Genomic DNA, 115,343 nt, shown 5'->3' on the forward strand with positions numbered 1-115,343 from the left:
GCGAAAGCAAGTTGGAGAGTCCGTAGAAAAGCCACTTTGGTACTACCAGCAGAACATTAATGGCATGCTTAACGTTTTAGAAGGAATGCGCCAAAGTGGTGCTAAAAAGCTTGTTTTTTCGTCTAGCGCGGCCACGTATGGCGAGCCGCCTGTAGAAGTTGTGCCAGAAGACGTTGTGCCAATGCTTCCGATTAATCCGTACGGCCAAACTAAACTTTTTGGCGAGTGGATGGCACGCGCTTGCGAACACACTTATGGAATTCGTTTTTGCGCACTTCGCTATTTTAACGTTGCGGGATGCGGGCCTGTGGAGCTAGAAGATCCTGCGATTTTGAACCTGATTCCTATGCTTTTAGATAGGTTGCAGCAAGGCAAAGCTCCTGCGATTTTTGGTAATGACTACCCTACTGCCGACGGCACTTGCATTCGCGACTACATTCATGTTTCGGATCTTGCAGACGCGCACATTGCAGCGCTTAGCTATTTAGATCGCGATGAGCGCAAGTATGACGCTTTTAACGTTGGAACGGGCAAAGGCACTTCTGTTCGTCAAATTGTAGACGAAGTTAGGCGCGTTACTGGATTGCCATTTAGAGAGGCGATTTTAGGGCGTAGAGCTGGCGATCCGCCACAATTGATTGGAAGCACTAAGCGCATTAACGAAGAGATGGGGTGGCATGCGCGCTACAACGTTAAGGATATTGTGGAATCCGCATGGGAAGCTTGGCAAGCAAATCCAAATCATCATATTGACGTTGAATCGTGGAAGCAAGTTGACTAAGCAGGTTGACTAGCTTATAAACAAAAAACGCGCGGCAAAAATGCTGCGCGTTTTGTTATTTAGTTTTTGTTTATTTACTTGTGGCTCCGAGCGGGATCGATCCGCTGACCTAGCGATTTTCAGTCGCTCGCTCTACCAACTGAGCTACAGAGCCATGATGAATAAAAAACCCGGCGAACCGGGCCTTTACTAATCGCGACCCCGGCCGGACTTGAACCGGTGACCTCCGCCGTGACAGGGCGGCGCTCTAACCAACTGAGCTACGGGGCCGTGGCTTTGTTCCATTGAACAGCCGAGTTACTATCTTACAGAATCCACGCCAAAATGCAAGCCCAAAAGCGTGTTCGGCGTGTTGCCGCGGAATATCAAGCAAACGCACATTATGTTCAATACACGCAAACACGCAACGCTGGCTACTCCAGCTCCATCGCGCCCGTGCAAAGTTGATAATATTCGCCGCGCTTTTTCATCAAATCTTCATGCGACCCACGCTCAACAATCCTGCCATGCTCCAAAACCATAATCACATCCGCGTTTCGCACTGTGGAAAGCCTGTGCGCAATAACAAACACGGTTCTATCTTGCATCAAAGCGTCCATCGCGCTCTGCACAAGCGCTTCCGTATGCGTATCTATCGAAGAAGTTGCTTCGTCTAAAATCAAAACTGGCGGATTTGCAACAGCAGCGCGCGCAATCGCAATCAACTGCTTTTGGCCCTGCGAAAGCTCTGCTCCGCCGTTTTTAATATACGTGTTGTAGCCGTCTGGCAGCTTGGAAATAAAGGAATCCGCATGCGCAAGAGTTGCGGCAGCAACGCAATCCGAATCGCTAGCATTAAGACGTCCGTAGCGAATATTGTCCATTATGCTTGCACTAAACAATCCAACATCTTGCAAAACAGTTGCAACGGCATGTCGCAAGTCACTTTTGCAAATATTGCGAACATCGATTCCGTCATACAAGATTTGACCATCTGCAATATTGTAAAAACGCGTAAGAAGATTGGCGATTGTGGTTTTGCCAGCTCCAGTGGCACCTACAAGCGCAACTTTTTGACCCGCGTGTGCATACCAAGATATGTTATGCAAAACGGTTTTAGAAGGCTCGTAGCCAAACGTAACGTTTTCAAAGCGAACATCTCCCCTAACAAGCGTATACACGCCGTCTTTAGAGCAAATCGCATGTTTTTGGGTATCTGTGCAAGAATCGCAACTTGAAGAATCGTAGCTCGAAGAATCGCAACTTGACTTTTTAGAGCAATTTTTCCACGCCCAATACACGTTATTCCCACAAGAATCTTCGCTTACTTCACTAAAAACTTGCAAATAAGAATGTTTAGATGCTGTAGAATCTACTTGATTTACTTGCGATTTATCAATATCTGATAGCGATTTATCTACGCTATCGCCACTATCGCCACTATCTCCACCATCACCACTACAACACTCAACGATTTTTGCGCGAATTTTAACGAGCTTAACTGTTCCATCATCTTTTTCAACAGGCTCATCTAAAAGCGCAAAAATGCGATTCGCGCCTGCATTCGCCATCATAAGCGAATTTAATTGCATTGTTATCTCGCCAATCGGATTTATAAACGCGCGAGAAAGCGTAAGAAGCGATATAAGCGTGCCGATTGTAAGCGTGCTTGAATTATTCAATGCATCGCCCCCAAAAACGCCACTCAACCCAGCAGAAGGCACGCCAGCATTTACAGCCCACGCTCCAAAAATCGCAAGCAAAACGTAAAACAGATAACTCGCGTTACTAATCACAGGCATAACATTATTTGCGTAAGAATTGGCGCTAGCAGAAATTTTTTGCACGCGAGACGCCAAATCACCTAATTTTTCCACCGCAGCGCGCTCGTGATTAAAAATCTTAATAACTTTTCTACCAGAATCCGCCTCTTCTACAAACTCATTCAAATCACCCAAAGCTGCCTGGAATTGCACAAAAAGCTTGCCCGAACGCTTAAGCATAAAACGCACTAGAAGCAAAAGAATTGCAGTAAAAATCACAATAAAAATTGCAACAGGAATCGAAAGCCAAACAATCGCGCAAAACGCCGCCGCAATAGACATTAGCGCGCTAAACGAATCTGGAAAAGACCAAGAAATCGCTTGATGAAGCGCTTCCGTGTCGTTTGTGTATCGGCTCATAACATCGCCATATCCATGAGCATCTAAGTACCCAAGCGGAAGGTCTTGATGATGCTTAAACATTTGATTTCTAAGGTTTCGCATTACACTTTGCGCAATTCTTACAACCAGCCTGCTCCAAAGCCAGCTAAAGAACACGCCAACAGCGCACACGCATGCCATAATTGCAATCATTCGCAAAAGTGGCGCAAAATCGGGATTACGCTTGCCAATTAGAGGCAAAATGTACGCGTCTACAAGCGATTGCAAAAACATTGCGCTTACAGCTTGAACAATGGAGCTTACAATAATTGACACAATAACAACAAAAACTTGCATCTTATAAGCCATAATATAAGACGCTAAGCGCTTTAGAACGCGCCAATTTAGAGCGGATTTTTCTTGCGATTTTTGCTCTAAGTTTTCCTGCGATTTTTGCGAAGATTCTTGTGCAGACTTTTGCGCCAAGTTTTCTTGCGACTTTTCATTATTTTTCATTGTTAATCCTGCCACCCTCGCTACCTTCGGTGTCTTCACTGCCTTCGCTGTTTTTAGATTCAATTATTTTTACACCTTGAGAAATCGCCATTTTTCTATACGTTTCACACGATTCCATCAACTCGCTATGCTTTCCTTTAGCAACAACACGCCCATCTTTAAGAACAACAATCAAATCCGCATACATGCAAGAAGACACGCGTTGCGCAACAATGATTTGCGTGGAATCGGGCATAAAATGCCTTAAATTCTCGCGAATCTTGGCGTCTGTTTTAACATCTACCGCGCTCATTGAATCGTCTAAAATCAAGATTTTTGGCCGCTTTAGCAACGCGCGCGCAATGCAAAGTCGCTGCTTTTGGCCGCCCGAAAGATTCTTGCCGCCTTGCTCAAGATTCGTGTTATACGCATGTGGCAAATCGTTTATAAACTCTTGAGCGCAAGCGATTTTGCACGCCTCGCGCAAGTCGGAGTCACTCGCGTTTTCATTACCCCATCGAAGATTTTGCGCAATAGTGCCGCTAAACAGAATATTTTTTTGTAACACAATTCCTATCTGATTGCGCAAACTTTTGGAATCATAAAAACGAACGTCTGACCCGCCTACAAAAACAGTGCCTTTTGTGGCATCGTAAAGGCGCGCAATCAAATTTATAATACTTGACTTTCCGCTACCCGTTGCGCCCACAATCCCAACAGTAGAGCCAGAAGGAATGTTTAGATTTATGTTGTGTAAAATTTCCTGACTATCTTTAATTTCCTGACTATCTTTAGACGAGTCGGAAGCTTTCGAAGATGAATCGCCATTAACGCGCGCAAAATCATGCGCAGAATCATATGCAAAATCAACATTATTAAAGCAAATCGAAGCATCCGCAAGCTCTGTAATCGGGTTTTTATGAACATACTCACTGTTATGCGATTGTAAAACATTTGCAACACGATGCATTGACGTGCGCGCAGTAACCGTCATAACAAAAATTACAACCAAATTAGCCAACGCAAACAAAATTTGCAACGCATACACAACCAGCGCCGCAAGATTTCCCGTAGTCAAGCCAAATGCAGGATTATTTCCCGAAGCAACAATTTGCTTAGAGGCCATCCACGCAATAAGAAGCAAACATGCATAAAAACACAGGTTAAAAAGCGGAATGCTGCAATTTAGAACATACTCCGCTTTTAAAAAATAGCTGTAAATCTTATGCGAGATGCGCCTAAAACGGTGGTTTTCGTAGTCTTCCCTAACATAAGACTTAACAATGCGAATATTACGCAAATTTTCGCTAACCATGCTGTTCATGCTGTCAATCGTGCCGTAAATTCGCGCAAAAGTAGGCGCAACAATCTTTGCACCAATACCACAAATAACGCCAACAATTGGAATAAGACTAAGAAAAACCCAAGAAATCGAAGGGCTTATGCAAAAAGTAAACCACCACGCTGCAACAATAATCACAAGGCTGCGAACGCCTGCGCGAATAACCATTTGATATGCAAATTGAATATTAGAAACGTCGCTAGTTAAGCGCGTAACAACAGTGCCAGTAGAAAAACGGTCAAGATCGCAAAAACTCAACGATTGCAAGCGACTAAACATCGTGCATCGCAAATTTTTACCAAAGCCAGCGCTAGAATGAGCGCAACAAACGCCAGAAATAACGCCGAAAATCATTGATATTGCGGCAAAAGCGAGTAATTGCAAGCCGTAGTATTTAACAGCATTTTGGGATTTTGCGGCAATTCCAAAGTCAATAAGACTAGACATTACTGTTGGAATCGCAATTTGCATAGACGCTTCTACAAAAATCGCAACAGACGTGATTACACCAAGCATGCGATAGCGCTTTAACAGCGGCATTATTGTGCGAAACGCATTAGGCGCGTAATTCTTAGGTTTTTGCTGCGATTTTGCTTTCATGCGACCTCTCTATTAAACGAATTTATACGCTTAATCATATCACCTCTGACTTGTAGCCACTACGACCTGCCTTCGCGCTTAAAGTGTAGTGAGTTTGTATTAAAAAACGCTGAAATCCAGTACAAACGCACTACATGATTACGCCAAGCACGGTAGAGATTCGAGATTTTTCGCCGCGAGCGAGGCGTATCGTTAGCGCGGTCTAAGCGCGCTATTTCTAACAACCATTAGCTAACTAGCGTCACCTTCGCCTTGCGCTCGATCTTTGCCATAGATTGATGGAATAAAACGCTCTTGATCGTGCAGCTTTTCCCAGATTACAGGCGGCTCGGCTGGATTTTTCAGCGACTTTGGCACGTCAATAATCCGCTGATTACTAGATCCGCGGAATTGCAATAGCGAATCGTGAAGATTCTTCATATATCGCCCGTCAACAAGAATGTCAATATATTGCAAAAGCTCAAGCTTATCGGGCGTCTCGCCTTTGCGCATAAGCTCTTCCCACGTGTAACCAGTCCAACTCCAAATGTCTTTTGTATTGCCAAACTCGCTTCGAATACGCTTGCAAAGTGGCAGCAAAATGCCAGTGTTAAGAAGCGGCTCGCCTCCAAGAAGAGTCAATCCTTGCACGTACGGAAGCGCCAAATCTTCCATAATCTGGTCTTCAAGCTTTTGCGTGTATGGGTAACCTGCGCGAAAATCCCAAATCGACTCGTTATAACACTCAACACAATGGAACGGGCAGCCAGAAACATACAGCGAACAGCGGATTCCCTCGCCATCCGTCATAAGAAATCGCTTATAATCCGCAATCATGCCCTTGCTCATGCGCTCACTGGACCACTGCCCTGCGCGCGGATTATTAGAAAGAGAGGTTGGAATCCAAGGCCCGCGGTTAACGTCTGCAGGTGCAAAATCGTGCAAACTTATACGAGCCATGGTTCCAACCTTTTAGTAATTTAGCCTAGCTTTTACTTTATTTTATGCGACTTTACACCGTGACTTTACACCGCAATTTTACGCCGCAATCCTACGCACTACTTAGTTTCCTCGTACCACTCGCGAGACTCGCCATTGTTAAGAACAACATGGCCAGTTTCGCCAGACATGTGCTTTACGCGATGAGCAATCTCCTCGTGGCGGCCGTGAACCATTGGGCGCTGAACAGGATTACCCAAGTAGCCGCAAGTGCGCTTAGTCACATTGCACTTATCTGGGTCACTGTTGCCGCACTCTGGGCAGCGGAAGCCTTCCTTAGTCGGCTCAAAATCGCCCTGGAATCCGCAAACAAAGCAATGGTCAATCGGAGTGTTCGTACCCAAGTAGCCAATGCCAATCTTATAAGCATAATCCCAAACAGCCTCCAAAGCCTTAGGATTCGCTTGCAAGCATGGGAACTCGCAGTAGTTAATAAAGCCGCCGGAAGCAAGATACGGGAAGTCAACCTCGTAGCGGAGCTTCTCCATAGGAGTTGGCTGCAACCACACCGGGTAATGGAAGGAATTGGTGTAGAAGTCGTGATCGGTAACGCCTTCCACATGGCCAAACTTCTGGCGATCCATGCGGTTAAAGCGATCCGTCAAAGACTCAGCAGGAGTGGAATATACCGAGTAATGGTATCCCTCCGCCTTCGACCACTGCTGGCAAAGCTGATTCATACGGCGAACCATAGAAAGCGCAAATCGCTTGCCATCTTCGTTCCAGCTGTGATCTTGCATCCAATCCTTGCCAAAGAACACGGATGTAGCTTCATACAAGCCAATGTAGCCAAGAGACACAGTTGCGCGCTCATTGCGGAATAGCTGATCCACGCTCTCATTAGCTCCCAAACGGCCAAAAGCACCGTAGCGGAACAGAGTTGGAGCGTTTACAGGAGTGGCCTGCTTGCAACGCATAATGCGGAATCGCAAAGCTTGATGAGCCACTTCCATGCGCTCGTTAAAAAGCTTCCAGAAGCGGTTTACATCTCCGTGAGACTCCAGCGCAATGCGAGGCACGTTAACTGTTACAACGCCAAGATTCATGCGGCCGTCTTCCACGTCTTTGCCAGTCTTTGGATCAATCCAGCCCTGAAGGAAGGATCGGCAGCCCATAGGCGCCTTAAAGGAGCCAGTAATCTTAACAATATTCTCGTAGAACACAACATCTGGGTACATGCGCTTTGTAGAACACTCAAGCGCAAGCTGCTTCAAATCGTAGTTAGGGTCGCCAGCATCTGCGTTAACGCCGTGCTTAATAGTAAACACAAGTTTAGGGAAGATAGCAGTATGACGGTCCTTGCCGAGTCCGCGAATACGATTCAGCAAAATAGCGCGCTGAATTTCGCGAGCAAACCAAGACGTACCAAGACCAAAGCCAACAGTTACAAACGGAGTCTGGCCGTTAGAAACGCGGTTGGAATTGATTTGATATTCCATTGTTTGCATAGCGTCGTAAATCGCCTTGCGCGTCATAATCTTTGCGTAAACTTCGCGAAGCTGATCCAACTCACTCAAATTCTCATCAAAAGGAGTGTCTTCTGGAAGAGGATCCCTATCTAAGCAATGAAGATTCTTAGGCTCCTGAGCCTTTAAGCCGTCAATCATAGCCTTAGCAACTTCGATTGGCGTAGAGTCTGGAATCATGGCCTGAGCCATAGCAAGATTCTTGTCGTAATCACACTTAGCGTAAGGCTCCAGCATCTCGTCTGCGCGGTTTACAGTCTGACCGCCGTATTGAGCGCCTGCAATATCCTTAATAATCTGCGTAACTTGAGTAGCTGCCGTGCCAATCGACTTTGGACTATCCATCATTGCGTTTCCAAGCGCAAAACCCTTAGCAAGCATGTTTCCAAAATCTGGAAGCGAGCAATTGCTCATGCAAGTAAATGGCGAATAATCGGCATCGTGGAAGTGAATATCGCCCTTCATATGTGCGTTAGAAACTGCGTGCGGAAGCATAGAGAACGCGGAAGCCTTAGAAACGGCGCCTGCAAGAAGATCGCGCTGAGTGGCGTAAACGTTGGAATCCTTGTTAGCATTTTCGCGCACAAGCGACTCATCTCGGTTTACAAGACGATTCACAGCTTCGTTAATATCGGTTGCCTTAGCGCGGTCAATATCTCGGTTTAGGCGGTAGCTTGTGTAGCAACGCGCAACCTCGTAAAGATGATTTTCAATAAGACCATGCTCAACAAGAGTTTGAATATCTTCGATTTTTGCAGGGCCATTGTAACGGTCTTGAATTTCGGCCTCAATATGATCCGTAATATCGCGAATCATTTGCTCTTCTTGCGGGCCGACTTCTTTGCGCAAATCCTTAAACGCAGCTTTAATGGCCATTATTATGTTCATCTGATCAAAGTCAACAACGCGGCCATCGCGCTTTTCGACTTGCACACGAGACTTCTTAGAAGAGTCGTTTGAAGCTACATTAAAATCACCCAAAGTGACAGCTTCTTCATCTTGCAAAGTGGCATCTTCTAAAGTCATATCAGAGACCTGCATTCTACAGACCTTTCTCAAGCTAACGTGTATTTTGAATCGCAAATCTACTTATGATTCGCAACAACTTGCTCTACTATAGCCCATAGCATGCACAATATCTAGGGTAATTTACATAAATAACAAACTACATATAGTGATTTTGTGGTTTCTGGCGATTTTCCAGGCGTGTCTCAGCGTGCCGTGCGTGCAGATAGGGCGAGTCGCGCAAATTCTTGACGCTTTGATATATTGAGTCACGTGGAACAGACAGCTTTTCAACATGCAGAAGAATTTGGATTCCAACCTGGAGACATCGTACAGCAGTGGCTGTGGGACGATGACGTTGACGATGCGATTTGCAGCAATATCGAAGAATTGACTGGCGAAGAACTTGTTGACGAAGATTACAGCTCCACTGTTGACGGAGTGATTATTTGGTGGCGAGACGGCGACGACGAAGACGAGCTAGCAGACACCATTATGGACGCAACAAACATGTTGAACAGCAACGCACCTATGTGGGTTTTAACACCTAAGCCAGGGCGTGCTGGTTCTCCAAGCTCGAGCACTGTTCAAGCAGCAGCAATGACTGCTGGAATGAACGCCGCAACGCCTTTAACAGTTAGCGAAGATTGGAATGGTATTCGCTTGCGCGCATTCGGCAAAGGTCAAAGCAAGTAGCACAATAGTCGGCACTTAGTTAGTTAGTTGGTTAGTTAGTTGACGCACTTTGTACCAAATTTGACCCAAAACACGTACATTCTCGGGAAAAGTTGACGCACTTTGTAGCGATTTACGGCGTGTTGAACAACAAAAAGCGGAAATATCGCTCGCGCGCTACACTTTAAGCGCTCAAGCAGATTGCCGCGCACGTTTGCGCAAACCACTGTGCGAGTCGCGCGCGCTATGCAAGCGTCCTCTGCCTCTACCTCGGCCTCTACCACTAGCTTTACGCTTTGGCTGCTCTGGCTCTGGCATACTCCAACCCTCTTGCAAATCCGCCAAATCACCAACAATATCTTGCAAAATCGGCGACTCTGGCTTAACATCTTGCGCTTTAGCATTAATGCCAGCACGCCTCAACATAGTGTGAGCCATGCGCTTTTGATTAGGCAACACAAGAGTCACAACATTGCCCGACTCGCCTGCGCGCGCAGTACGCCCCGACCTATGCAAGAACGACTTTGGATCCTCTGGTGGCTCCGTTTGCACAACAAGCGCTACATCGCTAATATCAATTCCTCGCGCAGCAACGTCCGTAGCTACTAGCACGCGCACATCTCCGCTAGCAAAAACGCCCATATGCCTATCGCGTTGATTTTGCGACAAGTTTCCTTGCAAATCAACTGCAGGGATCCCCTGTTGCACAAACTTCTTTGCCATATTCTTGGCTTGATACTTTGTGCGCGTAAAGAATATTGAGCGCTTTTTGCCCGAAGCCAGCTTTCTCAAAACTTCGTACTTATCTGCCGCAGAAACGCCAAAAACGTAATGTGTCATTGTGTCTACTTGCGAATCCGCATCGTCCACAGCGTGAACAAGAGCATTCGGCAAGAAGCGATTTACTATAGTCGCAACTTGCTTATCTAAAGTAGCAGAAAACAGCATGCGCTGGCCATTTGGATTAGTCTGCTCAAGCAAGCGCGTAACGGCTGGCAAAAATCCCATATCTGCCATTTCGTCGGCCTCGTCTAAAACGCTTACCATCACTTTTTCGAGCGTTAACGCGCCTTGACGCAGCAAATCCTCTAATCGCCCTGGGCAAGCCACTACGATTTGCGCTCCCTGCTTAAGAAGCGCCATTTGCTGCTTGTAACGCACACCGCCATAAACCGTTACAGTTTTCATGCCGTAAGCAGCCGCTAGAGGCGCGATTACGTCGTCGATTTGATGCACCAGCTCGCGAGTCGGCGCCAAAATCATTGCGTGAGGCGCTGGAATATCTCCTTCTTCGCGATTCTTGTTTTTTCTAGAAGCGCGACCCGAGTTGATTAGATCAACAAAGTTCTCTGCCAATCGCGCAACAAGCGGAATTGAAAACGCTAGCGTCTTGCCACTTCCCGTTCGGCCGCGCCCTAGAATATTCGCACCTTGCAAAGAGTCTGGCAAAGTCGCTTGCTGTATTGGAAAAGCCGTGTTTTTGCCGTCTGCGCGCAAAACTTCCACCAAAGGCTGCGGAACGCCTAGCTGCGCAAAGGTCACGTCATCGCTGTAGTTTTCGCGTGATTCCACAGCTGTATCTGGAATCATTACGGAGTTTTTTTCGACTTCTTGATTTTGCTTATTTGAATTTTGCTTATTTTGATTACGATTATATTGATTTTGCTTATTTTGATTCTGCTCATTTGAATCATGATTTTTTATACGACGATTCTTAAAATCACGATTCTTAAAGTCGCGCTTATCAAAATCACGCTTGCTAAAGTCCTGCGAAGTAAAGCCCTTCTCTCCAAAGTCCTTCTCAGCTTCTTGAATTGCTATCTCTTCGTATTGCAAAGCTTTTTCTCTGGCGCGACTTCTAGCTTTATCTGCCTTACGATTGCGGTTCTTACGCGCGTTAAAATCGTTATTCTTGCGATTTCTTCTATATTCAAACGGATTTTCTTTGGACTTATGGCCTTTTTTAGAAAAATTCTTATTAGCGCTTTGACTTACAGCGGATTTTTTACTATTCGATTTTCTAGCAGCAGTTTTCTTAGAGCCTTGCGTTTTAGCAAACGCATCATAATGAGTATGTGGCACAATAGCCTTTCGTATTTTATGATTGAACAATTCGATTGACGAATCTATAAAAAGTCATGAACTAACCGAGATTAGCACACACCCCACACAAAAACACACAAAAATCTCGAATCTCTACAGTGCTTGATGTAATCATGTAGTGTGTTTGTACTGAATTTCCGTATTTTTTGATACAAACACACTACACAAACAAGCAAAACTGTAGTGCGATTGTATTTGATTTTGGTGTTTTTTGATACAAACACACTACATAAACACACAAAACTGTAGTGTGTTTGTACCTAAAATACGGCGTGTCGTCATACAATCGCACTACATAAACAAAAGCCTCGCTCAGCCAAAGACCAAACGAGGCTTATGAGTATTGCTATAAGCACTAGTCAAGCTAAATAGCTAGCAGTAAAGCACCACCCAAGCTAATCAGCTTACATCCAAGCGCTAATCGCGATTAGCGTGCTTTGTGCGCATGCGACGAGTTACAAACACTCCGCCAATTGCTGCAATCATAGTTGCCATCAATCCAGCAGTTGCAACGTTTGCGCCAGTCGCAGTGGATGCGCTTCCGCGAGAACGCATGCCCTTTATAACGCGGCTGCGAACAGCTGCACGCACTTTTGCGGCATTGGCTTGAGCGTCCGCAAGTGCCTTACGAGCAGCAGAAAGCTTCTTAGCCGCAGCATCAACCTGAGCCTGAGTTGCGTTAGGATCAGCAGCAACCTTCTTAGCCTCAGCCAAAGCAGCATCCAAAGCCGCCTGAGCCTTAGAAACTTTAGTATCCGCCTGCTTCACAGCAGGATTATTCTCAACAGCAGCGTTCACAGCAGCAGAACTTGCGCCATTAGCATTATTAGCGTTAGCGTTGGCAGCATTGGTGTTAGCAGCGTTACCTGCATTACCCGAGTTTACGCCAGCACCAGCGTTACCATTACCAGCATTTCCAGGCTGTGAATCAGACTCAGCACCCTGAATCTGAACATTCAACTCACCCTTATCCACAGTAGTAGGCGCATTATCATTCACACCATAACCAGCTTCAGAACCAGGAGTTGGTTTCTTACCGTCAAGAGCCTCTTCAGCTGTCTTAAGCTTTGCAAGAGCATCATCAACAAGCTTCTGCTTTTCAGCTTGAGTCTTAGTTGTTACATCTTCCTCGCCTGCAGCAGCCTTCTTCGTACCAGTTAGCTTATCGATAAGATCCTTAGCATCTTGAAGAGCCTTATCAAACGCAGTCTTCTTTTCCGTCGTAGTAGAATACGTATACCTATCTGAGTTCTTAACGTTGCTATCCTTATCAATCTCATCTTGCAACGGCTTGGTATCAACGCCATCAAGCGCCTTACGCGCATTTTCAAGCTTCTGAAGTGCGTCGTCTACCGCTTGTTGATCTTTAGCCTCTTGCTCGGGAGTACGCGGAGTAGAGTCTTGATTCTTATCGTTTTCGTTATCTTCTTTAGCTTTCTTCAATGCCGCTTCCGCGTCAGAGAGTGCCTTGTCAAATGCTTCTTTCTTCTCCTTAGAAGCGGTCGTGTACAGAGGATCGCCAGGTGTAGCCGGCTTAGTGGAATCGTTAGGATCAGCTGGCGTTGGCTTAAGCTTAGAATCGTTATCTACTTCAGCCTGAAGTAAATCAGTGCTTACGCCCGCACCCTTAACTTTGTCATCAATCGCCTGCATTGCCTTAAGAAGATCCTTATACAGCTCATTAACCTGATCCGCATCCTTAGGATCGCCATTAGCTTTGTCTAGCACGGCTCCAGCAGCAGTAGCAGCATCGTCAAACGCTTTCTTTTGCTCATTGCCTTCTTGCAGACCCTTATACTTGTCGCCCTTAGCGAACTTATCAGCGATCTCTTTCAGCTTTTCAAGACGAGCCATGGCAGTATCGGTTGCAGTAGCATTGGCAAGCGCGTCGTCGATGTCGTCAGAAGTTGTACCGTCAGCGTTCTTGTGATCAGAAGCATCAGTATCTTCAATAATCTTCTTGAAAGCTTCCTTCTGCGCATTGTTCAAATGATCAAGCGCAGCAATCTGCTTCTTAGCATCCTCTATCTTCTTAGCCTTCAAAGCGCGATTAGCAATAGCAGTTGGGTCGCCAATCTTCTTTGCATCATTGATGTCATCAATAGCCTTCTGCTTTTCAGCATCTGGAAGATCACTATCTTGAATGCGTTTCTTCTGATCTTCCTTTTCTTTATTAAGTACAGACTGATCATCGTATGTGTTCTGAGAAGTATCGCGCTTGCCCTTAGCATCTTCGATTGCCTTGTTTGCGTCATCAAACGAAGTTTTCACGCCATCAACAGCATTCTTAATATCAGAAGGCTTTGTTGCACTGTTAACAGTGTTCTTGGCATCATCGATTGCCTTAGTGGCAGCTTCATACTTATCTTTAGCTTTTGCTTTCTGCTCATCATTCAACGCCTTGTATGCTGCATCAAGTTCTGCCTTCTTAGCATCAAGCTTGGCAATACCAGCATTCTTAGCATTCTGCTCGTTAATTGCGTTCTGGCGCTTGGCTGCGTCAAGATCATTCTTAATCTCTTCTGCAGTAGCAGCAGGATCCTTCTTTGCAAGAGCATCTTCCAAAGCAGTGAGTGCTGCATCCTTCTTGCTTGGATCAGAACCAATTAACTCCTTAAGAGCCTTATCGTCATCGCTGTTAGCATTGCCGTGGCTTAAGAATGGAAGCGCGCCAGCACTAACATCCTTGTGCGCTTCATTAAGATTATTAGCTTCATCTAAAATCTGCTGAACTTCTTCAGGAGTCTTAGCACCAGGCTTGGTAGCATCCCCACTCTTTCCATTCAGCTTTTCCTTGAGCTTATCCTTTTCATCTTGAGTCAGATTGCCAAGACCATCAATTGCATCAGAAGCTTTCTTTTTCTTATCCTGTAGCTCTTGATTCTTCTGTTCCTCCTGCTTTTTATCTTCCTTCTCTTTTTGCTTCTTTTCGGCGTCTTTCTTTGCGTCGCCGCCACCCTTGTTGTTGTTTATCGTTTGCTGAGTATTCGGGTCGCTAGAGTTTGCATTCTCTTTGCCCTTATCAGCAGCATTCTTGAGAATTTCTTTAATCTTGTCTGCAGTGGTAGCATCACCAATCTGCTTCTTATAATCTTCTTTTTGCTCTTTCGTTAAGTTAGGATTACGGTCGATTTGCTGCTCAGCGTCCTTTTTCATCTGCGCAAGCGCATCAGGCGTTGGAGCAGGCTTAGATTCTTCCTTCTGCTTATATGTAATAGCAACAGTGAAAAGCTGAATACCCTTCTGATCCTTAAAGACAATTGACTTATAGTCTTTCTTGTTACCAGTTTCACTTGAGGTAACTGACTTGATATTATCGTCAGCAATCTCCATGTCAACAGTGCCAGACTTTGGCTTAAGATCAGAAGCAGATGGAAGGTACGGAATAGTCATGCCATTCGTTGTAACTTGGAAACTATTCTGCCCATCATAGTTAGCGTCAAAGAATGCTTTAACAGCCTTCTTGAAATCTTCTTCAGTAGGCTTGGATGGATCTTTAACCTCAATTGCAGCAGGTGCGTTGTACTTGCGCTCAGCCTTCTTTGCATCGGTGAGCTTGCGAATAAGATCGCGCAGGTCCTTCTCGGCCTTTTGACCTTTCGCCATTTCATCAATCTTGGCATCATTCAGCTGATCAGGATTTTCAATACCAGCGCGCTTCAAATCGTTGTTAGAAAGCCCATCAGTTTTCGTGCGTTTATCCAGCAGCGCTTTTGCCTGAGCCTTCAAATCATCAATCGTGTTGTCTTTTTGAGGTTGAGAGCTGCCCTTTTTAACATACAAATCGTTAGCTTTGATGGTAATCAATTCGGTTTGCGAGGCAGAATCCCAATCTCCCCCATCATCGTTGTCAGCCCATGGACGACCAATAACCTTGATACCATTATCATCGCGTAAACTGATACTAAGCATCGGTCCACTATTCTTACCAGATACACCGTAAGGACCCATATTCTTAGTACCGGCTTTTGGAGTCCAAGTTTTTTTAACATCAACGCTGTCTGCAACAATAGCTAGATCAGCTTCAGTTACATTATCGTAATTGTCTTTTACAAACTGCTTTAATGCCTTCACAGCTTCTGGAACAGTTGGTGTATTACCCTCAATCTCAGTCTTTGTAACTTTATAAGTAAAGGTATTCCCTGGATTGTCTTTGTCAGTTTCCGTCTTGGTTTCCGTAGAAGGATTCTGAGACGTTTGCGTACCCGAAGCTTTCTTAAAGAATACGCTCATTGGATAAGTAGCGTCTTTATATTTATCAGCTTTAAAGGTAATGTAACCCTTACCGTCTTTCACGCTATACGAAACATCGGTAATAGTTACATCTGAATTATCTTTAGCGTCCTTACCTTTATTCTTCTTAAGAGCAGTTTTAGTTGCATCAAGCGCATTCTTATAAGTTGTTAAATCTGCTTCCTGCATATTGAAAGGATCAAAGTTGACACGAGTTTGCGAAGCTGGAGCTTCAACAATGAACTCTTTTTCTGCAGCAGGAGTTGGAACAGGCGGCTGAGGCTCTGGAGTTGGAGTCTTTGGCTTCTGCTTTAGGAATTGCCACGCGGCAATAGTGGTTGTTGAGCCATCTGCCCATTTGATTGTTGCATCTCCTGTCTTAGAATCAACCGTAACAGGTGCTGTATTGTTATTGCCTTTCTTGGCGTCATCATACGGCGTAATACCAGTGTTGGCTGTATCAAAAGCATTGACAATCTTGGTTATATCGTCACTAGTAAGCTTTTTAAGGTCATCAACCTCAATCGCGTCAGGCACAACATAAGGCGCCCAATCGGAGATCTTTGGTCCTTGGAACACAAGCTCAGACGCAGGAATCGTAGCCGTGGAGCCATCTTCGTAAGTCACAACAAGGTTTTCACCCTTATCATCAAACTTAATTCCGTCAGTTTCAGCAAGATGGCTGTTAAAATCACTATTATCCTTGTTCTTCTCCTTGAACGCATCAATAACAGCCTTTTTATCATCATCACTTAACGCATCAGGCTTTACAACAGGTATGCGATCTGGCATAACTGGCTTATATCTGTCGCTGTCGGATTCATCTTGTGCAACAAGAAGACTTGCAGGAATCGTGCGAGTCGTCTTGTCTTTGAAAGTGATAGTTGCAGAGCCATCCTTATTTACCACAACACCATTATCAGCAACTAATTCCTTGAAGTACTTTGTGTTTGCGTTTGCATTTTCAATTTTTTCTTTAATAGCCTTTTGCTCGGCGTCACTTAAATCGTTAGTCTTCTTAACCTTCGTAACCTCTGGATACGCAAGCTTCAAATAATCCGCAATCTTTGGCGTATTGTGCTTTTGGCCAACGGCATAGTGCCAGTTACCAGCAAAACGATAAACGCCAGCGGCAAAACGAAGCGGATTGGTGTCACGCTCTTTCCATGCATTGTCTTCCATCTCGGAAACGTAGGTCATGTCATACCAACGCTGACCAGCAGATTCCCAGTCTACGAAAATACCCTTAAGGCCTTGTGTTTGCTTTTGGTATTCTTCCCATTGTTGTGCGGTATTGCCCGCATTATCGTAACCTTTATTGTCTTTGGTACCCAAGCCCATAAGCTGTTTCCAGCCTTTGCTGGCAAGAATATTTTCGTCACTAAAATAATAATTAGAAATATTAGTCCATTCCTTAGGACTATTAAAATGTTTGTCAGAAACAGCGCCATAACCGTTTGCGTCGGTTGTAATATATTGCGAAGAACCAGCAGGTTTAACCTGCTCCTTGCCATTTTTTGTTAACTTTTCAATACGCTTAAATTGAATATCTTGAGGATCTTTCAAACCAGCAGGAACACCAAACCACCACATTGGACGGAATCGCCAATCGTCAGCTGTAGCATTGTTGTGGCAATTAGAAAGATAATGAACACGAACAAATTTTCCTAAAGGATCTCTTCCTTCAGTACCGCCAGCTTTGGCATGCTCAAAGGTATCGTAATATTCAACGTCAATGTTGAAATGAGCCTCGGCATATTTTGCATCAGTTTTGAAACCGTAATAAACATTGTTGCCAGTGCCGTCTACATAACCGTCAGCATAGGCAGGCGAGGAAACGAATACCCCCCCCCCCGAGCACCATAGCACCTGCGAGCATAGCTGCGCACACGCTCTTTGAAAGAACTGGCTGAGAATCAGCCCCAACACCAGCGTTAATACCAGAATAATGCTTAATTGCATGAATCTTCTTAGACATACTCTTACTCCATCATCTTGTTTTTGAATTTTGTTCCAACCAAATCACAAAATTCATATAATAAAGTAAGGCACATTTTACTAATTGTTATATACAATTTAAGATTGATTCGTATGATGAATTTTATGTTATTTACAAACACAAGCCGTGCGAACGACAGGACCTGCCTTCGCACAGAATACGGAGTCTGTAGTGCGTTTGTATCAAAAAACACTGAAATTCGGTACAAACGCACTACAGGATTACACTAAGTGAGGTAGAGATTCGAGATTTTTCGCAGCGGATGAAGCGAACCTCAGCATCTTTGATGGTGATTCGCTGAAGCAGCAAGAAAAATCGAGAATCTCGGTGATGAAAGCTACGCAAAAGTTCCAGATATTCAGAAGGTTTGATGTATTTCTCTACGAGCAATAAAAGAGGAGCGTAGCGACGGGATTTGCGAGGAGAGAAATACTCAAACCTCGCGCAACAACAAATAAGAAATATCGCTTGCGTTATATTTGCATCATGAGCGAGACAAATCTAACGAAATCAAGCCAAAAACCGTTACAAATATCTCATCACTGATGCAAATATAACGAAAATTGGCCAAAAAACGTTACATATGTCTCACGAGCGAGACATATGTAACAAATCTTGGTCAAAGCGCTCAGGCAGATTGTTGCGCCTTAGCTTCTGGCAAATCATCCCACCTGCCAACAAACTTCTTGTACGCGTCTTGGTCAATAACAACGTCTAACTCGCCAATCCAAGTGAACGGATCATTCGCTCTGCAGAATCCATTCTTAAAGAAGTAAAGGCCTTCGTCCATGCTAAGCGAGTAAGTTCCGCCCATGTTGAACCACTTTAAGCCAAGCTCCTTAGTGCGCAAAATCAAATTCCAAATGCACGTATAGCCTGGAGCAACCTTTCCATGCATGGTCTGAGTTGCGCCGTAAATGTACCACAAAGTGTCTTTGTATGGGAACGAAAGCATGCTTGCAACTGGCTCACCCTCGTACTCGCAAGTGCAAATCTCAATCTGCGGGTATGCAGCAAGCAAGCGCTCAAAGTATTCAAATGGCCTATATTTAATGCCATGCCTGTTTGCCATAATCTTTGTAAGCTCGTAGAAGGTTTGCAAGTCTTCTTCCGACCTACTCCAGCGAGTTACAACACCAGCCTTAATACCAGCACGAATATGCCTTCTTGTAAGAGTGCTAAAACCAGCCATAAGCTCTTCTTCGGTTTTGCCCTCAACCTTAAGCATAATCTCGTGAAGCGGGTTGGAATAAGACTTATGGTGGAATCCCTGGCCTCTAAACGTGTAGCCAGCTGCCCTGTACTTTTCTATAAGAGCCTCGTCGGTTTGAACGCAAGGGTCCATTCTAAGCAAAAACGCGTTGTACTTTTCAAAAAGTGGCTTTGCTTCGTTGATTAGCTTTTTAGTGGTTTCAACGTCGTAAAAGTCGCAAACTGGGCCTCTAGGAGCGTAAAACAGCGTTTTATCGTCTACAGCCTTAATGCCAAGAATAGACACTGCAGCAGTAATCTTGCCGTTTTCTTCCAGATAAACGTATTCGCTAGACCAGTTGTTTTTAACCTTTGCCCATGCCATGTCTTGCATTGCATTAGTGTACGGAGAATTTTTTACAAAGTCCTCGTATTCTTTAACTTTAGCAGAATCATTTTTATCTAGTATTGGCATTTGCACTCCTTTTTTAGCTCAATACACGATTTTAGCGCGACTACCGTTTAAGATATTTGCTTTAGCGTTTTACAAGGCGATTTGCCGCCAACAGACTGTGTCTTGCTGCTAAAAGCTTGCGACTTGCGACTAGCAACTTACGATTAGCGACTTGCCACCAACAGCTTGCGACTTGCAGCCAGCCGCCAGCCGCCAGCCGCAGCAACACACAACTTGCGATTAGCGCGTAAGCTTTCTGTGCAAGCGATGCGGGCGAGCAGCTTCCTCACCAAGGCGCGCAATCTTGTTTTCTTCGTACGCCTGGAAGTTGCCTTCAAACCAGTACCAATTTGCAGGATTCTCGTCTGTGCCTTCCCAAGCAAGAATATGCGTTGCAACGCGGTCTAAGAACCAGCGATCGTGCGAAACAACCACAGCGCATCCTGGGAAGTCAAGCAAAGCGTTCTCTAAGCTTTCAAGAGTTTCAACATCTAAATCGTTAGTAGGCTCATCAAGCAGAAGCAAGTTGCCGCCCTGCTTAAGAGTCAAAGCCAAATTCAAGCGGTTACGCTCGCCGCCAGAAAGCACGCCCGTAAGCTTTTGCTGATCCGAACCCTTAAAACCAAAGCTTGCAACGTATGCGCGAGTAGGAATCTCAACGCCTGCAACCTCAATAAAATCAAGGCCTCCCGAAACAGCTTCCCACAAATTCTTATTTGGGTCCAAGCCTGCGCGATTCTGATCTACGTACGAAATCTTTACAGTGTCTCCAACAGTAAGCTCGCCGCCAGAAAGAGGCTCCAAGCCCACAATCGTCTTGAAAAGCGTAGACTTACCAACGCCATTCGGACCAATCACACCAACAATGCCGTTACGAGGCAACGTAAACGACAAATCGTCGATTAGCACGCGATCGCCAAAAGCCTTGTGAATATGCTTCGCTTCCAAAACTTGCGATCCCAAGCGCGGACCTGCTGGAATTTGAATCTCCGAAAAATCAAGCTTCTTGGAATTGCGTGCCTCTTGCTCCATTTGGTCGTAACGCTCCAAACGAGCCTTATTCTTGGCCTGGCGAGCCTTTGGTGAGCTACGCACCCAGTCAAGCTCATTCTTCAAGCGCTTAGCAAGCTTTGCGTCCTTAGCGCCCTGAATCTCCATACGCTTGGCCTTAGTTTCCAAGTAAGTAGTGTAATTGCCCTTGTATGGGTAAAGCTGGCCGCGATCCACCTCGCAAATCCACTCTGCAACGTTGTCCATAAAGTAGCGATCGTGAGTTACAGCAATAACAGCGCCTTCGTACTTGTGCAAGAACTGTTCCAGCCAAAGAATTGACTCCGCATCCAAGTGGTTTGTAGGCTCATCAAGCAACAGCAAATCTGGGGCTTCAAGCAAAAGCTTGCACAATGCAACTCGGCGTCTTTCTCCACCCGAGCACACAGAAACAGGCGAATCTGGGTCTGGGCATTGCAAAGCATCCATTGCCTGCTCAAGCTGAGAATCCAAATCCCAACCGTTAGCCGCATCAATCTCCGTTTGCAGCTTGCCCATTTCTTCCATCAATGCATCAAAGTCGGCATCTGGATTTGCCATCTCTTCGCCGATTTTGTTGAATCGATCAACCTTTTGAGCAATCTCACCAAAAGCCATCTTAATGTTTTCGCCAACGGTTTTAGTCTCATCCAGCGGCGGCTCCTGTTGCAAAATGCCAACGGTGTAGCCTGGAGTAATCGAAGCTTCGCCGTTAGAAACATTCTCCAAACCAGCCATAATCTTTAGCAACGTTGATTTACCCATGCCATTAGGGCCAACAACGCCAATTTTTGCGCCCGGCAAGAAGCTTAAGGTAACGTCGTCTAGAATTACGCGATCTCCGTAAGACTTGCGTGCCTTAATCATTTGGTAAATAAATTCAGCCAAAGTAATACCTTTCTTAAAATTGTTAAACCGCTATTTTAGTTGCAATTTTGATTGCTATTAGTTGCCGTTAGTTGCCATTAATCGCAGCTAACCGCCATTAAACCGCCGCCGCTTTCTGCGCTCGATCCGAAGAATCGCCAGCAGCATCCGCTCCATCTTCTGGAGGAATCTGACACATCCATTCGCCAACAATGCCAATAATCATGTCTATAATGCACACGATTCCCGCAATAACACATTCGCGAATAACGTTGGAATAAAGCGGAATATCGGCGTGCGGCCAGCAAACAAAAATCTGACCTGCATACCAGCCCGTTAAAATAGCACCAGCCATTCCAAGCGATTTTGCAAGCATGAGTGCCGAGACAGCCATTTGCATGTTAAAAGGCTTGCGCTCTTTTGGCTTAGAAGTAGCGTATTGATGCGTTTGCCAAGCAAGAACAAACGTGACTATTCCGCCGATTATCATAACAGCCAAAACAATCCACGGAGCTCCCGAAAGCGATATTGCGCTAGATTCTGTAATCGACACCAAAAACGCGCCGAATACGAATCCAAACAATAGTCCAAGCGCAAAATACCACCAAGGCGTACGGTAAGCTTTCATCAGCACTCCCCAATAATCCAGCGCTCAGAATAAACGCCAACTTGCGAAGCATCTTGCAAAAGCGCAAGTTTGTAAGAGACTGGCTCGCCATCAATTGCAGCGTCTGGCTCAACTTGCATCCACGGCTCCAATTGCGCGGCGCTTAAGTGCAAAGGATTGCTTGAATCCATTGACTTTGTAGACGCGCTGTCTAAGCCGTATTCCCTGGTTCCAACAACGTTTAAGCGCAAATCTAAAGAGCTGGCAGAATCGACAGAATCTCCAGAATCGCCATCAATTTGATCGCGTTGCATTTGCTCGATTCTTTGCGCAAATTCCTGATTACTCATTGTTGTAGACGCCACTACAACCGCGCAAAAATCTTCACCGTTTGCATTGCTTGCCTGGTAAAGCGCCGAAACGCCTTCGACTTGAGTTACGCTATGCGAATCTTTATGCTCAAGTCCGCTTAACACGTTTAGCATTGCGCGCATTGTTGAATCGCTCTTTTTGCCTTGCATAGAAACCACTGCGGTTGTTTGCATTGGGCTATTTAGGGCATTTGTAGTATTTGCGATATTTGAGACATAGGAAGACTCGTGCGATTCTTGCGACTCGCCAGTTGCTTGCACTTCTGCGGTTGCTTGCGACTTTTGCGCTTCAGCATCCGCTGCAGCACCAGCCTTAGAAGCATTAGAATCCGAATCCTTATCGCCCTTCTCTAAACTCGCACCTGCAACATTCCTCTTTAAGCTTTCTGGAATCTCTACAGGCGGGAGCGGCGAATCTGGGCGATCCGCATTAGAAAGCCACAAATCGCGCTCTGGCGCCTTACGAATCTTAGAGAAGATTTGCTCAAGTTCCTTCTCGTTAAGAGTCTCCTTAACAAGAAGCTTGCTAACAAGCTCATCCAAAATATCGCGATTATTGTTAATAATCTGCCAAGCCTCGGTATGAGCCGTTTCAATAAGCTTATGAACTTCTTCGTCAATCACTTCCGCAGTCTTATTAGAGAACTTACGCGATTGCAAAGAATCCAAAGAACCAGAAGAATCTTGATCTGCATCCATCCACTTTACAGCGCCAAGCTTAGACGAGAAGCCATATTCAACAACCATCTTGCGAGCGATTGCTGTAGCCTTTTCAATGTCGTTAGAAGCGCCAGTAGTTGGATCGTGGAACACAACCTCTTCCGCAGTACGGCCGCCCATAGCATACGCCATTTGATCTAGCAGCTGGTTTCGAGACTGAGAATAGCGGTCGCTAGTTGGCATAACAGACGTGTATCCAAGAGCGCGGCCGCGAGGCAAAATCGTAACCTTAGTAACAGGATCCGTGTGATGCAAGGCCGCAGCAACAAGCGCGTGTCCACCTTCGTGATAAGCCGTGTTACGCAACTCATCCAAAGCCATTCCCTTAGACTTCTTTCTAGGACCAGCCTGAACGCGGTCAATCGCCTCATCAATAGCGCGATTATCGATAAGCTGAGCGCCAGAGCGAGCGCAAAGCAAAGCCGCCTCGTTAAGCACATTAGCCAAATCCGCGCCCGTAAATCCAGGAGTTCTAACAGCAACCATGTGAAGATCTACGTCTGGAACAAAAGGCTTGCCTTTAGCGTGAACCTTAAGAATCGCCTCTCGGCCTTCCAAATCTGGAGCTTCCACAGCCACTTGTCGATCAAATCGGCCTGGTCGCAAAAGCGCAGAATCAAGCACATCTGGTCGGTTTGTAGCGGCAATAATAATCAAATTAGTGTCGTTATCGAAGCCGTCCATCTCTACAAGCAGCTGATTAAGAGTTTGCTCGCGCTCATCGTGGCCGCCAGTCATGCCACTTCCGCGGCGGCGTCCAACAGCGTCAATCTCGTCAATAAAGATGATTGCTGGAGCGTTCTTTTTAGCCTCATCAAACAGCTCGCGCACGCGAGACGCGCCAAGACCAACGAACATCTCAACAAAGTCCGATCCAGCCATGGCGTAGAACGGAACGCCAGCTTCGCCTGCAATAGCACGCGCAAGAAGAGTTTTACCAGTTCCTGGAGGGCCGTAAAGCAACACGCCGCGCGGAATGCGCGCACCCAAAGCCTTGTAGCGAGAAGGATCCTTAAGAAACTCCTTAATCTCCTCAACTTCTTCTACAGCAGACTGCTCGCCTGCAACATCCGCAAACTTAGTTTTAGGCGTCTGACCTTCCAAAAGCTTTCCACGACCGCGGCCGCCACCCATGCCAAGCATTCCGCCGCCTGCGCTTGCCATTCTGCCAAACATAAACCAAACAAGTCCAAGCAGAATCAAAATCGGCAGCATAGACGTAATCAAGTACGAGAAAAAGCTAGAAGTTTGTATGCTAACAGTCCAACCGTTTGCTGGCTTAGCCTTTTGAATCTTTTGCACAACTGTCTTGCTTTGAGCAATCGTGTAGTAGAACTGAACGTCTTTTCCGTAATCGTGCTTTTGCTTATCGCGCTTATCTACCTTAACGTATTTATTGTTTAGAGTAAGCTTAACAAGCTGCTTATTGTCTATAACCTCAACGTAATTTGCACTACGATTATCGAGCAACTCTAATCCGTCTTGAGTGTCGATTGTTTGCGAACCATTATGCACAAACAATTGGAATGCAGCTACAGAAAGCAAAACTAAAATAACAATCCAAGTCCAAGGCGACTTAAAGAATTTACGATTGGAATCGGAATTATTGCCATCCTTTGGATTGGCGTTATTCTTATTGCCATTATTCTTATTGCCGTTATTGTTCTTATTCTTATTCTTATTTGAATTGTTTCCAAAATTAGGAGGCAAGAACGGATTGTTGCCGTTTCCTCCCATAGGACTTTTCATAGGTCCACCCATAGGTCCGCGAGGCGACATTGGAGAAGCGCCCATACAATCAGACTCCTTTCAGGATTCTAACTAACAACACTCGTCTAAACACGTAATCACTAATCGCAAGCAACCAAAGCGTAATCGCTGTAATCGCTGTAATTAATCGCTTGAATTAATCCCTGTAATTAATCGCTTTAATTAATCGCTAAATAAATAGCATGTAATCAATCAAGATTACTCAATTGCAACCATCTAATCAAGACTCATACACAGAAGGCTTAAGAACCGCAATAGAATTAAGATTCCTGTACTTTTCGTCGTAGTCCATGCCAAAACCGACCACAAACGCGTCTGGAATCTCAAAACCAGTGTACGCAATATCTACTTCCACTTCTCGGCGAGCTGGCTTTGTTAAAAGCGCAAACACCTTTACACTTGCGGCTCCCCTGCCCTTAAGCTCCCTAACAAGCCAGTCCAGAGTCTTGCCCGAATCAACAATATCTTCTACAATCAGCACATCTCGGCCGCGAACATCTGTAGTTAAGTCCTCGCGAACCGTAATTTGGCCGCTGGTCTTAGTGCCACTGCCGTAGCTAGAAAGACTCATAAAGTCCATCGGAGCGTTAAGGCTAAGCTCTTGCGAGAAAACAGCAAGCGTGTTTACAGCGCCCTTAAGCACGGCAACAAGCAAAATATCGCGGTTTTGGTAGTCTTTGCTAACTTGAGCGGCAACCTCGCGAATGCGCTTCATAAGCTCTTCGTGGCTGATTAATTCGTAATCAATATCATCTCTTATATCTGCAACTTGCATGCTAACTATGATTGCATAAGAGAATGACGGACGTGTTACAACTTACGCATTAGGATTTAGACTATAAGCATGGTGTACTCATCTTGTTGGCGCAAAGGAATCGGCCAAGTAAAACGTTGCTTTAATAACATAGGGTTAAACGTGCAAGACCCGCAATTCTTGCAACACGGCGAGCATGCAACTTTGCCATCCGCTCCGATTGTGTTGGTCGCCTGCTCTGGCGGTCGCGATTCACTTGCGCTAACGGCGCTTGCATCAAAAGTGTGCGCAAGCAGAGGGATTCGATGCGCTGCAATAATCGTAAATCATAATCTTCAAAAAGACTCCGACAAAGTGGCGTTTAATGCAGCTAAAACCGTTGCAAAACTTGGAGTAGACGAGTCGCTTGTATTTGTTAAATCCGTTCAAGTTAAAGATAACGAAGAGGGAGAAGAAAGCGCAGCCAGAGATGCTAGATACGCTGCGATTATTGAAGTTGCAAAAGATTTGCGCGCGGCGGCGGTTCTTTTAGCACACACAGCAAACGACCAAGCAGAAACGGTTTTAATGGGATTGCGCGATTCTGCTGGCTTGGAGGCCGTGGCTGGAATGAAAGACGTTACAGTTAGGGAGAATGTGCTATTTGCTCGGCCGCTAATTAATCTTATGCGACTTGAAACCACGCAGATTTGCAAGGATTTGGGCGTTGAATGGTGGGACGATCCAACAAACGGCGATTCATCGCCAATCGATGTTGAGCTGCCAAAATCCTACCCGCTGCGCTCTAGAATCAGGCATACACTTATGCCGTATATTTCGCGATTTTTTGAATCAGATATGACTTTGTTGCTTGCAAAAGGAGCGAAATTTGCTCAAGACGACCTAGACTACATAAACTCGCAAGTAAATCTTGTAGAAAAAGAGGCGATTGTAAAAGAGGATTGCAAAGTCAAAATCAAACTTGCGACTCTAGAAAATAGCCACATCTCGATTAGGCGGCGAATCGTAGCTCGCGCGCTAAGTGCTGCTGGAATACGCTTTTCGTCAAATCATATAGAATCAATCGACGAGTTAATAACAAACTGGCATGGTCAAAAGCCGATTGCGCTTCCAGGAGGATATGAAGCAAGCAGAAAATCACATACCATAACGATTTGTGAACGCTACTAAAGATTGGTAAGCTCTGCCATCATCTTATTAATGCCAACATAAGTGTAGTTAACATCTCCAGGCGGATTAACAACAACCGCAAAAGTTAGCGCGCCTCCCGACTTTCTAGAAACGTTGCCAACCATAGACGAAACATCACCCAAAAATCCAGTTTTAACACGCATCAATCCAGCGGCCGACTTATCAACAAGACGCTTTTTAGCAGAAGTACACCAAACGCCTGGCAAGGCCAAACCTTCTGCTGCAGCAGCACCAATCCCCTCCTGAAGATTTTGCGCTTGAACCTGAATCAAAGTAATCGCACGAACAGCGGATTTAGGCGAAAGTCCCGAGCAATCCGACATATGCAATCCGTTTATATCAATACCTAAATCACGCAAAACATCTTGCACAGCCAAAGTTGCACCCTTTGGAGAATTTGGCTTACGCATAGCGAGCGCAGTTAAACGCCCGAACTCTTCCGCAAGGGAATTGTCGGAATGCCTAAGCATATACGCCATTATCTCGCTTAGCGGAGCAGAACAAACGCGCGCAATCTGGCTAAAATCGGCGGAAATAAGCGATTTTTTGTAGCTAACATGCATGGAGTCTGCGCCAGAAATTTTAGCTGCCTTAGTGATTTTTGCAGAATCGCCCTTCCATTCGCGAACGTCAATGCCATATTTTTGCAACAAATTTGCAAAAATCAAACCCGTACTAACAGCAGGATGCCTATCTAAAAGCGGATAATCGTCGGTATCGTCCGCGTCGTTTCCGTACGAAACCCACGCCGCAAAATCGCGATTACGCCCCTCATCCACTGCAACAGACGAAGTTGGAGCGTAGAATCGGCCTTCTTCGTCGTTCTCGTTAATAAGCTCAGGATATCTTTTTGCACCAAACAGCGAATCGTCAACAGCAAACTGAACAATCTTAACGCCCCGCTTTTTAAGAGCGGCAGCCGTTTTATTTGCAAGAGTTTCTAAGCCAGCTCTACCGTTTACGTGATTCGGGTCGCTTTGCCCAGCCCCAAGCAGCATGTCTCCACCGCCGCGCAAAACAATTCGCGCAACACTCCCACCTTCGTCGCAGCTTGCATAAACCAGCGTGTCTAGCGTTGAAGCCATATCTAAAGTATGCGAGGCCGCTAGAGCTGTAAGCGTTTTCATTGTAGACGCTGGTTGCAAAGCAAGATCTTCGTTTTTTGCAGCAATAATCTTCCCGTTTGCATCCGCTATAACAGCCGCCGCATTTGGCCCAAGATCTGGGTAATCAAGGAATGTTTGCAAAACCTTTTCCGCAGCAGCTTTGTCAACTGGCTTGTTTTTATCTAATTGCTTTATTAAAGACGCGTAATGCGCTATTTTCTTAGGTTTTGGACTGCTTAACTCTTGCAAAGATTTATTGTTTTTAATTGCCATTCGCGACTGAATAAAATCGCGATTTTGCAAAAGATCTTTGCTATCGAACAGAATGTATCCGCACATTAGTGATAGAACGCTTGCAGCTGCGATTAAGCACACAACAGCGCGATTACGTGACTTTGGCGGCTTTTGCGCGCCTAAGCTAGACGTAAATCCAGCTTTTTCTCTTGATTCTTTAGACGTAAAAGCATCTTCTGGAATCTCGATTATATTATCTGGATTCTTAACGTTTTCACCGTCTTGCATGCGCACGCCGCCTGTTTTACCGATTAATTGCAACTCTGTATAACTATACAAGCCATGTAGACTATATAAGAACTATATAAGAACTACATAAGAATTATATAAGAACTACATAAAGTCTACATAAGCTATACGCTTGCACACATAAATCGCAGATCTTACGTGCGCATTAATACTCAAGCAGTAATCGAGGCAAATCTGCGCAAGTTTTCTACAATACGAATCATGCGCTTATCCATTACTTTGCCGCCAATAATTACGCCAACAGCCAACACAATTGCGCCGTTCACTACGAACAGAATGCATGCAATCCACAGCAGTTGCGGCGCAAGAATAATAAACGCAATCACAGCCGCAACCGAAGGAATCATGCAAACTACAGAAAGAAGCATAAAGCCGATAGCTGCAAAACTTCGCCCGCCAGCAGAACCTTGCGGCCTAGAGAATGGCTTTTCAATTGACGATACAGGGTACATTGCAATGCACGAAGAAATTAAGCCAATGCCTATGGTAGCAAAAGCTACTCCGATTGGAGAAAGAGTTTGGAACATAACTGCATTCATATTTTGCTGGACATTTGCTACAAAGAAAAGGAAAGCGTAAACCCCTATTCCAAGAATTGCAAAGTACACAGCGCAAATCACGGACCAAACTATTGCGTGCGCTAAACGATCGTGCAAACCTTTTACTCCAATAATCGCATGCATAGTAAAAGCTGTTCCATCGTATGCAATATTGTTTCCAACAACCATTCCCATAAGCGTCGCAGCATATATCATCCATCCAGAAACGCCTATGTCCTGTGCTATAGAACCAAATCCTTTAGCGTTAAAACTAGTTCCTCCTGCAACTACCAGCATAAAAAGCGGCGCAATAAGCAAAAATAGTTGACGCATATCTCTTCTCATAACGCTAATAATTCGCGCAATAATCGCACCAACTGTGTTGTCTGGAACTGCTGCAAACAAGCCGATTCCCTTAGTTTTAACAACTGTTTTTTGCTCACCACGAAGCAACTTCGGCTCTAATTTTGCACAAAATACAGAGATTGCAAAGCAAGCAGCAATCGTTACAACGCAAATAAGGAAGCGAATAACAAGTGCAAGCCAATTGCCATTAATGGCGTCAAGAGGCAAAGCCATAGACGCACTTAACGGCGTAAAAGCGGAAACAGCGCAGAAACTTGAGCCAAGCACAATTCCGCTTGGATTTTTGTTACCAATATTCACAGTGGCAACAAAAATCATGTACGCTACGAAAATAGCAAAGTAAAAAATGTTTCTTGAATGCTTGTTTATTAAAATAGTATCCAAAAGCTCAATAAGCATTTTGCTTAAAGACACGATTGTTGCAACATAAAGCGGAGCCGCGATTACGCTTACTAAAACTGGCACAATTCCAAAGTTTCGGTACGCTAAAGACCACAAAGCAAGCGCGATTGTGCAGCTTACTGAAAGCGCTCCAAAAAGAGAGCCAAGAAGCATGCCAGCTTGCTGCTTTACGTAAGGAATGCCGTAAAGCGCAAAACTACGCGATTTTAGTGTTGTGTCGCTGCCAAACATAAACACGTTTATAAACAGCGTAAAAATTGACACAATCGACGCAACCATTATTGGAGCCAATTGGAATTCCTGCCAATTTTTAGTATCTGCAAGCATTCCTGGATTAATGTACTTGCCAGTTTCCCAGCCCGCAAAACCAAGAGCGCATATAAGCGCAAGTCCAAAAACAATTGCTATAGCAAAGCCAATTTTTTGCCAAATTGACTTTCGCATAACAGAAAAAGTAAGCGCCCAGCGAAGGCGAACCATGGTAAAAATCATAGACATTACGGTTCTCCTTTTTAAGCGTTGAAATTGGTGGAAGATGCAGGATCGTTATCAGATTTACCGCCATTAAGCCAGTCGATGCGTGCAGCAGCGTGACGTCCGCCAACAAGCTCCATAAAGCGATCTTCAAGATTCTTGCCTTGAGCAACTTCTTCAAGAGAGCCAGCAGCCGCAACATGACCTTCGTTAATGATTGCCACGTGCGAGCACATTTTTTCAACCAATTCCATAACGTGCGAAGAAATAATCACCGTTCCGCCAGTAGAAACATACTCGGCGAGAATATCCTTCAAATTTGCGCTAGAAACAGGATCCACTGCCTCAAAAGGCTCGTCCAACACAAGCACGCGAGGGCTGTGAATCATAGCTGTTGCAAGGCAAATCTTCTTAGTCATACCAGTTGAATAGTCCGAAACCATAGTGTTTGCAGCTTCTGTTAAGTCGAAAGCAGAAAGCAAGTCGTTCGCGCGCTTTACAGATTCCGCGCGACTCATATCGCGAAGCATGCCAGCATATGTTAAAAGCTGAAGGCCAGTAATTGTCTTAAAAATCTCGTCTGCTTGAGGCATTAAACCGATTGCGCGCTTAGCGCTATTTACGTCACTCCAAACATCGTTGCCAAAAATCGAAGCCGAGCCAGCATCTGGCATAAGCAAGCCCGTAAGCATTTTAATCGTAGTAGTTTTGCCAGCACCATTAGGGCCTACTAATCCATAGAAGGATCCTGCTGGAATATCTAGCGAAAGATTATCTACAGCAACTTTCTTGCCAAAAGTCTTAACAAATCCGCGAATAGAAACAGCTGGAACTTCTGCACTACTATCACTCGAATAAGTGTTTACGCCAAAAACTGGAACACTGCCAGACACATTTGCAGAAGGAACAGAATCCACCATATAAACCTCGCAACATACAGATAAACGCACGTATTGCGCCACATTAATTGCGCAATCGCACGTTTACACCAAGGATTCTATTATCTCATATATTGCGTATAAACACACTACGAGGCAGGTCATGTCGTTCGCGCAGAACGCAGCAAAACTACCGCCCCGTGTGATGAATCGGCTTCCACTCGCTCTTAGAGAACACAGCTTGGAACGCAATCGGCACATACGAAAGCATAAAAATCGGGAAGCTAAGAACGTACGCAAAAAGCTCTTTGTTAGTGGCTCCAAGCTTATCGTGTTCTACAAGAATAGTAAGCGAAACAAACACCATCATGCCCAAAACGCTTGTAACAGTAGTTGTTATAAAGCTAAGCGTTGAATCAATCTGACTTGCCCACGTAACAAATCCAAATGCTGCAAAGATAAATCCGAGTATAAGGCGAATAATCGCAAGCACCATAAACGGGCAAAGCATAAGCGTAAAATCAACCGACGAAAAATCGCGTTCGCGAATTCCATGGCGTATAAGAGCCGCTCCGTAATATCTAAACACTTGCAAGAAGCCCTTACTCCAGCGCAGCCTTTGCCTCCAGCTTTGCCTAAACGATACGGGCTGCTCGTCGTAAAGAACCGCCGACCCGCAATAACCCACTTTGTCGCCGTGCAAAATCGAGTCCATTGTAAACTCAAGATCTTCGGTAAGCAGGTGGAACTTCCACCCACGATTTCTGTGCATAATCTCACGCGAAAACATGAATCCCGTTCCGCCTGCATGGCAGCTAGATCCAAAAAGCATGCGCGAATTGTTAGTAAATCGCGATTCGCGTATAAACCACAATGCCGACCCAGAAGACACCCAATTATCCGATAAGTTAACAGAATTTCTGTAGCTTGTTAAAATCTGATACCCTGCGTGGAATCCCTTATTCATCTCTTCAAAATAGTGCAAATCCAGCTTATTGTCGGCGTCAAAAACAAAGTATGCGTCGTAATCTTTGTCTTTTCCAAGCTCCATTATGTGGTCCAAAAGGTAGCTAAGCGCGTAACCCTTGCCAATATGCTGCTTATCGAATCGCTCTATAACATTGCACCCATACTTTCTTCCAACTTGCGCCGTGCTGTCTGTGCAATTGTCGGCAACTAGCCAAATATCTATTAGCTGTTGATTATAAGTTTGATGCTGTATGCACTCTATAAGATTGCCGATTACAGCTTCCTCATTTCGCGCAGATATTAAAACCGCGTAATGCTTGTCCATTGGAGCATTCGGAAACACTACTGGCTTTGCAACAAGCGACGCCACTGCGCAAACGCCTTGGTAAATAACGCTGCTAACGCCGATTATGATTACTAAAACGTCGAAAATAGACAAAAGAATCATTTATTCCACCCGCTTCGTGGATTCGTGTTTGTGTTCGATTTTTTGTTTTTACTTTCGTTTGGAATTGTAGCAGATTTATTTGTTTTTGACTTTAATTGTTCCTTATCTTGATTGGTTGCTTGCGACTTATCTTTAGCATTTGCATGCGACCCGTCAGCTGCTTGCGATTCGCGATCCGCTTGCCCACTATCCAAATCCGCATTTTCCGCGCGCTTCTTAGCAATATCGCGATTAACTGCATCTAGAACATCGCGCGAAATCGCCATAGTAGCAATATATCCAGAATCTTCTTGAGAATTTTGACTTTCACTAGAATCACTAGAATCACTAGAAGAAAGGCTAGAATCACTAGAAGAAACATAGGCCTGCTTATACCAATACATAATGTCTTCATTAATCGAAACTCTAGAAGACGAGCCTTTCATAACTCGAAGAACCTTGTCTTTAACAGGCTTTACAAAACTATTACCAATCGCTTCAACACTCGTAACCATAATCGACTTTCGATTAGGCTTTGGATCGTTCATTAATGGAGAATCAACAAGCTTATACTGCTTTGTGCAAACTTTAAGAATAGCTTGCAAGCTGGCAGTAACAGGAAGAGCCAAAAACGCGCCAAGAGCTCCAAAAACAGCACCCATTACCAACACCGACAAAAATGCTACAGCAGGATTTAAGTCCATAGTTTTTTCGGAAATCTTAGGAGAAATCACCATGTTTTCAATCTGCTGATAAATCGTAACAAAAATAAGAACAGCCAAAGCGGATGCAAAACCGTTGGAACCCCAAGCAAACACAATTGGCAAAGCTCCGCCCAAATACGTACCAATCGTAGGCACAAATTGCGAAACAATTCCGCAGAACAGCGCAAGCGGAAGCCAATACGGAACTTTCATAAATATTAGGAAAATCGCAGTACCCGTTGCATTAATCGCAGCCAAAATTGTGCGCGAGAACAAGAAGCTCGATATTTGCTCTTGAACAACCGACCATATAAACAAAAATCGCCTTTGAGACTTAGGATTCAGCAAGCGGCACACGCTTCTACGCATTGCAGGACCTGCAGCCGAAATATAATAAGTAACCATCAAAATGGTAAGCAAATCAAGCAAAGCGGCCATCAAACCCCAAGTAGTATTAAGCGCAAAACCACCAAAATCAACAACCCACGATGTTTGAATGTTGCGCAAAATCTCCATTCCAAGCTGCTCAATATTTGGCATCTTAAAACCAGTAGAATTTAGCACAAAATGAGCGAATTGGTTGTATAAATCAGGCAAACCAAGAACCATAGAAACAGCTTGTTGCACAAAAAGATTACCAAAAAGAACAAGAAGCAAAATAATAACCACAAGCACCCCAACCAAGCTTGCCAAAGACGCAAAAGCCCTACTCCAACCGTGTTTTATAAGGCGCATAACAAGTGGCTCAATTGCAAGAGCTATAAAAATGGAGATTACAACGTCGAAAACTATAAAAGCTATACTTCCCCACGCAAACCAAACAAAAATCGCAACAAACGCGGCGATTACAGCATACATAAGCGCGCGACTTAGCCAATCAGGAGGCCTGCGATTATCTCCCTTAGCTGGAAAAATCGAAGCCAAGTCGATTTTGGCTCTTGTGCCGTTGCTATCCATACGGCTTTCGTAGTTTTCTTTATTTGTCATAAATTCCATTGTACTTTACAAAGCGTGTAACACAATCAACAAAGCGTGTAACACAATCGTAACCAGATAGTCGAGTCGCTGAAATCCAAAATCATATACAACAATCTAAACTATTTACTGAGATTTTTATGAAAGGATCGTGGCATGACCACTTTGCAAACTAAAGAAGATGCCGAGGCTTTGATTAAGCAAGAAGGCATTGAGTACGTATCTGTTCGATTTACTGATTTGATTGGCGTTCAGCAGCATTTTACTGTGCCTGCAAGCGAGTTCTTAAACAGCGCATTTACAGATGGAATGGCCTTCGACGGCTCTTCTATGCAAGGATTCCAGGCTATTAACGAGTCCGATATGAAGCTTATTCCAGACGTAGACACCGCTTACATTGACCCATTCCGCAAGCACAAGACTTTGAACGTTGCTTTTTCGATTGTGGATCCTGTAACAGACGAGCCTTATTCTAGGGATCCTCGCCAAGTGGCAATTAAAGCCGAAGCCTACTTAAAGGCCACTGGCATTGCCGATACCGCAAGCTTTGCTCCAGAAGCCGAGTTCTTTATTTTCGACAAGGTGCGTTTTGCAAACGATATGCAGCGTTCCTTCTACGAGGTGGATTCCAACGAGGCTCCATGGAATTCTGGCATAGACACCGAAGACGATGGCAGCAACAACATTGGTTTTAAGAATCGCGTAAAGCACGGCTACTTCCCTGTTCCACCTGTTGATCACAATCAAGACTTGCGCGACGACATGGTTTACAATTTGCAAAAGGTTGGTTTGATTCTTGAGCGCTCTCACCACGAGGTTGGCGGCGCAGGTCAGCAGGAAATCAACTACCGTTACAACACGCTTGTTCACGCTGGCGACGACTTAATGAAGTACAAGTACGTTGTTCACGAGACTGCTGCTTTGGCTGGCAAGGCTGCAACGTTTATGCCTAAACCAATTGCTGGAGACAACGGCACTGGTATGCACTGCCATCAGTCGCTTTGGAAGGATGGCAAGCCATTGTTCTATGCGGAAACTGGTTATGCTCAGCTTTCCGATATTGCGCGTTGGTACATTGGCGGCCTTATTAAGCACGCGTCTTCTGTGCTCGCTTTTACGAATCCTTCGCTTAACTCTTACCACCGTCTTGTTCCAGGCTACGAAGCTCCTGTAAACTTGGTCTACTCGGCTCGTAACCGTTCTGCAGCTATTCGTATTCCTCTTGCTGGAGAAGCTCCTGCTGCTAAGCGTATTGAGTTCCGCGCGCCAGATCCTTCTTGCAACCCGTTCTTGGCGTTCTCTGCTCAGCTTATGGCTGGCTTAGACGGCATTATGAACCACATTGAGCCTCCTGCTCCTGTTGATAAAGATCTTTACGAGCTTCCACCAGAAGAGCACGACGGCATTAAGCAGGTTCCTTCTTCGCTTGGTGAAGCTTTGCAAGCTTTGGAAGAAGATCACGACTTCCTTATGCAAGGAGATGTGTTTACTAGCGACTTGATTGAGACTTGGCTTAATCTAAAGCACGAAGAGATGGACATGGCTCGTTTGGCTCCAACGCCACTTGAGTACGAGCTTTACTTCCACATCTGATAGCAACTACGTAACAATGCGTAATAACTCGCGATAAGCGATAAGCAAATCCCCCGCAAGAAAACTTGTGGGGGATTTTAATTTACATTAGTCTTTTATTTTAAATCGCAAATCCGAGTGTTCTAGCAGCGTTTACAGGAACTGCCTCATCTGCCCAATAATCCTCAAGGTTTTCGTCGCTAGAAAGCGAGCGCATTTCTGCGCGATCAATGTAAAGCTCACCGCGTAAATGATCCGTCTCGTGCTGGAAGATTCGCGCTGGCCAACCGTGCAAGCGCTGCGAATGCTGCTTTCCATCCTCGTCTTGCCAAGTGGCTTGAATGTCTAGCCAGCGCTGACGAACAGCTTGATACCCTGCAACACTTAAGCAGCCCTCGTAAAAACTGCGCGTTTGCGTGCCAATTGGCTCATAGTGCGGATTAATAATCGCTCTAAATGGCAATTCCGCAATATCTCTAGGGTCGTCTTCGTCGTCTCTAACGTGATCTTCTACAACCGCAATCGCTAATCCAAGCCCGATTTGCGGCGCAGCCAAACCAACACCTGGAGCGTCTAGCATAGTGCTGTGCATAAGCGAAATAAGCTTGTTAAGCGTTGCGCGCGTAAGCTGACCATCGTAAGCAACCGTGCGCTGCCTTAAAACAGGCTCCCCTGCTTGAACAATCGACAAAACACCATCTTCTGTAGCAGAATCCAAAAGTCGCTCTACTGCGCGGCTAAGCTTAGTATCGACACTTGCGTGATGCGTAAACATAGGACTCCTTTACCCATGCGATTCATAAAACTTCTAAAGCAATCTATAAATCTAAATTCGACTATTGCTAATGGCGTATATATCAACAACAATACCAAAAGAGCTAGTATATCAAGATTATCCGCTTTTTGTAGTCCTAATCAGCGTGTCGAACAAGAAAATGCGCGAAGGCATGTCGTGTCATTACGTAGGTTACGCCAAGCTAGGTAGAGATTCGAGATTTTTCGCAGCGGATGAAGCGTTTCGTTCGCGCGTTACAGCGCGCGAACGTCTTCGCTTGCATTGAAAGCACACCGTGCTTTCAACTTTGAGCAAGCTCAGCGAATCGAAGTGCATTCGCGCGCTACGCTTTAAGCGCTCATGTAAGTCGATTCGCAGTCCTTCATGGTGATTCGCTGAAGCAGCAAGAAAAATCGAGAATCTCGGCTATGAAAGCCACGCAAAAGTCCTAGATATCCAGAAGGTTTGATGTATTTCTCTACGAGCAATAAATAGCGCCGTACTAAAACCTAAAACCCTAGAATATTAACATTCATAAACTATACGCAAAAGTGTTTCGTTCGCGCGGTCTAAGCGCGCGAACGTCTTCGCCGCACGTAAAGTCCACTGGACTTTACGTTTGAGCGGCTCAGCGCGCCAAATTGCCTTCTCGCGCTACGCTCTAAGCTCGAAGGCAGGTTGGCGCGCCTGCGAGGAGAGAAATACTCAAACCTCGCGCAATACCGAATAAGGAGAATGTCGTTCGCGCGGTACAGCGCGGAAAACTACAACTTAAGATTATCCGTTACAACTTGTGCAAGTCGTGCGCAAACCTCATCTGCTTGCTCTTGCGTTGCAGCTTCGCACATAACGCGCACAAGTGGCTCCGTTCCGCTTGGTCTAAGAAGAACGCGACCCGTGTCTCCCAAAAGCGCACTTTCCTTCTCTACAGCATTAAGAACAGCAGCATTTGTCTTAGACGCCATCTTATCTACATTCGGCACATTTACTAAGCATTGCGGAAGTTGTGGGAAGTCGGCAGCCATTTGCGAAAGCTTCTTGCCTTCGCGCACAACTTCGCGGCACAACGTAAGCGCTGTAAGAGTGCCATCTCCCGTGGTTGCAAACTCGCGATTAATCACATGCCCAGACTGCTCTCCGCCAAGAGAATAATCGCCTCTAAGCATCTCTTCTAGAACGTAGCGGTCTCCAACGCTTGTTTGAACAGTAGAAATACCCATGTCTTTTAGCGCAAGCTTTAATCCAAGATTGCTCATTACAGTAACAACAAGAGTATTATGGTTCAGCTTGCCTTCGGCCTTCTTAGAACGCGCAAGAATGCCCATAATTTGGTCGCCATTAACCATGTTTCCGTTTTCGTCTACAGCCAAGCATCGGTCTGCATCTCCGTCGAAAGCTACTCCTAAATCGGCCTTAGACGCCTTAACCATGGCTTGCAACTGCTCGGGATGCGTGGAACCCGCGTGATCGTTAATGTTGTACCCATCTGGAGAAGCGTTAATAACAATCACTTCTGCGCCAGCCCTGCGCAATGCTTCTGGAGCCACTACAGACGTTGCGCCATTTGCGCAATCTGCCACTACTCTAAGACCTGCAAGAGGCTTAGGACGAGTAGAAGACTCACTGCTTAAAGGCGCTACAGAAGAAACAAGATGATCAATGTAAAGATTCGTAGCTGTAGTGGTATCGTGACTGATTCGCCCAACACCGCTGCCCGTAGGACGCTGCCAATCCTTGCCTAAAACTGCTTCAATCTCGTCCTCTTTACTGTCTGGAAGCTTAAAACCGCCACGCGCAAAGAACTTGATTCCATTATCTGGCATTGGATTATGCGAAGCAGATATTACTGCACCCATCTCTACGTTTAGCACAGAAGTTAAAAAGGCCACGCCAGGAGTTGGGATTATGCCAGCGTCTATAACGTCAAATCCGCCTGCACTCATGCCTGCTGCCAAAGCGGACGCTAGAAAATCGCCAGAAACGCGAGTATCGCGACCAACCAGCGCCCTTCTCCTAGCGTGCATTTTCTTCCCTGTATCTTCGCTATTTGAATCGCTGCTATGCGTTTCTCCTAAAACACGGACGGCAGCATCGCCTAAATCTAACGCTAATTGTGCAGTCAAATCGCGATTTGCTAATCCTCTAACGCCATCGGTACCGAACATATTTGGCATAATCAGACTCTTTCAATTAGATTTCAAAAAACACACTGCATTCCATTTTACTCTGCAATGCGCTAGACGCGCCACAGTTTCACCCTACGACTTAAGCACTTAATAATTAAACACAAAACCAGGTTATGAATCTAATATATGCACAAAAACAATTAAGTCCGCCTAAAAAGACGGACTTAATATTTAATGCTATTTAATGCTTAAAGTGATTAAATCACTCAATAAAACCGATAATCTAAAATCAGGCCTCTACTGGAGCATTAACATCTGCAGGCAAAGCAGCCTTAGCAGCTTCGACGATTGCCTTAAAGGTTTCAACATCGCTAACAGCAAGCTCGGCCAAAGCGCGGCGATCCAATTCGATGCCAGCTAAGCGCAAGCCCTGAATAAAGCGGTTGTAGGTGATTCCTTCTGCGCGAACAGCAGCGTTAATGCGCTGAATCCACAACTTGCGGAAGTCGCCCTTGCGAGCCTTGCGGTCGCGGAAGTTATAAGTAAATGAGTGAAGCAGCTGTTCCTTTGCCTTGCGATAAAGGCGGGAACGCTGACCGCGATAACCCGAAGCCCTATCAAGAACAACGCGACGCTTCTTGTGAGCATTAACTGCGCGTTTTACTCGTGCCATAAGTATTCCTCAGCTTTCTTAAAAATTTTTAATTGCGTCTTCGTTTTACTGCACTTACTTAGCTAGCAAGCCCTTCAAATTCTTGCTCTGTGCTGTAGCTAAAACCTTATCTGCAGACAAAGCACGACGCTTACGAGCAGACTTATGCTCCAAGTTGTGGCGCATTGCGCTACCATCGTGCATTACCTTACCAGTGCCGGTGAGGCGAACGCGCTTGGACGCTGCGGAATTAGTTTTCATCTTCGGCATTGCTGCCCTCCTTATGATTCTGATCAGATTCTACAGAAGCTTTTGCGGACACATCGGCCGCTGCCTGAGCTCCTTGCTTTGCCGCAAGTCGTGCTGCTTGACGAGCTTGACGCTCTGCGCGCGATTCAGCGCCTCTACGACGCTGCTCAGACTGAGTATGAATCTTTTTACCCTTAGGCGCGAGAGTCATTATTATGTTACGACCCTCTTGCTTAGGGGCAAACTCCACGGTTCCACTTTCGGAAACCTCATCTGCAAGCCTACGCAATAACTCAACTCCGCCTACAGGCCTCGACTGTTCGCGGCCACGCAGCATAATGGTGACTTTTACTTTGTCTCCACCATTTAGGAATCGAAGAACATGACCCTTCTTAACGTCGAAATCGTGATCGTCAATCTTGAGTCGGAAACGAATTTCCTTAATCTCGGCCGTACTTTGATTACGACGCGCTTCACGAGCCTTAATCTTCTCGTTGTACTTGTACTTACCGTAGTCAATAAGCTTGGCTACAGGAGGCTTAGCAGTAGGCGCAACCTCTACAAGATCGAGGTTTGCTTCCTTTGCTAGGTTCAACGCTACCGAGGTCGCAATAACACCCACCTGCTCGCCTTTCGGACCGATAAGGCGTACTTGTGAGACGCGAATCTCTTCGTTAATGCGTGGTTCGTCGCTAATGATGACTCCAATCCTTGTTAAAACAGTGGAACAGCGCACCAAAAGGTCAAAGATAAATTCAAGTTCAAACATCAATCAAATGCGCTCAAGAATAGCGCTATAGCAAGCATATTGCTACGTGACCGAAGTCATGAACCCGAAACCCTTTAGGCTTCCAGGTGGGATATACCACTTTCTTGATTACTCAAGCCAAATGTCTATTCTACTTGAAGCCTTGACAATAGTCAAACATGCTCAAAAATACTAAACAAGTCGCATTAAATCTCAAGAAGCCGCAACAAAACACGCGATATAATCGCAATTCCGCGCGCGCGATATTATATGACTATGGAGCCTTTGAAGCGCTGCGTTGTTTTAGCAGCTGGAGATTATTACGACCATACGCGCGAACACGTTCCTGATCGCGCTTTAACTATTGCAGCCGATGGTGGCTGGGATCATGCGTGCAGACTTGGTTTACACGTTGATGCTCTAATTGGCGACTTTGACTCCGTGCGATTAAAACTCCCAACAGACGCTGCGATTACGCGACTTCCTGCCGAAAAAGATGACCCAGATTTGCTTTCTGCTCTTAAAGTTGGCTGGTCTAAAGGCTCTAGAGAATTCCATATTTTTGGCGGCTTAGGCGGCCGTGTTGATCACACGATTTCCAATATTCAGCTTATGGTTCGACTTGCAGTTAGAGGCGGAATTGGATTCTTGTATGGAGACGGCACGATTGTTACAGCAATTCACAACGGTTCCCTCGACTTTCCTGCGTCAGGCGGCCCCGAAGGCCGAATGGTTTCTGTATTCTCACACACGCCTGTTTCTAGCGATGTAAACGAGATTGGGCTTAAATATCAACTTCAGCACGCAACTATGTATGGCGATGCCGTTCAAGGCCTAAGCAACGAGTTACTAAACGACACTCCTGCGCATATTGACGTTCACGAAGGCACTCTTGTAATCACATTCCCTATAGACGCTCCACTGCCGCAAGTTAGCTGGTTTAAGCGACCAGTTGGCGATTTGGGAGATGTAAACGCTAGTGTGTCGAGCGCTCTAGCTGTTTCGCCAAAGTAGTTTTTGGCTTACATTTTATTGGCCTACATTTCAATTCCAGGAATCATGCTGCTGTTTTCCGATATACTTTTGGCTAATTTTTCTACAGTATTTTCTAAAACGTGATTAATCTTGTTGTTATTAACAGTTGTAATAGTTTCTATTAGATCGTTGTAGAAATCTTTATCTCCAGTAAAAGATTCCCAAAATTCTTGGCCAATTTTTACAGTATAACCTTCAGCTTCAATCCTCTTATAATTCGCCGATAAATCTTCTCTGGAACCATACAAAATACCAACTACGCAATCAGTTAATGGATTTATATCTTTAGATCCATTTGTTTTAGCCAATCTTGCTAAATCTTTAAAATGGTCACATATTGTTTTTACATCATCTTTATTAATTGTTTCTGGACCAGATTTTAACTGACAATAAATATGACGATTTGTAAAACTATCTTTATATTCAATATCTATTCCAGATGTTGTAGACGCAAATCCACTCAAAACTTGAGAACTCAACTTTTGTATTGCAGAACCAAAAGATGTAGAAATAGAAGTTCCAAGAACTCTAGGATATAAAATTGCCTTAGCAATTGAACGCGGCGATGCATCACCAAAAGCAAATCTAGAAAGATATGCTATTAAGAATGGATTAAAGCTGATCTTCTTTATATCAACAAGTTTTTCGGTGTTTTTTACATGATTTTCTATTACTTGCTTATCAAAAAAAGATGAAATCTGGCTTAAAATATTCTTTCTTTCAATATCTGAAAACATAAAATCTCCCTTGACTATTCACAAAACAAACAGGCTAACATGCCGAATTTTGTATTGGAAAATTATAACATAGATAAGGCTTGAGATTTTAATTCATCGGTAGTTATATTCGATAAATCAACAGGCTTAATATCTCTAAACAACTCTCTATTTTCGCCACTTAGCATAGCAATTATTGCTCTACCAACATGATAAGCAAGATTGCAAGGAACAGCATTGCCTATCTGCTTGTATTTGCTTGCCATACTGCCTTCAAATTCCCAACTATCTGGAAAAGATTGAATGCGAGCATATTCTCTTACCGTTAATGGTCTAGTTTCAGCTGGATGACATCTTTCTGTTTGCCTTTGTGCTGGAGAACATGTGAGAGTTAGTGACGGCTCATTCCACGAGAGTCGCCTTGCCATACCAGTTTTTCCGCCTGGCAAATTGAACGAACCCTTCATGTAATCTTTTTGAACATCCAAAGGAAGATCACGCCAATAGCCTCCAGGAGGCACTAAGTCTAAAACCTTCTTCTTGCTTTCTGGATACGTTGCACCCTCTGATTTTGGGCACTCTCCTATTGCATCCCATAATGTAAGAACATCACTGTTTTCTTTAGGGAATAAAATCGGAATATCTAAATCTTTTCTAACTCCGATTATGACTAATCGCTCACGCTTTTGAGCAACGTCAAGAAATTGAGCGCGCAAAACTTTTAAAGCAACTTTATAGCCCAAACTATCCAAAGTATTTAGCATAACCATAATGGTTTTTCCAGAATCGTGAGTAAGCAATCCGCGAACATTTTCCATCATCAATACTTTTGGCTTAACTTGTTTAATAGCCCGCGCAAATTCAAAGAAAAGTGTTCCTCTTGAATCTTCAAATCCTTTAGACAATCCAGCATACGAAAACGCTTGACAAGGAACACCACCTTGCAATAAGTCAACTTTTCCTCTGTATTTAGAAAAATCAATATTGTGAATATCTTCTTCTACAACATTCCATTCAGGATTATTTTTGCGCAAAGTTGCACACGCATATTTGTCTACCTCATTTAACATTAAATGATTAAAACCAGCGTTACTCATTCCTAGTGCAGTTCCTCCAGCGCCAGCAAATAACTCAATTGACGTAAAGCGAGTTTTATTGTTTTTTAACACAAAAAAATGAGATTTTTTATTTTCACTATGATTTTCATAACGATTTTTAATACGTTCCAAGTCTGAAATTTTGAAAAGTCGTTTGTTGTTTGAATCCCTAACACATATTAAAAGTCCCAGTTTTGCCCAACGTCGTATAGTATCTATAGAAACGCCGATAATACGCGATGCTTGCCCAGCGGTTACATTTGAATCTTTGCTAGGGATAATATTAACAGTGACTTTAGCTTTATGCTCTAGACCTTCTAAGACTTGCGTACTTTTCTTCATAAAAACAGCATACCACAATTCTTGTAACCTTTGCATATGCAATGGTTATGATTCTATAAAATACTAGATACACATAGCTAGTTTAGAAACGCAAAATGTAGCAAAGAAGGCCAAAATGTTGCGCAAGTGTAATACAAAATGATGCACTAACGTAGTACATACCGCACATTAAAATAAACATGTTAGTTTAAATAACGAAGACCAAAAACGTATTGTTAAAAATCGCGAAAAATCGCAAAAACCGTGCGTTAAGGTTTCACTCAAGGGAGATCCCACATGACAGTCAAGATTGGTATTAACGGCTTTGGACGTATCGGCCGTTTGGCATTCCGTCGTATTTTTGAGCTTCAAGCTCGTGGCGGTCAAGCTGGCGATATTGAAGTCGCAGCAATCAACGATCTGACCACTCCTTCAATGCTTGCTTACTTGCTTAAGTACGACAGCACTCATGGCACTTTCCGCCACGACGATGGCACCCCAGTTGAGGTGACTTCCACCGAAGACGCAATCGTAGTAGATGGCAAGACTTACAAGGTTTACGCCGAAAAAGACGCAAACAACATTCCATGGGTTAAGAACGATGGTGTTGAGTTCGTGCTCGAGTGCACTGGTTTCTACACTTCTGCAGAAAAGTCCCAGGCTCACTTGAACGCTGGAGCTAAGAAGGTTCTTATCTCTGCTCCTGCTAAAGACGAAACCACCCCAACCGTTGTGTTTGGTGTAAACCAAGAGATCTTAAAGCCAACCGATAACATTGTGTCTGCTGGCTCTTGCACCACCAACTCCATGGCTGCAATGGTTAAGCTTTTGCAAGATAATTGGGGCATTAAGTCTGGCTTTATGACCACTATCCACGCTTACACTGGCACCCAGATGATTCTCGACGGCCCACGCGGCTCCAAGCCACGCAACAACCGTTCTGCTGCTTGCAACACAATCGAGCACTCCACTGGTGCTGCTAAGGCAATCGGCAAGGTTGTTCCAGAGGTTAACGGCAAGCTTCAGGGTCACGCTCAGCGTATTCAGGTTCCAGATGGATCCGTTACCGAGTTGACTACTGTTCTCGAGAAGCCAGCAACCACCGAAGAAATCAACGAAGCCTTTAAGAAGGCATTCGAAAACTGCGATTACTTTGGCTACAACGCCGATAGCATTGTGTCTTCCGACATTATTGGCGATACTCACGGTGGCGTTTTCGATCCAACTCAGACCGACGTTAACACTGTTGACGGCGTAACCTTGGCTCGTACCGTTACCTTCTACGACAACGAGTACGGCTTTACTGCTAACATGATTCGCACATTGCTTTACTTCGCTGAGATTGCTGAGTAAAATTAGCGAAACAAATAAAGCTAAATAAAGCTACAAACCCCTTGCGGTGACTCATCGCAGGGGGTTTTCGCAACGCATTGCACACGGGGGTAAAAATGGGCAAAAAACATGCTGCAACAGGCAAAGCAACGCCAGCAATCGCACAACTAGAAAACGCTGGAATCACATTCCGCGTTGTTGACTACGAGCACGATGCAGATCACATGGATGACGGCTACGGCATGGAAGCAGCGCAAAAATTAGGCGTAAACGCAGAGCAAGTTTGCAAAACGCTTATGGTAGACACAGGCGAAAAGCGCGTAGTCGGCATTGTGCCAGTAAACGCTCGATTAAGCATGAAGGCGATTGCGAGCGCAGTAAATGCCAAAAAAGCCAGCATGACAAGCCCAGACGTAGCTCAACGAGAAAGTGGCTATGTTGTTGGAGGAATCAGTCCATTTGGTCAGCGCACTCATCACGAAACCGTTCTGGATGCTAGCGTTATGCACTTTGACGAGATTCTTGTTTCTGGAGGAAAGCGCGGACTAGACGTTGTTCTAAATCCAAACGATTTGGTTAGCTTGCTTAACGCAACTGTGGCAAATATTCTAGCTTAAAGCTAGCAAACGTCGTGGCAACGTGCGATAATCCGTAAGGTTGTTCATTTTAATCGTTAGGAGTTTATTATGGGTATGCGTGGACGTAAGCGCAAGGCTCGCCGCAAAAAGGCAGCAAATCACGGCAAAAGGCCAAATGCTTAATGCAAATGCTTAATACGTTTGATTTGCGTATAAATTTGTAACTAAAAGCCCACGGATTTATTACCGTGGGTTTTTTGTTTACGCGATTTTTAATCAAACAACCAAACGACTAAAAAACGCACACAAGGGTCTTCGCTGCATTCTAGGATTATTGCATGGCAAAGAACATAGATGAGTTGCTAGAAGCACTAGAAAAAGCACCGCAGCAAGATAAAAACACAGCATTGTGCAAATCAATGCTGCTTGGCTTCGACACAGAAACAACGGGCGCAATTATTGGCAGTGATTCAATATGCTCCGCAACGCTCGTTTTTAGAGACCCAGCGCGTGGACGTAACAATGACGTTATTGCAACGTGGCTTGTAAACCCGCATAAGCAAATCAACCCTAAAGCAAGCGAAGTAAACGGCTTTACAAACGAGTTTTTGCAAGAAAACGGAGGCGATCCAACTCAAGAAATCGAATTGCTTGGAAGAGCCATTAGCCTTGCACAAAGCAAGAACATTCCACTTCTTGCATACAATGCGCCTTTTGACGTTAAAATGCTAAACCATGATTTGCAAAGATGGAGTCTTGACTCTTTGCAAAATCGCCCAAAAAGCACAATTAATGGCGGCGAGATGCTTATTGTAGACCCGCTTGTTATAGATAGAGCCATTTCTAAGCGAACTGGCAAACGCACACTTACATACACAACGCAGTTTTATGGAATAGAGCCAATTGGCAATTTTCACGATGCTACAGCAGATACAGTTGCTGCAGTTGATTTGATTGAGCCTATAAGCGAGTTGCACGAAAATGTTGCAAATCTTAAGTTATGCGAGATTATGGTTTGGCAGCGAGACGCTTACGCAAAGTGGAAGTTAAGCTTTGATAGCTGGCTTAAGTCTAAAGGAAGACCAGCTAGCGAAGGAAACTGGCTGTAATTAGTAGCGATTATTGTGCAATTTGCGCGCGAAAAAATCGCAAGCAGCCGCACATAAAATAAGCACAACTAAAATAAAACGCAAATAACAAAAATAACACGAAAAACAACACGGAAAAGCGAAATGTCTTTACAAAAATTATCTTTAGACGAAGCATGCAATATTTTGTTAAAGCAAAATCTTTTGCGAGAAATAATACAAAATAAAAGTGCGCAAAAACATGACGATTTAACGCACGAAAACGACCAAACTTGGTCAATAGATGCTAGCGATTTTAGTGCGCACTCAAAGCCGTACAGTCACATAACGTACGATTCGCGCGATATTAAGCCAAACACATTGCTTTTTATTAAGGGCAATTTTAAGCCAGAATACCTTAAAGACGCAGATAAAAATGGCTTAAACGCATACGTTGCGCAGGATTGCTACGCGGATTACACAAATGCGGTTGGATTGATTGTAACAGATGTTCATAAAGCTATGAGCTTACTTTCGGCAGCATTCTTTAACAATCCGCAAGAAAAGCTTACGACTATTGGCATTACGGGAACAAAAGGCAAAACAACCACAGCATACTTTACTCATGCTATTTTGAACGCACATTCTAATGGCAAAGCGGCGCTATTCTCTTCGGTAGACAATTGCTTAGATGGTAAAACATATGTTGAGTCGGACTTGACTACGCCAGAAAGCCTAGATGCGTTTAGAATGATGAGCCAAGCCGTAGAAAATGGCATGAAATACCTTGTTATGGAAGTTTCGTCGCAAGCATACAAAGTCAACCGCGTGTATGGATTGCACTTTAATGTTGCGGCATTTTTGAACATTAGCCCAGATCACATAAGCCCAATCGAACACCCGACTTTTGAAGATTATTTGTATTGCAAGCGTCAAATCGTAAAAAATACGGATGCACTTGTGCTTAATGCGGATTGCGCGCATGCGGATTTGCTTCTTCAAGACGCACAAAAAAATGGCGTAAAAGTCACGACTTTTTCCAGAATACACAAAGAAGAACTAGACGGAAACACTTGTAATTGCACAGAATGCAGCGATTATTCCGATATTCATCCTTACGAAAACAGCGAAAAATACCCAGAGCTTGTTTTGCCAAGATATGTAGCGATACCAGAGTTGCAAGAATCCGATGAATCGCAAGGATTGCAGAGCTCGCAAAATACGCAAAATACGTCAGAGCATTGTATTGCGATCTTAGAAGGCGAAGCTAACGAGTACGTAAATCAAGACATGCCTAATTACAGCGCTATAGACAAATTCAATCTAAAAATCGCAGGCGACTTTAACTACGAAAACGCCACTGCAGCAATCGCAATCGCAAACGCATTAAGCATAAATGAAAACACAGATCAAAAAGCCCTACATGCTATAGAAAACGTTCAAATATCGGGGCGAATGGAAGTCTTTAAAGACACAAAATCCAATACAGTTGCCATAGTGGATTACGCACATAACTACATTTCCACAAAATCTGTTGTCGACTTCGTATACGACAAATACGGTAACAATGATTTTAGAATCACGCTTGTAACAGGATCCACGGGAGACAAAGCCGTTGACAGGAGAAAAGAAATAGTTCAAGCTGCACAAGATCGAATCAACCAATTTGTGTTCACTCAAGAAGACACAAATGTCGAAGACGAAATGGACATTTGCAAATACATGCAATCTTGCGTAACCAATCCAAACGTTGAATCGCGAATTATTATAAACAGAGCTGAAGCTATTGAGTACAGTGTTGAAGAAGCAAGAAAAGATGCTAGAGAGAACAACAGACTAAACATAATACTTGCTATCGGAAAGGGCGACGAACGCTGGATAAAGGTGCACAACAAACATGTTCCTTACGAAGGAGATTCGTTTATTATTAAACGCTTATTTAGCTAAGCACCTCTTTAGCTAAAGTCATTCCGCAAGATTTGGATGAATATTAGCGCGTTGATCCTTTGGCTTCTTTAAGTCTGGATTAACGCGCTCAATCAGCATAGTGCGCGCATCTCCTGCCGTAACAAAGCTGCCGCAAATCAGCACTCCGTGCCCATACCCCACTCCAAGCTCATCGTCTTCGTCAACAAGATTCACTGCCGTTTGAATAGCGTCTGGAAGATCGTCAACGCGAATCACGCGATCTTTGCCAAACACGCCAATCGCAATCTTCTCTAGGTCTTTAGGATCCATCACGCGGTCGCGCCAAGAGTTACGCGTAACAATAATCTTAGTTAAAATCGGCTCAAGAACACCTAAATATTCTTCAACTTGCTTATCTGCCATCATTGCCACAACGCCAATAAGCTGCTCAAAATTATAGTTTTCTTCGATTGTTTTACGAAGAGACTCAGCAGCATTAACATTGTGGCCGCCGTCAATAATAATCGTTGGAGAAGTACGCACTTGCTCAATTCTGCCAGGAACCTTAACTTGACTCAAAGCCTCGGCAACCAAATCGCCGTCTAAAGCGCCATTTACAGGCAGAACAACCTCCGCAGCAGCAAGCGCCGCCAAAGCATTATGCGACTGATGTACACCAAACTTATCTATTGGAACATCTTCATAAGTGCCATTTGGAGTTCGCAAAGTGGCAACTTGACCACCAACAGCTGGAGTGCGCGAAACAACCTCCAGCTCGCCGCTGCCGTCACTAAAGTCGCGCAAAAGCTTGGCATTATTGCGATTTGCCACCTCTTGAATAATCGGCAAAACTTGCGATTCGTGTGGCTGCGGCCCCAAAATCACAGTGCAATTTGGCTTAATAATGCCAGCCTTTGTACGCGCAATCTCTTCAACCGTGTTTCCAAGCCATTGCATGTGGTCCATGTCTACAGGGCCAATAATCGCAGCATCCGCGTTCATAACATTAGTGGCGTCCCATTCGCCGCCCATGCCAACTTCCATCACAGCAACGTCTACAGGAGCGTCGGCAAAGGCCCAAATCGCCATAGCTGTAAGCACTTCAAAAAAGCTCATTCGCGGCTTGCCATCAGCATCCATGCGAGCGTCAACCATGTTTATAATGTCTTTCATTTGATCAAACACGTCAACAAACTGGTCATCGCTAATTTCTTGGCCGTCAATCATAATTCGCTCATTTACGCGTTGCAAATGCGGCGAAGTGTAAAGACCCGTGCGCAAACCGTACGCGCGGCAAATCGCCTCCGCCATGCGCGCCGTGGAGCCTTTGCCGTTTGTGCCAGTAATGTGAATCACGTGCATAGACTGCTCTGGATGCCCCAAAATATCGAGGATTAAGCGCATTCTATCTAAATCAAGATTTGTCTTGTTATGCTCTGGAGCGCGGCTCATAATATCTCGCTCAACGTCAACAATTCGCTCATTGGTGCGATTTGGATGTTCCATCGACATTTTGTGCTCCCATTTTTGATTTACGTTTTCGGATTTACGTTTTCGGATTTACGTTTCGCTCATTTTTCCAACTATCTAGATTAATAACTGTAGTGTTTTTGTACCTGATTTACGGCGTGTCGTGATACAAAAAGCGGAAATAGCGTTTGCGTTGAATAATCGGTTTTATAGCGCGTTATAGATTTCTGCAATAGTCAAAAACGTTACAAATCGCACAAAACTAGCGCATAAAGGCGTGTTAGTGGCGATTAAATGGTAAAGTACACGTTGGCGTTTCTGCCCAGGCTGCGTAGGTCGAGAAACGCTCAAAGAAATTACAATGCGCAGCAATCAATAGTTAGGAACACTAATGAGTGATATTCTAAACAACGAATCCGCAAACAATCAAAGCGAAGAAAACGCACAATACTCCGCACAATCCGAAACTCCAATAACCGACAAGGCTCGTGCAAACGCAAATCCTGCACCAACAACAATCGCAAGTCTTAAATGGCGCGTTGCAGATATATCGCTCGGCGCCGCTCTAGCCGCCTTGTTTGGCATAATCTACTGGGGCTTTACAATTGTGTTCTTCTCCCAAATCTCCCCTATTTTGCGCACTGTTTTGCCTGGATTTGGCAGCATTTTGCACGGCGTTTGGTACATGTCTGGTCCGCTTGCTCTTCTTTTAATCCGTAAGCCTGGTGCTGCAATTTACGTAAACGTTGTTGGTGCCGTGTTTGAGAACATTCTTGGCCAGCAATTCTCTGCGTTTATGGTTTTAGCTTCTGCCGCTTTGCAAGCCGTATTTAGCGAGCTTCCTTTTGCTATTGCTCGCTACAAAAAATACAATCTTACTTTAAGCGTAATTTCTGGCACGCTTACCGCTCTTGAATATGGCATTTACTTGATGTTTGTGGTTTACCAGGGCAAGAGCGCAAACTATCTTACAATTCACATGATTTGCGAGCTTATAAGCGGCTTTGTTATTGCTGGAATTGTTCCTTGGATTCTATTCGTTGCAGTTCGTAAGACTGGAGCTTTAAGCAATTTTGCTTCTGGAAGAGACCAAGAAGTAGTAGCGTAGCTATTTGCTCTAAAGCTGCTTGCGACTTGTCTTGCGCGCACTCATGCGATTTTGCTCGCTAAACAATGCGCTAATCGTAGCGTGAATCGCAGCATGTTAAACAGCGTGTTAAACGTTTATGGGTATGTGCTAATCTAGTCGTTGCTAACTTTGTTAGCGTGGGGCTTTAGCTCAGTCGGTTAGAGCAACGGACTCATAATCCGTCGGTCCAGGGTTCAAGCCCCTGAGGCCCCACTAAATAACTCAAAATGGCTTTATTTCAACGTTTTCAGCAAGTCGCAAACAGTAACGACACACCAAACGACACACCTGAACCACTATGTTTAAGCGTATTTAAGCGATTAAACTGCTCTTAAAACCGTGTGTGACACGCCAAAAAGAACCTACTTCTATTATATCATTTTCACAAAAAGTTAAGAGTATAAAAAATTACCCCCCGCATGGAGCGAGGGGTAATTACTAATTTTCAACTTGTATTCTCAATTAGAGAATACTTTGAGCATATTGCGCGCCACTTATTTTCAGTAGTAGTGTCGTCCAGGATTTTGCCGCGGCCGTCCAGCTCTTAGGAGCCTTACAGCAGTATCAATGTCTGGCGCATCATCTGCTGCGCGCATAAACATTGCTTGAATCATCTGCTCGGATTCTTTGCCATCATAGTGCTTAGCCTTATTATCGTCCCAAACAAAATCAGCCATGAGCATACCTTCTATTCTTACAGCCTACAGTCCTGCTTTAGAAAGATAGTCTGGGATTTCGCTCGGGTACTCTGGCCACGCTCCTGCTTGAGTGCAAACGTACGCAGCAGTGTTGATTGCAGCACGATGCGCGTCTTTAAGCGAATCGCCAGCTAAAATCCTTGCAGTAAACGTGCCAGAGAATGAGTCTCCAGCACCAACCGTGTCGTTAACTTCCACATGAGGAGTTGGGTAGGTAGAGCTTTCGCCATTCTTAGTAAAGATTGCGCTAAAAGTAGATCCGCCAGTCAAAATCACGTAATCCAAACCATAGCGAGCTTGGAACCATTTGCAAGCCTCATTGTCGGAAGTTTCGCGAATATTGAACATATCTCTAAGAAGAAGCAGCTCGGAATCGTTAAGCTTAAAAACAGTTGCCTCTTTAAGAAGAGCGTCAATCAAATCCTTTGAATAATGATCGCTACGAATGTTTATGTCGAAGAACTTCATGGCGTTTGGCTTTGCATGCTTTAAAAGCTCCAAAACAGTATCGTGTGTTTCTTGCGATCTTAAGCTAAGAGTTCCAAAGCAAATCGCGTCTGCTTTGCTAACAAGATCCACAAGTTCGCGCGTATAAACAATATGATCCCACGCAATGTTTCGCACAATCGTGTACTCTGGAATGCCATTTCTAAGCGAAACATCTACCGTACTAGTTGGCCAAGCATTGCGCTGAATAACGTGCTTAATCCCTGCTTTTTCAACTTCTTCAACAAGTTCATTGCCAAGAGAATCTTCTCCAACAGCACTAATAACGTAGCTTTCTGCACCATTGCATTGCGCGTGATACGCAAAATTCGCTGGAGCACCTCCAACTCGTTTTCCTTGGGGAAGCAAATCCCAAAGTAGTTCTCCAAGTGAAAGAACGATTGGCTTAGTCATTGTATTCCTTTCGAGAGTATCGATGATTTTGGCTGCGACTCGTTAATCAACATCTTTATTGCAACAAGTCACATAAATGCATAAAACACAAATGTATAAAACGCATGAAACATATAAAGCATATGCAGCACACAAGCCACATAAGCCGCAATAAAGTAATGTTGTTATAACAACTAAGTGCTATAACAACATTATTGCGTAAAGATTAGATAATTAATTTAGATGATCTTAGATGATTCTAGATAATCCTAGATAATCCTAGACAATCTTAGACAATCCGTTTAGATAGCAGCACACTATTTAGCAGCGCGCTGAGCCATCCAAGCTTCAACATCTTCGATTTGCTTAGGAATATCGATAGAAAGCCATTCAGGACCATTCTCCGTCATCAAAACATCATCTTCAATGCGGATTCCGATTCCGCGCATTTCTGGCGGAAGCATAAGATCATTGGCAGCAAAGTACAAGCCAGGCTCGATTGTAAAAATCATTCCTGGAGTAATCTTCGCACCCTGATAAGCCTCGTAGCGAGCTTGAGCGCAATCGTGAACATCTAGACCCAAGTGGTGAGCAACACCACACGCATGCCAGCGACGATGCTGCTGACCTTGCGGAGAAAGCGATTCCTCAACGCTAACTTTTAGAATGCCCCACTCGTGCAAATGCTCTGCAAGCACGCGCATGCAAGCGTGGTGAATATCGCTGTAGGTAGCACCTGGCTTAGCAGCCTCAAAACCAGCTTGCTGAGCGTCGAGAACGCACTGGTAAAGCTTCTTTTGCAAATCCGTAAACTTGCCATTGGTTGGGAAAGTTCGCGTAATATCTGCTGTGTAAAGGCTGTTAACTTCTACGCCAGCGTCAATCAAAAGAAGATCACCGCTAGAAACCACGCCCGTGTTGCGCATCCAGTGCAAAATTGGAGCGTGCTTGCCAGAAGCAACAATTGTATCGTAGCCAACTTCGTTTCCAACTTCTCGAGCAACGGAGTTAAAAGCGCCTTCAATCATGCGTTCAGAATGATCCTTGCCCAAAGCTTGAGGCAAACGCGTAAGCATGCGATCAAAGCCTAACTTTGTAGCAGCAACAGCTTTGCGCATTTCGCAAATCTCGTAGGCATCTTTAAGCATTCGCGCTTCGGCAGCCACTTCGTGCAGCTTATCGTCTGCAGCAATGTTAGCATCTTCGTCGCTAAATCCACTCGCTTCTCTTAAAGCATCTACGCGCGCAGTTAGATCAGCATCCGACTCGCGCACAATTCGCACGCGCACGCTTTCGGCAGCGCTATTATCGTCGCTAACGTTTTTTGCAATCGCGTCGTCAAGCTCGGCAATATCGCGCGTTTCAATGCCAGTCATAGCCTTAAGCTCTTTAAGTCCTGCGCGAGGACCAACCCAGTATTCGCCGTAGTGTGGGTCTTTATAGAATGCTGCAGTGCTATTGTCTGCGCGAGGTGCCACAAAAAGCTGCGGAACGTGGGTTTTGCCCGCCGCTTCCTCTTCGCTGCCTGCTTGCACTGGCTCAAGCACAAGAACAGCGCCTGCCTCGTAATCCTGACCCAAGCCAGTGTAATATGCGAAAGTCGTGTCTGGCCTAAAAGCGTAGTCGCAATCGTTATTGCGCACTTTTGGCTGGCCTGCTGGAATAACAAGGCGCTCGCCTGGGAATCGCTTGCCAAGCGCCTCTAGACGCACTGGTGTGTATTTCGACGATTCAAGCGGTTCGATTTGAGGCTCCTGGTTATCCCAGCCGCTAGTCATAAACTCTTTAAAGGAATCGCTGTTTGGTCGCAAAGATCGATTGTTTACGCGGTCTTGCGCTTTTTGCGTACCATCCGCGTTTAGTTGCTCACCATGTATTGTTGGCGTTGATTGATGCATATCTTCTGCCATCTTGCGACTCCTTGAGTTTAATCTTAATCAACTTAATCTTAATCAACTTAGATTCAATCTACATTTCCCTATTTTCTTATTAGGAATGTACATTGAAAATTGCTATTTGATTGCAAAAAACTAGAGCGAAGCGTTGTAATGCTGCACTTTAAGCGTGCGTCGAGAAGAATCGAGCTTGCCGAGCACCATGCGCCGCAAAGCTTGATCCGCATCCTTATGCTCATCAAGCCAGCTTTGCCCGCGCTCAACCAACTCGTCTACATCCGCATAATTTGGATACAAGCCTTCAATCAAAGTTTCCGCCATATGGAATGTGCGATTCTTCCAAATCCACTCAACTTCCGCAAAGTAGCGCTCAACATAAGGCTTAACCAAATCGCCTTTAGCAGTGCTTGCAAATCCAGCAACCACAGCACCCATTTGCATATTAGTCAAATCAAGATTACGCAAAGCCTGTTCAAAAGCCCAATCCTTAGCTTCTGCAGTTGAGCGAGCAGCACGAGCCTGGTATGCGTATTCACGATTCTCGGTAGTATCGCGCTTTTTAAGTTCCGCGTCAATTCCAGCTTCGTCCAAAGCATTTACGCCTGCGAGCGCAATCAAAATGCTCCAACGCAAGTCGTTATCTATTTCCAAGCCTTCTAAGCTCACAGAACCGTCAAGCAATCCGTTAGCGATTTGTACAAACTCAGCATCTCCAACTTCGCCGTATCCAAGATAAGCCTTTAGCAACTGGAATTGCTCGTCGGAGCCTGCCGAAGCTGCCAAAGCCAACTGCCATAGTTCATGAGCAACATGCTTTGCGACTTCTGCTTGGCGCTCAGGCACCACGTAGTGGCTTGCAGTTACCTTTACTTGACCAAGAGCATAGCGGAAAGTCGTAGATTCGCGCTCAGTTGCCAAGGCCTTAAGGCTAAGCTCCACAAAGCGCTCTGCTGGGAATTCCGCGTCGCGAGTCATATCCCACAGTGCAAGCCAAATAAGAGAGCGCGTCAAAGAATCCTTAAAGCGGTAAAGATTTTCGGCAGCAAACTCAAGCGACTTTGCGTCAAAACGTAGCTTTGTGTAAGTCAAGTCGTCGTCGTTTACAAGAATAAGCGCAGGCCTTTGCAATCCGCGCGCTTCCGCCACTTCCGTCACTTCGCCATCAACATCTAGTTCGATTCGCTTTGTGCGCACAATCTCGCCACTTGCTTCGTCCACATTGTAGAATCCAACAGCCAAGCGATGCGCGCGCAAAACTGGATGCTCAACTGGGGCGCTCTGACGCAAACGCAAGGAAGCAATAGTACCGTCTTCAGCTTCTTCGACTTCTGTAGAAATCGTGTTAATTCCAGCCTTTTCAAGCCATTGCGCACTCCAAGACTTAAGATCGCGTCCGCTTGTAAGCTCCAACTCGTGCAACAAATCAGCCAAAGTTGCGTTACTATAAGCGTGCTTGCTCAAATAGTTGTGAATTCCTTCAAAGAACTTTTCGCGGCCAACATATGCTACAAGTTGCTTCAAAACAGAAGCGCCCTTTGCGTAAGTAATGCCGTCGAAGTTAACGGAAGTGTCGTTCAAATCGTTGATTGGAGCCACGATTGGATGCGTTGTTGGAAGCTGATCTTGATTAAGCGCCCAACTCTTTTCGCCAGAATTAAATGTGCTCCAAGCGTCGTGCCATTCGGTTGCTTCAGCCGTTGCAAGCGTAGACGTAAACTCAGCAAAAGACTCGTTGAGCCAAAGATCGTTCCACCACTTCATAGTTACGTAGTCGCCGAACCACATGTGTGCAAGCTCGTGCAAAACTGTTACAACGCGGCGCTCAGCATAAGCGTCTGTAACTTTGGACTCAAACACGTATTGGTCGCGAATTGTAACCATACCAATGTTTTCCATAGCTCCAGCGTTGTATTCTGGCACGTAAATCTGATCGTACTTTGCGTACGGATATGGCACTCCCCAAGTCTTAGCGTAGAAAGCAAAGCCCTTCTTTGTAATGTCAAACAAGTAGTCAACATCTTTTGCAAAAGCGTCTTTAAGTGCCTGACGGCAGTACATTGCCATTGGAACTACGCGGCCGTCCTCATTGTTGTAAGACGTGTGCCATTCGGCGTAAGGACCTGCGCAAATCGCAGTTAAGTAGGAGCTCATTTTTGGAGTTGACTCAAACACCCAGCGCTTCATGCCTTCTACAGCGCCATTTTCCAAAGTGCCATCTTCCGTCTTGCGCCCTTCAATCGCAGTTTCGCTTTTAACTGGCATGTTGGAAGTAACAATCCAACTTTCTGGAGCATCCACACTAAAGTCAAAAACAGCCTTCAAATCTGGCTGGTCAAACACTGCATAAACGCGGCGAGCGTCTGGAACCTCAAATTGCGTGTAAAGGTAAACGTTGCCGTCGGAAGGATCAACGCTTCTGTGCAAGCCTTCGCCCGTGTTGGAATATTGGCAATTTGCTACAACTTCTACTGTGTTGTGCTCAGCCAAATTTGCAAGCTCGATGCGACTATCTGCAAAAACCTTAGAAACGTCAAGAGAAACGCCATTAAGCACAACGGATTCAACACTGTTTGCAATCAAATCGAGGAAGCTTGTTCCACCAACTTTTGCGCCAAACTCAATTTTTGTGTGCGACTTAAAATCGCGGCCACCCTTGCCTAAATCAAGTGCAACAGTGTAGTGAATTGGCATTTGGATAGCGCTAAAACGTTCCGCAGCTTCTACGCGAGTCAGATTTGCTCCTGGCATATTAACTTCCTTTTGTGTTTATTGTGTATTTACTTGTGTATTTATGGTGATTTTACTTTATTTATGATTTTTACGTGGCTCTTATCGCTTGACTAGTCCTTGACTAATCACTTGACTAATCCTTTTGCGCAAGATCCGCAACAACAGGCACAATCATTGGCTTTCTACGCAACGCGCGCGCAATCCAACTTCCAAGCGTTCTTCGCATAATCTGCTGAAGCTTGTGCGTGTCTTTCTCGCCGTGCATCATGGCATCTTGAAGCTGGAAAACAATCTGAGATCGAACCTTTTCAAAATCAGATTCGTCTTCTGCAACAGCATTCAAGTAAATCTTTGGACCTGCTACAACGTCTGCGCTATCTGTATTTACAACTACAAAACTAGACACAAAGCCTTCCGTACCAAGGATTCTGCGCTTTTCCAGCTCTTCGTCTGTAAGCTCTCCAACGGAATCGCCGTCAACGTACACGTATCCGCATGGAACAGAGCCAACAACAGCAGCATTTCCGTGGTACAAGTCCACAACATCGCCATCTTCTGCCAAAACAACATTCTTAGGGTCCACGCCCGTTTTAACAGCAATCAAACCGTTTGCAACAAGATGCCTGTGTTCTCCGTGGATTGGCATAGCGCACTTTGGCTTAACAATGTTGTACAAATAGAGCAACTCACCCTCGTTGCAATGACCAGATACGTGGATTGCAGCATTGTCTTTGTTGATTACGCGAGCGCCCATTTGCACAAGCTTGTTAATAACCTTATAAACTTCGTGCTCGTTTCCTGGAATTAGAGAGCTTGCAAGAATAACGGTATCGAACTCGTTAACTGTAATATCTTTGTGTATTCCGTCTGCGATTCGTCCAAGTGCTGCCATTGGCTCGCCTTGAGATCCTGTGCACATATAAACAAGCTTATCGTCTTGAATATCTTTTGCTTGCTTTAGATCTACAACAGTATTTTCTGGAATATGCAAGTAGCCAAGATCGGCCGCAATCGACATATTTCTAACCATTGATCGCCCAACAAACACCACTTTTCGACCATACTTGTGCGCAGCATCTACGACTTGCTGAACGCGGTGAACGTGGCTAGAGAAGCTTGCTACGATTATCTTGCGCGATGCGTTAGCAAACGCTTGATCCAAAGCCGGTCCAATAGTGGTTTCTGGCTTAACAAATCCTGGAATCTCAGCGTTTGTGGAATCAGCCATTAATAGGTCAATTCCTTGCTCGCCAAGCTTTCCGAATTCAACTAAATCAGTAAGCCTATGGTCTAGTGGAAGCTGATCTAACTTTATATCTCCAGTGTCTATAATCGTTCCCGCTGGCGTTTTTACGCATACAGCAAGAGCGTCTGGAATCGAGTGCGTTACGCTAATAAACTCCAAATTGTATGGGCCAACTTTTAGCTTTGAGCGGCCTTCTACCTGAATTGTTTTTGGCTTAATCTTGTGTTCTTCGCACTTTGCTTCAACAAACGCAAGAGTGAGCTTAGACCCGATTAGCGGAATATCTGGGCGCATTTTAAGCAAATACGGCACGCCGCCAATGTGGTCTTCGTGGCCGTGAGTTAAAACTAGCGCGTCTACTTTATCTAGTCTGTTTTGAATGTAGTGGAAGTCTGGCAAAATCAGATCCACGCCTGGCTGCTCTTCTTCTGGGAAAAGCACTCCGCAATCTATAAGCAAAATATGGCCGTTATATTCAATAACGTTCATATTTCGGCCAATTTCACCCAATCCACCAAGCGGAACGATTCGCATTGACCCCTTGCGATACTTTGGAGGCGCAACAAGCGCGCCCTCTCGCTGATCATTTACCACTGGCGGAAGCGCATTGTAAGTGGCTTTAGAGCTTTTAGGAGACTTAAATCCTTTAGATGCCCTACTCACCTTATTCGATTCAGAGTCTTTAGTTTTTTTAGTTTTTGTATTTTTATTTGTAGTTTTATTTTCTTTTTTCACAGTTTTTGTTGACTTTTTATTGTTTATATCTGAGGATTGAGGAATTTTTACAGAGTCTACAATCTCTGCAAGAATCTCATCCGTCGATTGCATCGTTGTATCACTCATCTGCTCTATTGTAGCGTTAAGCCTCAACGGATTTACAAAACTGCGACTTCGCACGTCAACAAAAGCGGCAATCACAAAAATGCCGTAAAAAATAAAAGTCGAAAATATTAAGCTAAATCTAATGCTCTAGCAATCAAATACTCTAATGCACTCTAGTGCTTGCCGTATTTTTTCCAAATCTTAATTCCAATACCAACAAGAACAACCACGATTGCAAAAATCATGGAGCCAAGTATTGCAGAACCTGATTGAATGTTAGCAAATCCAGATGCCGAGCAAATAAGTGAACCAAACATTACGCACCTTCTAAAATTCTTGTTTCTCATTTTTATTAGAGAAAATCAATTATCTCTAATTCTACAATACTTTTCTTCAAAAGATAATCTCTATATACAATCGCAAAAAATCGTAAAAACAATCACATCGCAATAGACGCGACTAATCTGCGCGAAAACTTTTCCGCACTTTGTACCACATTTGACCCAAAACACGTACAAACACGGGAAAACAAAACAACATCGGCAAACTTTGACGCCATAATGTAGACTAGAAAGACACTCAAAAATCAATCATGCTAAACATGCTAAACATGCTAAGCGCGTACAAATTTAAGGGAAGTGAATATGTCATCGCAATCGGCGCAGCAAAAGTCTTCGCCTATGTCAAACTACGCAAAATTGTTCTCTTTTGAAGGAACACGAGCGTTTTGCATATCTGGAGCAATAGCAAGGCTGCCTATTTCGATGATGGGCTTAGGAATTGTTCTAGCCTTAAACCACATTTATAATAATTGGACAATTGCAGGCACTATGAGCGCCGCATACGTGCTATCGCAAGCAGCCGTAACGCCATTATATGCAAAGCTTTTTGATAGATTCGGCCAGCGAAAAGTGGGTGTAATCGCCCTAAGTGCGCAAGTTGTTTGCATGCTGTCGTTTGCAACCGCCGCACTTTTCCACATACCTTTGCCAATACTGTTTGCGCTTGCAATTTTAATGGGTGTTACACAATTTGCGTTCGGCGCGCTTGTTAGAACTCGCTGGGCATACACTCTTAAAAGTCAAACTGACGACACGCTGCTAAACGTTGCATACGCGCTGGAATCTGGAATCGACGAGATTGTGTTTATATTCGGACCAATTCTTGCAGCGTGGCTTGCCACTAGCGTTCACCCTGTATCTCAGCTTTTTGTGCCAGTTTTGGCAAGCGGACTAGGCGGAGCATGGTTCTTGTCACTTAAAAACACGCAACCTGCGGTTGTTAAAATTGTGCAAGTAGAAAGCGCACCCGCAAATGATGAAGATGTGCGAGCTGCGCTGGAAAATGGCCCTTACCGTACATCGGAAGACTCGGCGGAAGACTCGTCAAAAAATGGCAAGAAACTAATCGCAAAAAATCTTAGAGATAGGCTTTCACTAAAACAGCTGAGGAACACAAATCGCAAAAACAAGTCAAAAAACGTGCTTCTATACCGCGGAATTATACCGCTTGTTGTTATGTTCCTTGTTTTTAACATGAGTTTTAGCGCCTTTGACGTATCTGTTACAGCAGCAATGCGCGCACAAGGATTAGACAAACTGATCGGCTTGCAACTTGCGCTGTTTGCATGCGGGTCTTTAGTTGGAGCCGTTATTTTTGGCTCGCATAAATTCCGCGGTTCTAATTGGTCTCATCTAATCGTGTTTCTAAGCCTGCTTACCATTGGCTTTATTCTTATGAACATTAACATAGATAGACTTGTGCTTCTAAGCATTTTTGAGCTTTTAAGTGGATTATGCGTTTCGCCGATTTTTGCAACTGGAAACCTTATTGTTAAAGACACGATTCCAGAGCATTCGCTTACCGAAGGATTATCTTGGCTGCCAACAGCATCGGCTACTGGCGCTTCGCTTGGATCCATGGTTGCAGGCTTTGCGATTGACGCGTGGAGTTCGCACGGCGGAATGATGGTTCCGTGGATTTCTACGCTTGTTGCGATTCCAATCGCGTCAATTGGGTGGATTATTGTAACGCGCAAGCGCAGCTAATACGCGCAAGCATTCTTCCGTATTTTGTACGCGCGACGACCTGCCTGAGCACTTAGAGCGTAGCGTGCGAGGGCAATTCGGAGCGCTGAGCCGCTCAAGGCAGAAGCATTGCTTCTGCGCGGCGAAGACGTTCGCGCGCTTAGACCGCGCGAACGATTGGCCAAATTTGGTACAAAAAGCGGAGTTAATCAACGCGATTGATGCGTGCGTCTGGTGCGGTTTACAAACGGCTCGCCCGAGTATATGTACAAGTCCTCAACAAGGTCTTTTACGCGATCCGCATACTTTTCGTGATCTTTTTTAGCCCACGTAGCATCTCGCCTAAGCCCGTGATAATCGTAAAAACTAACATCGCAAGCCGTGTCTGTGTGCAAAAAGTAGCGGTTCACTCCGCGGCTGCGCAAATGTTGCATTGTGCGCTTCCACAATCCGCCGCCGACTCCGTGCCCGCGAGCGTCTGGAGAAACAATAAAAAGCTCCAACTCTGCCTGAGTCAAGTCGTTTATATGGCTCATCGCCTCCAACTTGCGCTCAATCTGACCCATTGAAATCGCAGAATCCAGCGCTTTTACGTGCAAAGAATCGTCTTTGCTAGACATCTTTGCTTCTTGCTCTTCTAGCATCTTCTGAACTTGCTTAAACAGCACTTTATCTCCGTACACGCGCGCAAGAAGCAGCCCCATAAATTTGCCGTTTATTGTTGCAACAGTTCCGTAAGTAGAAGGCTCCAAATAGTGCAGCACGAATCGCCTAGAAAGATTGCGCGAAGCGTCTGCTCCAACAGCATTCGCAATCCCCCATGTGCGCTCGTATTCTTCTACGATTGCGTCAATGTCGTTAATTTTAACTGGACGAAACTCAACCGTCATTTTGTCCTTCTTTTACTTTTACTAACTTTACTTTTACTAACTTAAATCGGCTTATGCTCTACTTTTAGATTACCAAATACGTTGATTCTAAAAAGATGCCTCGCTCAAAATCTCGTCACGAGTTTTGCACAGCGCGTGAATCTCGCGATTTTCCGCACGCGCCTCGCTAACGTAGTAAAGAGTGGCGTCAATGCAGCTTAAATCAACGTTTGTAGCGCGCGCAAGCAGTAGCCTATACCAGTCAAGCTGCTCAAGTTTTAGGCGAATATCTTCCGCACTTTTTGGCCGCTTACCCGTCTTCCAATCAACGATTGTGTAGAGTTTTGATTCGTCGTTAGCGTCTAATCCTCCTGCAAAAACAGCATCCAAAGTGCCGTTGATGATTCTATTTGCAAACTCCGTATTATCGACTTGCATTAAAATCGGCATTTCTGCAGCAAGCGGCACTCGTTTTGCCCAACGCGATTCTATAAGCCGTTGCTTCCATTGATTTAGTGCGCAACTTTGAGAATCCGAATCCTTGCGATTCTGATTAAACTCGTAAAGCAAATCTTTGCGATCTTGAGGAATAAATTGCTCATCCAGCAAAGTGCCATTTTTTACAATAGTACGCCACTTAGCGCACTCGGATGCACTAGAAGACACTGCCGAATCCACAAATTGCTGCGCCCACGCGTGGAATTTTGTACCGAGATTTGCATCCATCGACGAAACGGACGGAATTGGGCGAATGCAAGCCAATAGATTGTTGTAAACTCGATCGTTTGCGCGCGCGCTAGCGTTTGCGTTTGCGTTTACATCAGGCGCAACTTTGCTTATTTTTTGCAAAGACGTTACGTTAAGCCTAGATCCGTTGGAAATCTTTTCCACCTTTTTTGCTAAGTCTTCTAGAGAATAATCGCCAGCGTTTTGCGATGTTAAATCGGCGTCTTGAACAAACGCTTTTGCGCGGTAATAAAGCGATTTTTGATGTGATATTAAGGAAGATTCGCCATCGGCATTGCCACTAAAATCACCATTAAAATCTTCACTTTTAACATCTTCACCCTTAACAAGCTTTGCAGATTCTTGAAGCGCATTTTCTACATCTTCACTCAAAGCACAAGGCCATTCAAGCACGCTTTCTTTAGCACGCGAATCGCTTTGAACTTTAATTTTTCCAAACTCTTTAGAAAGCTCACCTGCAAAATCGCCTGCAATAAAGCCAAAAACGTCTTCGCCGGAATCGCCAGAATCCGCAGAATTACTAGGATTCGCAGCATCACCAGAGACAGAATCGCCAGAATTTTCCGCCTCGCATTTTTTAACTTCAATCACACCATTAAGCGACTTTATAGCTTCCATCGACTCCTTAAGAAACACCGAAGCTGCACGCTTACGCCCATTTTCTTCCGAATCTCCCGAATTTGCTGAACCAGTTAAAAGCGCTGCAAACTTTGCGCGCGTAAGAGCAACGTACATAAGGTGGCGCTCGTCCATGTGAAGCTGGATTCCGCGCTCCTCACTTTGCGTAAATGGCATAAAATCAACGCTTTGCTGGGATTTATACGCATTATACACACGGCGAGTTTCTTCGCTCAAAAAATCGCCAGAATCCGCAGAACCACAATCCTCAGAGCCAGCATCCACCTCTTGAACAGCAGCCGCAAAATCACACAAAGCTTTGATTCTATCTGGTTTAATCTCGTCAAAAATCTTTTGCACACTATCTAAACTTTGCATGGATTTTTGCGGATGCATTGCCTCGGCACGCGTTACTGTATGCGGAAAATGCGGCAAAATATTGGCATCCACGCGCAACGCAGAAGGCACGCTTGCAGCAAACTCAATCGGTATGCGAGCGCTGGCTTGCCCATTATCATCAACTTTTAGCGAATCGCCTTGATTGCTTGGAAAAGCGCCCTCGTTTAGCCCAACTACAGCAACTGCTGGCCATTGCAAACCCTTTGATTGGTGAACTGTCATTAAAACAACTTGCGCACTATTTTGCTCTGTTCCAGAAGCTTGCAAATCAAGCGTTTTTGCTGAGTCAATCCAATTGATTAGTCCGCGCAAACTAACATCTTGCCACTCGCCCATCTCTTGCACATACGTTTCTACAATCGCGTTTAGCGAATCTAGAACATTGTGCATGTCGTTAAGCATTGTTTGATTGCTAAAATCCTTGTATTTTAAGGCCGCTCCAACAGCGCTATCAATATCTACGTTAAGCGCTTCAACAGCCGATTGCATAACGCTTGTTAGAGAATTTCTTTGCACGCGATCAACTTTATTTAGGATTTTACTAAGTCGACTTACTGCAGCAAATGCATGTGCGCTCAGCTTTTCTCGCATTTGGCTAACCCAATAATCGCCAGCAACCGCAGACTTACCAGAATCGCCAGCAACCGCAGACTTACCAGAATCGCCAGAATCCCCACTCGCCCCAAAATCGCCAAAATCGCGCATAATCAAATCCGCTAAATACACTCCGCCATAAATATTTATGACTTGCGCCGATATTTCCCCACTATTCGCCTTATTTCTAAGATTGCGAACGGCAGAATCCCACTGGCTTCTAGGCAATCCATCCTCAACAAGCCCAGCCGATGCATACACGTTGTAAAGATATTCCGTATTCGCACTATTTGCGATTGATGCCAACACACCCAAATCCGCGGTAGATAGCGCAAAACGAGGAGTGGCAAGAAGACGCATAAGCGAATTGGAGTCGCTATGGTCTTGAATCACTCTTAGCAAACTCAAAACATCTTTAACAGCAGGCTTTTCAATAAGCGAAGAGTAGCCAACTATGCTCGTGCGAATACCAGCATCCTCCAGCTTTTGAGCATATTGCGGCATTTTTGCTTTACTTCTAAAAAGAATCGCAAGTTGTGGTTCCAGTGGATTTTCGCCATATTTTTCAACGATTTTCTTAGCGAATTGCACAACTGCATCAATTTCTTCGCCTTGATTTGGCATAAACAACGCGCAAACAGTTCCATTTGGCGCATCATCTTTTGGCTTTAAAGTTTCCACTTGCACTTCGCGATCGTCAATGCTGCTAAATCTACGACTTGCGTTTTGCGTTGAATTATCGCCATTTTCCGCGCGCATCGGCTCGGTTAGCGCGTTTGCAACTTTTAGTATAAACAGCGAATTTCTGCGCGTAACAGTTAGCGAATACTTGTTTTGCGCGCTTATGTTAAAGTCTTGTTCAAACTTGCAAAAAGCTCCAGTCGAAGCACCTCTAAACGAATAGATTGCTTGGAACGGGTCACCTACTGCCATAACATGCGTGCGATTCCCTTCTGCAGCAGCATTACCATAAAACAGCGTATTTATAAGCATTGCTTGCGTTGTAGAAGTATCTTGATACTCGTCTAAAAGAACTTGCGAATATTGATTCCTGTATTGCGCGCAAATCGAAGGAAAATGCGTAACCAAATAATAAGCTGCAATCGTAAAATCGCTAAATTGCGCCATGTTTACGCGCTTTTTTTCGGCGTCAAATTGTAAAACAAGATCTAGCAAAATGTCTCGTTTTAGGCAAGCGTTGTATAGATTTATGCAAAATTGCAAGCACGAATCATTCCAATATTTTTCGTAATTTTTGCACGCATTCTTAAATTTTTCCGCAGACGCTTTCTCCACGTCTTGCTCACTCATTCCAGCTGTTTTTTTGACTTTTTTGTATTTTGGAATCGCTGGAGCTTTTGCGCTTAGCGGCGATTCTACTTTTCTATCTGCAATAACATTTTTTAAGTGTTTTGCAAACTCATTATTCCACTCGCGTATTTTTTGAACAGCTTGAGACACGCTTGAGCACGTTTCGCCTATACTATCTACTCCAATCATCGAGCACGATATTTCGGCACAAAGATTAATAACATCAGCACACAAAGTGTCAAAATTATATAGCTTACTTAAATTTTTAGCGTTATTTTGTGGATTATCTAAATATTTTCCGATTATACTTTTTATGATTTCCATCGCGCCAGCGTCGCTTAATGGCATTGTGTTTTGATTAAAGCCAACCAAAAGGCCGTATCTTCTTACGATTGATTGAAAGAACGCGTCATACGTCATAACTTCTGGCTTTAAGAATGACTTTGCTCCGCTTGCACTAACCTCCGCCGAAACGCGACTTAGCAATTCTGCAGCAGCTTTGTTTGTAAACGTTAAACCCAATATAGACTCTGGCGGAACTTTGCTTTTAATTAAATGTATTACGCGACGAGTCATGGTGTACGTTTTGCCGCTTCCAGCTCCAGCAACTATTAGCACGTCTTGATTAATCGGCGCTTCTATAACGTTTTTTTGCTCTAAGCTTGGACCACTATTATGTGTGGACTTTATGGCGCTAACGTTGTTATTGCTCATTTTTACCTTCAATCACTTCGTAAACAGTGTCCACTTTTTCCGCACACGCAGGGCAAACGTCTAAACATCTACAATAATTTTTATGATCCGCTTTTGGCTCTACAGCAAAACTCGTTGATTTAACAGCAGCAGCGGCAAAAAATACGCGAGATATCATCATAAGCGACCATTTTGCGCGCATTGGCAAGCCTACAAAATCCGCCCACGCACTTTGACTTACGCCTTGCGCAGGATTTTGAGCATCAATATTTGGAAGATCGTAAAGGCGATTATTGTTAGAATATCTGTAACGACTTATGATTTCACTAGCGCTTAACGAGCCATCCTCATCAAACAGCGAAGGCTGACAAATGTTCTCTGCAACGCCATTATCTTGCGCAGGAGAATCCTTGTACACAACGTGGAACAGCGCACTTCGCGCGATTTTTGTGTGCTTAAGCTTTAGCAATTGCTCATAGTCTTTATTGTTTTCGGAGCAAAAAACAATTCCCAGTTGATAGCAAATAAGCTGCAAATCATTAAAAACTTGCTGTGTTTTAGGAACTTTTCCTGTTTTATAGTCGATTAGGCGAATTTGTTGCGTGTTGTCGTTTAACTTTCTAAGTTCCATGCGGTCGATTCGCCCCTGGATTCTAACGCGCAAATCGCATGAGCCGCCATTAGGCCATCCGCCTACCAAAAATCCCATTATTGAATAAAGATCTTCCAAGCTTATTTGCGATTTAGCAGCAAGATTGTACGCGTTTAGAATATCGTCAAAGCCAAAAGTGGCGTTTATTTTGCACTCGCAATAAGCTTCCTCGAGACTACCCAAAGGAACATCTGCAATAGTCGGCTTTGCTGTTTTTGACTTTTCTGGAGCAGGCAGAATCTTTGTTACAACACCATCTTCGTCTTTTTGCGCAAGAATCGGGTAATTCTGCCCGTTTAGCGAGCCTACAAAATATTGAGCAATCGTGTAAAGCGCGCGGCGAACATTCAAATCGTTTTTTATAAAACGGTAGCGGTCTTTTACATTAGAAATACTAGAATCACTTGGGCAAATCGAATAATAATGCTCAATCATCTTATTCGCAACATCTTCAATCGCCTTTTTTTGCAAAGCACTAAACGATTCAAACGAAAAATCAAAGTCCGAAAATTCCTGCGCGCGAGCGCCAACAAACCCACTAACAAAAGCTTGAAGCTGTGGGTAGTTTTTGCGCAAATAATCGTTGTCTAAATGCTCATCTTGACTTGCCCACCTTGCAGTTTCGTGAATAAGCGTGCCGAATTGCGCTGCCGTACTTCCTACAGTCGGGCCAGCAAATTTACTCTCCAAAAGGCAACAAACTGGGCAAGACCAAAGTTTATCTACCATTGAAGGAGATAGAGTTACAAGATTTTTATTAGTGGAGATTTTTTCTTGTGACTTTTCTTGTGACTTTAGTGGCGATTCTTCTTGCGATTCAGCGGTTGCTTGCGATTCTTCGGTTGCTTGCGATTCTGGCTTCGCAGAACCAATCGCAGAATCGTAATTTTTACGCATAAAATCCCAATTATCTGGATTTGCTGCATCAACTCCGTTGTTTTTGAGCAGATTTAACGCATCTAACGCATCTTGAATCGTAGAATTTTTTGCCATTTTATGGCCATCATTAGAGCCACACTCCTCTTTAGCAAGCGTGATTCTAGACGCACAAACAAGACCTCTTGCATCGGCATCAACCGCCGCAAAATCGCCACAAAAATCTGTGTAATCGCAGCTTCCGTCTTGATTTCTCCAATAAATCTCTGGCAAATAGTAGTACAAAAAGTCCGAAGGAACGCAATCATCACTATTAACCGCACTTATGCAAAGATGCTTGCGAGCGCGCGTAATTGCCATTAGCAAGCTGCGCTGTTCGCCAGTAAAAATCGCTTGCTTATCACTTACGCAAATGCCATTAGGATTTTTAGAATACGCGTCAAAAAAGTACGTTATATCTCCACTTTCTCCACTTTCTCCACTTAAAATCCTGCTATTTAGCACAATATCAACAAGCGTTTCCGAAGCAAACATAGTGCTTCTAGCGGCAGTATTCGGCCAAACTCGCTGCTGAACCGCAGGAATCCACACGTAATCCCACGTTCTTCCAACCGAGCCAGAAGGCGTTGTAAGAGTCACAGCGTCTGGAAGAGGCGCCACGCTTGCAAGCGAATCCGCTTCGATTTCCATTTGGCGAACTTGATCAATAAACTCCACGATTGTTGGAGCAGCCGAGACTCCATTAGGCGTCTGCTGGCCTTGTGAGACTGTATACGAGAACGAATCCGCGTACTCAAAAAGACGCATTGCAGCATCTAGCCTATCGTTTGCCGCGCGGCCTTCATCACTATTACTAAGCGCTTGAATTTGCCACTTTTTAGCGCAATTGCAAAGATTCCAAGCCTTGCTTAAAACGTAGCTAACTTGATTTTCTCCGCTGTTTTTAACTTTTTCAAGGTTATTTTTTAGATTTTTAGAAAGTCTTAGAACAATATTAAACACGCGCATCAACGCACGCATATGAACACTGTTTGGGCGCATTTTTTGCAAAACAGAAAAGATTTCTGTAGATTTTACGCCTTGATTCTCTTCGTTTTCTGAATCACCTAAATCGCCAGAATCCGCAGAGCAGCCGTCAATAAGCGCCTTAAGAATCAAAAGATAACACGACTCAATGCTAAATTGCGTGCTATTTGCGTTTGGTTGCGCGCTAAAAACGCGATTGTCAACCGTAACGCTTGCGCTTTCAATCGCAGATGGCTCGTTTGCGCCTAAAAGGCGATTGCTAAGCGCTTTCCATTGCTCTATAAGACCGTGTAATGGCGAATTTTCTCCGCTTGCATTTGCACCGTTCGCCTTTGCACCGTTCGCCTTTGCACCATTTGCATTCGCGCCTAAAATCACTTCGCTAAGAGAACAAATTGAGCGCATAAGCGAGTCAACAGCAGCCAAACTTGCGCAATTGTAGTCACCAGAATCCACAAGCGGACTTTCCAAAACGGTCTTTATTCTAGAACGAACAAAATGCGCAATCGAATAAAGCGTGTAATTGCCCGAATGCACGCTTTTTGCTAAATCGTCAACGCTTTTTTGGCTAAATTGCGCTAACTCAATAATCGCAAAAAGCGCTTTAATAAACGGCTCGTCTCTAAGCGCGCGCGTGACGCTCGAGTAGCGCACAGGAACTCCGTCTTTTCTAAGACGCTCGCCAAACGCGCGAACTGTTGCATTATCGTGCGCAATTATTGCCATGTTTTTCCACGGAATCTTATTGTCTAGATGAGCGCGCTTTATTTGCCAAATAACGCAATCCATCTCTTGGCTAGGAGTTCTGTACAAATCGCCAGAAACCGAAGAATTTTCTGTTTTTTGCGAATTTAATTCGATTTTTTCTATAGGAAAAGCACCTTGAATATTGGCCATTTTCCAAGCCCTGCGGGCGATAGGCGTTTGCGTTGGCATAAGCGAAGCAATCGAAAGAGAAACGCGCGCAGAAAAAAGATTTAGCGCAATTGAGCGATTAGGCTGATTTAGAAAATCAGGGAGATTATGCGATTCTTGGCGCTTTACATCTTGCGACGCCTGTGTTGCAAAATCTTCGCCAAATCCTTCGACCTTATAATCGCAAATTTTAGAAACAGCAGCTTGCATAACGCCATTTTGCGCTGATTCAACAACGTAATCTGGGTACGATCCGCGGAATGATTGCACGGATTCGTCGGGATTTGCCGTTAAAATAATTCTCACGCCCAAGCGCGCTAGCGACTCAAGAAAAGCCAAACCAGCAAGCGTTACATCGTGAAAATCGTCAACAACCAGCATGTGCGGAAGGAAGAGTTTAAGAGCGTAAAACTCAAGTGAAGAATCGCAAGCCGCCGAAGATTCATTAGCACTATCGCAATGTAAATTATTAAAAATATCGTTCAAAATTTGAACGCCACTTGCCAAAAGCCTAGAAGAATCAAGCCTAAAAGCGTTCGGATACTTTTTGCGCACGCAATCCGCATACTCGCTTCTAAGAGCAAAAGCCAAATTCCATTGAGTTCTAATGCGGCTAACAATAATAGACGATACAAAATCTGAGTTAACGCTAAGCTGCGAGTCCAAACTGTTCAGCATATTTTTTTCCGCAAAGTCGCTTACAATGCCCATCTCGTCTAAGCGCGCGAGCATATCTCGAAGTTGGTGAATAAAAGCGCTATTTACAGAGATGTTAGAGATGTAATTAGAATCGAGCGAATCATGTGAATCACTAAAATCATGCGAATCATACGAATCCTCGCTATTTTGCGCGTTTTGTAATTTAGAAATTGTGTAAATCCAAGAATCACTAGAAGAATCACTAGAAGAATCTTTAGACGAAGAATCTTTGGAATAGTCGCTAGCAAAATACTCACTAAAAAGAGCGCAAACTTTGCAATTGCCACTATCGCCTTGCAAAACGTGATTAACGTGTACGCGCACAACTTCGCGAAGAAGAGCATCTTGCTCAGCGCCATTAAGCAACTTAGGTGCAGGCATGCCAAAAAGCTTGTTTCGCGCGGAAATCAAACTAAACGCAAGCGCGGAAAGTGTGCCAACTGGGCGCGATTGATGCGAAACACCCAAGTTTTGAATCACGTAATCCGACATTCGTGCAGCTGTAGAGCGATTTTGAGCAGCAGCAACAGCTATATCACCACGAATAGCGTTTTTTAGCAAAAGCTGCGCAGCGCGATTATTGAGCGAGCAAGGCGAATCAGATGCCGCGCTCCAATCAAAACGCAAACCCAAAAGCAACGCGCTAAGCGCAAAACTTGACTTGCCAGCGTTTGGTGCTCCAAAAACAAGCAAAACATTGGTGTTGCGTTCATGCGCGTTTTTAAGAGTGCCATTTAGCAACGATTGAACAGCAGCCAGCGCAGAATCTTCCGTACACATAAACACAATTCTACCAACTGGCGCGAGCTATTCCCGCGTCTGTTTATTTTTGCCCGCGTTTGTTTCTTTTTGCCCACGTTTGTTTACGTTTCGGCCTATTTTGGGAACAAAAGCAAGAACACTTTCTTGTGTTTGTTTATTTTTCCCCGCGTTTGTTTACGTTTCAGCCAATTTTGGGAACAAATGCGGGAAATTGGTGTGTGTTGTTAGTCGCGCTCACTATTGCTGACTAGAAAAGCGCTTAGCGCGAGCGTTTTTAATCGCAAGAAATGCTATTCCAATGCCAATAAAAATCAGCGTAAAGATTGCAAGCAAATAAACAACACCCACTCCAAGCGTTGTGGAATTAAACGTGTTTGGCGCAAATCCAAACCATCCTGCAGGCGCTTTGTAGTTCAAAAAATTGTACGGCGCTGCCATAGCATGATCCCCCCAACGCACGCCAGCAAACTCGCTTAGAGCAACAGCGTACGCAACGTAAGTGAGCGGCGGAATCGTAGCAAAATAAACGTGCGCACGGCTGGACTTGTACTTGTAATCAAAAAGAATAAAGTCAAAAATCGCAAGCAACGGCGTTATAAAATGCACACATAAGCTTGAGCACCCATTGTTCATGTACGCGCCAACAAATCCGAGCTTGTTTGTAGGAGCCAAGAAGCAAAGATATAGCGTAAAAGTGACAGCGATTGAAATCGTCATCATAAATTTAAAAACGTACCATGCGTTTGGTTTTGAATCTACCCAACCGCCAGCCTGCTCAGCCTGCTCAACCTGCTCATCGCTTTTAGACTTAAGAGCACTTCGCGTGTCTAGAATCAGCGAGCCAAGCAGCGCCGCGCAAATCATCAAGTTAGAAAGATTCGTAAAATACGTTAGCGCCATTGAATCCCAAGACATTGCCATTCCGTAAATAGAGCATACGATTGCAATAACTCGAATTATGGTTCTTGTAACGTAATCTTTGCGCGTTAGGACTAGTGTTTCGCTCATTTTAAGCTCGCTTTCAAATAAGTTTTAATTCTTATTTATGTTCTTCGATTATTTATGTTCTTCGATTTTTCGCATAAACACATTTCGTTTTACATAAATAAGATTTACTATACTTGACTCCGATCTATAAATAGCAAAACGTGCAAAATTCAATGGCGATTTTTGTAGATAATGCCAAACAATCTGCCGCAACGCGCGACGACCTGCCTTTTCGCTTGAGAAGCGTAGCGCGAAAAGGCAATTCGGAGCGCTGAGCCGCTTAGAGCAGAAGCACTGCTTCTGCGCGGCGAAGACGTTCGCGCGCTTAGACCGCGCGAACGACAGTACCTACCTTTTCGCTTAAAGCGTAGCGCGCGATTTTCCGCATTTTGTTGCTCGACACGCCGATTAGAGCAACATTTTCGGCAAAAATGCAAAAAACAAAAAGCCGCTGCAAGATGCGTAAAACAACTTGCAACGGCTAGTCGAAGTGGATTTGCTTGATTAAGCAATCACACAATCAATCAATCACATGATTACTCAATGTCATCATCGTAATCACTCTGACCACCTTGATCGTCAAGGTAATCATCTGGATTAAAATCATCACCGAGCTTCATGTCTCCAAAATCAATGTTAGAGAAGTCAACATCTGTCATGTCGCTTTCACCAAAGTTTGATGGAGTGCTATTTTCAGCAGTCACAGCAAGGTTTGGATACATAGCGTCACGAACTTCTGGATCCGCAGACACATCCGCATTACGGTAGCGCGCCAAACCAGTACCAGCTGGGATGAGCTTACCAATAATCACGTTCTCCTTTAGACCCTTAAGATCATCTTCCTTCTGACTCAAAGCAGCCTCAGTAAGCACGCGTGTAGTCTCCTGGAAGGATGCAGCAGAAAGCCAAGAATCCGTAGCCAAAGAAGCTTTGGTAATACCCATAAGCTCTGGTCGACCAGCAGCAGGCTTACCGCCATTCTTAACGGCAGCAAGATTTGCCTCGCGGAACTTTGCCTGATCCACAAGCTCACCTGGAAGCAACTCTGTGTCTCCAGAATCAATCACCGTAATACGGCGAAGCATCTGGTGAACAATAACCTCAATGTGCTTATCGTGAATATCAACGCCCTGAGAACGGTAAACGTTGTGAACTTCTTCCACAATATTCACCTGAGCAGCGCGCGGACCAAGGATTCGCAAAATCTTCTTAGGATCCACAGAACCCTCAATAAGCTGCGTGCCAACCTCAACGTGGTCGCCATCCTTAACAAGCATTGGAGCGCGGCGAGTTACTGGATAAACGATTGGCTCAACGGTTGTATCGTCTGGAGTCAAAGTGACTTGACGGCCGTGATCCGTATCTTCTACCTTTACAACGCCTGGGAACTCTGCGATTGGAGCCTCGCCCTTAGGAGTACGAGCCTCAAAAAGCTCGGTAACACGAGGAAGACCCTGCGTAATATCGCTTGCAGAAGCAACGCCACCAGAGTGGAAGGAACGAAGCGTAAGCTGCGTACCAGGCTCACCAATGGACTGTGCTGCAACAATACCAACAGCCTCGCCAACATCCACGAGTCGGCTTGTAGCCAAAGACCAGCCGTAGCACTTTGCGCAAACGCCGCGCTTAGACTCGCAAGTAAGCACAGAGCGAGCCTTAACCTCTTCAACGCCGTGCGCAACCAAACTGCGCAAAACGTCCATAGAAAGCGCGTCTCCACACTTTGCCAAAACTGTTGTACCGTCTGCAGGATCGAGCACGTCTGCAGCAAGCAAGCGAGAGTATGGGCCACCATCAGCAGCCTTAACAAGCGTCAAATTGCCGTTTTCGTCGCGGTCCGCAATCTTCATCATAAGGCCACGTTTCGTGCCGCAATCTTCTTCGCGAACAATAACTTCCTGCGAAACGTCCACAAGACGACGAGTCAAGTAGCCAGATTCTGCTGTACGAAGTGCGGTATCTGCCAAGCCCTTACGAGCACCGTGCTGCGAGATGAAGTACTCCAACACGGAAAGGCCATCGCGGTAGTTTGACTTAACAGGACGAGGAATAATCTCACCCTTAGGATTTGCCACCAAGCCTCGCATACCAGCAATCTGACGAATCTGCATCCAGTTACCACGCGCGCCAGACTGAACCATAATGTTCACGTTGTTGTCGTCGTGGAAGTTCTCGCGCATTGCGTCTGCAACCTTATCGGTGCATTCTGTCCACAAGTTAATCAACTCTTGACGACGCTCTTCGTCTGTAAGAAGACCCATATCGTACTGGGAGTTGATCTTTGCAGCCTGATCCTCGTAATCTTGCGCAATCTGCTCGCGATTTGGAGGAAGCACAATATCCGAGAATGCCATTGTAACGCCAGACCAAGGTGCACGCGTAAAGCCAAGATCCTTCAAAGCATCAAGGCTTGCCGCCACTTGCGCGGTGGAATAACGCGTAGCAATGTCGTCAACAATCTTAGAAAGCACGCCCTTTGGAACCTGCTGGTTTACAAACGGATAGTCCTCTGGAAGAGTGCTATTAAACAGCACGCGACCGCAAGACGTTGCAAACAGAACAGTTCCATCCTTAAAGCGCTCTTCGTGAACAACATCTGGGCTGCCTGGCTCTGGGTCTACAACCTTAAGCTCGGAAGGTTCCCAATCCTTTGGCAAAACAAAGTCTGCAGGAACGCGGATTAACACCTTAGCTTGCATGTCAATCTCGTGCTTGTCTAGCGCCATTTGAGCTTCTGCAAGCGAGGAGAAGATTCGGCCTTGACCCTTTGCACCGTCGATTACGGTAGACAAGTAGTACAAGCCCAAAATCATATCCTGAGATGGCATTGTAACGGTGTGACCATCTGCTGGCTTTAAGATGTTGTCGGATGCCATCATCAAGCTGCGAGCTTCTGCTTGAGCTTCGGCGGAAAGTGGCAAATGCACTGCCATCTGGTCACCATCGAAGTCGGCGTTGAATGCTGCGCAAGCAAGTGGTGGCAAGTGAATTGCCTTACCTTCAACCAAGATTGGCTCAAATGCCTGAATACCCAAGCGGTGAAGCGTAGGTGCGCGGTTAAGAAGAACAGGATGCTCGGAAATAACTTCCTCGAGCACGCCCCAAACCTCGGAATCTCCGCGATCCACAAGGCGCTTTGCGCTCTTCATATTCTGAGCAAAGCCCTGATCTACCAAACGCTTAATAACGAATGGCTTAAACAGCTCCAACGCCATTGGCTTAGGCAAGCCGCATTGATGCATGCGAAGGCTTGGGCCAACAACGATTACGGAACGGCCAGAGTAATCAACTCGCTTACCGAGCAAGTTCTGACGGAATCGACCCTGCTTACCCTTAAGCATGTCGGAAAGCGACTTTAATGGCCTATTGGATGCGCCAGTTACTGGGCGTCCACGACGACCGTTGTCGAAGAGTGAATCAACAGCTTCCTGAAGCATGCGCTTTTCGTTATTAAGCATGATTTCAGGAGCGCCAAGCTCAATCAGCCTCTTCAAACGATTGTTACGGTTGATTACACGACGGTACAAATCGTTCAAATCAGATGTTGCAAAGCGGCCACCATCAAGCTGAACCATTGGTCGCAAGTCTGGTGGGATTACTGGAATAACGTCCAAAACCATTGCTTCTGGCTTGTTTCCAGTAGTCAAGAACGCGTTCACAACCTTAAGTCGCTTCAAAGCGCGCGCCTTGCGCTGACCAGTACCATTGTCGATTTCTTCGCGAAGTTCTACTGCAGCAGACTTAAGATCGAAGTCTTGCAAGCGCTTCTTGATTGCTTCCGCGCCCATGCATCCTTCAAAGTAGTCGCCATAGCGATCTTCCATCTCTCGCCAAAGATCAACATCGCCTTCCATATCTCCTGCACGCAAGCCCTTAAAGCGATCGAAAACTGCGTTCAAACGCTGAATTTGCTCGTCGTAGCGAGTACGGATAGCAGACATTTCGCGCTCAGCTCCAGCACGCAACTTAGACTTTGCGCTACCTTTTGCCTCGCCCGATTCTTCTAGCTCGTGAAAATCTTCTTCTGCCTTCTTTGCGCGCGCATCAATCTCGTTGTCGCGGCGCTTACGAAGATTGCCAATTTCGGTATCAAACTCGTCTTGCAAGTCTGGAAGATCTTGGTGACGCTGCTCTTCGTCTACCTTAGTAACCATGTAAGCTGCAAAGTAGATGACTTTTTCCAAGTCTTTTGGAGCAATATCGAGCAAATATCCCAAGCGGCTTGGCACACCCTTGAAGAACCAAATGTGTGTTACAGGAGCCGCAAGCTCAATATGACCCATGCGTTCACGGCGAACGCGGCTGCGTGTAACTTCCACGCCGCATCGCTCGCACACGATTCCCTTAAAGCGTACGCGCTTATACTTGCCGCACGCGCACTCCCAATCGCGAGTAGGACCAAAAATCTGCTCACCGAACAGACCATCCTTCTCTGGCTTAAGGGTACGGTAATTAATGGTTTCTGGCTTCTTAACTTCGCCGTGGCTCCAGCTACGGATGTCTTCGGCAGTGGCCAGTCCAATCCTCAGTTTGTCAAATGCGTTGACGTCCAGCACTATTATCGTCCTGTCTCATGAAATTGTTTTTCTAAGTTTCTTAAAGTGATTAGTGATTAGTGATTAGTGATTAAAACACTTGTAACACTTGTATCACTGGTATTCAGGTTCTTGAATAACTTGGTCTTCTTTGGCAGACGAATCTGGTCGTGCACCAATATTAAAGCCCAAATTTTCAGAAGACGACACCGGATCATCATCTTCATCCTTCATGTCGATTGCCACTCCTTCGGAGTTAAGCACCTCAACATTCAAGGAGAGCGACTGCATTTCCTTGAGCAACACCTTAAAGGACTCAGGAATACCAGCAGGTGGAAGATTATCGCCCTTAACAATAGCGCCATACACGCGCACGCGACCGTCAACGTCATCAGACTTTGTGGTCATCATTTCGTGCAATGTGTACGCAGCGCCATAAGCCTCAAGGGCCCACACTTCCATCTCGCCAAAGCGCTGGCCGCCGAACTGAGCCTTACCACCCAACGGCTGCTGGGTAATCATAGAGTAAGGACCAGTGGAACGAGCGTGAATCTTATCATCAACCAAGTGATGCAGCTTCAAGATGTACATGTAGCCAACAGAAATTGGCTTAGGGAATGGCTCACCAGTGCGGCCGTCAAACAGAGTTGCCTTACCGTCGGAACCAACAAGCTTATTGCCGTCGCGGTCCGCAAGCGTAGTGCTCAAAAGACCCTTCAAAGTCTCTGGGCGCACGCCGTCGAACACTGGAGTTGCAACAGGAGTGCATGGATCGCCGTGCTCGGCGCCTTGTGGCACATACTTCTTCCAAGCAGCCTCAAGGTCTGGATCCAAATTAATATCCCAGCCTGCGTGAGCAATCCAACCCAAGTGAAGCTCGAGCACCTGGCCCAAGTTCATTCGAGAAGGCACGCCCAGCGGGTTAAGCATAATGTCTACTGGAGTACCATCCTCCAAGAATGGCATATCCTCTTCTGGCAAAATGCGGGAAATAACACCCTTGTTGCCGTGACGACCAGAAAGCTTATCGCCCTGCGTAATCTTGCGATGCTGAGCAATGTACACGCGAATCATCTGGTTTACGCCATTTGGAAGCTCATCGCCATCGTCTTCAGCGTCTTCACGAGTGATTTCCTTAACAGCAATCACAGTACCAGTTTCGCCGTGTGGCACGCGCAAAGAAGTGTCTCGAACTTCGCGGCTCTTTTCGCCAAAGATTGCGCGAAGCAAGCGCTCTTCTGGAGTAAGCTCGGTCTCGCCCTTAGGTGTTACCTTACCAACCAAAATGTCGCCAGCTTCTACCTCGGCACCAATGCGAATAATACCGCGCTCGTCGAGGTTTGCAATAGCGTCTTCGCCAACGTTTGGAAGGTCGCGAGTAATCTCTTCGGCACCAAGCTTGGTTTCGCGCGCGTCAATCTCGTACTCTTCAATGTGAATCGAAGAAAGCGTATCGTCTTGCACGAGTCGCTGAGAAATAATCACAGCATCCTCGTAGTTGTAGCCGTTCCAAGGCATAAACGCAACAAGCAAATTCTTACCGAGTGCAAGCTCACCCTTATCTGTTGCAGGGCCATCAGCCAAAACAGTTCCTGCTTCAACGCGCTCGCCATCTTTAATAAGCGGCACCTGGTTGTAGCAAGTAGTCTGGTTGGAACGCTGGAACTTAGAAAGCTTGTAGCTAGATTGAGTTCCGTCATCGTTCATAACGCGAATAATATCTGCAGAAACGTAGGTTACAACGCCTGGCTTTTCGGAAAGAATCACGTCTCCAGAATCAACTGCAGCACGCCATTCGGAACCCGTACCAACAAGTGGACGCTCCGACTTAATAAGAGGCACGGCCTGGCGCTGCATGTTGGTACCCATCAATGCACGGTGTCCTTCATCGTGCTCCAAGAATGGAATCAAGCTTGCGCCAAGAGAAACCATCTGACGTGGAGAAACATCCATGTAGTCAACAGTGCTAACAGGCACATCGACTGCCTCTTCTTCGTCCACGCGAGCAAGAGCCTGAGTGCCAACAAAGTTGCCATTTTCGTCGAGCTCCTGGTTTGCCTGAGCAATAACGTGCTCGGCTTCGCGATCTGCAGTCATATATTCGACTTCGTTAGTCACATGACCATTAACAACCTTGCGATAAGGCGTTTCAATAAAGCCGAATGGGTTGATGCGACCAAAGGTTGCAAGAGAGCCGATAAGACCGATGTTTGGACCTTCTGGGGATTCGATTGGGCACATACGACCAAAGTGGGATGGGTGCACGTCTCGAACTTCCATAGATGCGCGGTCTCTAGAAAGACCACCAGGACCAAGCGCAGAGAGACGACGCTTGTTTGTAACGCCTGCCAAAGGATTATTCTGATCCATAAACTGGCTAAGCTGGGAAGTTCCGAAGAACTCCTTAATCGTAGCGTTAACTGGTCGAATGTTAATCAGCGACTGTGGTGTAATCGCCTCAGCGTCTTGCGTTGTCATGCGCTCGCGCACAACGCGCTCCATGCGGCTTAAGCCAGTACGAATCTGATTCTGTACAAGCTCGCCAACCTGACGGATTCGGCGATTTCCAAAGTGATCAATATCGTCTACGTCTACACGCAACTGCACATCTTCGCCATCGCGCTTTCCTGGGAAAGTCTTTTCGCCAGCATGCAAAGTAACCAAATACTTGATTGTTGCAATAATGTCTTCGCGATTCAAGCTGCGATCGTTGTAATCCGCTTCCAAACCAAGCTTGCGATTAATCTTGTAGCGACCAACGCGCGCCAAATCGTAGCGCTTTGTGTTGAAGTAGAAGGATTCGAGCAAATTGCGACCCGCGTCTGGAGTGGCAGTATCTGCTGGACGAATCTTTCTGTACAAGTCTGTAAGAGCATCGTCTTGAGTATCGATTGGCTCTTTTTCTAGAGCGTCGAGAACAAGAGGATAACCCTGGAATGCTTCGGCAATTTCTGGCTTAGTCATGCCGATTGCCATTAAGAATACGATTGCAGACTGCTTGCGCTTGCGATCTACGCGCACGCCAAGAACATCGCGCTTATCAATCTCGAACTCAAGCCACGCTCCGCGACTTGGAATGATTTTTGCGCCAAAAACGTCTTTATCGGAAGTGCGATCTTGCGTGCGATCGAAGTACACGCCTGGGGAACGCACAAGCTGAGACACGATTACGCGCTCAGTGCCGCCAATAATGAATGTTCCGTGTGGGGTTTGTAATGGGAAATCACCCATAAAAACAGTCTGGCTCTTAATCTCGCCAGTTTCGCCATTTTCAAACTCTGCATTTACGTACAAAGGAGCGGAATACGTGTAATCCTTCTCTTTGCACTCAAGCACAGTGTGACGTGGCTCTTCAAAATATGGATCCGAGAATGTGAGGCTCATTGTCTCAGCAAAATTCTCGATTGGAGAAATCTCTTGGAACACTTCTTCCAGACCAGAGACGTGTGGCACCGTGTGAGTGCCATTTGCCTCATCTTCTTCGACGCGCTTCTTCCAACGCTCGGAGCCGATCAGCCAGTCAAAGCTGTCGGTTTGCACACCGAGGAGGTATGGCACATCGATTGGCTCACAAATGGAGCCGAAATTCACACGATCCGACGCTTTGTGCAACTTAATGCTGTGCTCGTCGGCACGCGCGATGACTTTGGTGGTGTTCGTCGTAGCTTGTTCAGCAGCCAATGGACGTTCCTTTATCGCTAGCTAGTTTTATTAATCCTTGGGAGCTTTAGAAAATCGCAGCAAACGCGCTTAAAATCAACGATTTTGGGTTTGCGGGCGCCTTCTTCGGTTCCTTGAGTATGCCCGCTATATGACACACCGTGTACAAAGAAACGATTTTACCCCTTCGCTTCGACTTTTTATCGTCATTTATGTAGGCACTAGCGAACAGAAATAACCACGGGATTGCTTTGCAACCCTGCTACGTCTTTATGCTCTATTTGCGCAATATACGTTCCGCGCGAAACTTTAGGCAAATCGGAGTCATTCGCGCAATTTTCTCCACTTGGCGTGCCAATCGTAGCGTTTGCATTCCAAGTAAACTTTTTATCGTACGAATCGCCTTTTGCCATAAGTAGCGGCTTGAGTGGAATTACGCACATATCTGATTGCCATTGCGGAACAACTGTTTGTGCAGACTTGTCTTTCGACTTATTCGACTGATTCGACTTATTTTGCTTATTTGACTTATTTGACTTATCGCCTTTTGCGCCAGAAGAATCGCCAGCAGCTTGCGATGAATCGCCTGCACTTTGGCCTATATTCAACACCATTCTTCCGCTCGAAGCGTCAATCCTGCACGAATCGTCGCCTTCGTAAACAATGTGAGCATTAAACTCTAAAGTTCCACCCATTGGAACCGCCTGAGATGCAGCAGATAGCTCAATTCTAACGTCTTTTGCACTGCATTTTTTTATGACTCCAACAGGCCTTGGATCTGGCACAAGCTGTTTAGATAGAGTAACGTCTGAATGTTTGTTTATAGCGGTTCCGATTGCGCTAATGCCCTTAAAAATGCTGACTATGCAAAAAATGCAGAATGCTAAAACAGCCAGCAGCCCCACGCAAACTACGATTCGGCGGCGAATGTACATGCGGCGGCGCGCAGCACTAATCTTCCGCTTAGGTTTACGTTTTAACACAGGCATATTAACCATTGTAATGCATGAGTAGTTTTAAGACTATTTTTGGCTATTTATGGCGATTTCTAGCTATTTATTACTATTTTCCGCCCTCAAATCCAAGCTGACGCCACGCCTCATAAATGGCGATTGATGCGCAATTCGTAAGATTTAAGCTTCTAAGCGAAGGTCGCATTGGCAAGCGAACCTGTTCCGCAACATGCGAGCCTGCCATAATATCCATTGGGTCTGGAATATCTCCTGGCTCTGGTCCAAAAAGCAAAATATCGTTCGGCTTATACTCAACATCTGTGTAAAGTTTTGTGGCGTTTGCAGTAAACGCAATTATGCGAGAATTTGGCATTGACTCAACAAGGTTTTCAAAATTCGGATGCATAACAACGTGTGCCATATCGTGATAATCAAGACCCGCGCGACGAAGCTTTGTGTCTTGAAGATTAAATCCAAGCGGCTCTACAAGATGCAAAATTGTGCCCGTTACAGCGCAAAGGCGAATCGCAGATCCTGTGTTTCCTGGGATTCTAGGCGAATAGAAGCACAAGTGCGGAGTTTGAGTTTGCGCAGTGCTTGCATCTTGCGCGCTTAGCATGGCATCCATAACGCTGATTGGATTTCCGTGCGCGTCTGTTACAAGCTCGTCTGGGCCGTAGTTTGACTTTCGGTAGCCGTACTCATACATCTGCTCTACTCGATTGACTGGGTTTTGCGCATCTGGATTTTGTAAATCCGTGTTTTGTGCATCTTGCATATTCGTCATAATCACCTCAATAAAATCATCATAATAAAAATAAGCGCAAATCCTGCAAAATCAGCCCACGAGAACACAGCTCCAGTAAATACAACAGCCGTGATTGCAGCCATAACAGGCTCGCTCGCGCCCAAAAGCGTTCCGCGCACAGATCCAACTCGCATAATGCCAGCCAAAAACATCCAATATGCGCCAAAAGTTCCGCCAACAATAGTAAAAGTAAACAGCAAATACGCGCTCAAATCCAAAGGAGGCATTGTTTGCCATGGCTTCACAAATGGCAGCATAATAAGACCTGCAATAATAAACGTGATTCCGTTTACAGTAAGATTTCCCCATTTTGCAATCAATTTGACTGGCATAATCGCAAGCGCCGCCGTACTCGCAGCATCCGCTAATCCCCACAAAAGTCCCATCAACGGCAGTGAAAGCGAGCTAAAATTGCCACCCGTTGCCATAAGCGCAGTTCCTGCAAACGCAAGCAAAACACCAATGTTTTCGCGCAAAGTCGGAGTTCTTTTTGACCGCAAACACACGTAAACAAGCACAAAAAGAAGATTGAGGCTTTGCAAAACGGTAGCTGTTCCAGAGTTAGTCCAGTCGATTGTAAAAAGATACGCAACTTGCGTTAAAAGCACGCACACAATACCTGTTACGACTAGCATTGGCCATGATTTTTTTGTGCTTAATGCGCCAACGAGTTGCTTGCGATTAACAATTGAGGCAACAATTACGAATAGCACGCCTGCAGCAAGCTGACGAACGCACGCGATTTGCAGCGGACTTACAAGGTATTTAGACATTAGAATCTTAGAAACTGTAGCGTTTGTGCCCCAAAGCGCTCCGCCAAGAATTGTTAAGATTATGCCAATCATCATTGTGCGCGGACTATGATCAACTGCAGGATTTGTCTTTTTAGGCTTTATTTTTTGGATATTCTTTACAAAACCAACATCCATGCTAAACACCTTCTAAACTTAAATCCTGTATTTGATAATAATCCTGTAGTTTTGCACATCTGTAGTAAGTCGCAAATCACAAATCGCAAATCGCTTACTACATATGAAAAATCTACACTATCATATAATCAACAACACGCACATAATCGACAACACGCAATTGCAAGGATTGTATGTGCAATAAATCTATTGAGGTGATTTAAGAATCGCAAAAACGTTAAAAATGTCGCTCGCGCGTTACAGCGCGCTATGTCGCTCGCGCAGATTAGCTGCGCTCACGTCTTCGCAGCGCAGAAGCAGTGCTTCTGTCTTGAGCTGCTCAGCGCGCAAAATTGCCTTCGCGCGCTACGCTTCAAGCGCTCCGGCAGGTTGGCGCGCGCAGCTATTAGTAGCCGCTCGGCTGATTTGGCATGTAAAGTCCACTGGACTTTACGTTTGAGCGGCTCAGCGAATCGAGGTGATTTCTCGCGCATTATGCAGCTCGAAATCGTCGATTCGCGCTACGCTTTAAGCGAAAAGGCAGGTCGTCGCGCAACGCGCGATTTTGCATTATCCGCACACTATGTTATCTTATTTAAGTTGTCTTTCGTTGTGTGTTTAGCGCAATGATTGATGTGGAGAATTCGCCTAGTGGTCTATGGCGCACGCTTGGAAAGCGTGTTGGTGTAACAGCCTCACGAGTTCGAATCTCGTATTCTCCGCGAGTAGGGTTTCTAGCCAATCGCTAGAAGCCCTTTTTTCATGCCGATTACCCAAAAACGCCCCGGCCTCGTCTTAATGCCCAGAAGCGGCGTAATGCTGCTCAACCTGGTTTTTTATTGGCTCCCACAAATCAACGTTTGCAGCATACCAGTCAATTGTCTCTTGTAGATTCTGCCGCATATCTAAATGCTTAGCGCTCCACCCAAGTTGCGTGCGTATTTTAGACGCATCAAGCGCATAACGCTTATCTTCCCCAGGTCGCTCATTAACATTCATTATGCACGACTCAGTCTTACCCATTATTGTTAGCAGCATTTTTAACAGACTTATATTATTCATCTCGCACTGCGCTCCAATAATGTATGTTTCACAAATTGTTCCACGAACCAGCACTTGCCAAATCGCATCGCAATTATCTTCAACATAAATCCAATCTCGCACAGAATCGCCTTTACCATAAAGTTTTACAGGCATATTGCAGATTATGTTTGTAATTTGACGAGGAATAAACTTTTCAATATGCTGACGAGGGCCATAATTATTGCCACTGTTAGAAATAGTTGCTCTCAATCCGTACGTTCTGCACCATGCGCGAACTAAATGATCACTAGCTGCTTTACTTGCAGAATATGGACTTGATGGCCTGTACGGACTATTTTCGTTAAAACGCTCGCGACTATTTAGCAGCAAATCTCCATACACTTCGTCTGTGCTTACATGATGAAAACGAATATCATATTTTCGAGCAGAATTAAGCAACACGTATGTGCCATAAATGTTTGTGCTCATAAAAGGATCAAAGTATTCAATCGCATTATCGTTGTGTGATTCTGCAGCAAAATGCACAATCGCATCTATTGCAGGCAAAGCATTACCCGAATCAGTTTTATGCAAAGAACTAGGATTAAGCAATTGATCAACTAAATTAGAATCACGAACATCGCCATGGATAAAAGCATAACGCTTGTTTTTAAAATCACCAGGCAGCCCGCGCAAATTATTTATATTGCCAGCATATGTAAGTGAATCAAGCACGCTAACAGCAACATCTGGATGATATTTTGCAATATAATGCACAAAATTTGATCCTATAAATCCAGCACCGCCCGTAACCAGTATGTGTGACGGGCAAAATTCACTATGCTTTTTACTGTTGGCACACATCTCTACAACACCTTTTAGCCACGTTTAAACTTTAAATCAACAATCTTTAAATCAACAATCAGCCTAATAAAATTACCGTTTATTATTGCGGCAAATTATTGTTGCAGTAAATACACCACGCAGCTAAAGTAATCCCATCGTCGATTTTGTTATTTTTAATCATATTTACAATCTCATCGAAAGAAAACCAGTATAAATTACTTAATTCCCAATCGGTTTCGAAGTTTTTTTCGGCGTCTATTTTCGCACCTTCGCCAGAGACTTCCCCAGCCTCTTCTTTAGCGCAAGGAATTGAAATATCCGCAACAGCAATATCTCCACAAATAATTCCCGTATCGGCATAAATTTTCTGCAAAATAGTAACATGTGAATAATTTTTTATACCCGTTTCTTCACGCAATTCACGCAATGCAGTTTCCACAGGATTTTCGCCCAACATTCCCATTCCACGAGGAAATTCCCAATGCCATTTTTTTGTGCTAATACGCCAATGACGCGCAAGCAAATATTCATTATTGTTTATTAAACTATTGTGCGCACTTTGATTAACGTCACTAGAACTTTGTAAAACATCATTGCTCGTAGAACATTTATCTTTGGATTTTCTGCTAACAACACAAACCGCACCAGTAACTTTATTAGCCGTAGAAACAGTATACATGCGAAGCTTTTTGCCGCCTTTGCGCACAGTTACATTTTGGCAATTAACTGTAAAATCAGCACTTTTTTCATCTCGATATATAACTTTTTGATCACCTTCTAGTATAAGCGGAGGCTCATCGTCAATAATATTTTTACCATTAATTAACGAGTCAATATTCTCACTCATATTTATCACCAACTAATTGATAATTACTTTCTTATTTTTCTAGCAGCAGATATAAACCACTTACAATACAAATTCGATTCCAACAGCGCATAATCATTAAGACGCAAAGAACACGATTGTTTTACACGCTGTATGAGTACGCTTTATCCAGTTAAACATATTTAACGCTTCTGGAAGGATTGAAACAATCCAGCTAATCAAAATAATAAAATACACTGGAATCGAACTATCGTTAAACAAAGCCTTGTCGCATAATACAGATATAAAAGCAAACAAAACAACGCCGATAAAGCCTTTAAAAATGTCTTTTCTATCTTTTTCAATATCATCATCTTCTTTAGCTTTATCAACTAAATAAGCAATGTTTAATCCATATTTCTTCTGTTTTTTAAATGATGTTTGCGGGCCACATGCGCGCCACTTTTTTATAGCCGTTTGCGACTTATAACAAAAATTAGCAAATACAGAATTAGGCATTCCGCCTATAACAGATGTAATTTCTCCAGCTAACGCAATTGATTCTTTTGGATTACATTTGCAATAAAAATTAAAAATCGATTTATGGCCATCTGCCAATTTTTTACCGCTATTGGCATCATATTTGTATGCAACTTGAGCATATGAATTTTCTTTAGCATTTACAGTTGTCATATATGCATCAAGCGTCATTGATATTGCTCTTAAATAAACAAACTGATACCAATCTTTAAGCATTTTTTGAGTGCAATATTTATTCGTTTTGGAATTAGAATCTAATGATTCATCTTCCACCGCATTATTTTTAGCAGTAGATTCAAGTATGACTTTATTAAAATCTTCTAATCTTTTACTTTCCTCATCAATAAAATTAAAAGCTTTTGAACGACCACAGTATTCAGGATTTACAAGTTTTAAAATAATATCTTCAAAAAACTTATACTGCTCCATCAAGGTATTACTACTTTTAGAATGACCTTTATTCGCACTAATCTTTTGCAATGCACTAAGCCTTATGGCTTCTTCTTTACATGCGTTTAATATGATTTTTGAATTTTTTTCAGCAAGAGATACAAAAATACCTTTAAATTTTTCAAAATTTTCGTTCTTCTCGTATTTTACTAAGCCATTTTCACAAGCCTCAATCCACTCATACCATCTTTGCGCAAGAAAATCATATTTACCACAGGATTTTGATCCATCTTTACCTAAATCATGTTTTTCAAAAATTTCCTCAAACGCATCCGCTACCGATTGCACTTGTTTTTTAACGCAATCTAAAGAAACATCACCTTTAGCAATATTTAGATTATGGGTTAGTTTTTTACAAATATCTGGATTATTTTCTACAGTCTCTTTTGATAATGTTTTACCAAAAATGCAATATTTTAACGGTCTTAGCCTATAAGAATTTTCACCATTTTCCAAGCCATTTTCCAAGCCATTTTCCAAGCCATTTTCCAAGCCATTGTCTTCTTTAACATTTTTAACATTTTTAACAGTGAAAAAACTGAGGAATGATTCAAATATATTATTTCCTCTTCCTCGAATAATTATTGAAGGATTACGGCTATACGAAAATGAATCATTAAACCCACTAGAATCGTTAGAATCATCTTGCTCTACTACATTAGTCAACATATCTGCAATATCTTTTGGACCAAAGAGTAGGAAAAATATGCCATCAAAAAGCTCTGCGTCAGTAATTAGAATATGCGGAGAATACAAATAAGCAGTGCGAATTATTCCAGCAAAATAATTACGTATTTTAGGGTATCTATGTAAAAGTGAATGCACTTTGTAGTTTGTTTTATTGCCAATCCACAAATTGTCAAAACTAACTACATTATTTTTAGATTCACTAATATCTTTATTATTCCAAGAATCAGAATTAATCTGTTTTACAATATCGCTCCACACAGTTGCTTGCTCTGTGGAATCAAAATTAGAAACAGTTGTCATACGAGTTTTTTGTATCAGCTCTTTAGACTCATCTGCTTTCTTAGAATCATGTAACATATTCCTATTATAAAAACGAATATTACAAATTGGCAGAAGAATCAAGCAAAGGCGCAACTTGCGATTCGTAAGCGTTTAACGCCATGTCAATTACATTGTGCATGTCGTAGTAGCTGTACGTACCAAGCCTTCCGCCAAAAACAGTGCGCGCCTCTGCTGCAGCAAGCTGAGAATATTGCGCATACAAAGCCTTATCTTCCTCGGTGTTTACAGGGTAATAAGGCTCATCATCGCGAGTTGCAGCGCGCGAATACTCTTGCCAAACAACAGTTTCCCCTGATTTAACGCTTTTGCCTGGCACAAAATCAGCATTTCCGCTAGCATCCACGCCAGCATCGCCAGCATCCACGCCAACTTCCCCACGCTCTGGATTAAAGTTTTTAAACTCAATCGCGCGCGTAAACGGAACATCCGCATCTGAATAGTTCATAACAGGGCAGCCAAAGTGGTCATTCTCCTTATAACGCACCTCTTTAAAGTCAACAGTACGCCACTTTAACTCGCCAAGCGCGTAGTCAAAATACCTATCCACTGGCCCCGTATAAACCACTGGCACTCCAGCTTCCGCCAGCGCGCGCTTGTTAAACAGCTGAGACTCGTCGAAAAAGTCCACGCCAAGCGAAACATGAATTAGCGGATTATCAATCATGCGCTGCATCCAAGCCGTGTAGCCATCCGTTGGCAAGCCTTCCCAAGTGTCTTTAAAGTAGCGATTATTGTAGTTAAATCGCACAGGCAAGCGCTTAATAATTCCAGCAGGCAGCTTAGAAGGATCCGTTTGCCACTGTTTTGCCGTGTAATTCTTAATAAACGCCTCGTAAAGCGGGCGCCCAATTAGGCTAATACCTTTATCGTTTAGATTTTGCGGATCTTTACCAGCAAACTCCCCTGCTTGGCTTGCAATAAGCGCCTTTGCTTCTTCTGGAGTGTAGTGCGCGTGGAAAAATTGGTTAATTGTACCCAAGTTGATTGGCAACGAATACACTTCGCCATTGTGAGTTGCATAAACGCGATGCACGTAGTTAGTAAACGTTGTAAAGCGGTTCACATAGTCCCACACGCGCTTGTTGCTTGTGTGGAAAAGATGCGCGCCATACTTGTGAATTTCAATTCCCGTGCGCTCGTCAAAATACGAGTAAGCGTTGCCGCCAATGTGATTACGCACGTCAATAATCTCAACGCGAGCGCCAGCGCGTTCTGCCGCTTGCTGCGCTACGGTTAAGCCGAACAATCCTGCTCCAACAACTACTAAATCTGGGTATTCTTGCGACTTTGCATTAGAATTTGCATTAGACTTTGCATTATTATTTTCGCTCATTTTGCTTTCCTGTAATAAGTTGCTTTCCTGTAATACGTTTTGCTTGGCTTATTTATTCTGTTTAATTGGCTTGTTTATTTTGCGGAAAATCCACTTTTGGATTAAAACTGATTGCTTTAAGCATTTGCTTAATCATTCTAATCTTAAGATTGCGCTCAACACGGCCACGCCTCATTTGCCTAATCACATTTGCGCAGAACAGCAAATACTTTGCTTTGCCTTCGTGGTGAAGCCTGTAAGACGCCTGATTTCGCACTCCGTATGCAAATTTCCACGCGTTTTTTTGATCAATCATCGTAAAGTTTACGCCCTTGTTTGCTCCCATATCGTGTACAATCACGCTATCTAGCACTTGCACGCCTGGGCATACGCGAGTTATGCGCAAAGTATATTCCGCATCGTCAAACCAAATAAAGTACTCTTTAAATGGCAATCCATACTTTTCCATAACCCAACGAGGTATAAGAACGGAAACAAACGAGCAGCTTGTTACCATAACAAGATTATTAAAGCCCTTAGCAATAAGTCTACCCCAATCCCAAGTTGGAACAGGATTGTTCATTTCGCAGATTGACCCATCCACAAACTTAACCATTGAGCAGGCGTATGGAACATCTGGGCCAAGCTGATCAACCGCACTGTTAAAGCCATTAAGTAAATTCTCTAGAGCTTTAGGCTGTGGGTAGCCGTCATCGTCAAAAATCCAAACAAAATCGGCGCCCAACTCATAGCCCTTGCGCATGCCTGCAGAAAATCCACCCGCTCCGCCAACGTTTTCTGGCAGAGTAACAACATTAAGATTAATCCTATCTTTCATAGAAAAATCGCGAGCAAATTCTTCCAAATATTTTGCAGTGCCGTCTGTGGAAGCATTGTTAACAATAATCAACTGATCTGGAACACGCGTTTGGGACTGCAACGACTCTAATACCGTTTTTAATTTTTCTAACCTGTTAAAAGTCACTACAACAGCCGCAACATTGATGCTATCTTTTGTTTTGCTGGCGTCCAACATTACTTGCTCCATTCTTCGAATAACTTAGTGAATAACGTTTCGGCAGATTCGAGTTTTGCAAACAGACTCAAATTATTAACTTCTTCCTTCCACAATAGTGAACGATACGAATCGTCTTCTAGTATTTTGCACAATTCTTTTACAGATGCTTTAACAAAACTAGACGTCATTCTTGGCAATAGCGCGTAAGACGGAATAACCGTTTTTTGCGAGCCAACGTTTGTTGAAAGAACTGGGACTCCGCAAGACAACGCCTCAATGGTTGTAAGAGTAATCCCTTCGTTTACCGAACTTATTAAAAGCACGTCGGCATCATCGTAAGTTTTTTGCGCTGGGACACTCATAGACCTGCGCTCAATAACATTTTCAAGATGATATCTAGATATAAGCTCTGTTACAAAAGTATCTAAATCGCCATCTCCATGCAAAATAAAGTGGAATTTTCCTGGATACTTTTTGTTTAAAGCTTTTGCAACAAGAACAAATGCCTCAGGGCGCTTTTGCCTTGCGACTCTTCCCACAAACGCAACGTTTATAGTATTCTTATTTTTTCTAGACGATACGCAACTGCAGCTCTTGCTAGTAGTAAGACCAATAAGAGGAGCGTCTATAATCTTGGACGATTCAATTCCATGCACATTATGCAGCCAATTTTCTAGTTGCGGAGAAATAACATGATGCAAGTCAATCCAATTATCGTGAGTTAAAGCCTCATGAGGATAACCGCCTCGATTTATATATTCCACAATATGAAGAGAATCAACAATATGCGTATTTGGGAAGAATTTTTTAACCCACCAAATGTGGTCATAAATCCACTGGCAATGGTGGATTGCAATGCCCCTAATATCAAACTGTTCAAACAATGATCTTAAAAGTGGAACATCTCCCCAACATTCTTTAGCAGGAGGAGTAAGCGGCAAGATAAGAGCATCATCACAAAAATCTTTTGTAATCCACGGATGGTGACTATCTCGATCCGCAATAACAATCGGCAAGAAACCAGCTTTTTTGGCTATTCTTATAGTTTCTACAGCCCATCTTTCTGCGCCGCCAGCCTGAAGCCAGTGCACGCCAATAATAACAGCCTTTTTAGCGCCTTCAACTCTTTTAGCAGGCGGAACACACTCTAGAAAATTAGGAACACCATTAGTTTTGCTAGCATTATTTAGATTTTTATTATCTAGATTTTTAAAGCAATCTTTTCCACTCTTAGCAGCACTTCGCTGACTACTATTTGCAACTCCTTCAAACAGCTTTTGATTCCAAGGATTGTACGCTAAAACAGACTTTTTTGAATCATACTCACGCTTTCTTCGCAACGCCTCTCTAACAATGTCAAAGGCTGAAGGCGCGTAAAGCTCGCACTCTTTATAAATCCTCTGCTTTAAAGTATCGGATTTGCAATAATTCATAACATCGTCGTCTGTTGCATCATCTGGAGTTAGCAAAAGATACCTAATGTCATTGTCTTGTATAAGTTTTCCTTCATTCCAGATTTCTTTTGTATATTCGCTTTGCGTTGTAACAGTTGACTGAGCGCTAAAAGTAAAAATCGGCTTTAATCCAGCGCTTTTTGTACAAACGCCATTAAAAACTGAAAAATCAGCCAATCGCGGATACTGCCATTTTTGACCCATGTAAACTTGATATTGCAAAGTTCTAGACGGTGCAGTTAGTGAATGATAGTTTATAGCGCCCACAATAAGCCTGCGTTGGCGCTCGCTTAAAGAGTCTATAAACTGCTTTGCTTTTTCATCTACTTTAAAAAGATTCATTCCCAAATACCCTTAATTTTAGCTTGTTTTTTGTTATAAGTCTTTGTTAAATACGTGTAAGCTAACTACAAATAAGGCTAACATTTATAATGCTTTAAGCAAGTGAAAGTCATAGCATTGTCATTTAAGAGCGCATACTCACGGTTTCGACTATCTCTTACAGCAAACATGCACGAATTATTGTCGTTAGTAAACGCGATCATGTCGGTGTCGTCTGGATCCGTCGCGCTCCTTGTGCGCAAGGAGGCTACGAGCTTAAATTCGCCATTATTTAAGATTTTAAGCGGCACTTCAAATTCAGCACGCTGACGACCTTCACCTTCTAACTCAATGGTGTCTCCACCAGTGTCATACGCAATTCCACCACGCTTTATATCGTGCATTGCCACAGCTATAAAGTATTTTCCAGGTTCGTTGAACTCGTATTCTACAGCAAAACGGAATGTTTCATTACAGTTGAGCAGCTGCTTGCTAATTGGTACAATGCGCATAAACGGTACACGCTTGTTTAAGCCGATAGAATATCCGTCAGCACTATTGTTGTTCTTTTTGTTGGAAAGATTTTCCAGAGTATAACGATTTGCAACGTCGTCTTTATCTCCGCTAACAATAACTTCGCCATCTTTAATAAGAACTGCTTTATTGCAATATTTCTTTACAGCATTCATATCGTGAGTAACAAGAATAACTGTTTTGTTAGCATCTTTTTTGACTTTTGCAAAATACGCATCACATTTGCGCTGGAAAGCCTCATCTCCAACTGCAAGAACTTCGTCTAGAACAAGAATATCTCCCTGAGCTTGAATTGCTACAGAAAAAGCTAAACGCACCTGCATGCCCGAAGAATAGTTTTTAAGTTTTTGATCCATAAACTCTTCGAGTTCTGCAAAACGAACAATATCGTCATACATGTTTTCAATTTGCGCGCTTGTAAATCCTAGCAATGCGCCGTTTAAAAACACGTTTTCGCGACCAGTTAATTCTGGATTAAATCCCACTCCAAGCTCAATAAATGGCACTAATTTGCCATTTACGCTTATTCTGCCAGAATCTGAAACGTAGATTCCAGAAATAAGCTTAAGCAAAGTGGACTTTCCGCTTCCATTGCGGCCAACTATGCCAAAGAAGTCGCCTTTGCGCACTTTAAAATTAATATCGCGCAGAACATGCTGTTCTTTGTATCCTTTAATTCCGCGCGTCCAATTAATAAACGCCTGCTTTAGACCACTTGCCTGCTCGGTTGGCAGCTTAAAATATTTTCCAACATGATCAACAGAAAGCACAACTGGACGAGAATCGTCTTCTTTAGTATTTTCTAAATTGACTTCGCTCATTACATCACCTCAGCAAACTTGCGATTGCACTTGCGGAACGTGTATACGCCAAGTACGCACAAAAGTACAGTTAGCACTACTGGAACCATCATTAATAGCGGAGATCCAACAAGATTCCAAACAGTAGGCTGAGTTAAAGGAGCTACAAGATTGTGGCGCAAATCTTGAATACATTGTGCAATAGGGTTAAGTAACTGCACTTTTGCAATAACCGTTCCCCATCTTCCTAAAGAGTTATTACCAATCACCATGCTTAGAGGGTAAATAATTGGCATTGAGTAAAACAGCACTTGTTGAACAACATCCCACAAATGTGCAATATCTCTAAAATACACGTACATTGTAGAAAGAAGCAGGGTTATTCCTAGCGCAAGCACGTAAAGTTGAATACAATTAAGCGGCACTAGCAGCAACCACCATGTAAATTGAACACCCGAGCATATTGCAAAAATAATAACAACAACAAGATTTATTGCAAAGCTGATTAACGCTCCAACAGTTGCCGAAACCACCACAATGTAGTTAGGAAAATGGATTTTACGCAGCAAATCTCCACGGTCTACCACCGCACGCAAACCAATCGAAGTGGCCTCACCAAAGAACTGCCATGCGCTAATGCCAAGCAAAAGCACAACTGGATAGGTTGGCGTGCCATCCGACATTCGCAAAAACTTTGCAAAAACTGCATACATTACACAAAACAGCATGAGTGGGCGCAAAACCGACCACGCAACACCCAAGAAGGAGCCTTGATAGCGCAACTTAAAGTCTGTTTTTACCAATTCTTTAAGAACCACCCACGAATAGTGGTATCTTGCGCGCAACTTATCTACAATGTTTTTCACAAGATATATATTTTATCAGTTAGTTACTCCATTTTGGATTGTGAATCCGTTTTGTACACAGAACATACGCAATTGGCGACATGCTCCAACGTTAGCGCAATTCTGTTAGAAAGTGGTTTAATAACAAGATCTATTACAACTGCCACAACTGAAAGTGCTGCGTACGTACAAATTAAAGTAATCGCGTAAAGTAGCACTATGAGTGCGCTTGAGGAAGTTGTAGGAAGCATCCACGCCACAAACGTCCACAACGCTACAAAAATAAACATGTGCTCGTGAAGAAGGTACACTCCGAAAGTTGCTCTGGAAACGCGCAAAATTACGGTTCTTGCTAGTCCTTTAATTCGCAGCATATTCATTCGGTGTACAAGAATGAAAATACACATTGCAATAATCATTGGCAGTATTCCAATGCCGCCGTGAACCTGCTGATCCCACGTAAGAACTCGCACAAACTTATTCCCGGACGAAGCAACATAGTCGAAAGCGAGCATAAGGGCGGTAGATATTACTACGCAAGCACAAAGTCGCTTTGTAGTAAGTTTTTTTATTCCGCTACCGTACTGCGCAATAAAAGCTCCGGCTAAATATCCAAAAATTGCGTAAATAATGTCATTCCAAGTATAATTTTTGCCAAAATATAGCGGAATAAGTGAGATTGACGCAAGAAGTACCAGCAGCATAGCATGATCGCGCTGAGTCATATGACTTATAAGAATGTTTATAAAAGGCATGAACATAAGCATGATTAAGTACGCACTCATGAACCAGTAGCTTCGATAGGTAAATGGCGTCACATTCCACAACAGCGTGTAGGCAAGTTCTTTTCCGTGAAGTAAGTTGCTTAAATTTTCTGGAAGTAAGCCAAAGCAGTCCGCTATGAAGGTTACCGCCAGCACGATAATGCAGTATAAGAACATTTGCGCCCACGCTGCAAAAACGCGTCGGTAGCGGAAGGTTTTGCGACATAAAAAGTAGCCGGAAATAATAAAGAAGATTGAGACACCAACTTGACCATATTGTACGACTAAGAATTTAAGTGCTGAACGCAAGCCTGGAGCTGGCAAAAGTTCCATATTGAAACTGTGCGCGCGAATGTTCAAATGTATGATCATGTGGCAGGCCACAATCATAAGCATTGCAATAATTCGCAAAACTTCAACTTGCAGGTCTTTTTGCAAGCAATTTTGCGATCCTTTGCTCGATTGTAATGTCACTTGAGCTTGTGCAGAAGACACTACTTCTTGCACTGGTTGTTTTTGTTCTACTACCATATTTTCTTCTTCAAAATTTTCTTCTTCAAATTATTTAAATTGTAATTTACCAATAGTAACTAAATTGCAACTTATTCGTTTTTTACATAAGTGGCGAGAACCAGGATTCAATACTTCTGTATATACTAGGCCTAGTGCCTTGAAGGTCCGAGTATCGTCCGTTGGCAAGTAGGTTTAATGAACACAAGCCAACGCTGGAAATCACCAGAATAATCAATACTTTATGCATTAATTTAAAGTTGGTTTGCGAAGTAAACTCCTCGTCTGGTTCGTTGACACAACCAGAATGAGCGTCAACCATGTGTACGCAAGACGAGACTTTGTCTACAAGACTTGCAATCACCATAATTGCACACAACGCTAGCAGCCATCCAAAATCACTAAAGTACCTGCTGGAAATTCCTACTACTTCCGCGTCTAATACCATAAGCAGTATTGCTAACGTTAAGCCGAGCGTAAAGAATCCAGCGAGCTGCTTTTTACGTAATTGTTGCTTTACCGCAGGGTACAACACTACGGCTGCACATACAGGAGAGTAAGCGAGTAAGCCGCCAAAGAATGGCTCCATAATGATTTGCCCGTGGAACATTGATGGCAGCACGGATTGTTCCATAAACGGAAAGACTGGCGTAATAGTAATCGGCTGGAACAGGTACATCCATACTCCCCATGGGATTCGCGCCCAAGAGTAGGAGCGGTGAACCATGTCAAAACCAGTGAGATTGTAGGTTGCACCAAAATCTAGTGGCGAACCGAAACGCGCGTAGTTGTACCAGCAGGCGGATAAGCCTATAAGAATCATTGGTGCGATTACGCATATCGTATTGATTAAGCTGCTTCGTTTGAAAGCAAAAAATAGACGATACTTTACGATTTCTTCCTTAAAAATTACGAAAGCAAACAGCGATGACAGAATAAATTGCGGCCTACACCCTAGGTTCAGCGCAATACATACTGCTCCCAGAATGAGTAGCGACTTCCGTAAGTACGGGGTTTCAGAAAGAATATCTTGAGTAGTTCTCGCTTGTAGCCACAATCCCAGTCCTAAGCAGGTGAAACACAATGATGACAGCATAGGAAGCGAGTAGATTTGCGGCAGATACGCCTGGATTAGCACTCCGCTAGACATGAGCATAATGAGATGCGACAGCACGAGGAAACCGAAGGATCGCTTTGGGAAGAAGCGTCGAAGTAATTGCACCATAAGATACAGTGAAGCAATTGCGAAAGCGACGGCAAAGAAGGCGACGGCATAATCTGTGCGCAAATCATGGCCAGTAAGTACTTTGAACGGCACAAAAAGTAACAGTGCGGGAACTGCGCCGAAGTAAGTAAAGTAGTGGCTTCCGTGGAACGCATAGTCCCAGTAAGTTGGTTGACCAGTTTTTATTGACATAGCATAGCGCGCGCCTGCGTCGTAGGGGTTGCTCATATTTGGCAGCCAGTCAGGAACTGGCAGATCCAAGTACAGGTGACCTTTGAGCAGACTGTTGGCGAGGTGATTGTATTGGTTTGCGTCACATATAAAGCCGCCGTTATTACACACCCCCGCAGTAAACATGTGTTGAGTACCAGTAACTTTCGTTACTCCAATAAGTATTGCGCACTGCACTAGCACTAACGCAACAAGCCACAACTGCTGTTTGCGCACGCGCAAATCAAGCGCTTCTTTATAAATGCGCGAACGCGGAGCCAACACGTATATAACGTAAGCGATCAGCAACAAAATCACGACGCGAACAAGTGAAATATGTAACGGTCTACGCTGATTCAACGCAAGGTTAGCAATTGTAAAAGAATCACCTTTCTGAAGCTTCGTGCTCAAACGCAAGCCCGCAACTTTATCAACCGCATGCACGCGCACATATTTCGTATCGTTCACATTCGACGTAACTGGCTGAGACGCAACTTGAATATAGGAAGTACTGTTGCCACCATCCAACACATACACAGCAATATCGAGTGTGCGAGTGTGAGGCGAGCGCATATCGACATAAATATTGTTTATTTGAGAAGGTTGAGCGTAATGCAATTGTATGTATTGATTATTTTTGCTGGTAACTGTGTACATGTCGCCGTGACGAATCAAACCAGCACCAGGTGAAACGCTCTGAACAGGAGTTGGATTAAATCCTGCCGATTCGATTGCCGGAAAGTTGAACCATACAAGCTCCAGAAGAAGCACAATAATAAGCGGCATAATTAGCGATATACGTCGTAAAATGGAACGCGTAGCGCGAGCACAATTGCAACCGCACTGTAGCACACTACTTATTGCACTACCAGCCATCGTTACGTCTCTTTCTGCCGTCACATCATTTACAGCAGTCGCATTACCGTTACTATTGCTCGTATCGCTCATATGCACACCTGTTAATTCCTTCGTACTATTGCCATTCTTAGCGTTACCATTTTGTAGCATTACATAACTTATTCAAGTCTGTCACAATCGACAACATACGGATTTGAACGAATATCCTGCTCAATCACATCGTCAGTATGGCTGCTATGCAACGATTCACAATCAACATGACGGAAGTGTGTAATAATATCCGACGGCAGTTGATAAATATTGCCATAAGCACGTTCTAAGATTTTTTCTGCACATTGCGGCACATTTACAGAAAAGTTTTCAAATGTTGTTGTTTTTGTTGGAAAAACTTCATTATATTGCATCGCATATAGGTTTTCTGCTTCAACATTATCAAGACCGTACACCATGCTTGTGGCATCGGATTTATTTACAATAAGTCCTTGTTGTACAGCTTGTTGCTGGTAGCGCTGGAATATTTGCTCAATATCTTGCGTATGCTCATTGCCGTTTTCTATATAACCGTGTTTTTTCCAATCTTGGAAATATGGTTGAGATTGTAATGTTTGCTGCAAATTATTGCGGAGTTTCACGAAAGATTCTTGCTGCTCAACAGTGTATTTTGGCGCGTAATCATAGAAGAAAATATCCAAAAAACAAGGATTACTATTATTCGCGTAACGGAACCTCAGCTGACGGCAACAGGCGTACGGATCATACACGAGCACCGCACGGTATCGCGCGCACAACGCGTCATCCTCACGCAAGATTATTAGCAGCTTATCAATATCCTCTCGTGTCATACCTAAGTCAACATCGTCGTCCCAAGGTATAAACCCACGATGACGCACACAACCGAGTAGAGTACCAAAATCAGCCCAATATTGAAGATGATGTTGGTTTGCAATCTGCGTAAACTCATTAAATAACGCTGCGCAACCACGCTGTATTAGTCGCATGGAGCCAGTAGCTTTGGGCAGATTGAGAAAGAATCGTTTACGTGCACTTAATGCATCTTCATTTTCTTGTTGATAATTCGCCCAAAACATCGTTGACGCATGCTCACGATTAGTGCGTATTTCATTGACTAATGATTGCAGCATCTTGTGTTGGTTATCTTCTAACGTTGAGTACTGTTGATTTGCGCACTGCTGTAATTGGTTCAACTGATTTTGCATGGTAACAATCTGCATGTGAAGATCAGCAACAGAACGTCTTGATGCCGGAAGTCTGCTTATTAGCCAACGCAGTCGTGAAATCATATCTTCTGCTCCTCGTTATCACAACGTAAGTCACGATATAACAATATGGTATACTCTCTCTTGATGTTACCGCAAACTTTCCGAATATATTACTAAAAGCAAGTTACGCGAATCTCTACTATGCAAATAAATTTTTCTTATATAAAATGCATATTTTTAATACATAAGTAATACATATGTCGTTCAACTTTTAGAAGAAATAACTATTGTACAAACGATGATTACTACACAACAAGCCCACGCAATAAGCGGAGGAATCGTTTGAGAAAGCAACGCTGCCGCAATCATGCTCCACACAGCATAAGTAATATTTCCAGCCATAGCTCGGGTTGCTCCAACTTCTGCAATACCGCGATAGTAGCATAAGTATGATGCTGTGCCTAATAGTGAGATAAAAAGCGCTAGCGCAAGCAAATACATTGAATCTATACACACGCGAAAAACTGGTAGCAAAGTGCATAAAGGCATGATTACTATAGTGTACGACAACGCGGAAACAGTTTCGCGCACGTGCAGCATCACTTCGTCGTCAACGCTTTGCTTTCTTGTAGCCCAAGCACAAACAACAGCTTCACTCCCCCAACCGATAACGCTAAAAATAGCCGCAATCAAACCTAAGACTATGCTGCCCGGAGAGAAGATAGTTGCGATTGAAGATTCCGCGTAAGAACAGTACCCGAGCACTCCTACCGCAATAAGTGTTACAGTAAAAGCACAGTATTTCAACGCACTTAAACGTTCATGCAACACAATAGAAGAAAGTACTATGCCAAAAGCTGGATACAGTGCGGAAATCGCAGCAGTGTAACCAGCGCCAATATTACTTGCCGCAATAGCATAACCAGTCATACCGATTGGGCCTCCAAGAAGCGAACTCAAAACAATAGGCACAATCAATTTCACGCGCTTACAAAGAGCAACAGTTTCGCGCAACTTTGAACGACAAACCATATAAATCCACAATATTACAGCACACACAACGTCGTGAACGCAAGCACCAACAACACCCACATACCATACTGCAGAAGGCGTTAAGCCGTGTACAGATAACGCAACCAATACCGCAAGTAGAGCAGTGTCGACTCCCCAAAACAGTCCGCTTATTAAGGAATATTTCATAAATCACACCTTTTCTACAGAGCCTGAGGATTCGGCAGAACTAGCAAATCTGGCACCGTATTCACTCGAAGCGCGATTAATGTAACGTTTCGCATAACTGTAATACAAATAACGACAGTCGCCTACAGGCTCCCCCTCAGCCTCTTTTACCAGCGACCACAAATACCAACACCACCCCGCAAAACCAACGTATGCTATGCAATGACGACGCTCATCACAAGTAGGATTGCGCCCAAAATACTCCACTAAAACCGCGTCAAACTCATGCTCATTAAGTTCGTCAGACACGCACAACGTACCTAAATCCTGTGCATAATCTGACATCCCAGCATACTCCCAATCAATCAGATGGTAGCATCCAGCAACATCCACAAGCACATTCGCACCCAACACATCGTTGTGTGCCAAGCAAATTTTTTGACAAGCATCTTTACTCACACACTCATACAACCAATCGACCTTATTAAGCAAGGCGTCAGCACCCTCAGGCAATGTAACACTACGAGCGCACAAATCGCGCAAATAACGCTGAGACTCCTTATAAAAATCGAAGCGTCTACTCACCGTAGCACCACTGTTGTGAAGCTTACGAATCAGGCGCATACCTTCGCGCAAATCGCAAGAATCGTGAAAATCAGCAATACGACAGTCTTTCAAAAAATGCGAAATTTTCCAACCACACTTCGGATCAGCCATAACCAACGTACCATCCAAACCGAGACGCTGCGCCGCATGCAAAGCCTCATACTCAGCCTTGCGATTCACCAACACATCCGTGCCAACCCCTGGATGACGGTACACATACTCGCTAGAGCCAACCGTAAAATGACAAGAAAGATTCGTCAAACCATTTTTCAACGGGTACACGTCGCGAATATCCGTCTTCTTACAACCAAGCACCTTAACGATGCGGTCAAAAACTTCACTGTCAACATTTTCCAAAAACAGCGGATCAAACTCGCGAAGCTCATCTAACGAATCGAACTCGTGAATAATCGGAGGATCGTAGCGGCGCATGCGCATATCAAGCTCATCTAAATGCTCAATCAAAATATCTTCCCACAGCTTGCCAGCAGTCTGCGGCAAATCATATTCCGCACGCAAAATTCGCACAAACTTAGCCGAAAATTCACTGTCAAAATACACGTGACCAATCATGTACCACGCATCGCTGCCACCAATAGTTACCGAAGTAACGCGATCGTGCGCACCCACACTCATACACCACTCTTTAGTGCAGCCCTGCTGATATTGCGCAGAATAGTAAGCCTTCCACACGTATGGTTCAAAAGGATTTTCGTCAAAATAATTGTCGGAAGAACAAATATACGTGTTACTTAAAAGATGAGCAACAGCCATGATTGAACTGTTGTTGTTGCGATAACGATATTCCTTATTGGGCACGATTTTTACGGAAAAATGCCCCTTGGTGAACTTGTCTTCCAAATAGAAGAATCGTTCCTGCTTGTAGCCAACTACTACGCTAATATCGTTAATTCCCGCCTCTTGTAATTGACGAATTTGTCGTTCAATAAGTACTTCGCCGCGCACAGTGAGTAAACCTTTTGGCAATTCGTAAGAAATCGGAGAAAAACGTGATGAAAGCCCTGCTGCCATAATAACAGCATTGTGTACACGATACGGTTCAAGTACTGTAAGACCTTTTGCTGTAACTTCACCATTAACAACAAACCCATGCTGAATAGCATCGCGTAACGCACTATTGACTGTGCCTAATGAAAGCTTCGTATGCTCAGCTATAGTACGTTGATTACTTCCTGGCAAACGTTGCAATGCTGATATTACAGCAAATTCGTTATGAGTTAATGCTGAATATGCTTCCATAACAGTGTCTCCATGCACTAGTCGATGTGCATACTGATGGCTCTATACATTTTGTTGCATTAGTATAGCATACACAAAGGTGTTCAAAAATAATTATTATTAGTTTATTTTGAACATTTGACACTATTTGCAGCATGCAACTTTTGTAAACAAGCGCACAATCCACAATAATGAGTAAAATAACATTGATGTGCCAGTAACTAAAAAGGTTGTTTAAAAACCCAAAGCACACGCCATTTACCGTTATGAAGGGATATATTATGACTTCTGTCGCAGTGTTGCTGCCGTGCTATAACGAGGCAATCACCATTGAAAAAGTTGTTAAAGACTTTAAGGCGGCACTTCCAGAAGCAACAATATACGTATACGACAATAATTCAACAGACGAAACCGCTAGCATTGCCAAAAAAGCAGGAGCGGTAGTTCGTAAAGAGCCAAGACAAGGTAAAGGCAATGTTATACGCGCAATGTTCCAAGACATAGATGCAGACGTATACGTAATGGCAGATGGCGACGACACATACCCAGCAGAAGCTGCTCCAAAAATGGTTGCAAAAATCGTTGAGGGCTACGATATGGTTATTGGAGACCGCTTAAGCTCAACATATTTTCAAGAAAACAAGCGACCATTCCACAACTTTGGAAATCGCCTAGTGCGCGGTGCAATCAACACACTTTTTAGCGCAAAAGTCACAGATATAATGACGGGATATCGCGCTTTTTCGTTTACATTTGTAAAAACATACCCAGTGCTTTCGCGAGGATTTGAAGTTGAAACAGAAATGACAATTCATTCTCTTAACAACAATCTAAAGCTGTACGAAATGCCAATCCAATATAGGGATCGCCCGCAAGGCTCGGTTAGCAAATTAGATACTGTTGGAGACGGAATCCGCGTACTTTCCACAATCTTCCACATGATTCGCGAATACAAACCAATGCCATTTTTTGGCACTCTAGGCGTGCTAATCACATTATGCGGATTAGGGGCATGCATGCTGCCATTTATAGAGTTTTGGCGCACACATTTAGTAACACGCTTCCCTACGCTAATTGGCGCGGTAATGCTGATTATAGCTGGATTGCTTCTGTTTATTGCAGGAATAATACTAGACATTCTTGCTAAGAATGATCGCAAGCAATTTATTGAACAAGTTAACCTATTTGATTATCTAAAAAGAAATAAAAAGTAAATAGAAAGTAAATAGAAAATAAATAGAAAGTAAATAGAAAGTAAATAGAAAATAAATAGAAAATAAATAGAAAATAAATAGAAAATAAATAGAAAGTAATAAGAGTGCAAAGCTTTATAAATGGCAATCCTAAGCTAAAAAATTATTTTCCATATATAGTGTGTTTTATTGTAAGCGGGCTAATAACGCTAGCATTCTTTAGCAATGTATTCCAAGCTTACGGCCCAGGGTTTAAAACACAAAACATAAGCTTAAGCACGGTAAAAATAGCAAAAACGGAAAGCGAAAACCAATCGCTTGAACGCGCAAAATACAATAAAGACGGCATACACATACCTAAAAATGGCGCAGACATAGAATTTACAAACCTAAATGCGCATAGCAAAATATTGGAATTTTCACTAAAACGCACAAAACCTGTAAGCTATGTAACTGGAACCGTAGAGCTAGAAGACTTTGGCGTAGCGCCTGGATATGCCTTGGCAAGCCGATTCAAAATAACAACTGGCAAATTTAACACCACTCAAGTTCGCTTAGAAAGTCACGGAAAACTAAATAAAATAAAGCTACACTTTAACACAACCCAAAGTGGAATCGTAGTTCAAAAAATAACAATCAACCCAAAGTACAATCTGCATGTAAATTACGCAAAATGGGCAATATTGTTTATATTTGGATCTGCAATAATAACAATACGTAAGAAAAAATGGCATAAAATAGCCTACAATCAAAGCAATAGAGTTCAAAACATAATCTTTTGGATTGTATGCGCAATAGTAACTGGATTCTCCCTGTATATTTGGCTCCGATTAAACACTTATAATCGAATACGTGTTCCATTCGCCTACAATACATACGATTTTATAGACGGAAACCCATATACAGAACAATTAAAGGCTTGGAAACAAGGATCGCTATCTTTGCTACAAGACCCGCCAAAGGGCTTGTTGCATTCAACAAACCCATTTAGCATTGGCAAAAGAATGCAATTAGTGCGCGAGGGAACTCCTGCAATATGGGATGTTGTGCTGCATAATGGAAAATATTATTGCTACTTTGGAATAGTACCGTTTATTTTAACCTATTTGCCATTTAACGCCTTGTTCCCAGCTTGGATGCCGAGCGCAATAATGGTAACAACCGCGTTTGCGGCAATTACAATACCAGTACTGTTTGCACTTTGGAAAGAATTAATAATATTCTTTAGCATAAAAGTAAATTATTGTTCAATGCTTCTTATAGCTGCAGCATTGCCATTCGCATGTCTTATTTTCTATCTGCAAGCATCTGCATCAATCTACTACATGCCTATGGTAAGCGCAATGCTATTTGGGGCACTATTTGTGTATTCGTCACTAAAAGCTGTAAGACTTAAAAACAGCTTTACACAATACGCCCTATTTGTTTTATCTGGATTAAGTTTAGCTTTGCAATGCGGATCTAGACCAAATTCTTGCATTTCCACAGTTGCATTTATAGCACCACTTTTTATTGCGCTACTACTTAACAACTCTAGGAGCATAATCAATAGAGCTTGCGCCGCAATAAGCTTCTTGGTGCCTGCAATAGCTGGATTTGCTGGAATCTTAGTATATAACTACTTGCGTTTTGGTTCATTCTTTAACTTTGGCAACGAAGAACAATTAACAAACTTTGACTTGCGATTTAATCGTATAACCTTTGACCCTCTAAGAATCAAAGACATGTTAATAAACTTCTTTATAAAGCCACCAAGCGTAGATACGGACTTCCCGTATATTACAATAACCAGCTCAAACATTTCGGATTATGGAAATAGTTTCTTTAATCACATGACATTTGGTCTGCTATCAATACCACTTATTTGGGGCATTTTCTTAATAAGACGCAAGTACATGCAAAAAATCGAATACATAATGTGCTTAAGCGGAATAACATTCTCTATTATGTTAATCTACGTAAACTACTGCTTAGGCGGTAGTCTTTACCGTTATTATTGCGATTCAATAATAATTCTTATGATTATTGCTTCGATTGGGTTTGCTAGAAGAAATTGCTCGGATAATCAAAATGCGCAGTTGCAATTAAATAAAGAAAATGCATGCAACAATGAGTTGAATGGTCAAAAGTCTATTCAAACTCTAATCGTTGCATGCACTACAGTAACAATCGTATTTGGATTCTTGCTTGTATTTGCAAATCACACAGAATCAGCAAACGAAATACAATACACGAATCCAGATGCTTTTGTTGAATGGAACCAAAGGCTATCAGTGGGCTTCTAGAACACCCTTCTGGCACTTTTGATGCCATAAGCCATTGCCATCATTATGTTCGTCTTCTACAGGCGCGCCAAGCTTTTCGAAGCCGCCACGCTTGTAGTAATCCTTGCGAAGATTGAACATTACCACTAGCTTAGTGTTTCGACCTTGAGTCCAAACATCGCCATTCTTGCAGCGCTGACGCCACCAGCCGTCTCCCATATTCTCCTCGGAAGCAACAGGAGCACCAAGCCATCCAGCGCCGCCGTGATTATAATATGAACTTCTAAGCTCATACTGAATCACAAGCTTTTTGTCTGTTCCTTGAGTCCAAACATCGCCATTCTTGCAGCGCTGACGCCACCAGCCGCCACCCATATTTTCTTCTTCGGCAACAGGCACGCCAATGCCATTAGCATCGCCATTCTTGTAGTAGGCATCACGCAAGTTGAACATCATAGCGAGTTTAGTGCCACTTCCGTAAGTCCAAACATCGCCATTCTTGCAGCGCTGACGCCACCAGCCGCCGCCAATGTTCTCCTCATCGGCAACAGGAGCGCCAAGCCAGCCAGCACCGCCGTGCGAGTAGTAAGAGCCTCTAAGTTCAAACTGAATCACAAGCTTAGTGTCTGTTCCATGCGTCCAAACATCGCCGTTCTGGCAACGCTGACGCCACCAGCCGCCACCCATATTCTCTTCTTCGGCAACAGGAGCACCAAGACGAGCAACATCGCCATGCTTGTAATAGGAGCCTCTAAGTTCAAACTGAATCACAAGCTTAGTGTCTGTTCCATGCGTCCAAACATCACCATTCTGACAACGCTGACGCCACCAGCCGCCACCAATGTTCTCCTCATCGGCAACAGGAGCACCAAGACGCGCAAAACCACCATGCATATAATAAGATTCGCGCAACTGATATTGAAGAACATGGTTTTGAGTGCCATCAGTCCAAAAATCGCGATTTGGAACTCTTCTAACTTTCCACACTCTGCCTACATTTTCATATTCTCCATAGGCATTAGGATCCATATTTCCAAACGCGCTAACGTCAACATTTCCATCAATACCAGATATGCGAGCCTTAGACGTGTACTGCCATCCGCGCAACGCCGTTCTAATGTTAAATAGCGGAGTTGCGCCGTAGCTAGCAACCCAACTTGCTCGATCGTGAATGTATTGCGAATTAAGCGGGCCTCTCAAATAGTTTGCATATGAGTAAATGCCAAGATTTGTGTATCCTGCGCTATACAGCTGATTCCACCAAGACGAAACAATGTTTTGGTAAACGTATGGGCTAGTTGGAGCAGTGTGGCCAGCCCAAACCCATTTTTCAAGATCGTAGTAAACAGGATAAGAAAGGTCGCCTGGACTAACGCCTGCGCGCCTAAGAAGACTTGCAACGTCTGCGCCCTCGTTAGCACCATCTTCTGGTTTTTCGGCGTAAGAATACATGTAGATTCCAAACGGAATACCTAAACGCTTGCATTCTCTAATATTTCGCAAAGCGTATTTATCGTAGCCGTTTTCCCAGCCGTAACTAATACGTATAATCGCGCCTTCTACGCCAGCTGCCTTAGCTGCAGCCCAGTTAATTTCTTTTTGATGTTCGGAAACATCAATCACACCACTGGCGTTGTACGCAAACAGGCTTCCATTGCCATCATAGAATGCCTGAGTTCCGTTGCAGTCTCCCCACCTAGTGCCAAAGCCGTTTGTTGGCAAAGAAATCTTACGCACCGATCCATAAGTTGTATACGTGGATGTTCTAGATTCTAAAGCTTGTGACTCCTGGCTCTTTTCGTTTGAGTCAGTTTCTTGGGGATTTTTTTGATTAGAGCTTATAAGAACAACCTTGTTTTTTCTAAGAGAACGCTTATTTTCAACACGCTTTTTGCTAGAAATCGGAGTGTTATTGGTGGTAGAAAAATCAGCATTAGTACTATCTGAATTAGTTACATCTGAATTAGCACTACTCGAATTTTCGCGCTTTATCTCTTTTCGCAAATCGCCAACAGTTATAGGCGTAAAACGTTCACCGTTACTTTTAGCGAGTGGATCTGGCTGCTTATCTTTAGTTCCAACAAGCTTAGAGTCGGTAACAGTTTGGCCAGTTTTAAGTGACTTTAATTCTCCATTATCTGCAATCGCATACTTTGAAGAAACAACTTCATCTTTGTTTGTAAAGGAAGATGCCACTTTTTTAGGCAACTTAGAATCATTGCGTGAATCGCCATTAGAAAACGCATTTAATTGATCTTCTTCAACAGTGTTAGTGCCATTATCTGACAATTCCGCACTATTTTCACCATCTGCGCTATCTGCAATATTTGCGACTTTGGAAGCAACATTCTTAAAATCCAAACGATTTTCTACTTTAAACGCAGGAGCAGAATTTACAACAAGAGCTGTTGCTATAGAAACTAAACTTGCAATTACACGTACAATAAACTGTCCCAAAATCCCTCCAGACACATGTTTTACGTGTTTAACTGTTACAACAATACCAACATGCGCAAACAGCTTAAAACATGTGTGCATGAAAACAAAATGGAATCAAAAAGAACAAAAGTAAGAATAAAAGTGGAGCGGATGACGGGAATCGGACCCGCGTCATCAGTTTGGAAGACTGATACTCTACCATTGAGCTACATCCGCAATATGCGAATTTTGCAAGCTATTAATTGCCTTGCAAAACAGCAACTCGATTAATTATACAGACTGTTTAGACCTAAAGCAACTTTCGACACTCGCGCTAAATTGTAAAATTCGCTAAAATTTGCACATTAAATGCACATTGAATACACATTCATGCGTAAAATTCGCTGCATGCTCGCATGATTAAGGTTTTATGATTAAGACTCGCGTAACTCCAAAACAACAAACGCAAGTGCAATAGCAGAAGAATTTTGCACTAAGCCATCGTGACTTAAAGACAGATGCCAATTAGGGCGATTTACGCCATCTACCCCGTCTACACCATTAACGCTTACATTAGCGCTAACGGATTCCTGCGGATTAGTCGCCTCTGGCGCGTGCAACGACTCTAAAAGCTTTTGATTAACGTCTTCACTAAGTCGAACACTCGGGCATCCATGCGAATCGTCTAAAATCTCAATGCTTGCCCAAGGCGTGTTGTCTAAAGTATACGGATATTGCAAACCAAGAGTGCTCATCGCTTCGCACCACGCTTTTATAACCGCCTCTTTACCAGCCCAGCGAGCCGCAACATGAATCGCCTCAGCGTCGTTTTTTAAGTGTGCTCGCATGGCGCACTGCCTAAGCTCACGCGTAGAAAATAGCGAGCGCCACCCATTGCCATCTTGCATTTGTTGCGCAAAATCCGCAACATTAACAACATCGCAACCAATGCCTGCAATCATTGAACTCACTTCCTAACTACGCTAAAGTATCGCACGAACTAGTAAAGATTGTAGTGCGTTTGTACCTGATTTACGGCGTGTCATGATACAAACGCACTACAAGGTTACGCCAAGTGAAGTGGAGATTCGAGATTTTTCGACGCGAAAGAGGTGTTTCGTTCGCGCGGTCTAAGCGCGCGAACGTCTTCGCTTGCGTTGAAAGCACACCGTGCTTTCAACCTTAAGCAAGCTCAGCGCTCCGAATTGCCTTTTCGCGCTACGCTTTAAGCGAAAAGGCAGGTCGTCGCGCCCGCACAACATAAAACTCAAAGTCACAAATCTATCTAAATGCAACTTTATAGCGAACAATAACTGCAGCAAAAGCAAGCACAATAAATACCGCAAATACAGTAAGAACGCTACTACCAGTTTGCAAATGGAAACCATCACGTCTCGAATTACTATTGTTAACAACAGTAATATCCGTCCACGCTAACTGTTTTCCATGTTCGTCTACAAGCAAAACAGTGTGTTTACCAGAGTATCCAGATGGGAATTGAGCATCAAATTGAGGCTTGCCATTCACCATGCGAACAGCAACAAACTTTGAGCCATCGGCACCCTTAAGCAAGCGTGGAGACGAGTAAATGTACGCGTAAGCATAAACTACTCCATCACGCTTCAAACGCTCAGTAAACTCGCTGTTCACAACTTTAATTCTCACACTGTTAACAACGCCAGCAGTTGCAACGTTATTGTTACCAACACTAAGAGTTCCCTTTAATTCTGGGCTAAGCTGTTGGACTGTTTGTGGAGCAGCAGGCACTGAAGCGGATTCTGCTGGCTTAGCTTGTGCATGCTGCTTAGATTTAGCTGGTGCAGGCTGCTCATCTGGAGTTTCAGTCTTAGTCTGACCTGGCTTAGTCTGACCTGGCTTATCTGGAGTTTCATGATCAGATGGCTTAGGCTGAGGCGCTGGTGACGGAGACGGAGCAGGCGTCACTTGACCAGGAGTCTGCTCACGCCCAGGCACTGGAGCTGGATTTGGCACTACAGGACCAGGAGCAGGTGGCTGCGGTGTAGGAGTTACAGTGCCAGGAGTTTGCTCATGCCCAGGCGCAGATGGATTTGGATTCTGCGTACCAGGCTGCGTACCAGGCTTAGATTCATCCTTCAACTTATTAATATCTAAAGGATTCATCTTATATTTGAGAACATCATCAGCCTTAAGATTTGCAAAAGGATTATCGTCCTTCTTTTCAGCATCCTTCACAAGCACAGCAGTCGAAAGAGCAGAAACCTTGTAATTTCCATTGTCATCTACAGTAATTTCAGGACACTTTGATACTTCATCGCTGTTAGCTTTTCCATCGGCAATGCGCACACGATACTTTCCTTTGCCAATATTCACAGTAGATTCACTACTATTAGCATTGAAAATAAACACATACGTTTTATTGTTGCTATCAACGCTAAACGCATTAATTCCATCACTGCTCTTAATCCAATGCATATTCTTATTAACATCAGAATATTCGGAATCGCGTAACGCTGGAATCTCGTTTCTTAGCTTTATCAACTCTTTGAAGTACTCAACAGCATCGGAATTCTTATTAACCAAATCCCACTTAACGGAATTGTCGCCGTCGCCAGCATTGTAACTATTAGCATTACCATTCTTGCTTCGTAAGAACTCTTGACCAAGCTCGAAGAATGGCATACCATGCGCAAACATTACAAGCGAATTAGCAAGCATTACTCGCTTCTTAAGATTCTCTTCTGTCTCATTAGGCAAGGATTTCTTCAACTTATCGTAAAGATTAAGATTGTCGTGAGCTTCAACATATTGCACAGTCTGACCAGCATTCGCGTAGCGCCTACCAGTGCAGCTTGAGTTTCCAGGCTGGCAGCCGTAAAGATTTTGCATAACTAGATTGTCACTGCCTCTGTTTCCAGACACGAATCCAGCAACACCTTTATCTCCTTGGCCTTTTACAGCATCACGGAAGGAATCATTAAAGAACGCAATGCCATTATTTTCAGCAAGCTTATACGCATTAGGCTGAATAGTGCGGTTTCCATAAGGCAATTGGCTCATATCCCAGCCTTCGCCAAGAATAATCGAGTTTGGATCAATGTCATAAACAGCCTTACGTACTTGACTCATGGTTTCAAGGTCAATTAAGCCCATCAAATCAAAACGGAAGCCGTCAATACCGTATTCTTTAGCCCAATACTTTACAGAGTCAACAATATACTTGCTCATCATTTTGCGCTCTGAAGCAGTATCGTTTCCGCAACCAGATTTATTAGACAAGCTGCCGTCATCGTTGTAACGGAAGTAGTAGCCTGGCACAGTTTGGCCAAAAGCGTTCTTTTGAGCGTCATAAACATGGTTATAAACCACATCCATAATCACGCGCAAACCAGCCTTATGTAAACCTTCAACCATTTGCTTTAGCTCCGTAATACGCGTAGCAGGATTTGCTGAATCAGACGCATAGGAGCCTTCTGGAACATTGTAGTTGATTGGATCATATCCCCAGTTTTGGTGAGGATTATTTTTGTCGTTCTTCTCTACATAGCCAACTTTAAGATCCTCATTCACAGAACCAAAATCATACATTGGCATGATTTGCACGTGAGTAATTCCTAGCGACTTCAAATAGTCAAAGCCAGTTGTCTTGCCATCTTTTTTAGTACCCGATTCAATTACACCGAGATACTTTCCGCGCTTTGCAACATCTACGCCAGAACTTTCGTGAATCGAAAAGTCGCGAATATTCATTTCTGCAATAGTTGCATCAGTTGGACGCTTACCAAACGATGCCATACGAGGTACAGGCTTACCAGTATCTTTACCGAATACAACGGATCTCATTCCGTTTCTAACGGCAGCTTTTGCATAAGGGTCTGGAGAATTATTTACAGTGCCATCTGCAAAATGAACTTTGTAAGTGTAAGCAGTGCCAACTTTTGCATCACTCGTAGTAATACTCCACACGCCAAGCTTTCCAGCTTCTGTACCAAGAGTCAGATCTTGTGTTTTATCTTCTTGTGCTTTTTCATCAGTTGACTTATAAGTTACTAACTCCACTTTCGTAGCAGTTGGAGCCCAAAGCTTGAAAGTCGTAGAATTACCATTTACAACAGCACCCAAGTCATCGCCTATGTACGCATACTTTTGATCAAACTCATCAGTACGAACAATCTTAGAGCCTTTAACAGTTGAAGCAGAAACTGTCTTAGGCATTCCACCAACACCCTTAATGTTGATTTCATACATTTTCTTAAGATCTAATTCGTTCTTTGCAGTGATTACGATCCTATTATCCACAACAGCAACTTGCGAAATATCTATTGTCTTGTGTTGATTTTTCTTTGAATCTGTAACATCAGTTACGGTAACGCTATCTTGTTTTACTTCCGAAGGGTCGCCGCTCACATTTACAGTAAATTCCTTAAAAGACGTAATATCAGCGTTAAAAGCATTAGCCTTTGTGTTGATTACGTTTGGACTTAAGTAAACTCTACTATCTCCCTGCATAAGCCAGATTTCAGCGTTGCCAGTGTTACCATCTTGGCTTAAAGTGATTGCTTTTGCAGGAATTGGGCGATCGCCTTCGCCAGGATCTTTATAAACCCAATCGTTGCCTTGCATAGAATATCGCACAATAAACTTTGGATCTTTTACGCCAGAATCATTGTGGAACGTATATTCTGCAATCTTTCCGAAATCATCATGTGCCGTAAAATCTTGCTTTACGCCCTTCTCACTACCGTACCAAGTCCAAAGATTCCAACCAGCGTAATCCTTGTTTGTTCTGCGGTAGTGAACAGTAACGTTTAACGTTTTAATGTTATTAAGCTTGTTAGCAACTTCAGATGGCGGTTCTGCAAAAGTATTTGAATCTCCTCCGTAAACCCAAGCTTCGCCTACGCCATCTTCGATTTGCCAGATCTTACGATCTCCGCCGTCCTTCTTATCATCACTCCAACCATTTGATATGTCTTCAACGATAATAAATCCGACTTTTCCGCTCTCGTAAATGCCATCAGCCTCAACTGTGTAAGTCTTACCAAAAGCGTCTTGACCATTGAACGCATGCCAAGCACCTTTTATCTCTTTACCATCTGCATCTTTAAGACCCCAGATATAAACGCCCATATTGCGATTGTCATTAGATTTTTGCTTATAGTGAATAACAATCTTCGTCTTTAATGCAGAAGGCTTTGAAGATGTGTCCTCAACCTTGCAAGGAATATTAGCAGATTCAGAACCTTTCAAATCGGCATCTACTACATAAGTTTTCGAACCAGCTTGAATTTCAAAGTTTGCTTTAGGCTGATTGTTATTGTTATTGTTATACCAATTATTTCCACCGTCATTAAATACAGCAGTAATTTGTTTGCCATTATTAGGAATTGTTCTTGCAAACCAATCATCGCAAACTTTGCGCATTGGTCTACCAGGAACTGCAGTCCAAGAATCATTGCCGATTTGATAATGAATATTTACGGAACTTGGCTTAGGACTTCTATTCTTAGCATTAAAATAGACAGTTGTTGACTGGTCTTGAACATCGTCAACATTGTATTTTGGGTCAGATTCATCACGTGCTGGACCAGATTTACTAGCAGTATCTGCTTTAGCATCCACATGCAAAGCAATTGCAGAATAAGGAGCAATAGTCGCAGCAACTTTGCCATCTGTAACTTTAACAGTCTTAGAGCAATTTCCAGCCTCATAAACGTTGCAATAGTCACCATTTGGCAAATCAGTATTATACAAAACTTTCTTTGCGTTTGGCGTATTGTTTATTGCTAAGAATCCCTTGCCTGCACGACTAAAAGCAATGTTATTATTGCCGTCATCTTGCCAATTAGTGACTTTAGCACCATTTACAGCATTAAAGAATCCAATCATTCCGCGAATAGAAGTCCAACGCTGAGTGCACTGCCAACCAGTTGTTGGGGAACAATCTACATCTTCAACTTTATCTTCAGTCGCTCCAGGCGCACCATCATCCTTACGACCATTCTCAAACCTATACCCCGAGTAAATGTTTGGATTCCCATACGGGTAGCCAAGCATAAACGCGTTTGCAAGCTCGTAGCGAGGACCATCCTTATAGGTAAGCGTGCGCACATAATTTTCTCGAGGAGTATCCCAATTAGTAACAAAAATTGAAGCTTTATCGCTTGGAACAAGTCCATCAGTAATATTCTTTAGATTCGATATTGAGCCATAAAAATCACTCTTTAATCGGTACGAATATTGGAATTCGTTGACTTCACCTTCATTCAAATGCTGATCTGGCTGTATTTCTTTAGCTTCAGAAGGATCACCAATCGTCTCCTGCATCCACCAAATCTCATCCGCATTTTTACCAGATTGTTTTGCAGCTTCAGCTTTAATCGCAGCCATATCTGTTGGAGAAATATGTTTTACTGCGTCAATACGGAAGCCAGCAACACCTAGCTCTAGCAAATGAGCAAAGTACTTACCTAAAGTCTCGCGCACATTCTGCTTTGATGTATCCAAATCGAGCAAACCAACAAGCCTGTGAGTCCAAACTTCCTCAGCATTCGTATAATCTTTAATATCTTCAGTACTCTTATGGAAATCATCCTTTTTATATCCAGCATCTGGGAAAGACTGATCTTTAGCGCTATATTTACTTTCACCAACACCCTCTGTATGAGTGTCACCAGCACCAGTCATGTGATTAATAACAGCATCTGCAATGATTCCAACACCTGCAGCATTGCAAGTAGTAATCATCTTCTTAAAGCCATCTTCATCGCCGAGTTTTGACTTTAATTTATAGCTCACAGGCTGGTAAGAAGTCCACCACTGAGTACCTTTTACATGCTCATTTGGAGGAGACACTTGCACATACTTTACACCCTCAGGGCCGTAAGTGTTAGTGCACTCTTGAGCAATACTCTTCCAATTTTGCTGGAATGCAGTAACAATAACACCCTTACGGTTAAGAGTTAGATTGCTAGATTGAGGATTACTAGACCCACTACTAGCGCTTGCATTGCTAACAACAGCAAAACCTGTTATTAACATTGCACTCGCTGCAATCATAGAAACTATTTTCGACGCAAGGTGGCGATGAACGACCATCTGCATATCCTTTCCTCCGTTGGCACAAACATGCTTCTATATTGTTTTATTGCCATGCAAAACATGAAAATTAAGGGTGACACAACTATGTTTCACTTATTATTACAAACCAACTTTGGTTTACGCATAAGATTGCTTATTTTGAACGCAAATCGCCATAAGCACCTTGAATTTTCCGCAATTTTGCACGTAAGGAGCCATTATAACACTTTTGCAATTTTTACAAAAGTCAAAAATATAACTGCCATATTAGCTACGCTCTAAGAGCGAAGGCAGGTCGTCGCGCGCGAACGCCACGACCTACCTTCAAGATTCTATCTGAGCGTTAGCAATAATAGCCACTTGCATCTAAGCGAGCATCTGGGTTTAGCAGCATAGC

The 115,343-nt window shown here is 43.9% G+C and carries 71 protein-coding genes and 5 tRNA genes (2 of these 76 cut by a window edge); 16 read left to right on the plus strand and 60 right to left on the minus strand.

All coding sequences use genetic code 11. From position 1 onward, the window contains the following. Positions 1-781: the 3' portion of a UDP-glucose 4-epimerase GalE gene (galE, locus tag NYP65_RS03020; protein ID WP_415684916.1), read on the plus strand. The gene continues 230 nt to the left of window position 1, outside the view; 781 of the gene's 1,011 nt are visible here — the last part of the coding sequence; its start codon lies beyond the left edge, outside the window; its stop codon occupies positions 779-781. Between the two features lie 81 nt (positions 782-862). Here galE and NYP65_RS03025 read toward each other — a convergent pair. From NYP65_RS03025 to nrdD, 6 genes are all read right to left on the minus strand, one after another. Continuing rightward, positions 863-935 (minus strand) — tRNA-Phe (locus tag NYP65_RS03025). 42 nt (positions 936-977) lie between these two features. After that, positions 978-1,051: transfer RNA gene (locus NYP65_RS03030), tRNA-Asp, on the minus strand. A gap of 143 nt (positions 1,052-1,194) precedes the next feature. After that, a complete protein-coding gene (locus tag NYP65_RS03035) occupies positions 1,195-3,420 on the minus strand; it encodes an ABC transporter ATP-binding protein (protein WP_473410591.1) in 2,226 nt (741 codons plus the stop codon). After that, a complete protein-coding gene (locus tag NYP65_RS03040; RefSeq protein WP_473410592.1) occupies positions 3,410-5,341 on the minus strand; it encodes an ABC transporter ATP-binding protein in 1,932 nt (643 codons plus the stop codon). The genes NYP65_RS03035 and NYP65_RS03040 overlap by 11 nt, the downstream gene beginning before the upstream one ends. Before the next feature lie 231 nt (positions 5,342-5,572). Next, complete coding sequence (gene nrdG / locus NYP65_RS03045; protein WP_473410593.1) at positions 5,573-6,280, minus strand: anaerobic ribonucleoside-triphosphate reductase activating protein; 708 nt, start codon at positions 6,278-6,280, stop codon at positions 5,573-5,575. 98 nt (positions 6,281-6,378) lie between these two features. Continuing rightward, on the minus strand, positions 6,379-8,826 hold the full coding sequence (nrdD, locus tag NYP65_RS03050) for an anaerobic ribonucleoside-triphosphate reductase (protein WP_032843014.1): 2,448 nt from the start codon (positions 8,824-8,826) through the stop codon (positions 6,379-6,381). A gap of 237 nt (positions 8,827-9,063) precedes the next feature. Here nrdD and NYP65_RS03055 point away from each other — a divergent pair, with 237 nt between their 5' ends. Then, a complete protein-coding gene (locus NYP65_RS03055; RefSeq protein WP_004130062.1) occupies positions 9,064-9,486 on the plus strand; it encodes a DUF3052 domain-containing protein in 423 nt (140 codons plus the stop codon). A gap of 171 nt (positions 9,487-9,657) precedes the next feature. On the opposite strand, the gene NYP65_RS03060 is transcribed toward NYP65_RS03055, so the two are convergent. From NYP65_RS03060 to hpt, 8 genes are all read right to left on the minus strand, one after another. Then, entirely contained in the window at positions 9,658-11,547 is a 1,890-nt protein-coding gene (locus NYP65_RS03060; RefSeq protein WP_473410594.1) for a DEAD/DEAH box helicase, read from the minus strand. A 438-nt stretch (positions 11,548-11,985) separates the two neighbouring features. Further along, complete coding sequence (locus tag NYP65_RS03065) at positions 11,986-17,670, minus strand: MiiA motif-containing surface protein (protein WP_473410595.1); 5,685 nt, start codon at positions 17,668-17,670, stop codon at positions 11,986-11,988. Beyond that, complete coding sequence (locus NYP65_RS03070; RefSeq protein WP_180946737.1) at positions 17,618-17,779, minus strand: hypothetical protein; 162 nt, start codon at positions 17,777-17,779, stop codon at positions 17,618-17,620. Before NYP65_RS03070 ends, NYP65_RS03065 begins: the two co-directional genes overlap by 53 nt. Positions 17,780-18,428: 649 nt before the next feature. Continuing rightward, entirely contained in the window at positions 18,429-19,466 is a 1,038-nt protein-coding gene (locus NYP65_RS03075; RefSeq protein WP_473410596.1) for a lipid II:glycine glycyltransferase FemX, read from the minus strand. Between the two features lie 219 nt (positions 19,467-19,685). Further along, a complete protein-coding gene (gene ettA, locus NYP65_RS03080) occupies positions 19,686-21,362 on the minus strand; it encodes an energy-dependent translational throttle protein EttA (RefSeq protein ID WP_004130043.1) in 1,677 nt (558 codons plus the stop codon). 97 nt (positions 21,363-21,459) lie between these two features. Next, complete coding sequence (locus NYP65_RS03085) at positions 21,460-21,969, minus strand: DUF3180 domain-containing protein (RefSeq protein WP_016831152.1); 510 nt, start codon at positions 21,967-21,969, stop codon at positions 21,460-21,462. Next, positions 21,969-24,833: an ATP-dependent zinc metalloprotease FtsH gene (gene ftsH, locus NYP65_RS03090; protein WP_473410597.1), complete on the minus strand. Its 2,865-nt coding sequence runs from the start codon at positions 24,831-24,833 to the stop codon at positions 21,969-21,971. Before ftsH ends, NYP65_RS03085 begins: the two co-directional genes overlap by 1 nt. 196 nt (positions 24,834-25,029) lie before the next feature. Continuing rightward, positions 25,030-25,584 carry a hypoxanthine phosphoribosyltransferase gene (hpt, locus tag NYP65_RS03095; RefSeq protein WP_004132695.1) on the minus strand — a complete coding sequence of 185 codons (555 nt, stop codon included), beginning with the start codon at positions 25,582-25,584 and terminating at the stop codon, positions 25,030-25,032. 69 nt (positions 25,585-25,653) lie between these two features. Here hpt and tilS point away from each other — a divergent pair, with 69 nt between their 5' ends. Further along, entirely contained in the window at positions 25,654-26,733 is a 1,080-nt protein-coding gene (gene tilS, locus NYP65_RS03100) for a tRNA lysidine(34) synthetase TilS (protein ID WP_101896651.1), read from the plus strand. On the opposite strand, the gene NYP65_RS03105 is transcribed toward tilS, so the two are convergent. The 5 genes from NYP65_RS03105 to NYP65_RS03125 all read right to left on the minus strand — a co-directional run bounded on the left by NYP65_RS03105 (position 26,730) and on the right by NYP65_RS03125 (position 34,149). Beyond that, the gene (locus NYP65_RS03105) at positions 26,730-28,382 is read right to left on the minus strand and encodes a D-alanyl-D-alanine carboxypeptidase/D-alanyl-D-alanine-endopeptidase (protein WP_473410598.1); all 1,653 of its coding nucleotides are present in this window, start codon (positions 28,380-28,382) and stop codon (positions 26,730-26,732) included. The genes tilS and NYP65_RS03105 overlap by 4 nt on opposite strands. Before the next feature lie 173 nt (positions 28,383-28,555). Then, positions 28,556-30,208, minus strand: a complete 1,653-nt coding sequence (locus tag NYP65_RS03110) for a hypothetical protein (protein WP_032819030.1) — start codon at positions 30,206-30,208, stop codon at positions 28,556-28,558. Positions 30,209-30,222: 14 nt separating this feature from the next. Continuing rightward, positions 30,223-31,104: an ABC transporter ATP-binding protein gene (locus tag NYP65_RS03115; protein WP_473410599.1), complete on the minus strand. Its 882-nt coding sequence runs from the start codon at positions 31,102-31,104 to the stop codon at positions 30,223-30,225. Between the two features lie 148 nt (positions 31,105-31,252). Further along, positions 31,253-32,479, minus strand: coding sequence for a glycosyltransferase family 2 protein (locus NYP65_RS03120; RefSeq protein ID WP_004130024.1), 1,227 nt, complete (start codon positions 32,477-32,479; stop codon positions 31,253-31,255). Then, positions 32,476-34,149 carry an AI-2E family transporter gene (locus NYP65_RS03125; RefSeq protein WP_346284075.1) on the minus strand — a complete coding sequence of 558 codons (1,674 nt, stop codon included), beginning with the start codon at positions 34,147-34,149 and terminating at the stop codon, positions 32,476-32,478. Before NYP65_RS03125 ends, NYP65_RS03120 begins: the two co-directional genes overlap by 4 nt. 144 nt (positions 34,150-34,293) lie before the next feature. Here NYP65_RS03125 and glnA point away from each other — a divergent pair, with 144 nt between their 5' ends. After that, positions 34,294-35,730: a type I glutamate--ammonia ligase gene (glnA, locus tag NYP65_RS03130; protein ID WP_016819218.1), complete on the plus strand. Its 1,437-nt coding sequence runs from the start codon at positions 34,294-34,296 to the stop codon at positions 35,728-35,730. 100 nt (positions 35,731-35,830) lie between these two features. Here glnA and NYP65_RS03135 read toward each other — a convergent pair whose 3' ends face one another. The 5 genes from NYP65_RS03135 to infC all read right to left on the minus strand — a co-directional run bounded on the left by NYP65_RS03135 (position 35,831) and on the right by infC (position 40,280). Further along, positions 35,831-36,484 (minus strand): peptide deformylase, encoded by a 654-nt coding sequence (locus NYP65_RS03135; protein WP_004130015.1) that lies wholly within the window; start codon positions 36,482-36,484, stop codon positions 35,831-35,833. A gap of 764 nt (positions 36,485-37,248) precedes the next feature. Continuing rightward, entirely contained in the window at positions 37,249-38,658 is a 1,410-nt protein-coding gene (gene glmM / locus NYP65_RS03140; protein ID WP_101889697.1) for a phosphoglucosamine mutase, read from the minus strand. 241 nt (positions 38,659-38,899) lie between these two features. After that, the gene (gene rplT / locus NYP65_RS03145) at positions 38,900-39,283 is read right to left on the minus strand and encodes a 50S ribosomal protein L20 (RefSeq protein WP_004114536.1); all 384 of its coding nucleotides are present in this window, start codon (positions 39,281-39,283) and stop codon (positions 38,900-38,902) included. 54 nt (positions 39,284-39,337) lie between these two features. Then, a complete protein-coding gene (gene rpmI / locus NYP65_RS03150) occupies positions 39,338-39,532 on the minus strand; it encodes a 50S ribosomal protein L35 (RefSeq protein ID WP_004112988.1) in 195 nt (64 codons plus the stop codon). Continuing rightward, positions 39,513-40,280 (minus strand): translation initiation factor IF-3, encoded by a 768-nt coding sequence (gene infC, locus NYP65_RS03155; RefSeq protein WP_016636400.1) that lies wholly within the window; start codon positions 40,278-40,280, stop codon positions 39,513-39,515. The genes rpmI and infC overlap by 20 nt, the downstream gene beginning before the upstream one ends. 255 nt (positions 40,281-40,535) lie before the next feature. On the opposite strand from infC, the gene NYP65_RS03160 reads away from it, so the two are divergent. Continuing rightward, positions 40,536-41,273, plus strand: coding sequence for a thiamine diphosphokinase (locus NYP65_RS03160; protein ID WP_116689845.1), 738 nt, complete (start codon positions 40,536-40,538; stop codon positions 41,271-41,273). Positions 41,274-41,296: 23 nt separating this feature from the next. Here NYP65_RS03160 and NYP65_RS03165 read toward each other — a convergent pair whose 3' ends face one another. Beyond that, complete coding sequence (locus NYP65_RS03165; protein ID WP_004132714.1) at positions 41,297-42,031, minus strand: PmeII family type II restriction endonuclease; 735 nt, start codon at positions 42,029-42,031, stop codon at positions 41,297-41,299. A gap of 62 nt (positions 42,032-42,093) precedes the next feature. Next, positions 42,094-43,485 carry a DNA (cytosine-5-)-methyltransferase gene (gene dcm, locus NYP65_RS03170; protein ID WP_018637527.1) on the minus strand — a complete coding sequence of 464 codons (1,392 nt, stop codon included), beginning with the start codon at positions 43,483-43,485 and terminating at the stop codon, positions 42,094-42,096. Between the two features lie 240 nt (positions 43,486-43,725). Here dcm and gap point away from each other — a divergent pair, with 240 nt between their 5' ends. The 5 genes from gap (at position 43,726) to NYP65_RS03195 (ending at position 48,352) form a co-directional block, all read left to right on the plus strand. After that, positions 43,726-44,781: a type I glyceraldehyde-3-phosphate dehydrogenase gene (gene gap, locus NYP65_RS03175; RefSeq protein ID WP_016636398.1), complete on the plus strand. Its 1,056-nt coding sequence runs from the start codon at positions 43,726-43,728 to the stop codon at positions 44,779-44,781. Between the two features lie 95 nt (positions 44,782-44,876). Further along, positions 44,877-45,377, plus strand: coding sequence for a Cys-tRNA(Pro) deacylase (gene ybaK / locus NYP65_RS03180; RefSeq protein WP_004130002.1), 501 nt, complete (start codon positions 44,877-44,879; stop codon positions 45,375-45,377). Between the two features lie 69 nt (positions 45,378-45,446). Further along, on the plus strand, positions 45,447-45,521 hold the full coding sequence (locus NYP65_RS03185) for a 50S ribosomal protein bL37 (protein WP_369803150.1): 75 nt from the start codon (positions 45,447-45,449) through the stop codon (positions 45,519-45,521). A gap of 155 nt (positions 45,522-45,676) precedes the next feature. Next, a complete protein-coding gene (locus NYP65_RS03190; protein ID WP_116689734.1) occupies positions 45,677-46,447 on the plus strand; it encodes an exonuclease domain-containing protein in 771 nt (256 codons plus the stop codon). A 123-nt stretch (positions 46,448-46,570) separates the two neighbouring features. Then, complete coding sequence (locus NYP65_RS03195) at positions 46,571-48,352, plus strand: UDP-N-acetylmuramoyl-L-alanyl-D-glutamate--2,6-diaminopimelate ligase (protein WP_116689735.1); 1,782 nt, start codon at positions 46,571-46,573, stop codon at positions 48,350-48,352. Positions 48,353-48,370: 18 nt separating this feature from the next. On the opposite strand, the gene NYP65_RS03200 is transcribed toward NYP65_RS03195, so the two are convergent. Continuing rightward, positions 48,371-49,825 (minus strand): bifunctional folylpolyglutamate synthase/dihydrofolate synthase, encoded by a 1,455-nt coding sequence (locus NYP65_RS03200; protein WP_032815748.1) that lies wholly within the window; start codon positions 49,823-49,825, stop codon positions 48,371-48,373. A gap of 349 nt (positions 49,826-50,174) precedes the next feature. Between NYP65_RS03200 and NYP65_RS03205 the strand changes: the two genes are divergently transcribed. Further along, positions 50,175-50,891 carry an ECF transporter S component gene (locus NYP65_RS03205; protein WP_116689737.1) on the plus strand — a complete coding sequence of 239 codons (717 nt, stop codon included), beginning with the start codon at positions 50,175-50,177 and terminating at the stop codon, positions 50,889-50,891. Between the two features lie 160 nt (positions 50,892-51,051). After that, positions 51,052-51,125, plus strand: a tRNA-Ile gene (locus NYP65_RS03210). Between the two features lie 287 nt (positions 51,126-51,412). Here NYP65_RS03210 and NYP65_RS03215 read toward each other — a convergent pair. The 6 genes from NYP65_RS03215 to NYP65_RS03240 form a co-directional block, all read right to left on the minus strand. Continuing rightward, complete coding sequence (locus tag NYP65_RS03215) at positions 51,413-51,589, minus strand: hypothetical protein (protein WP_155237437.1); 177 nt, start codon at positions 51,587-51,589, stop codon at positions 51,413-51,415. Positions 51,590-51,613: 24 nt separating this feature from the next. Beyond that, positions 51,614-52,510 (minus strand): carbohydrate kinase family protein, encoded by an 897-nt coding sequence (locus NYP65_RS03220; RefSeq protein ID WP_004132728.1) that lies wholly within the window; start codon positions 52,508-52,510, stop codon positions 51,614-51,616. Positions 52,511-52,806: 296 nt separating this feature from the next. Continuing rightward, positions 52,807-54,387, minus strand: coding sequence for an aminopeptidase P family protein (locus NYP65_RS03225; RefSeq protein WP_415704743.1), 1,581 nt, complete (start codon positions 54,385-54,387; stop codon positions 52,807-52,809). A 132-nt stretch (positions 54,388-54,519) separates the two neighbouring features. Then, the gene (gene pepN, locus NYP65_RS03230; RefSeq protein WP_473410600.1) at positions 54,520-57,132 is read right to left on the minus strand and encodes an aminopeptidase N; all 2,613 of its coding nucleotides are present in this window, start codon (positions 57,130-57,132) and stop codon (positions 54,520-54,522) included. A gap of 115 nt (positions 57,133-57,247) precedes the next feature. Next, complete coding sequence (locus NYP65_RS03235; protein WP_032843039.1) at positions 57,248-59,203, minus strand: ribonuclease J; 1,956 nt, start codon at positions 59,201-59,203, stop codon at positions 57,248-57,250. Between the two features lie 152 nt (positions 59,204-59,355). Further along, positions 59,356-59,499, minus strand: a complete 144-nt coding sequence (locus NYP65_RS03240; protein WP_004132738.1) for a hypothetical protein — start codon at positions 59,497-59,499, stop codon at positions 59,356-59,358. Between the two features lie 327 nt (positions 59,500-59,826). Here NYP65_RS03240 and NYP65_RS03245 point away from each other — a divergent pair, with 327 nt between their 5' ends. Beyond that, positions 59,827-61,230, plus strand: coding sequence for an MFS transporter (locus tag NYP65_RS03245; RefSeq protein WP_102704921.1), 1,404 nt, complete (start codon positions 59,827-59,829; stop codon positions 61,228-61,230). A gap of 188 nt (positions 61,231-61,418) precedes the next feature. Here NYP65_RS03245 and NYP65_RS03250 read toward each other — a convergent pair whose 3' ends face one another. From NYP65_RS03250 to NYP65_RS03290, 9 genes are all read right to left on the minus strand, one after another. Continuing rightward, entirely contained in the window at positions 61,419-62,099 is a 681-nt protein-coding gene (locus NYP65_RS03250) for a GNAT family N-acetyltransferase (protein ID WP_472781484.1), read from the minus strand. Positions 62,100-62,186: 87 nt separating this feature from the next. After that, the gene (locus NYP65_RS03255) at positions 62,187-66,461 is read right to left on the minus strand and encodes an ATP-dependent DNA helicase (protein WP_115757356.1); all 4,275 of its coding nucleotides are present in this window, start codon (positions 66,459-66,461) and stop codon (positions 62,187-62,189) included. Continuing rightward, the gene (locus tag NYP65_RS03260) at positions 66,451-71,388 is read right to left on the minus strand and encodes a PD-(D/E)XK nuclease family protein (protein ID WP_473410601.1); all 4,938 of its coding nucleotides are present in this window, start codon (positions 71,386-71,388) and stop codon (positions 66,451-66,453) included. The genes NYP65_RS03255 and NYP65_RS03260 overlap by 11 nt, the downstream gene beginning before the upstream one ends. Positions 71,389-71,607: 219 nt before the next feature. Beyond that, positions 71,608-72,378, minus strand: a complete 771-nt coding sequence (locus NYP65_RS03265; protein WP_101889710.1) for a hypothetical protein — start codon at positions 72,376-72,378, stop codon at positions 71,608-71,610. 515 nt (positions 72,379-72,893) lie between these two features. Beyond that, positions 72,894-76,913: a DNA-directed RNA polymerase subunit beta' gene (locus NYP65_RS03270; protein WP_473410602.1), complete on the minus strand. Its 4,020-nt coding sequence runs from the start codon at positions 76,911-76,913 to the stop codon at positions 72,894-72,896. Between the two features lie 93 nt (positions 76,914-77,006). Further along, complete coding sequence (rpoB, locus tag NYP65_RS03275; protein WP_415691321.1) at positions 77,007-80,573, minus strand: DNA-directed RNA polymerase subunit beta; 3,567 nt, start codon at positions 80,571-80,573, stop codon at positions 77,007-77,009. A gap of 200 nt (positions 80,574-80,773) precedes the next feature. Then, positions 80,774-81,550, minus strand: coding sequence for a peptide ABC transporter permease (locus tag NYP65_RS03280; RefSeq protein ID WP_473410603.1), 777 nt, complete (start codon positions 81,548-81,550; stop codon positions 80,774-80,776). Between the two features lie 64 nt (positions 81,551-81,614). Further along, positions 81,615-82,283 carry a tRNA (cytidine(34)-2'-O)-methyltransferase gene (locus NYP65_RS03285; RefSeq protein ID WP_473410781.1) on the minus strand — a complete coding sequence of 223 codons (669 nt, stop codon included), beginning with the start codon at positions 82,281-82,283 and terminating at the stop codon, positions 81,615-81,617. A gap of 11 nt (positions 82,284-82,294) precedes the next feature. Further along, entirely contained in the window at positions 82,295-83,242 is a 948-nt protein-coding gene (locus NYP65_RS03290; protein WP_004129941.1) for a DMT family transporter, read from the minus strand. A gap of 616 nt (positions 83,243-83,858) precedes the next feature. Between NYP65_RS03290 and NYP65_RS03295 the strand changes: the two genes are divergently transcribed. Then, positions 83,859-83,943 (plus strand) — tRNA-Ser (locus tag NYP65_RS03295). 73 nt (positions 83,944-84,016) lie between these two features. On the opposite strand, the gene rfbB is transcribed toward NYP65_RS03295, so the two are convergent. From rfbB to NYP65_RS03360, 13 genes are all read right to left on the minus strand, one after another. Further along, on the minus strand, positions 84,017-85,108 hold the full coding sequence (rfbB, locus tag NYP65_RS03300; RefSeq protein WP_101889727.1) for a dTDP-glucose 4,6-dehydratase: 1,092 nt from the start codon (positions 85,106-85,108) through the stop codon (positions 84,017-84,019). A gap of 82 nt (positions 85,109-85,190) precedes the next feature. Continuing rightward, positions 85,191-85,937: an NUDIX hydrolase gene (locus NYP65_RS03305; protein WP_101889728.1), complete on the minus strand. Its 747-nt coding sequence runs from the start codon at positions 85,935-85,937 to the stop codon at positions 85,191-85,193. 96 nt (positions 85,938-86,033) lie between these two features. Then, entirely contained in the window at positions 86,034-87,932 is a 1,899-nt protein-coding gene (locus NYP65_RS03310) for a hypothetical protein (protein ID WP_473410604.1), read from the minus strand. A 22-nt stretch (positions 87,933-87,954) separates the two neighbouring features. Next, complete coding sequence (locus NYP65_RS03315; protein WP_473410605.1) at positions 87,955-89,250, minus strand: UDP-galactopyranose/dTDP-fucopyranose mutase family protein; 1,296 nt, start codon at positions 89,248-89,250, stop codon at positions 87,955-87,957. A gap of 61 nt (positions 89,251-89,311) precedes the next feature. Beyond that, positions 89,312-90,277 (minus strand): glycosyltransferase family 2 protein, encoded by a 966-nt coding sequence (locus NYP65_RS03320; RefSeq protein ID WP_101889731.1) that lies wholly within the window; start codon positions 90,275-90,277, stop codon positions 89,312-89,314. Beyond that, positions 90,265-92,043 (minus strand): glycosyltransferase, encoded by a 1,779-nt coding sequence (locus NYP65_RS03325; RefSeq protein ID WP_473410607.1) that lies wholly within the window; start codon positions 92,041-92,043, stop codon positions 90,265-90,267. Before NYP65_RS03325 ends, NYP65_RS03320 begins: the two co-directional genes overlap by 13 nt. 77 nt (positions 92,044-92,120) lie before the next feature. After that, positions 92,121-93,377: an ABC transporter ATP-binding protein gene (locus NYP65_RS03330; RefSeq protein ID WP_115761725.1), complete on the minus strand. Its 1,257-nt coding sequence runs from the start codon at positions 93,375-93,377 to the stop codon at positions 92,121-92,123. Continuing rightward, the gene (locus NYP65_RS03335; protein ID WP_101889734.1) at positions 93,377-94,222 is read right to left on the minus strand and encodes an ABC transporter permease; all 846 of its coding nucleotides are present in this window, start codon (positions 94,220-94,222) and stop codon (positions 93,377-93,379) included. The genes NYP65_RS03330 and NYP65_RS03335 overlap by 1 nt, the downstream gene beginning before the upstream one ends. 23 nt (positions 94,223-94,245) lie before the next feature. Beyond that, positions 94,246-95,496, minus strand: a complete 1,251-nt coding sequence (locus NYP65_RS03340; protein WP_101889735.1) for an acyltransferase family protein — start codon at positions 95,494-95,496, stop codon at positions 94,246-94,248. An 82-nt stretch (positions 95,497-95,578) separates the two neighbouring features. Next, positions 95,579-97,858 (minus strand): hypothetical protein, encoded by a 2,280-nt coding sequence (locus NYP65_RS03345; protein WP_115761724.1) that lies wholly within the window; start codon positions 97,856-97,858, stop codon positions 95,579-95,581. Positions 97,859-97,926: 68 nt separating this feature from the next. Next, positions 97,927-99,069 (minus strand): LicD family protein, encoded by a 1,143-nt coding sequence (locus NYP65_RS03350; RefSeq protein WP_101889736.1) that lies wholly within the window; start codon positions 99,067-99,069, stop codon positions 97,927-97,929. 183 nt (positions 99,070-99,252) lie between these two features. Beyond that, complete coding sequence (locus tag NYP65_RS03355; protein WP_473410608.1) at positions 99,253-100,188, minus strand: EamA family transporter; 936 nt, start codon at positions 100,186-100,188, stop codon at positions 99,253-99,255. Positions 100,189-100,191: 3 nt separating this feature from the next. Then, on the minus strand, positions 100,192-102,033 hold the full coding sequence (locus tag NYP65_RS03360) for a phosphotransferase (RefSeq protein WP_115761723.1): 1,842 nt from the start codon (positions 102,031-102,033) through the stop codon (positions 100,192-100,194). A 260-nt stretch (positions 102,034-102,293) separates the two neighbouring features. Here NYP65_RS03360 and NYP65_RS03365 point away from each other — a divergent pair, with 260 nt between their 5' ends. Beyond that, positions 102,294-103,226 carry a glycosyltransferase family 2 protein gene (locus tag NYP65_RS03365; RefSeq protein WP_115761722.1) on the plus strand — a complete coding sequence of 311 codons (933 nt, stop codon included), beginning with the start codon at positions 102,294-102,296 and terminating at the stop codon, positions 103,224-103,226. A 104-nt stretch (positions 103,227-103,330) separates the two neighbouring features. Beyond that, positions 103,331-105,490 carry a hypothetical protein gene (locus NYP65_RS03370; protein WP_415702506.1) on the plus strand — a complete coding sequence of 720 codons (2,160 nt, stop codon included), beginning with the start codon at positions 103,331-103,333 and terminating at the stop codon, positions 105,488-105,490. Here NYP65_RS03370 and NYP65_RS03375 read toward each other — a convergent pair. The 5 genes from NYP65_RS03375 to NYP65_RS03395 all read right to left on the minus strand — a co-directional run. Next, positions 105,476-107,926, minus strand: a complete 2,451-nt coding sequence (locus tag NYP65_RS03375) for a GH25 family lysozyme (protein ID WP_473410782.1) — start codon at positions 107,924-107,926, stop codon at positions 105,476-105,478. The genes NYP65_RS03370 and NYP65_RS03375 overlap by 15 nt on opposite strands. 124 nt (positions 107,927-108,050) lie before the next feature. Beyond that, a tRNA-Gly gene (locus NYP65_RS03380) sits at positions 108,051-108,124 on the minus strand. 197 nt (positions 108,125-108,321) lie between these two features. After that, positions 108,322-108,849 carry a holo-ACP synthase gene (locus NYP65_RS03385; protein ID WP_473410609.1) on the minus strand — a complete coding sequence of 176 codons (528 nt, stop codon included), beginning with the start codon at positions 108,847-108,849 and terminating at the stop codon, positions 108,322-108,324. Between the two features lie 319 nt (positions 108,850-109,168). Continuing rightward, positions 109,169-114,964, minus strand: a complete 5,796-nt coding sequence (gene pulA / locus NYP65_RS03390; protein WP_473410610.1) for a type I pullulanase — start codon at positions 114,962-114,964, stop codon at positions 109,169-109,171. A gap of 325 nt (positions 114,965-115,289) precedes the next feature. Continuing rightward, on the minus strand, positions 115,290-115,343 hold the end of the coding sequence (locus NYP65_RS03395) for a fatty acid synthase subunit beta domain-containing protein (protein WP_473410611.1). Its footprint extends 9,540 nt past the window's final position; 54 of the gene's 9,594 nt are visible here — the last part of the coding sequence; the start codon falls outside the window, past its right edge; its stop codon occupies positions 115,290-115,292.

The organism is Gardnerella sp. c12Ub_1, from assembly GCF_055804375.1.

Excerpts from the sequence above, each read along its gene's own strand:
- NYP65_RS03035 (WP_473410591.1), bottom strand. The coding sequence starts at position 3,420 with ATGAAAAATAATGAAAAGTCGCAAGAAAACTTGGCGCAAAAGTCTGCA.
- NYP65_RS03040 (WP_473410592.1), bottom strand. The coding sequence starts at position 5,341 with ATGAAAGCAAAATCGCAGCAAAAACCTAAGAATTACGCGCCTAATGCG.
- nrdG (WP_473410593.1), bottom strand. The coding sequence starts at position 6,280 with ATGGCTCGTATAAGTTTGCACGATTTTGCACCTGCAGACGTTAACCGC.
- nrdD (WP_032843014.1), bottom strand. The coding sequence starts at position 8,826 with ATGCAGGTCTCTGATATGACTTTAGAAGATGCCACTTTGCAAGATGAA.
- NYP65_RS03070 (WP_180946737.1), bottom strand. The coding sequence starts at position 17,779 with ATGTCTAAGAAGATTCATGCAATTAAGCATTATTCTGGTATTAACGCT.
- NYP65_RS03075 (WP_473410596.1), bottom strand. The coding sequence starts at position 19,466 with ATGCCAATACTAGATAAAAATGATTCTGCTAAAGTTAAAGAATACGAG.
- NYP65_RS03085 (WP_016831152.1), bottom strand. The coding sequence starts at position 21,969 with ATGAAAGCTTACCGTACGCCTTGGTGGTATTTTGCGCTTGGACTATTG.
- ftsH (WP_473410597.1), bottom strand. The coding sequence starts at position 24,833 with ATGGGCGCTTCTCCAATGTCGCCTCGCGGACCTATGGGTGGACCTATG.
- hpt (WP_004132695.1), bottom strand. The coding sequence starts at position 25,584 with ATGCAAGTTGCAGATATAAGAGATGATATTGATTACGAATTAATCAGC.
- tilS (WP_101896651.1), top strand. The coding sequence starts at position 25,654 with ATGGTGTACTCATCTTGTTGGCGCAAAGGAATCGGCCAAGTAAAACGT.
- NYP65_RS03105 (WP_473410598.1), bottom strand. The coding sequence starts at position 28,382 with ATGCAAGACGGTGAAAACGTTAAGAATCCAGATAATATAATCGAGATT.
- NYP65_RS03110 (WP_032819030.1), bottom strand. The coding sequence starts at position 30,208 with ATGTCTATGATTTTTACCATGGTTCGCCTTCGCTGGGCGCTTACTTTT.
- NYP65_RS03115 (WP_473410599.1), bottom strand. The coding sequence starts at position 31,104 with ATGGTGGATTCTGTTCCTTCTGCAAATGTGTCTGGCAGTGTTCCAGTT.
- NYP65_RS03120 (WP_004130024.1), bottom strand. The coding sequence starts at position 32,479 with ATGATTCTTTTGTCTATTTTCGACGTTTTAGTAATCATAATCGGCGTT.
- NYP65_RS03125 (WP_346284075.1), bottom strand. The coding sequence starts at position 34,149 with ATGACAAATAAAGAAAACTACGAAAGCCGTATGGATAGCAACGGCACA.
- glnA (WP_016819218.1), top strand. The coding sequence starts at position 34,294 with ATGACCACTTTGCAAACTAAAGAAGATGCCGAGGCTTTGATTAAGCAA.
- NYP65_RS03135 (WP_004130015.1), bottom strand. The coding sequence starts at position 36,484 with ATGTTTACGCATCACGCAAGTGTCGATACTAAGCTTAGCCGCGCAGTA.
- glmM (WP_101889697.1), bottom strand. The coding sequence starts at position 38,658 with ATGCCAAATATGTTCGGTACCGATGGCGTTAGAGGATTAGCAAATCGC.
- rplT (WP_004114536.1), bottom strand. The coding sequence starts at position 39,283 with ATGGCACGAGTAAAACGCGCAGTTAATGCTCACAAGAAGCGTCGCGTT.
- rpmI (WP_004112988.1), bottom strand. The coding sequence starts at position 39,532 with ATGCCGAAGATGAAAACTAATTCCGCAGCGTCCAAGCGCGTTCGCCTC.
- infC (WP_016636400.1), bottom strand. The coding sequence starts at position 40,280 with ATGTTTGAACTTGAATTTATCTTTGACCTTTTGGTGCGCTGTTCCACT.
- NYP65_RS03160 (WP_116689845.1), top strand. The coding sequence starts at position 40,536 with ATGGAGCCTTTGAAGCGCTGCGTTGTTTTAGCAGCTGGAGATTATTAC.
- NYP65_RS03165 (WP_004132714.1), bottom strand. The coding sequence starts at position 42,031 with ATGTTTTCAGATATTGAAAGAAAGAATATTTTAAGCCAGATTTCATCT.
- dcm (WP_018637527.1), bottom strand. The coding sequence starts at position 43,485 with ATGCAAAGGTTACAAGAATTGTGGTATGCTGTTTTTATGAAGAAAAGT.
- gap (WP_016636398.1), top strand. The coding sequence starts at position 43,726 with ATGACAGTCAAGATTGGTATTAACGGCTTTGGACGTATCGGCCGTTTG.
- ybaK (WP_004130002.1), top strand. The coding sequence starts at position 44,877 with ATGGGCAAAAAACATGCTGCAACAGGCAAAGCAACGCCAGCAATCGCA.
- NYP65_RS03190 (WP_116689734.1), top strand. The coding sequence starts at position 45,677 with ATGGCAAAGAACATAGATGAGTTGCTAGAAGCACTAGAAAAAGCACCG.
- NYP65_RS03195 (WP_116689735.1), top strand. The coding sequence starts at position 46,571 with ATGTCTTTACAAAAATTATCTTTAGACGAAGCATGCAATATTTTGTTA.
- NYP65_RS03200 (WP_032815748.1), bottom strand. The coding sequence starts at position 49,825 with ATGTCGATGGAACATCCAAATCGCACCAATGAGCGAATTGTTGACGTT.
- NYP65_RS03205 (WP_116689737.1), top strand. The coding sequence starts at position 50,175 with ATGAGTGATATTCTAAACAACGAATCCGCAAACAATCAAAGCGAAGAA.
- NYP65_RS03215 (WP_155237437.1), bottom strand. The coding sequence starts at position 51,589 with ATGGCTGATTTTGTTTGGGACGATAATAAGGCTAAGCACTATGATGGC.
- NYP65_RS03220 (WP_004132728.1), bottom strand. The coding sequence starts at position 52,510 with ATGACTAAGCCAATCGTTCTTTCACTTGGAGAACTACTTTGGGATTTG.
- NYP65_RS03225 (WP_415704743.1), bottom strand. The coding sequence starts at position 54,387 with ATGCATCAATCAACGCCAACAATACATGGTGAGCAACTAAACGCGGAT.
- pepN (WP_473410600.1), bottom strand. The coding sequence starts at position 57,132 with ATGCCAGGAGCAAATCTGACTCGCGTAGAAGCTGCGGAACGTTTTAGC.
- NYP65_RS03235 (WP_032843039.1), bottom strand. The coding sequence starts at position 59,203 with ATGAGTGATACAACGATGCAATCGACGGATGAGATTCTTGCAGAGATT.
- NYP65_RS03240 (WP_004132738.1), bottom strand. The coding sequence starts at position 59,499 with ATGTTTGGTTCACTTATTTGCTCGGCATCTGGATTTGCTAACATTCAA.
- NYP65_RS03245 (WP_102704921.1), top strand. The coding sequence starts at position 59,827 with ATGTCATCGCAATCGGCGCAGCAAAAGTCTTCGCCTATGTCAAACTAC.
- NYP65_RS03250 (WP_472781484.1), bottom strand. The coding sequence starts at position 62,099 with ATGACGGTTGAGTTTCGTCCAGTTAAAATTAACGACATTGACGCAATC.
- NYP65_RS03255 (WP_115757356.1), bottom strand. The coding sequence starts at position 66,461 with ATGAGCAATAACAACGTTAGCGCCATAAAGTCCACACATAATAGTGGT.
- NYP65_RS03260 (WP_473410601.1), bottom strand. The coding sequence starts at position 71,388 with ATGTGTACGGAAGATTCTGCGCTGGCTGCTGTTCAATCGTTGCTAAAT.
- NYP65_RS03265 (WP_101889710.1), bottom strand. The coding sequence starts at position 72,378 with ATGAGCGAAACACTAGTCCTAACGCGCAAAGATTACGTTACAAGAACC.
- NYP65_RS03280 (WP_473410603.1), bottom strand. The coding sequence starts at position 81,550 with ATGGTTAATATGCCTGTGTTAAAACGTAAACCTAAGCGGAAGATTAGT.
- NYP65_RS03285 (WP_473410781.1), bottom strand. The coding sequence starts at position 82,283 with ATGCAAGATGCACAAAACACGGATTTACAAAATCCAGATGCGCAAAAC.
- NYP65_RS03290 (WP_004129941.1), bottom strand. The coding sequence starts at position 83,242 with ATGGATGTTGGTTTTGTAAAGAATATCCAAAAAATAAAGCCTAAAAAG.
- rfbB (WP_101889727.1), bottom strand. The coding sequence starts at position 85,108 with ATGTGTGCCAACAGTAAAAAGCATAGTGAATTTTGCCCGTCACACATA.
- NYP65_RS03305 (WP_101889728.1), bottom strand. The coding sequence starts at position 85,937 with ATGAGTGAGAATATTGACTCGTTAATTAATGGTAAAAATATTATTGAC.
- NYP65_RS03310 (WP_473410604.1), bottom strand. The coding sequence starts at position 87,932 with ATGTTACATGATTCTAAGAAAGCAGATGAGTCTAAAGAGCTGATACAA.
- NYP65_RS03315 (WP_473410605.1), bottom strand. The coding sequence starts at position 89,250 with ATGAGCGAAAATAATAATGCAAAGTCTAATGCAAATTCTAATGCAAAG.
- NYP65_RS03320 (WP_101889731.1), bottom strand. The coding sequence starts at position 90,277 with ATGGAGCAAGTAATGTTGGACGCCAGCAAAACAAAAGATAGCATCAAT.
- NYP65_RS03325 (WP_473410607.1), bottom strand. The coding sequence starts at position 92,043 with ATGAATCTTTTTAAAGTAGATGAAAAAGCAAAGCAGTTTATAGACTCT.
- NYP65_RS03330 (WP_115761725.1), bottom strand. The coding sequence starts at position 93,377 with ATGAGCGAAGTCAATTTAGAAAATACTAAAGAAGACGATTCTCGTCCA.
- NYP65_RS03340 (WP_101889735.1), bottom strand. The coding sequence starts at position 95,496 with ATGGTAGTAGAACAAAAACAACCAGTGCAAGAAGTAGTGTCTTCTGCA.
- NYP65_RS03345 (WP_115761724.1), bottom strand. The coding sequence starts at position 97,858 with ATGAGCGATACGAGCAATAGTAACGGTAATGCGACTGCTGTAAATGAT.
- NYP65_RS03350 (WP_101889736.1), bottom strand. The coding sequence starts at position 99,069 with ATGATTTCACGACTGCGTTGGCTAATAAGCAGACTTCCGGCATCAAGA.
- NYP65_RS03355 (WP_473410608.1), bottom strand. The coding sequence starts at position 100,188 with ATGAAATATTCCTTAATAAGCGGACTGTTTTGGGGAGTCGACACTGCT.
- NYP65_RS03360 (WP_115761723.1), bottom strand. The coding sequence starts at position 102,033 with ATGGAAGCATATTCAGCATTAACTCATAACGAATTTGCTGTAATATCA.
- NYP65_RS03365 (WP_115761722.1), top strand. The coding sequence starts at position 102,294 with ATGACTTCTGTCGCAGTGTTGCTGCCGTGCTATAACGAGGCAATCACC.
- NYP65_RS03385 (WP_473410609.1), bottom strand. The coding sequence starts at position 108,849 with ATGATTGCAGGCATTGGTTGCGATGTTGTTAATGTTGCGGATTTTGCG.
- pulA (WP_473410610.1), bottom strand. The coding sequence starts at position 114,964 with ATGGTCGTTCATCGCCACCTTGCGTCGAAAATAGTTTCTATGATTGCA.